93 protein-coding genes and 1 pseudogene are annotated in these 102297 nt (G+C 41.6%); 8 read left to right on the forward strand and 86 right to left on the reverse strand.

Features of this window, described 5'->3' with window-relative positions; all coding sequences use genetic code 11:
• Positions 1-39: 39 nt before the first annotated feature.
• The 5 genes from B1R93_RS12875 to galU form a co-directional block, all read right to left on the reverse strand.
• Positions 40-1233 carry a copper amine oxidase N-terminal domain-containing protein gene (locus B1R93_RS12875; RefSeq protein ID WP_165763809.1) on the reverse strand — a complete coding sequence of 398 codons (1194 nt, stop codon included), beginning with the start codon at positions 1231-1233 and terminating at the stop codon, positions 40-42.
• 190 nt (positions 1234-1423) lie between these two features.
• Positions 1424-2305, reverse strand: coding sequence for an anti sigma factor C-terminal domain-containing protein (locus B1R93_RS12880; protein ID WP_088104349.1), 882 nt, complete (start codon positions 2303-2305; stop codon positions 1424-1426).
• The gene (locus B1R93_RS12885) at positions 2295-2807 is read right to left on the reverse strand and encodes an RNA polymerase sigma factor (protein WP_088104350.1); all 513 of its coding nucleotides are present in this window, start codon (positions 2805-2807) and stop codon (positions 2295-2297) included. Before B1R93_RS12885 ends, B1R93_RS12880 begins: the two co-directional genes overlap by 11 nt.
• Positions 2808-2886: 79 nt before the next feature.
• Positions 2887-4203 (reverse strand): UDP-glucose dehydrogenase family protein, encoded by a 1317-nt coding sequence (locus B1R93_RS12890; protein ID WP_088104351.1) that lies wholly within the window; start codon positions 4201-4203, stop codon positions 2887-2889.
• Positions 4204-4221: 18 nt separating this feature from the next.
• Positions 4222-5100, reverse strand: coding sequence for a UTP--glucose-1-phosphate uridylyltransferase GalU (gene galU / locus B1R93_RS12895; protein ID WP_088104352.1), 879 nt, complete (start codon positions 5098-5100; stop codon positions 4222-4224).
• A 424-nt stretch (positions 5101-5524) separates the two neighbouring features.
• Between galU and B1R93_RS12900 the strand changes: the two genes are divergently transcribed.
• The gene (locus B1R93_RS12900; protein WP_088104353.1) at positions 5525-6691 is read left to right on the forward strand and encodes an acyltransferase; all 1167 of its coding nucleotides are present in this window, start codon (positions 5525-5527) and stop codon (positions 6689-6691) included.
• Positions 6692-6741: 50 nt separating this feature from the next.
• On the opposite strand, the gene B1R93_RS12905 is transcribed toward B1R93_RS12900, so the two are convergent.
• From B1R93_RS12905 to B1R93_RS12915, 3 genes are all read right to left on the reverse strand, one after another.
• Positions 6742-7983 carry a L,D-transpeptidase family protein gene (locus tag B1R93_RS12905; RefSeq protein ID WP_088104354.1) on the reverse strand — a complete coding sequence of 414 codons (1242 nt, stop codon included), beginning with the start codon at positions 7981-7983 and terminating at the stop codon, positions 6742-6744.
• A gap of 266 nt (positions 7984-8249) precedes the next feature.
• Positions 8250-10016, reverse strand: coding sequence for a stalk domain-containing protein (locus B1R93_RS12910; protein ID WP_088104355.1), 1767 nt, complete (start codon positions 10014-10016; stop codon positions 8250-8252).
• 181 nt (positions 10017-10197) lie between these two features.
• Positions 10198-12879, reverse strand: coding sequence for an S-layer homology domain-containing protein (locus tag B1R93_RS12915; RefSeq protein ID WP_088104356.1), 2682 nt, complete (start codon positions 12877-12879; stop codon positions 10198-10200).
• Positions 12880-13556: 677 nt separating this feature from the next.
• Here B1R93_RS12915 and B1R93_RS12920 point away from each other — a divergent pair.
• Positions 13557-14594, forward strand: a complete 1038-nt coding sequence (locus B1R93_RS12920) for a C40 family peptidase (RefSeq protein WP_165763810.1) — start codon at positions 13557-13559, stop codon at positions 14592-14594.
• A 106-nt stretch (positions 14595-14700) separates the two neighbouring features.
• Here the strand turns inward: B1R93_RS12920 and B1R93_RS12925 are convergent, their stop codons facing one another.
• From B1R93_RS12925 to prfA, 47 genes are all read right to left on the reverse strand, one after another.
• Positions 14701-16647, reverse strand: coding sequence for a S8 family peptidase (locus B1R93_RS12925; protein ID WP_088104358.1), 1947 nt, complete (start codon positions 16645-16647; stop codon positions 14701-14703).
• A gap of 243 nt (positions 16648-16890) precedes the next feature.
• Positions 16891-18300: an N-acetylmuramoyl-L-alanine amidase gene (locus B1R93_RS12930; protein WP_088104359.1), complete on the reverse strand. Its 1410-nt coding sequence runs from the start codon at positions 18298-18300 to the stop codon at positions 16891-16893.
• Positions 18301-18550: 250 nt separating this feature from the next.
• Positions 18551-19126 (reverse strand): C40 family peptidase, encoded by a 576-nt coding sequence (locus tag B1R93_RS12935; RefSeq protein WP_280949486.1) that lies wholly within the window; start codon positions 19124-19126, stop codon positions 18551-18553.
• Complete coding sequence (locus B1R93_RS12940; protein ID WP_165763811.1) at positions 19127-20026, reverse strand: peptidoglycan-binding domain-containing protein; 900 nt, start codon at positions 20024-20026, stop codon at positions 19127-19129. It lies immediately after the preceding gene.
• A gap of 128 nt (positions 20027-20154) precedes the next feature.
• A complete protein-coding gene (locus tag B1R93_RS12945) occupies positions 20155-20436 on the reverse strand; it encodes a hypothetical protein (RefSeq protein WP_207634157.1) in 282 nt (93 codons plus the stop codon).
• A 278-nt stretch (positions 20437-20714) separates the two neighbouring features.
• Positions 20715-22415 (reverse strand): putative bifunctional diguanylate cyclase/phosphodiesterase, encoded by a 1701-nt coding sequence (locus tag B1R93_RS12950; protein ID WP_088104363.1) that lies wholly within the window; start codon positions 22413-22415, stop codon positions 20715-20717.
• A 28-nt stretch (positions 22416-22443) separates the two neighbouring features.
• A complete protein-coding gene (gene fabZ / locus B1R93_RS12955) occupies positions 22444-22872 on the reverse strand; it encodes a 3-hydroxyacyl-ACP dehydratase FabZ (protein ID WP_088104364.1) in 429 nt (142 codons plus the stop codon).
• Between the two features lie 260 nt (positions 22873-23132).
• Positions 23133-23429: a DNA-directed RNA polymerase subunit beta gene (locus B1R93_RS12960; RefSeq protein ID WP_088104365.1), complete on the reverse strand. Its 297-nt coding sequence runs from the start codon at positions 23427-23429 to the stop codon at positions 23133-23135.
• Between the two features lie 42 nt (positions 23430-23471).
• Positions 23472-24314, reverse strand: coding sequence for a flagellar hook-basal body protein (locus B1R93_RS12965; protein WP_088104366.1), 843 nt, complete (start codon positions 24312-24314; stop codon positions 23472-23474).
• Positions 24315-24366: 52 nt separating this feature from the next.
• Entirely contained in the window at positions 24367-25194 is an 828-nt protein-coding gene (locus B1R93_RS12970) for a flagellar hook-basal body protein (protein ID WP_088104367.1), read from the reverse strand.
• Between the two features lie 39 nt (positions 25195-25233).
• Positions 25234-26238 (reverse strand): rod shape-determining protein, encoded by a 1005-nt coding sequence (gene mreB, locus B1R93_RS12975; RefSeq protein ID WP_088104368.1) that lies wholly within the window; start codon positions 26236-26238, stop codon positions 25234-25236.
• Between the two features lie 111 nt (positions 26239-26349).
• A complete protein-coding gene (gene spoIIID, locus B1R93_RS12980) occupies positions 26350-26637 on the reverse strand; it encodes a sporulation transcriptional regulator SpoIIID (protein ID WP_088104369.1) in 288 nt (95 codons plus the stop codon).
• Positions 26638-26732: 95 nt separating this feature from the next.
• Positions 26733-27392, reverse strand: coding sequence for a 3'-5' exonuclease (locus B1R93_RS12985; protein ID WP_088104370.1), 660 nt, complete (start codon positions 27390-27392; stop codon positions 26733-26735).
• A gap of 41 nt (positions 27393-27433) precedes the next feature.
• A complete protein-coding gene (locus B1R93_RS12990; RefSeq protein ID WP_088104371.1) occupies positions 27434-29350 on the reverse strand; it encodes a DUF294 nucleotidyltransferase-like domain-containing protein in 1917 nt (638 codons plus the stop codon).
• Entirely contained in the window at positions 29334-30995 is a 1662-nt protein-coding gene (locus B1R93_RS12995; protein ID WP_088104372.1) for a sodium:solute symporter family protein, read from the reverse strand. The genes B1R93_RS12990 and B1R93_RS12995 overlap by 17 nt, the downstream gene beginning before the upstream one ends.
• Before the next feature lie 54 nt (positions 30996-31049).
• Positions 31050-31352 carry a DUF4212 domain-containing protein gene (locus B1R93_RS13000; protein ID WP_088104373.1) on the reverse strand — a complete coding sequence of 101 codons (303 nt, stop codon included), beginning with the start codon at positions 31350-31352 and terminating at the stop codon, positions 31050-31052.
• A 232-nt stretch (positions 31353-31584) separates the two neighbouring features.
• On the reverse strand, positions 31585-31761 hold the full coding sequence (locus tag B1R93_RS23025) for a hypothetical protein (protein ID WP_165763812.1): 177 nt from the start codon (positions 31759-31761) through the stop codon (positions 31585-31587).
• 342 nt (positions 31762-32103) lie between these two features.
• Complete coding sequence (gene spoIIQ, locus B1R93_RS13005; protein ID WP_088104374.1) at positions 32104-33018, reverse strand: stage II sporulation protein SpoIIQ; 915 nt, start codon at positions 33016-33018, stop codon at positions 32104-32106.
• Positions 33019-33354: 336 nt separating this feature from the next.
• On the reverse strand, positions 33355-34383 hold the full coding sequence (spoIID, locus tag B1R93_RS13010) for a stage II sporulation protein D (RefSeq protein ID WP_088104375.1): 1029 nt from the start codon (positions 34381-34383) through the stop codon (positions 33355-33357).
• Between the two features lie 262 nt (positions 34384-34645).
• Positions 34646-35968, reverse strand: a complete 1323-nt coding sequence (gene murA, locus B1R93_RS13015; protein ID WP_088104376.1) for a UDP-N-acetylglucosamine 1-carboxyvinyltransferase — start codon at positions 35966-35968, stop codon at positions 34646-34648.
• Positions 35969-36012: 44 nt separating this feature from the next.
• Positions 36013-36177, reverse strand: coding sequence for a YwmB family TATA-box binding protein (locus B1R93_RS13020; RefSeq protein ID WP_088104377.1), 165 nt, complete (start codon positions 36175-36177; stop codon positions 36013-36015).
• Positions 36178-36640: 463 nt separating this feature from the next.
• Positions 36641-36874: a DUF1146 family protein gene (locus B1R93_RS13025; protein WP_088104378.1), complete on the reverse strand. Its 234-nt coding sequence runs from the start codon at positions 36872-36874 to the stop codon at positions 36641-36643.
• Positions 36875-37201: 327 nt separating this feature from the next.
• Positions 37202-37603, reverse strand: a complete 402-nt coding sequence (locus B1R93_RS13030) for a F0F1 ATP synthase subunit epsilon (RefSeq protein ID WP_088104379.1) — start codon at positions 37601-37603, stop codon at positions 37202-37204.
• 86 nt (positions 37604-37689) lie between these two features.
• Positions 37690-39102, reverse strand: coding sequence for a F0F1 ATP synthase subunit beta (gene atpD / locus B1R93_RS13035; RefSeq protein WP_088104380.1), 1413 nt, complete (start codon positions 39100-39102; stop codon positions 37690-37692).
• Positions 39103-39186: 84 nt separating this feature from the next.
• Positions 39187-40050 (reverse strand): ATP synthase F1 subunit gamma, encoded by an 864-nt coding sequence (gene atpG / locus B1R93_RS13040; RefSeq protein WP_088104381.1) that lies wholly within the window; start codon positions 40048-40050, stop codon positions 39187-39189.
• A gap of 48 nt (positions 40051-40098) precedes the next feature.
• Positions 40099-41604, reverse strand: coding sequence for a F0F1 ATP synthase subunit alpha (gene atpA, locus B1R93_RS13045; RefSeq protein WP_088104382.1), 1506 nt, complete (start codon positions 41602-41604; stop codon positions 40099-40101).
• Between the two features lie 21 nt (positions 41605-41625).
• Positions 41626-42174 (reverse strand): F0F1 ATP synthase subunit delta, encoded by a 549-nt coding sequence (locus tag B1R93_RS13050; protein WP_088104383.1) that lies wholly within the window; start codon positions 42172-42174, stop codon positions 41626-41628.
• Complete coding sequence (gene atpF / locus B1R93_RS13055; protein ID WP_088104384.1) at positions 42171-42662, reverse strand: F0F1 ATP synthase subunit B; 492 nt, start codon at positions 42660-42662, stop codon at positions 42171-42173. Before atpF ends, B1R93_RS13050 begins: the two co-directional genes overlap by 4 nt.
• A 168-nt stretch (positions 42663-42830) precedes the next feature.
• On the reverse strand, positions 42831-43046 hold the full coding sequence (atpE, locus tag B1R93_RS13060) for a F0F1 ATP synthase subunit C (protein WP_088104385.1): 216 nt from the start codon (positions 43044-43046) through the stop codon (positions 42831-42833).
• A 75-nt stretch (positions 43047-43121) separates the two neighbouring features.
• A complete protein-coding gene (gene atpB, locus B1R93_RS13065; RefSeq protein WP_088104386.1) occupies positions 43122-43835 on the reverse strand; it encodes a F0F1 ATP synthase subunit A in 714 nt (237 codons plus the stop codon).
• A 6-nt stretch (positions 43836-43841) separates the two neighbouring features.
• Positions 43842-44234 carry an ATP synthase subunit I gene (locus B1R93_RS13070; protein ID WP_088104387.1) on the reverse strand — a complete coding sequence of 131 codons (393 nt, stop codon included), beginning with the start codon at positions 44232-44234 and terminating at the stop codon, positions 43842-43844.
• 1 nt (position 44235) lies between these two features.
• On the reverse strand, positions 44236-44460 hold the full coding sequence (locus tag B1R93_RS13075) for an AtpZ/AtpI family protein (protein ID WP_088104388.1): 225 nt from the start codon (positions 44458-44460) through the stop codon (positions 44236-44238).
• 320 nt (positions 44461-44780) lie between these two features.
• Entirely contained in the window at positions 44781-47036 is a 2256-nt protein-coding gene (locus B1R93_RS23690; protein WP_088104677.1) for a S8 family serine peptidase, read from the reverse strand.
• Positions 47037-47274: 238 nt separating this feature from the next.
• Positions 47275-48234, reverse strand: a complete 960-nt coding sequence (locus tag B1R93_RS13085; RefSeq protein WP_165763813.1) for a nuclease-related domain-containing protein — start codon at positions 48232-48234, stop codon at positions 47275-47277.
• Positions 48235-48462: 228 nt separating this feature from the next.
• Positions 48463-49608, reverse strand: a complete 1146-nt coding sequence (gene wecB, locus B1R93_RS13090; RefSeq protein ID WP_088104390.1) for a non-hydrolyzing UDP-N-acetylglucosamine 2-epimerase — start codon at positions 49606-49608, stop codon at positions 48463-48465.
• Positions 49609-49635: 27 nt separating this feature from the next.
• Positions 49636-50265 carry a uracil phosphoribosyltransferase gene (gene upp / locus B1R93_RS13095; protein ID WP_088104391.1) on the reverse strand — a complete coding sequence of 210 codons (630 nt, stop codon included), beginning with the start codon at positions 50263-50265 and terminating at the stop codon, positions 49636-49638.
• Between the two features lie 143 nt (positions 50266-50408).
• Positions 50409-51659, reverse strand: coding sequence for a serine hydroxymethyltransferase (gene glyA, locus B1R93_RS13100; RefSeq protein WP_088104392.1), 1251 nt, complete (start codon positions 51657-51659; stop codon positions 50409-50411).
• Between the two features lie 117 nt (positions 51660-51776).
• Positions 51777-52343: a TIGR01440 family protein gene (locus B1R93_RS13105; RefSeq protein ID WP_088104393.1), complete on the reverse strand. Its 567-nt coding sequence runs from the start codon at positions 52341-52343 to the stop codon at positions 51777-51779.
• Between the two features lie 21 nt (positions 52344-52364).
• Positions 52365-52802, reverse strand: coding sequence for a ribose 5-phosphate isomerase B (gene rpiB / locus B1R93_RS13110; protein WP_088104394.1), 438 nt, complete (start codon positions 52800-52802; stop codon positions 52365-52367).
• Between the two features lie 37 nt (positions 52803-52839).
• On the reverse strand, positions 52840-54141 hold the full coding sequence (locus B1R93_RS13115) for a methyl-accepting chemotaxis protein (protein WP_088104395.1): 1302 nt from the start codon (positions 54139-54141) through the stop codon (positions 52840-52842).
• A gap of 24 nt (positions 54142-54165) precedes the next feature.
• Complete coding sequence (locus B1R93_RS13120; protein ID WP_088104396.1) at positions 54166-54603, reverse strand: low molecular weight protein arginine phosphatase; 438 nt, start codon at positions 54601-54603, stop codon at positions 54166-54168.
• A gap of 115 nt (positions 54604-54718) precedes the next feature.
• A complete protein-coding gene (locus B1R93_RS13125) occupies positions 54719-55261 on the reverse strand; it encodes a manganese efflux pump MntP (protein WP_088104397.1) in 543 nt (180 codons plus the stop codon).
• A gap of 110 nt (positions 55262-55371) precedes the next feature.
• Complete coding sequence (locus B1R93_RS13130; protein ID WP_088104398.1) at positions 55372-56403, reverse strand: L-threonylcarbamoyladenylate synthase; 1032 nt, start codon at positions 56401-56403, stop codon at positions 55372-55374.
• A gap of 206 nt (positions 56404-56609) precedes the next feature.
• Positions 56610-57071 (reverse strand): GNAT family N-acetyltransferase, encoded by a 462-nt coding sequence (locus tag B1R93_RS13135; protein ID WP_088104399.1) that lies wholly within the window; start codon positions 57069-57071, stop codon positions 56610-56612.
• A gap of 73 nt (positions 57072-57144) precedes the next feature.
• On the reverse strand, positions 57145-57786 hold the full coding sequence (gene spoIIR / locus B1R93_RS13140; RefSeq protein WP_088104400.1) for a stage II sporulation protein R: 642 nt from the start codon (positions 57784-57786) through the stop codon (positions 57145-57147).
• Between the two features lie 75 nt (positions 57787-57861).
• Positions 57862-58722, reverse strand: coding sequence for a peptide chain release factor N(5)-glutamine methyltransferase (gene prmC, locus B1R93_RS13145; protein WP_088104401.1), 861 nt, complete (start codon positions 58720-58722; stop codon positions 57862-57864).
• A 4-nt stretch (positions 58723-58726) separates the two neighbouring features.
• The gene (gene prfA, locus B1R93_RS13150) at positions 58727-59797 is read right to left on the reverse strand and encodes a peptide chain release factor 1 (protein WP_088104402.1); all 1071 of its coding nucleotides are present in this window, start codon (positions 59795-59797) and stop codon (positions 58727-58729) included.
• A gap of 172 nt (positions 59798-59969) precedes the next feature.
• Here prfA and B1R93_RS13155 point away from each other — a divergent pair, with 172 nt between their 5' ends.
• Positions 59970-61283, forward strand: coding sequence for an FAD-dependent oxidoreductase (locus B1R93_RS13155; protein ID WP_088104403.1), 1314 nt, complete (start codon positions 59970-59972; stop codon positions 61281-61283).
• Positions 61284-61460: 177 nt separating this feature from the next.
• On the opposite strand, the gene B1R93_RS13160 is transcribed toward B1R93_RS13155, so the two are convergent.
• The 18 genes from B1R93_RS13160 to B1R93_RS13245 all read right to left on the reverse strand — a co-directional run bounded on the left by B1R93_RS13160 (position 61461) and on the right by B1R93_RS13245 (position 83739).
• Positions 61461-61934, reverse strand: coding sequence for a hypothetical protein (locus tag B1R93_RS13160; RefSeq protein WP_088104404.1), 474 nt, complete (start codon positions 61932-61934; stop codon positions 61461-61463).
• Between the two features lie 119 nt (positions 61935-62053).
• Positions 62054-63697: a glycerol-3-phosphate dehydrogenase/oxidase gene (locus tag B1R93_RS13165; protein WP_088104405.1), complete on the reverse strand. Its 1644-nt coding sequence runs from the start codon at positions 63695-63697 to the stop codon at positions 62054-62056.
• Between the two features lie 631 nt (positions 63698-64328).
• Entirely contained in the window at positions 64329-65819 is a 1491-nt protein-coding gene (gene glpK, locus B1R93_RS13170) for a glycerol kinase GlpK (protein ID WP_088104406.1), read from the reverse strand.
• A 410-nt stretch (positions 65820-66229) separates the two neighbouring features.
• On the reverse strand, positions 66230-66781 hold the full coding sequence (locus tag B1R93_RS13175; protein ID WP_088104407.1) for a glycerol-3-phosphate responsive antiterminator: 552 nt from the start codon (positions 66779-66781) through the stop codon (positions 66230-66232).
• A gap of 20 nt (positions 66782-66801) precedes the next feature.
• The gene (locus B1R93_RS13180) at positions 66802-67794 is read right to left on the reverse strand and encodes a LacI family DNA-binding transcriptional regulator (protein WP_088104408.1); all 993 of its coding nucleotides are present in this window, start codon (positions 67792-67794) and stop codon (positions 66802-66804) included.
• 55 nt (positions 67795-67849) lie between these two features.
• Positions 67850-70078, reverse strand: coding sequence for an alpha-galactosidase (locus B1R93_RS13185; RefSeq protein WP_088104409.1), 2229 nt, complete (start codon positions 70076-70078; stop codon positions 67850-67852).
• 114 nt (positions 70079-70192) lie between these two features.
• A complete protein-coding gene (locus B1R93_RS13190) occupies positions 70193-72139 on the reverse strand; it encodes a beta-galactosidase (RefSeq protein ID WP_088104410.1) in 1947 nt (648 codons plus the stop codon).
• Between the two features lie 38 nt (positions 72140-72177).
• A complete protein-coding gene (locus B1R93_RS13195) occupies positions 72178-73002 on the reverse strand; it encodes a carbohydrate ABC transporter permease (RefSeq protein ID WP_088104411.1) in 825 nt (274 codons plus the stop codon).
• Positions 72999-73853 carry a carbohydrate ABC transporter permease gene (locus tag B1R93_RS13200; protein WP_088104412.1) on the reverse strand — a complete coding sequence of 285 codons (855 nt, stop codon included), beginning with the start codon at positions 73851-73853 and terminating at the stop codon, positions 72999-73001. The genes B1R93_RS13195 and B1R93_RS13200 overlap by 4 nt, the downstream gene beginning before the upstream one ends.
• Before the next feature lie 308 nt (positions 73854-74161).
• The gene (locus B1R93_RS13205; RefSeq protein ID WP_088104413.1) at positions 74162-75487 is read right to left on the reverse strand and encodes an ABC transporter substrate-binding protein; all 1326 of its coding nucleotides are present in this window, start codon (positions 75485-75487) and stop codon (positions 74162-74164) included.
• A gap of 194 nt (positions 75488-75681) precedes the next feature.
• A complete protein-coding gene (locus B1R93_RS13210; RefSeq protein ID WP_088104414.1) occupies positions 75682-76296 on the reverse strand; it encodes a thymidine kinase in 615 nt (204 codons plus the stop codon).
• A gap of 492 nt (positions 76297-76788) precedes the next feature.
• Complete coding sequence (locus tag B1R93_RS13215; protein ID WP_088104415.1) at positions 76789-77034, reverse strand: type B 50S ribosomal protein L31; 246 nt, start codon at positions 77032-77034, stop codon at positions 76789-76791.
• 129 nt (positions 77035-77163) lie between these two features.
• On the reverse strand, positions 77164-78441 hold the full coding sequence (rho, locus tag B1R93_RS13220) for a transcription termination factor Rho (protein ID WP_088104416.1): 1278 nt from the start codon (positions 78439-78441) through the stop codon (positions 77164-77166).
• Between the two features lie 257 nt (positions 78442-78698).
• A complete protein-coding gene (gene glpX, locus B1R93_RS13225; protein ID WP_088104417.1) occupies positions 78699-79664 on the reverse strand; it encodes a class II fructose-bisphosphatase in 966 nt (321 codons plus the stop codon).
• Between the two features lie 43 nt (positions 79665-79707).
• Entirely contained in the window at positions 79708-80994 is a 1287-nt protein-coding gene (locus B1R93_RS13230) for a UDP-N-acetylglucosamine 1-carboxyvinyltransferase (RefSeq protein ID WP_088104418.1), read from the reverse strand.
• Between the two features lie 507 nt (positions 80995-81501).
• On the reverse strand, positions 81502-82140 hold the full coding sequence (gene fsa, locus B1R93_RS13235) for a fructose-6-phosphate aldolase (RefSeq protein ID WP_088104419.1): 639 nt from the start codon (positions 82138-82140) through the stop codon (positions 81502-81504).
• Between the two features lie 123 nt (positions 82141-82263).
• Positions 82264-83127: a class II fructose-1,6-bisphosphate aldolase gene (fba, locus tag B1R93_RS13240; RefSeq protein WP_088104420.1), complete on the reverse strand. Its 864-nt coding sequence runs from the start codon at positions 83125-83127 to the stop codon at positions 82264-82266.
• Positions 83128-83373: 246 nt separating this feature from the next.
• Entirely contained in the window at positions 83374-83739 is a 366-nt protein-coding gene (locus B1R93_RS13245) for a response regulator (RefSeq protein WP_088104421.1), read from the reverse strand.
• A 206-nt stretch (positions 83740-83945) separates the two neighbouring features.
• Between B1R93_RS13245 and B1R93_RS13250 the strand changes: the two genes are divergently transcribed.
• Positions 83946-84473, forward strand: a complete 528-nt coding sequence (locus B1R93_RS13250; RefSeq protein WP_088104422.1) for a DUF2529 domain-containing protein — start codon at positions 83946-83948, stop codon at positions 84471-84473.
• 122 nt (positions 84474-84595) lie between these two features.
• Here the strand turns inward: B1R93_RS13250 and B1R93_RS13255 are convergent, their stop codons facing one another.
• From B1R93_RS13255 to B1R93_RS13275, 4 genes are all read right to left on the reverse strand, one after another.
• On the reverse strand, positions 84596-86194 hold the full coding sequence (locus B1R93_RS13255) for a CTP synthase (RefSeq protein ID WP_088104423.1): 1599 nt from the start codon (positions 86192-86194) through the stop codon (positions 84596-84598).
• Between the two features lie 274 nt (positions 86195-86468).
• Entirely contained in the window at positions 86469-86987 is a 519-nt protein-coding gene (rpoE, locus tag B1R93_RS13260; RefSeq protein WP_088104424.1) for a DNA-directed RNA polymerase subunit delta, read from the reverse strand.
• A 350-nt stretch (positions 86988-87337) separates the two neighbouring features.
• Positions 87338-87673, reverse strand: a complete 336-nt coding sequence (locus B1R93_RS13270) for an HD-GYP domain-containing protein (protein ID WP_088104426.1) — start codon at positions 87671-87673, stop codon at positions 87338-87340.
• 147 nt (positions 87674-87820) lie between these two features.
• Complete coding sequence (locus B1R93_RS13275) at positions 87821-88438, reverse strand: TetR/AcrR family transcriptional regulator (RefSeq protein ID WP_088104427.1); 618 nt, start codon at positions 88436-88438, stop codon at positions 87821-87823.
• Positions 88439-88596: 158 nt separating this feature from the next.
• Between B1R93_RS13275 and cls the strand changes: the two genes are divergently transcribed.
• Positions 88597-89793 carry a cardiolipin synthase gene (gene cls, locus B1R93_RS13280; RefSeq protein WP_088104428.1) on the forward strand — a complete coding sequence of 399 codons (1197 nt, stop codon included), beginning with the start codon at positions 88597-88599 and terminating at the stop codon, positions 89791-89793.
• A 94-nt stretch (positions 89794-89887) separates the two neighbouring features.
• Here the strand turns inward: cls and B1R93_RS13285 are convergent, their stop codons facing one another.
• The 7 genes from B1R93_RS13285 to speE form a co-directional block, all read right to left on the reverse strand.
• Positions 89888-90679 (reverse strand): alpha/beta fold hydrolase, encoded by a 792-nt coding sequence (locus tag B1R93_RS13285; RefSeq protein ID WP_088104429.1) that lies wholly within the window; start codon positions 90677-90679, stop codon positions 89888-89890.
• Between the two features lie 15 nt (positions 90680-90694).
• Positions 90695-90865: a XapX domain-containing protein gene (locus tag B1R93_RS13290; RefSeq protein WP_088104430.1), complete on the reverse strand. Its 171-nt coding sequence runs from the start codon at positions 90863-90865 to the stop codon at positions 90695-90697.
• 222 nt (positions 90866-91087) lie between these two features.
• Positions 91088-92758: an arginine--tRNA ligase gene (argS, locus tag B1R93_RS13295; RefSeq protein ID WP_088104431.1), complete on the reverse strand. Its 1671-nt coding sequence runs from the start codon at positions 92756-92758 to the stop codon at positions 91088-91090.
• Positions 92755-93198, reverse strand: a complete 444-nt coding sequence (locus B1R93_RS13300; RefSeq protein ID WP_088104432.1) for a YwiB family protein — start codon at positions 93196-93198, stop codon at positions 92755-92757. Before B1R93_RS13300 ends, argS begins: the two co-directional genes overlap by 4 nt.
• A gap of 84 nt (positions 93199-93282) precedes the next feature.
• A complete protein-coding gene (locus B1R93_RS13305) occupies positions 93283-93822 on the reverse strand; it encodes a phosphatase PAP2 family protein (protein WP_088104433.1) in 540 nt (179 codons plus the stop codon).
• 106 nt (positions 93823-93928) lie between these two features.
• Positions 93929-94801 (reverse strand): agmatinase, encoded by an 873-nt coding sequence (speB, locus tag B1R93_RS13310; protein ID WP_088104434.1) that lies wholly within the window; start codon positions 94799-94801, stop codon positions 93929-93931.
• A gap of 147 nt (positions 94802-94948) precedes the next feature.
• The gene (gene speE, locus B1R93_RS13315; protein WP_088104435.1) at positions 94949-95773 is read right to left on the reverse strand and encodes a spermidine synthase; all 825 of its coding nucleotides are present in this window, start codon (positions 95771-95773) and stop codon (positions 94949-94951) included.
• A gap of 305 nt (positions 95774-96078) precedes the next feature.
• On the opposite strand from speE, the gene B1R93_RS13320 reads away from it, so the two are divergent.
• The 3 genes from B1R93_RS13320 to B1R93_RS13330 all read left to right on the forward strand — a co-directional run bounded on the left by B1R93_RS13320 (position 96079) and on the right by B1R93_RS13330 (position 100332).
• The gene (locus tag B1R93_RS13320; RefSeq protein ID WP_088104436.1) at positions 96079-98157 is read left to right on the forward strand and encodes a transglycosylase domain-containing protein; all 2079 of its coding nucleotides are present in this window, start codon (positions 96079-96081) and stop codon (positions 98155-98157) included.
• A gap of 440 nt (positions 98158-98597) precedes the next feature.
• A complete protein-coding gene (locus tag B1R93_RS13325; protein WP_088104437.1) occupies positions 98598-99572 on the forward strand; it encodes an ABC transporter ATP-binding protein in 975 nt (324 codons plus the stop codon).
• Positions 99559-100332: an ABC transporter permease gene (locus tag B1R93_RS13330; RefSeq protein ID WP_088104438.1), complete on the forward strand. Its 774-nt coding sequence runs from the start codon at positions 99559-99561 to the stop codon at positions 100330-100332. The genes B1R93_RS13325 and B1R93_RS13330 overlap by 14 nt, the downstream gene beginning before the upstream one ends.
• A gap of 53 nt (positions 100333-100385) precedes the next feature.
• Here the strand turns inward: B1R93_RS13330 and odhB are convergent, their stop codons facing one another.
• Positions 100386-101609, reverse strand: a complete 1224-nt coding sequence (gene odhB, locus B1R93_RS13335) for a 2-oxoglutarate dehydrogenase complex dihydrolipoyllysine-residue succinyltransferase (RefSeq protein WP_088104439.1) — start codon at positions 101607-101609, stop codon at positions 100386-100388.
• Positions 101610-101827: 218 nt separating this feature from the next.
• Positions 101828-102297: pseudogene (locus B1R93_RS23450) on the reverse strand (transposase); the annotation flags it as partial.

Consider the following 102297-nt stretch of genomic DNA (forward strand, 5'->3'; position numbering starts at 1 on the left):
AGGAGCCGCCCTTCACTTGGCAGCTCCTCTATCATGTAATTAACTCGCTTGCTCGAACTCTGCTTCAAATTCTGCAAGAGCTTCTTCCATCGAAATGGCTTCATCGATAATGTCCTGTGGAATTACAATTTCCTCAAGCTCATTATGGTTTGAATAAGAAAATTCTCCTTTTTGGCTAATTTCAACTGTTTCACCTTCAACTGTAATGCTCATCACTGAGTCCAGGCTTTCAGCAACCGGGAAGAGTGTTTCTTTGTCCAAAACAGAAACGATTTCCATTTTCTTTACATCAATATTTGATTCACCAAACAGGTCTTCCCCTTCTAATCCAAGTCCAGGCATACCTAACATCTCACTTAATAAATCTTGGAAGCCATCTCCTGAAATTGACATATGAAGCTCATACGTGTCATCGTTTTCTAACACAACGACGCTTTCATAATACTTTGTCATCAGCTCAAACTGTGCTGTTGGGTCAAGTTGTTGATTGGATAAGCCTACTATCTCTTCATACATTTCATCATCATACTTAATCCATTTTCCTAAAGACGAATCAAACACGAAGAATCCATCCTTTGTTAAATATGTCTCTGTCGTCATTCCTTCTTCTAAACCTTCCATTTCCATGGACATAGATTGATAGTAACCGAGTGGATCTAAAATCATATCCATTTTCATATCCAGCATCATAGTCATCACTTCATTATCCATTGACATCGTTTGCTCAATTTGCATATCACCGCTAAAGCTGTTTAGCTCAACTTCTGCTAGACGCTTTAAGAAGCCTTCTGTATCCTTGACAACATTTGTTTTTAATTGAACCGTTTTGCTTGCTTGATTCCACTTCACGAATACACCACTATTTTCGGCAACAAAACGCAATGGAATGAAGAGACGATTGTCTTTCATTGTTACAGGAACATCAATCGCCTTTGCTTTCCCGTTTACTGTTACATTCTTTGAACCTAATTTAAGTTCAATATCAGTCCCTTCACCTGTTACAACGGCCTTGCGATTCTTCTGGTCCCAGCTAACGCCAAGTCCTAGCTTCTCGAATACCCCACGAACTGGAACGAGGACGCGGTTGTTTTCAATATACGGTGCCACATCTAGCGACAGTTGCTTCTCATCAACAACAATATTCACTTTTGTGTTCGCTGTTGCTGCTTGAACAGGTGATACAGCCATTAGCATGCAGGCAACGAGCATAGTCCAAATTACGATACGTTTCAAGTAAATCATCTCCTAATATTGATTGAATTTCCAGTAATGTAGTCACTATTCTAGATGTACTATAAAATACCTTCCTTTCCATATAATATTCTACACTATGAATATACTTACGGTAATGGTTAATATTAGGTTTCGGTTTTTTGTAACATTCTATAAAAAAGTTGTCTTATAAAGACCTTCTTACTGTTGCCTAATATTTTGCTAAGGTTAGTCCAAGTGAAGCCGATTTAATCATCGGATGATCCGTAATAGCTTCAAGCTCCTGTGGAGTTCCAACGACAACCGCTCCTATAATAGATAGGTCCTCTTTCGTAACAGGGCGTTTCTCCCAATTTGTAAGCTGAAGAGTTACTCTACGAATCATGTTTTCATATGGGTTATCCTTTACTAATTGCTCATTAAGGACATATAAAAAGGTGTCAGCCCCCTTTTCAGAAAAACCAGAAAAACCGTAGACATCATCTGCATACCCGCCTTGTTCCGCCGTTTCAACCCAGTACCATTGTACAAGTGTTGGTCCTAATTCCGCTCGTATCTCTTCTATGCTATAAGCTTGGTCAAAGGATAAGCCTAACTCAACATAATACGTATCGTCTATTTCTTGCAAATGCGGAAAATCATTAATGACTTTTTCTTCCGCCGGGTGAACAAACTTCATCACTCGCTTGCTATCATAGTACGTCGCATCCTCTGTTGGTATATATACAGGAGGTCGCTTTTTTGAACTGACCCCAAATAATGCTATATTCCTTTCACTTTCGCTCCATAAGTAAGGAATGTCTCGCATCCATTTAATATTACTCGTTTTTGTCGTTGCCGTTTGGAGAAAGTTATACTCAACTGACGTTCCATGGACTTCTACATTTGCCCCTTTTATATAACTTAAAGCAGAATCTGCAGTAGAGTAGTACGTAATTGACCGTTGCACCAAAAATTGTTGTAAATAAAACAGGGCAACTAGCGTAAGTAACGTTACAATAAACGCGGTTAGGATATTTCGAATTAGCATTTTCGCTTTTGCCCTTTTATAAAGAGCCTGTGTATCAAAATGGTCTTCCTTCTTATATGTCATCAACTAACCCTCCATGATTGATTGATAGCAATTGCTTTCTGGCACGAAAGGCCATTGTTTTGACTGAGCTTTCTTCAAGACTTGTAATACTAGCAATCTCTTTATACGTTAGACCGCCTACATACTTCATTAACAATATTTCCTTTGAACGGGAAGGCAGCTGATTTAAGATTTTTTCTAGCTGTCTCCATGTTTCTTTTTGAAGAATGACCTGTTCAGGGGTTGTAGCATCCCATAAATCATGCCTCATAAACCGTTCTATAATTTCATTCCTTCGTTTTCGTTTTCTGTATAAATCATAATAAAGATTAATTGCCACTCGGAATAACCAGCTTTTCCTGTCTTTTATAACCTCCTTATTCTCCATACAAACTAAGTATCGATACACCGTTTCTTGTAAAATGTCTTCTGCATCCTCTTTAGACGCAGTCATTTTTCTTAAATAATAGAAAACGTCATCAAGGTACTGTCCAATCATTTGTTTAAACTGTTTTTCATTCATCTTCCCCCTCCTACATTTACGACGTATACTTCAAAAAAAAGTAAACATGAAAAAGATAAGTACATGAAAAAACCGTCTATCACAATGGTAGACGGTTTTCTTGAGTGACAGCTGGACGCCCAACCGAGTAGTATTCAACACCGGCCTCCGCTGCTGCTTCAACACTGTAGCAGTTACGCCCATCGAAGAGAATCGCTTCCTTCATCCATTCTTTATAAAAGGAGAATGAGAGTCCTTTGATGTGAGGCCACTCGGTAACAATCATCGCGGCATCTGCATTCACGAGTGTTTCTTCAAGTGATGCGTACTCGACTTCTGCCGGTAATACTGCTTTAGCAGCTTCAGTGGCAACGGGATCGTAAGCGAAGACGCTTGCTCCTGCGGCGACAAGCTGTTCTGCAATGACGATCGAGGCCGCTTCACGCATGTCATCGGTATTAGGTTTGAAGGAGAGACCGAGTAGGGCTATTTTTTTGCCTGCTAATAGGCCGAAGCGCTCCTCTGCCTTCTTTACTAAAAGATGGCGTTGCTTATTGTTTACCTCAATAACTGATTTTAGTAACAGAAAGTCGTACGTGACATTTCCGGCAATTTGGACGAGCGCCTCTGTATCTTTCGGAAAACATGAGCCTCCATAGCCGATCCCTGCTTGTAAAAAGGCTGTGCCTATTCGTCGATCAAGCCCCATCCCTTTTGCCACATCACTTACATCGGCTTCAAGCTTTTCACAAAGGGTAGCAATTTCATTAATAAAGCTAATTTTTGTTGCTAAAAAAGCATTCGAGGCGTATTTAATGAGCTCTGCACTTCGGCGATCGGTATGGAACACGGGCAATTGAAATGGTTCATACATTTCTTCAATCTTATGGCCCGCCTCATCTGTCTTTGCCCCAATCACAATACGGTCGCTATGAAAAGTGTCATGAATAGCTGAGCCTTCACGAAGAAATTCAGGATTGGAAACAAATTCAACCTGATACTCAGTCCAGACACGCACTTTTTCTTCCATTTGATCATTTGTTCCGATTGGGACGGTGCTTTTGACAACAACAATCACGTCGGCTTCAATGGACAAAGCAACGTCCCGACATGCCATCTCCAAGTAATCAAGATTTGCTGAGCCATCCTCTCTTTGCGGTGTTCCAACTGCAATGATGACCACATCTGTATGTCGATAGGCGTTTCGGTGTTCACTTGTAAAGGAGAGCTTTCCCTGTTGCATGTTGCTTTTCATCATTTCTTGTAGACCTGGCTCATAAATCGGTGAGATGCCTTGCTTTAAAACTGCAGCTTTGTGTACATCAACCTCTACACATGTAACGTCGTGACCGACTTCAGCTAAGGCAACGCCTGTGACCAAACCAACATAGCCTGTACCAACAACTGTGATGTTCATCGCGCTCTTCCTTTCATATTATAGCTGAGTTTTAGTAAGACATTTCATATACGAAAACAGCTCATTACGTAGCTCTTCACGCTCAAGCGCAAAATCAATGGTAGCTTTTAAATAACCGAGCTTGTCACCAACGTCATAGCGTTTGCCACTGAATTCATAAGCGACGACGGATTGCTGCTGATTTAGCTTTCGGATCGCATCAGTCAGTTGAATTTCTCCTCCTGCGCCAGGCGACTGTTCCGCTAAAATCGAAAAAATGTCAGGCTGGAGGACGTAGCGCCCTTGAATCGCATAAGTTGACGGAGCCTCCTCTACTGTAGGTTTTTCAACCAAATCGATTAGTGGAAAGACACGGTCACGTAATGGTTCAGCTGTTGGATGAATGATTCCGTATTTAGATACATCCTCAAGCTTCACGTGCTGAACACCGACAACTGACACATGATAGGCTTCATATACATCAATTAACTGACGGAGACAAGGGACCTCAGCTCTGACAATGTCATCACCTAGTAAAACCGCAAACGGCTCATTTCCAATAAAACGACTTGCGCAAGAAATCGCATGACCGAGTCCGAGCGGTTCTTTTTGACGAATATAATGAATGTTAACAAGGTTGGAGATCACACGTACTTCCTCGAGAATATCCCATTTCTCACGTTGGGCCAATGTTTCCTCTAATTCATACGACTTATCAAAGTGGTCCTCGATTGCCCGTTTGCCTCGGCCAGTTACAATAATGATGTCTTCGATTCCAGAAGCAATTGCCTCTTCAACAATGAATTGAATCGTCGGCTTATCAACAATTGGTAGCATTTCCTTCGGCTGTGCCTTTGTAGCAGGTAGAAACCGTGTCCCAAGGCCTGCCGCTGGAATGATGGCTTTTCTTACCTTCATCCTTTGTCCCTCCTTTTGCTGGTTATTACGTCCATCTTAGCAAATCCTGAGCGAAACATACATCGATTTCGTGTTAAGACATTTTTGAGATTTCTCGCATCTTTTTAAAAAAAATTAATACTTTTTTGCTGACAAATTGCATAGGATGGTTCGTTATTTATGTCGTGGAAAATGATTGTCACATTTTTTCCGTGTCTCCAAAATGATTATTCTCTTTTTCCTCTCCTTGATTCGGTAGGCTGACCTTCAATCACTGAAAATATTCCGTTTAAGCTGCTTTCGCCCTTATCATCAAACTGCCAGTCCGTCCCTGGTTTAAGGCTCTTTGTACGTAGACGACTGGGAAACTTAGTAATGATTCCTTTTCACATTTCCAAACTTTTAGTACACTAATAGAATCAAATCTAGTAAAGAAGGTGAAACCGTGGCCATCAAACAACGAGTTGATGAAATATATATTGTAAGGGCAATTGCAATCATTGGAGTTCTCATGGTGCATTCCACTTCCATTACAACGGTACAATTACAGCCTGACTCCTTTTCATTTATGATGTATAACGCGCTTAATACATTTTTCCGTTTTGGAACACCCACGTTTATTTTATTAAGTAGTTTTGTCTTGTTTTACAGCTATTACAACCGTCCGTTAAGTCCAGCTCTTTTTGCAAATTTTTATAAAAAGCGAATGCTCTATATTATGATCCCTTATCTCGTCTTTTCTATTTTCTATATTGGGCTACGCTCAAGCTGGTTTGAGAAATTCGCAACCTTTAGTGAGTTTTGGAGTCAATTCACATCTGAAATTTTATTAGGAAATGCTTATACTCATCTTTATTTCGTGTTTATTAGCATTCAGTTTTATTTAATCTTTCCATTATTATTATTATTGTTTCAACGCTTCTCTCGATTGACCAAGCATCTAATCTGGATTGGTTTTGTCTTACAGTGGGCGTTTGTGCTGATGAACCATTACGTATGGCAATATCCGAACACCGGAAGCATCTCGCTGTCGTATATGGCCTATTATTTTACCGGGGCCTTTCTAGGTATCTATTACGAATCCATTCGTGGTTGGCTAACGATGAGCCGCTCTGAATTTCTAACAAAAAAAGGACTCGTTTGGTTACTGCTTTGGCTAAGCTGGTTCGCTGCAACGGGAGCTCATATTTGGCTATGGCATATGGTTCGTGTCCATGGTGCGAGCTTTGACTCAAAAATCTTTACATTATTATGGAATTTACATACGATTACGACAGCTGTCGTCCTCTTTTTCATTTGTTATTGGATTTATAAGCATGTAGCTGCTTGGTTTGTGAATTTCCTTATTCATTTAGGGGTTGTTTCCTTTGGGATCTATTTAATCCACCCTGTGTACCTTTTCTATTTTAGAAACCAGTTTACAATGACAGGAGACATGATGACCTATCATCTATTCATCGCTGGTTGCTTTCTCGGCGCCCTGTTTGTTTCATGGATTATCGTCTATCCATTTCTTTATAAATGGAAATCAGGTTGGATTATTTTTGGAGCAAAGCCCAAGACCATTCCACAAAAAAACAAAGAAGAAAAGAACATTGCTGCACCAAGCTAGTACAAGCACTAAAAGACACGGGCCGTTTCTACTAAGCCCGTGTCTTTTTGTTATTCCAAGATTTCAACTGTTCGTGTCGCTTGGTCCCAGCTTACTCTTGCCCCTAAGGCTTCACTCACAAACCGAATTGGCACAACGGTATGACCATTTATATTTTTCAATGGTTGGTCTAGCTGTATGTCGACTCCATTTAGCTTCGCTATCGTCGAATCTACTTTTAACTCTATGACCGTGTCATTTTTTCTTGCTGTTACGGTTTGCGCTGCTTGATTCCAGACAACTGTCGCACCAAGACTCGTAAACACACCACGCATCGGAACCATTGTTACCCCGTTGATAATAATCGGGTCCTGAGTGAATTCCTGCTCTTTGCCGTTAATGATTACTTTCGCTTTAACCGGCTCAGGCTCTTTTGGTGTTTCAGGCTTTGGCTCTACTTTTCCAGTAATCGTTACGTGACGGTTCACCTGATCCCATGTTATTGAAGCCCCTAATGCATCACTCACAACTCTTACCGGGACAAAGGTTTGCCCGTTACGGATTTCTGGAGCAGAATCAATTGTTACTTCTTTTCCGTTAAGGACCATACGCTTTGAACCAACTGTCATTTGCAGGGTCGTGTTGTGATTCGTTGCCGTTATTGTTCTAGTAGATGCCTTCCAGCTTACCGTCGCTCCAAGCTCTTCAAAAATCCCTCTCATTGGGACAAAAATTCGACCATTTCTAATAAAAGGAGCTTGGCTATAGCTTTGCTTCTTGCCATTGATAGTGACTTCAATTTCCGGTAGGAGCGAATACCCATGTGCCTTTGCAATCTCTTCAAACGAACGAGATGACTTTAAAATAATCACCTTCGTGTACTTGTTTACCTTTTCAAATAGCTCGTGAACATCGTCATTATGCATACGCACACAGCCAGCACTTACATATTTTCCAATCGAACTTGGATTATTATTTCCGTGAATCGCATAAGTCGTTCCATATGTTCCTCTTGCATTCAAGCCTAGCCATCGGTCACCTAGTGGATTTCTTGGGTCCCCACCTGGAATATTATCCGTATAATAGGGACGGTTTTTAATTTTATTGACAATTTCAAATGTACCTTCTGGCGTAAGGTCATCCGTCTTCCCGGTTCCGACTGGGTATATTTTCTCTAGCTCCCCATTTTGAAAAAAGGCTAGCTTGTTTGTTGATTTGTTAATAATAATGAATTGCTCTGAATTTGCTTCAGCGGTACCAATAGGAAACATCACGCTTATTAATAATATAAAACATAAAATAAATGCTCTCATTCTACTTCCCCCTCTCTATGTTTACATGAAAATACTACCATATCGTTCCTAACTCCAATATAAAAAACACTCGTCAAATTGTTGCGCAATTCGTTACCATTCTCTTAAGTTCTAACATTTTCGACGATTGATGTCATGCTCGTTTATGTATAGAACAACAAATGCGCAAACCGGCTTGTTTCCTATCCACAAACCAATCATCCATAGTTTCCTAAACAACGAAAAAAAAGAGCCTGTCACGTTACAGGCTCTTTTAGAAAACTTTTTTATTGTAGTGGGACAAATAATAGATTCACAGGTAAATTACTTCCGGCCGCTGGAATAAAGGTAATCTCAACCTTTTCTTCATTCATTCCAGTCCGGTAAAGAATTCCTGCTTCATGTGGACTTTGAAGGATACTTTTTGTCGTCGTGTAAACAACTTTATTGTTCACAAGGAATGCTCCTGCATAATGCCCACCTCGTGGATTTAACAAAATAGCCGTATTTGGTGCCACACGATCAAACTTGATTTGATAACGTACACCGTAGTTTCCAGGGTTCCTTGCTTCCTGTCCAGTCATTCCATCAACGCCTTCAATAAATCCATCAATTGTACCATCTGTGAGAACCATACGTTGATTGTCTGAGCCAACAAGCTCACTTACCTGTAACACACGCTCTCCTTTTTCAAACGTACCTCTTGTATGAATCCCGTCCTTAGGAACATCGACACCAGTTAAATACGGTAAAATACTTTCCAAAGAAGTGTCTTGGTCAAGAGCAATCACTCGGTATTCGACCTCTTGATCAGAATGGACATCTACATAAGCGGAAATGGTATAGTTGGGTTGAATCAGCGTCGTAAGCTCCTGAGCAACTACTCGTGTATTCCGAGGAGGCAGCTCAATCGTTTCTCTCGCACGACTGCTTTGTAAATCTATTAAATATCTACCACTTGCTGCTTTCCCTGCAGATGAGACATATTGGGATGGCCCACCTACACCAACATTGTTAACTGTTAGGGAAGCTGTATTCGTTCTACTTTTGTTCGTTGCTATTAAATAAAGTCTAGCAGGAACGAGACGATTATTGACCTTATGAATCATAAACCGAACATCACCTGATAAATCATCACGGTAATGAATCCCTTCTCGGGTAATTCGTTCAGGACTATTGGCACGAACTAATGTAAAATCCTTCTCTTCAATCGAATAAGGGACTTGCTTAAATTCTAAAACACCTGCGCGATCAACTGCTAGCTTATCACCAATTGGTAATCGCATTAAATCGTATTGCTGCTTCGTGTAGAGAACTTCATTTGTAATAGTAATCGTTCTAGACGTGCGACTCACTTGTCCATTTTTATTTTGAATTTCTAATGTTATCGTTTGCGTACCAGGTTCAAAAAAGGCGTCTTGATTATTTGTCCAAGTGCGTCGAATAATCTCACTGCCACCATTTTTACTTCTATCCTGATACTGAATCGACTCGCCAATCATGTACGATGACTTATCCGTTGTAAAAATCGCCTCTGGTTTTGGTACCGGTTTAGGCTCAGGTGTCGTTCCTCCATCAGTTGGCGGGAAATGAACCGTTACACGATTTTCCTTCATATTCGGATTAAAGGTCGCTCCTAAATGTGTAAAAATAGGTCGAATCGGTGCCATTAAGGAAGGTGTTGTCTTCGGCTGAATAATCATTGTTTTCCCATGACCTTCATAAGAATAACGGACCCCATTATACATATACGTATTCGAATCAACAACAAAACGGAATTCGTGATTATGACCACTTAACACATATTCCCGATTTCCAGACCCATAACGAATCGACAATCCAAGATAATTCGCCAAAGATCGCAACGACAAATACGTCACACCCTTTTCCACCACATGCGGAGCTTGAGCATGAATCAAGCGATCCCCATCATACATTTGAGTTGTATTAATAACCAACGTCAATGTCTTCGCAGTATTGGCACTCACTGACGCCATCGGAATCACAACAAGCAACGAACATAATAAAAACAAAATCAAAATCTTATGCTTCAATCAAAAACACCTCATCTTGTAATCTAGTGATAGTTTAATATCTTGTAGTACAAAGCTAATCTTACAAGATTTGGGATAGTAGTGCAAGAGGGGAGATATTAGTAATTTCAATTTGATATTAATATAAAGGTTCTGTGTAATTCAAAAAAACCTACCCATATAGGGTAGGTTTTTTTATAAATTACTCTACTACAGAAACAGTGATTGCAACTGGGCTAGCTAATAAATCTTTATTAACTACAGCAGATAAACCATCAACAGTATCAACAGCAGAAATTACTAGAGTAAATGAACCTGATGTCTTACCTTCGTTAAGGCTAATAACACCATCAGTTACAGTTACATTATTTAAGTTAGTTACACGAGTGCTTGGTGAAACTGTTACACCATTAGCAAGACCCTTAACTGAAGTACTTTCAACAGAAGAGTTAGCAACGTTATACTTCATAGTAGCTCCGAATTGATCTTGAACAGTTAATAATGGGTTAACTGTATACTTAGAGCTGCTATACTTACCAAATAGTAACTCATCAATAGTTGAAACTTTACCAAGTGATGCTACAACACTTGATGTTCTTAAAGAAGCTTTTGAAGCAACAGAATCAGTGTTCTTGTAAGAAACATTAATGTTGTCAACTGTAACTCCACCAACAACTGCACTTACTTTTACAGTCCCTGAGTTAACTAATGTTAAAACAGCATCAGAAGCATCAGCAAATGATAATGTATCTAAAGCAAGTTTGCCATCAGTGTGGCTTAATAATGCCTTTTCTTCATCAGATAATGCACCAGTATCCAACTTCAAGAAATTATCTGTACCATCTATTGCAACTGAAGCAACCTTGTTACCAGCAGAGTCAACCTTGAATAATTCAAATACTACGTTATTATCCACTGCATCTTTACCAGTGTCATTAGTATCATCATCAGCATCTAAATAATCAGCAGATGAAGAAGTAACAACTAGGTCATACTTACTTGCAGTACCAAAATCCTTAACAGCTACTGAGAAAGACTTTGTAAAGATATCTTTACCATCAGCATCTTTCGCTTTAACTGTTACTGTTGTTGAACCATTAGCAACAGCACTTAATGGAATTTCATATACACCTACGTCTTCAGTAGTGTTAACTGCTAAATCACCAACAACACCTGACTTACTTGCAGAGATAGAGAAATCTCCAGATGCAGCAATCTTTTCACCATACTGATCTTTAAGAGTAAGTTTTACTGTATCAGTATTAGAAGGAGAAGACGCATCTGTTGTTAATGTAACAGAAGACTTATCTAATTCACCAGAAGTAACTTTAGCATCAGCAGTTACAGTAAACGTAACTGTAGTTTCAAACTTACCAACTTTAATTTTTGCACTTGCAGTACCAGTAGAAACTGGGTCAATTACAAAGTTTCCACCTTCAACAGAAACTGTTGCAACAGTTGGGTTTAAGTTAGTAATCGTTGCATCAGCAGGATTTACTTTTACAATTGTATCAGCTGAATCTTTTGCATAAACGTTTAATACCTTGTCTACAGCAGACTTTTGTACAGAAGTTTTCACTTTATCTTCTTCTTTTAACGTTTCATAAGCACTAGCAACTACTGATTCACCTACATGTACTCCATCTAAAGAAACTGCTTCATAAGGAGCAGCAGTTACTTGAACTGCACCAGTTGTTGCTAAAAGTTTACCTTCTGAATCAGAAACTTTAATTTCTACATAAGCAGAACCTTCTGCATTTTCTACAACTACACCATTATTTACAATTGAAGTATCAGTAGTTGCTACAGTCACATTATAGCTATCGTTACCAATAACTTCAGATGTAATATTACGACCAAGACCATCTTTAATAGTTACTGAATCTAGTAACTCAACTGCATTTTCACCAACACTACCAGTAGAGTTGAAGTTTGTCTTATTTAAAGCAACTTCAGCAACTTCAGATGTTTCATAAGTGAATTCAACATCAGTAGCTTCAGCTAATTCTAAGCCACTTTCAGATGTAACGCCATCCACAGTAACCTTATAAGTTTCGTTATCTTCAAAAGCCTTGTTAAAAGTTAATTTAACTTCATTTTTATTGCTTGCACTTACTTCAGCATCAACAACTGTAAGTCCGTTATCCGCAGCAAAATTAGTAGCTTCAACAGCACCTACTTCACTTGAAAACTCAACAACTGCTTGTGTTGAATTAATAGCACTTGCTGATTCAACAGTTAGATTGTTTTGTTTAACTTCTACACGCTTTTCAGGAACTTCTGTACGGTGAACGAATACAGGAAGTTGTGCACGTGTTACGTTTTGGTTAGGACCGAATGCGTTAGCTGCAACACCTTCAGCTACACCAAGACTAGCTAATACTTGAACGTAATCTTTACCCCAACCAGTGTTGTCAGCGAAAGATACGTCAGCGTTTTTGTTAAGCTCTAAGCCATAAGCTTCTACAATCATTTTCGCCATTTCTTGACGAGTAATTTTGCCATTTGGCTTGAATGAACCATCGCTGTAACCGTTGATTACGCCTGGTTTTTGTTCTTGGATTGCTGCAACAAATGCAGAAGACCAGTGGCTTTCAGTGTCAGCGAAATCTGCTTTTGCACTTGCATCTACTTCAAGACCAAGAGAGACAGCAAGAATCTTTGCAGCTTCACCACGTGTTACTGATGCGCTAGCGTCATATGAACCGTCCAAACGGCCATCGATAGCACCTTTCTCTACTAAATAAGATACTGCTTCGTCTGCCCAAGCAGGAATGCTGTCAGTGAATGACGCTGCTGCTGCTGGAGTTGCTACTGATGCTACCATTGCTGCTGCTACTGATGTAGCTAAAAACTTACGGTAAGACTTAGGTTGATAAGCCATGTGGGTAAATCCTCCTTTAAATTTATGTACATTTTTGTACTTTTTTCTACTAAAAATTAAGAGCACGTTACTATCATGATGTTTGACGAGCCATGATGTGATGTCGTTGATAGTAATAAATAGCGATAATAGTGAGTTCCTTACTAGATACTCAGATAGACTGCTCTTAAATCTTAGTAACTACCAAGATGTAATGCTTGCAAGAATAGTATAATTACCAATCCTAGTAATGTCAACCATTTTAAAAAATATGTCAAGTCTATCACATATTTCTTATATTTTGTTGTCGACTTGCTTGGACTAGCAACTTACTTCATTCTACAACATTTTACATAGATTTCAATAAAAATTGTAAAATTTTTGTTGGCATATGTTCCCATAATTAACCCGTAATTGCTCATTACTAATCCTGTTTATCTGTTTTTCTACTATATATAATATGAAATGAACTCTATTTTGCATTCCCCCTTTCACTATGTAAATCTAATTTTCTACCATTAAACTCCAAAAAGATTACACCCTCTATTACACGTTTGTTAAGAACTTGTAACATAAGATCATAGATTTATATGGTAGACTTAGTCTCGTACTAACGAAATTACCCAAATCACGACAAATTAAACATCTTTTTTTGATAGATGCTGTTGAATTTTTTCACCTATACGAGGAGTGTTTATATGCGAAGGAAACTTATACCGATACTAGCCTTTCTATTAATTATCTCAACACTTGGACCTTTACAGCCTGTTATGGCTAGTAGCACGCAAGATGAGGTTGTCAAAATTGCTAAGGAGTACATTGGAGTTCCTTACAAGTTTGGAGGTACGACTCCAAGTGGTTTTGATTGTTCTGGTTTCATTAAATACGTAATGGATAAGGCTGACGTGAAAATGCCACGTACAGCGAGTGAACAATATAATTCTGGTGAGGCTGTTAAAAAAGCCAACTTACAAAAAGGAGATTTGGTGTTTTTCGAAACATATAAGCCAGGTCCATCCCACTCAGGAATATATGTAGGTGACGGTAAATTTATTCACGCTTCTTCATCAAAAGGAATTACGATTTCTTCTGTTAATGACCCATATTACTGGGGCCCGCGTTATTTAGGTGCTAAGCGAGTAATTAAAGAAGAAAAAACAGAGGCTGCTGTAGCTAAAGTCGAAGAACAGCCTAAACGTATCCTTGGAGAAGGCGAATTTCACGATGTTGCTACAAACCATTGGGCATTTAATGAAATTAAGAAATTAAGCGTACAATCGATTATTTCTGGATATGGTAATCATAAATTTGGCCCTAATGACAAGCTTACTCGCGCGCAAATTGCTGCATTGCTTAGCCGAGCTGTTGGATTAGATACATCGTCTAGAGTACATGGTTTTTCTGATGTATCAGATGAGCACTGGGGAGTTGGGGCAATTGCCGCCGCTGATCGTGCAGGCTATTTCTCTTATTTAGCTGGTGATGCCTTTAATCCAAATGAACCAGTCACTCGCGATGAAATTGCCGTATTATTTGCAAAAGCTTTTGATTTAACGGTTTCTGAGTCTGATGACTTGTTATTCTCTGATGTTGATTCATCAAATTGGGCTCATAAAGAAATCTCAGCTTTACAATCAAGTGGTATTGTTAAAGGATTTGAAGATGGTACGTATCGTCCTTCTAACCAAGTCACTCGTGCTGAGTTCTCAAAAATTTTATACAACGCTCTTTATTAAACTTATTGACACGTCCATGGGTAGTGGGCGTGTTTTTGTCTTCCTATATATAACGAAAAACCAACCGAAAAAGTTTCAACTTTTCGGTTGGTTTATTATATTTTTTCTATTGATTTAGTACTCGTGATAAAAACGTTGCGTATTCTGCTCTTGTTACACTATTACGTGGGCGAAATGTTCCATCCTGATAGCCTGCTGCAACATTTGCATTGGCTACAAGTACAATGGATGAGTACCCAAAATATTCAGGAGAAACATCGTGAAAGCTAACGGACTTTTTCTCCCGTAAAGTAAATGCTCGATTTAGGATGACTGCCACTTCTCCTCTTGCTATTAAATCATGCGGACGAAATGTTCCATCTTGATAACCGCCAAAAATTCGCTGATTCAGCATTGCTTGAATATAATTCGCTGTATAGCTTTGTGAACGAATATCTGGAAAAGCTCCTTCATACGGTACTTCATTTAATCCTAAAGCTCTTGTCATCATGACTGCTGCTTCTGCACGTGTAATCGTTTGGTATGGCTTGACTGTTCCATCAGGATAGCCTTGGATGATGTCACGTTCTACTAAATCATAAAGTGGGGCAGCAAACCATTCGTTTCCGTTGACATCCGTAAATGAAGAAATCGACTTGCCATCATTTGCTTCTGACACTGTCAGCGTAACAGAAGCTTTTTCTGATTCCTTCCCCTCTTCGTTTACTGCAGTAACGGAATACGTGTACGTACCTGCGACGACGCGGTCAACATATTGCTGAACATCACCTTCGACAGTTGTAATTAACTTATTGTTGCGATAAATCGAATACTTTATCCATGGGTGTTGTTCACTCGGTGATTCCCATGTGATGTTTACTTCAAAATCAACCTGTTGTTCGTTTTCTGCTTTAACTTTTACAGCTTTTACATTTGTTGGCCGTCCTGGAGGTAGCTGTACTTCTTTTAAATCGGCCGGTATTTCTATACGCCCGTAGCCAAAGTGTGGATCTCGTCCCTTTTCTCCTAAATCAATGGTTTGCTGCTGTAACATTTTTCTTAGCTCTATGTGTGTCGCACGCGGATATGCTTGTTTTAAAAGAGCTAGATGTGCAGTTACATGTGGTGCAGCCATTGATGTTCCGTTGTCTACTTTATAGGATTGATTTAAATACGTACTATAAATGCTAACTCCTGGTGCAGCGACCTCAACGGCTACGCCTGTCGCTGAGAATGGTGCGCGTTTATCCTGTTTGTCGACTGCGGCAACGGCGATTACACTTTCATAGGCAGCTGGATAATCAACAGTGTTCCCTGCGCCATCACTTGTGCCTTCATTCCCAGCAGCCGCAATGACAAGTACACCTTGTTCATAGGCACGATTTAATATGGCTTCAAGTGATGCTGATTTAGTTCGTCCTCCCATACTTAAATTAATTAAATCAACCTCTTGCTTCAATGCCCATTCAATACCTTCAATAACATTCGATGTATACCCTTCTCCTCGGCGATCTAGCACCTTTACAGCATAAAGGCTTACTTCATGAGCAATCCCTATAACGCCACTTTGATTATTTTTTGCCCCAATAATTCCTGCTACATGCGTGCCGTGACCGTTATCATCGATAAATGATGTTGTAGATGATACGAAGGATACACCTTTTACAACATCTAATTCAGGATGATTCGTATCAATTCCCGTATCAATGATTGCCACTTTTACCCCTTTACCGGATAGTCCATTTTTCCATACAGATGGGGCTTGTATTTTTACAGCACCCCAATCGATCTGTTGGCTTTGAACTTGAACCGGATCATCTTTTTCAATAAATTCAATTTCTGGGGTCTTGCTTAATTTCAGTGCTTCTTCTTCTGTAAGCTCAACCGCAACTGCAGTTATTGATTCAAAATGACTTAAAATCCGTTCTTCATAGGGCTTCAATATATGGTTGTCGATTTCCCCATCAAAGCCAACAATATATCTATCAACAGTCTCAGCCTGAATCGTCGGTGAGACGAGGAGACTGAATACTAGCATTGCTAGAAACGAGATCCATTTTAACTCTCTACTCACAGCTGTCCACCCTCATTCGTATGTGTTTTTTGACCCGTCTATAACTCTATTATCCTGTTTTTTCAAGTTGAACACAAGCTGAATTCATTAGCTTTTCTGGTTAAAAATACGAGTTTTATAGAAATGGTAATTTATACCTAACGCTAATAAGGGTTATTCGTCATGTTTTTATCTGAAATTAAAGGAGGTGTCCCAAAAGGTATATTACCTTTTGGGACACCTCTAGGCTCCATTGGCTTTCTATTATTTATAAAACTTTACGATACCTTGATAGATCGCCTCAGCAGCATCCTCTTGAAAGGAAGATGTTGCAAGTTTTTTTGCTTCTGCTTCATTCGTCAAAAAACCGAGTTCAACGAGCACTGCTGCCATTTTTGCATTTTTTACTACGTGGAAGTTTCCTTCTTTCGCTCCACGGTCACGCGTTTTTAGCTTTGAAATCAATTCCTTCTGAATTTCCTCAGCTAACTTCTTACTATCAGCACCTGCATTTAAATTATTCCAAAATGTTTCGGTTCCATTTGCTGAGCTACTTGCTGCAGCATTTGCATGGATGCTAACAAACACGTCGGCCTTTTTATTATTCGCAATCGCGACTCGCTCACTTAATTCTAGAAATACATCTTTCTCTCGTGTCATCACGACTGTTGCGCCTGCATTTTCTAGCTTTTTCTTTAATTTCAATCCAACGCTTAACACAACATCACTCTCACGGACTCCAAACGAAACAGCTCCCGGGTCCTTTCCTCCATGGCCTGGGTCAAGAACAATAACTTTACCGGTTACCGAGTTAGAGCTAGATGTTGATGGGACATGTAGATAAGAGAGGGATACATATGCTGTTTTTCCTTCAAATGTAAAGACCGCCCAATTCCCACTCGTATTAAAATAATTTACGCTATCTCCATTTTGAAGCTTGCCAACTATCGCATCACTTGTACTTGGACCTGAACGAACATTTAAACCACCCGATGCGTTGTAAACGACAGCACGTGTGATATTGGCTTCTAATACATCTTTTCGTGGTTCGTACTCAGGTAATTTAAATTCAGGATAAATCGCGCGAGATAAAAACAAAGAAAATTCAACTCTTGATGTTCCATTTTTCGGCGCAAAGCTTCCATCTGGATAGCCTGCTGAGATTCGTGCTGTTGTGATCACATTAATTGCATATGCGCCAAACGTATTGGCATTTACATCCCGGTAGATTACATCAGGTCTTGTGCTAGTTAGCTCAAATGCTCTCGTTAAGATGATAGCCATCTCAGCGCGAGTAATCGTTCGGGAGGGCTCAAAGGTTCCTTCTCCGGTTCCTTTAATAATCCCAAGTGCTGCCCCTGAGGAAATGTACCCCGATGCAAAATGATTCGCAGGAACATCCGAAAATGGTGTTTCACCGTTCTGCTCTGCTAGATTTAAGGCTCGTCCAATCATCGTCATCGCTTCTGCTCTTGTAACCGGTGCGTGTGGACGTAATGTTCCATCAGGGTTCCCTTTTAAAATCGCGTCTTTGGCTAAACGATTTATCTCCTCCTGCCCGAAGCTTGGCATGTCTGGAAACGAACTTTGCGCTTTGGCAGTAGGTGGATTAATCTGAAGCGAGAAAGCGATAAACATCACAAGATAAAAGAGTACTATCACTAATTTTGGCATTGCATCGAATCACTCCAATTTCTTATTAACAAGAGTCGCAAGCAAATCGAAAAGAAACTAGAATTCATCGTTTAGTGGATTTATAGAATGCATATTGCTTGACTCTAGTTGTCTATGCAAAGTCTAACACAATATCATGTCATTTTAATGATAATATTGTCTTATTTTCGGGAAGAAATCTTTACCTTTACAAAAAGGATTATGCACGGAAACCAAAAAGAAGAGCTTGAAAAACAACAAACTCTTCCTTCTAATACATGCGTTTCGTTCCCATATATCGGTCTTTCCAATACTTCGCTTGCATACTTCCGATCGAAACACCACTCGTGGCGCCACTATGAACAAATTGATCGTTGCCGATGTAAATACCAGCATGAGACGGGCCTGCGGTGTATGTTTCAAAAAAGACGAGATCCCCAATTTTTGGTTCGTCTACTCCCTTACCGATCTCCCACATCTGAGCAACTGTCCTAGGAAGTTGGATGCCGCTTTTCGAAAATACATGCTGAATAAAGCCACTACAATCAAAGCCTTCAGCTGTGGTTCCCCCCCATAGATAAGGAACTCCAAGCTGTTCAGAGGCATCGGCGACGAGATTCATAACGTTGAACTCGCCTGTCGTTGGCGAGAGCGATGTTCTTTCATTTAAAAGCTGCCGTGTTAGTTTATTAGCAATCCCATCAATTTTGATTTCTTGTTGGCGTTGGAAGGCACGAACGGCTTGCTCTGTTACCGTGCCAAAATAACCGGTTGGCTCTTGATTAAACAAACCTAGCTGCTTCAGCTGCTTTTGAAGATTTGTAACATCCGCTCCTCTTGCTCCGATTTATAGCGTCGTTGTTGCAGTTTTTTCAGCTGCTAGAATGGGTTGTGCCTGTTGAGTTGTACCTACTGCCTTGGCTGATTCTAGGACAGCCCATGTTTTCGGACCAACAACACCATCAACGGTTAGGAGGTTTTGTTTCTGGAACGTTTTTACTGCTTCCTTTGTTTTCGTATCAAATTGACCTGTGATTTTTTCTTTATAATAGCCTAATTGCTGTAATCGCTCTTGTAATACCTGAACAGCTTGTCCAGAGGAGCCCGAACGTAGCACTGGTTTTGGCTCTGATACATTAGAAACGGGTTCGATTGTCATTGCCGTTATGTTTTGAAGAGCCGTAATTGTTTTTGGACCAGCAATTCCATCTACGGCTAGTTTTTGATTGCGTTGAAAGCTTTTTACCGCTTCCGTTGTAACTCGACCGTACTGTCCATTAACCTCATGCTTATAGTAGCCTGCTTGCTTTAACAGCTTTTGTAACTCACTTACCTCTTGACCGGTTGAGCCTTGACGCAAAACAGATGACTTTGTTGCTGCTGATGCGCTTTTTACTGATTGCTGTAACGTTTCTACTGTAGCACGACCAGTTATTGATAAGTTGTTTGCTTTTTGGAATGCTTTTACTGCTTCAACCGTGATATCCCCGTAAAAGCCGGTTGCCGTATGATATGTAAAATAGCCTTGCTCTTTTAATGCTTGCTGAAGCACTTTGACATCGTTAGCTTTCATCCCCCCCTCTAAGGAGTGATCACCTAAAGCCCCCTCTACTAGAATGGAGGTTGAAAGAAAGAAACCCGTTGCCAGCGATGAAGAAAGTACTGTGCGTGCCTTTGACTTCGTTTGTTTTTGTGAGGCAGATTTCTTTTGTCGCGTTTCTTGTTCAATAACGGCTGGATCATTCATTAAAGGCTTCCCCCTCTTCATTTGCGCATATTTCTATTTTCAGAATATTATGAGGGCGAACTTTTGTAAAGAGCTTTACTTGAACAGAAAAAAAAACCCTGTGTGCACAGGGTTTTCAAGAGGATGTATTATTCAACGACCTCTTCTTCTTGTTCTACTTCATCTTCTTCAATTTCAATTTCATCATTTGATGCAGGGTCTTCAATTTCTACTTCTTCGTCAACGATGCCTTCTTCTTCAACAGGCTCTTCTGTAATTGGTTCATCCATTGCCGGATCTTCTACACCGCCTGCTGGATCTTCTGTTAATGGCTCATCTGTTGGACCTTCCTCAGCTGGTGCGCCACAAGCACCTAAAACACCTAGTGATAAGACAGCCGCTGCTGTTGTAAGTAAAAATTTCTTTTTCATATAAATACCCCCAAAAAAAGTTTTATGTGACTAACACTATTTTCCTTGCTCGTTAGTCTGTGTGTATCTTATCAAGCCTAAACTTCACCGTCTATACATTTCTGGTTTTTTTGGCAATGTCTAGATAGCTTTACAATTTGTCACACAGTTTTTCATGTTGTGATCGATTACATTTGATACGTACTCCGTTTTCATTCATTTCCTTACATTTCGAATAAGAAAAAAGCTTATGTTAGTCAACATAAGCTTTATCCAAGCGAGGAATATTTATACATTTATTATGAAGATTTTTTTATTTTTTGTAGCAAATCTTGACATTGAGCGGATGGAAGCGGCTTACTAAACAAGAAACCTTGTGCGTGATTGCAGCCTTCGTTACGAATCAATCCTAATTGCTCTTCCGTTTCTACACCTTCACATAGAACGGTAACACCTAAGCTTTTCGCCATGGCGATGATGAGCTTGACGATCGCTTCATTTTCCTTCGCTTTTGAATCGCGAACAAAGGATTGGTCAATCTTCAATGTATCAATTGGAAAGTAACGGAGCTGACTTAGTGACGAATAGCCAGTTCCGAAATCATCAAGAGAGACACACATTCCTTTATTCTTTAATTGCCATAGTTTATTTTGGATATCCTCAATTTGCAGAATCGCCGTGTTCTCGGTAACTTCTAAGCAAATGTACTTCGGCTCTAATTGTGAGAGCGCTAAGGCTGCTTCAACTCGTGATACGAAGTCCTTTCGTTTAAAAAAGGCAGCCGATACGTTAACAGACACGATTAACCCCTGAAAGCCTTCCTCCTGCCATTGCTTCGTCTGGAGGCATGCCTGATTGAGCACCCATTCATCTAATTCCGCCATCTTCCCTGTCTCTTCTGCAACAGGGAGGAACAAGCCCGGGGAAATCACGCCCAAGGTAGGATGATTCCAACGGACGAGTGCTTCTACACCAAAAGGGATGCCAGCGTCGACATCTACTTGAAGCTGGTAATATACCTCTAACTGATCTGTATGTAACGCTTGTAAAAATTCTCCCTCAAAGGTTAGCTGCTCCGCTGTTTTCTCATTCATGTTCTGTTCGTATACTTGATAGTGATTGCGACCAGCGTCCTTTGTTCGATACATCGCACTATCTGCGTTTTTTAATAACGTATCCGCATCCTCACCATGCTCAGGAAAATAACAAACGCCGATGCTAAGTGTCATGTAAATCGCATTTCCTTCTACCATAAACGGGATTCGGAACGCTTCCAAGATTTGTGTAACAACGTTGTCAACCATTGCTTTATCTTTTAATTGTGGCAAATAGACGGTAAACTCGTCCCCACCAAATCGACTAAGGAGGCCTTTGTCTTCCACAATGTTTTGAATCCGATTAGCCATTTTTATTAGGAGCTCATCTCCCGCCTGGTGGCCGTACGAATCATTCACCTTTTTGAACCGATCCATATCTACAAAAAGGAGTGCTAGAAGCTCGTCCTTCGCTTCTGATTCGGCAAGCGCCTTTGTTAGCTCCTGTAAGAAGACATCTCTGTTCGGCAGCTGCGTCAATGAATCATAATAGGAGAGGTTTTGCAGCTTTTTCTCATCAAGCTTCCGAGTCGTTATATCGCGCATGACTCCGATATAATAGCATTCCTCTGGATTCGTGTGATCAATTTTCGTCATGGTGACATATGCAGAGAACGTCGTCTCATCCTTGCGACGATAGGTGACTTCACCTGTCCACGTCCCAAACTGTTCAATCGTCTTCCACATGTCGATGAACGCTGCACGCTTCGTTAATTCCGATTGTAAAAATCTTAGGTTGTTACCTTCCGCTTCTTCGATCGTGTAGCCCGTCATTTTGGTGAACGCTTGATTGACGGCAATGATTTCACGGTTGATGTTCGTAATCATCAGCCCATCATTTATATTATTAAAAAGCTTTAATACATTCTCTTTGCTCTGTGCAAAACGCGAAAAAGATGCATTCATCGAGAATTCCTCTTTTCAACAACTGTTTTTATTTATTGCCAAGAGCAAAGGTCATATCTGCCTCCGCGGCAATTTCTCCATCGACAGTCGCAACGCCTCGCGCTTTCGCAATCGGCCCTTTCATTCTCGTGATGTCGATTTCTAGCTTAAGCTGGTCACCGGGCTTGACTTGCTTCTTAAAGCGGCAATTGTCGATCCCCGCAAAGAACCCGATTTTCCCTTTATTTTCTTCTTTCATTAACATAGCTACCGCTGCTGTTTGAGCTAATGCTTCAATAATCAGCACCCCAGGCATGACAGGATATTCCGGAAAATGCCCGTTAAAAAATTCTTCATTTGCTGTTACATTTTTCAGCCCGACTGCACGTTTTCCTTCTTCTACTTCTTCAATTCGGTCTACAAGTAGAAATGGATAACGGTGCGGGATTATAGCCTTAATTTCTTCAACTGTGAGCATTTAGCGACATCCTTTCAGAATAATATACCAATTCTATTGTACCATACTCTTTCATAAGAATCTGAATTATTTGCTTTATAGCAGACGTTTCTATGAATGAAAAAAACCCTACTATTTTCATAGTAAGGTTCAAACGTTCATGGACTAAAACAGCCCTTATTGGGATTGTCAGCGCCCTTTAAGTAATGTGCGGAGCCGTTGCCTAGTTTTCTCATAACAAGGCGCGCAACGTTCGAAGCCATTACTCTTCTTTGAGTTACTTAAGAAGGTTTTTCAGTGGGCTTCATAATATCAAGAATATGATACCACGTTTCTGGCTTGAGCGCATCAGCTGGAACACCGTCACCAAGAACCCCATATCCCACCATCAATCCAAGCAGTAAGCTCCCTCCTACTAGAACGACGACAATAAGGAGGCGTAGCCAAATCGGAATTAGACGAATTCTTAGTCGCGGTCTACGGCGTCCGAAACGTTGCTCGTCTTGTTTCGCTTCTGCCTTTTCTGCGTCCTGGGCTTTATTCTGTTCGGTTCGTTTTTGTACTTCTTGTTCACTCATACGATTCTCCTCAGCTACCGGCACGTTTCGTCCATTCCTTCGTTATCTACGTAATCCATTTACAAGTCCAGACATTTCATCTGCCATCGAGATCGCTCTCGTGTTAAATTGGTAATGCCTTTGTGTCGCAATAAGCTCTGACATTTCACGGCTTAAGTCTACATTTGAGCCCTCAAGTGCCCCTTGCGTCACATAGCTTTCTCCAGCAGCAACGGCTTCAAATACGTCCCCTTCTTGATATCCGAGTGCAGCGACATCAGGAATTCGGAATTGATTCCCTCCTACTGACTCTAACAACTGCGGCTTTAACACACGAATGAGGCTTAGCTGACCTACATTAACCGTGTTTCCATCGTTTAATGTTGCCGTAAGCTGCCCTGTATTAGAGAGATTAAGCTTACTAAAGTTAACTGGCACATTCAGCCGATTTCCCTCAGCATCAAGTAAAAAGTCACCGTTGCTGTTGACAATCGTTAGGAGCTGATTATTGTCAGGGTCTTCGCTGAAATAAAACGCTCCATCCCGTGTTAAGCGGTTCTCTTGTTGACCATTTTCTATCGTTCCAACTTGGAAAAAGTGGTCTCGAACGGATATCGCAAAATCTAATTCACGGTCGGTGCTCATAATTGCGCCTTGTTCTAATCGTAAAGCTGTTTGTGCAATTCTCGCGCCTGAGCCGACACGAAGACCAGCAGGTGTTAGACGCCCAACTTCCTTGCTTAAATCGGATTGGGTATGAACCTGTTGAAACAACAAATCAGAAAACGTTGCTTCACGACGCTTAAATCCGGTTGTATTACTATTCGTTATATTGTTTGAGATGGTGTCTAGCTTCTGCTGCAATTGACCCATTGTGACAGAGGCTGTAATCATCGACGTATTCATCTTCATCCCTCACTTGAATTGATTTTCATCCTAGATTGCTAGAAACCACGCTCTAGCCAATTCTACCGATTTCGTTCACCGCTTTATCCATACTTTGGTCGTATGCTTGTAAAATACGTTGGTTTGCTTCAAATGAACGATACGCACTCATCATCTCAGTCATCGTATGAGCCGCATCAACATTGGAGCGCTCAATAAAGCGCTGTTGCAGCTGATATGAGATGTCCCCGTTCCCAATAGCGGTCGGCAATCCATCGCCCTCGCCTTCAAAACGAAGCAGACCATTGCCCTCTTTAACAAGGAGCATCGGGTCTTCGGCATACGCAACATTTAGCTCGGCAACGGCCTGACCTTCTGCATTCGTAACCGTCCCATTTTCAGCAACACGAAAATCTTCGTTGTCGACTCGAATCGGCTGGCCCTCTGTACTTAGTACATAATGCCCTTGAGCTGTTGTGAGGAAGCCTTGTCCATCAATCGTAAAGTTCCCATTTCGCGTATAACGAAGGTCACCATTTTCATTTTGGACCGTATAGAATAACGCACCTGGTCTACCTGATTCGGTTTGTGGTAAAACCCCTTGGAGTAAGGCAATATCTGTGCTATTCCCCGTTTCCTGCAGGTCTCCTTGGCGGAAGTTTGGCATCCGCTCCTGTAAATAGACACCAGTCGTTAGTTCTCCTATGTAAGAGCCACCTCTTCCTGGTACTGCATCCGCCGTCCCCATTGCCTTTAACAGCATGTTCGGAAATGCACGAAGCGCTGCTTGGTCAGCTTTATAACCTGGAGTATTGGCGTTGGCTAAGTTGTTCGTAAGCATTTCTTGGCGTTGTTGCTGCGCAATCATCCCTGCAGCTGCGCCGTACATTCCACGTAGCATAAGTGACTCCCCCTAGTAATTTTCAATGCTTGTCCTAGCTTAAATATGAATTTTCTTGCTTGACATGCGATCAAGATTTTCTAAAATGATTCCAGTTCCCTTGGCAACACAGTGCATCGGCTCTTCTGCGACAAGAACCGGTACCTTTAACTGGTCAGCTAATAGCTGATCAATTCCGTGAAGCAGGGCACCCCCACCTGTTAAAATAACACCGCGATCAATAATATCTGCTGAAAGCTCTGGAGGTGTTTGCTCGAGCACATGCTTCGAGGCTTGTACAATGTAAGAAACTGACTCCGTAAGCGCTTCTTCAATCTCTCTTGAGTTTACCGTAATCGTCTGCGGAAGTCCACTGACCATATCACGTCCGCGTATGTCAATTTCTTCCTGGCGCGCACCTGGAAATACTGTTGCAACGTTTATCTTAATACTCTCAGCTGTGCGCTCCCCAATAAGAAGCTTATACTTCTTCTTGATGTAGTTTAAGATATCCATATCAAATCTGTCGCCCGCGACTTTTATGGAAGAGGCGGTGACGATATCACCCATCGAAAGAACAGCAACATCTGTTGTCCCACCGCCTATGTCTACGACCATGTTACCGCTCGGTTGAAAAATATCCATTCCAGCCCCAATTGCAGCAACTTTCGGCTCCTCTTCCAAGTACACGTTTTTCCCGCCACTCTTTTCAGCTGCTTCTCGAATAGCCTTTTGCTCAACGGAGGTAATGTTTGTTGGGCAGCAAATGAGAATGCGTGGCTTTGAAAATAAACTTTTGACATTGATTTTGCTTAAGAAATGCTTGAGCATCGATTCGGTCATTTCAAAGTTTGCAATGACCCCGTCCTTCATTGGGCGCATGGCAACAATATTTCCTGGTGTACGTCCAACCATACGAAATGCTTCTTCTCCTACGGCTAATACTCGCTTCGATGATGTCTCCACTGCGACAACGGATGGCTCATTAAGAACAATGCCACTACCTTTCACATAAATGAGGACGTTTGCGGTACCTAAATCAATTCCTATATCTCGACCAAACATGCTTCTTTTTCCTCCCTGTATCCGAACGTGTTCATAGCCAATATTACAATATACCTAATTTAATAATTTTATCATAAATTGTTCTAACAGGGATATTTTTTCAAAAAATTTTTAATTGGGTGCCTTGACGATTTTTTCCGGAGTTTCTTCAGTGTCTTTCCTGTACTTAACCTTCGTCGCTTCACCACCCCTTAAGTGGCGAATGGACTTGTGGTACTCAAGGATGACCTTTACTTCATTCGCTAGCTCGGGATTAATCTCTGGCAAGCGCTCGGTAAGGTCCTTGTGTACGGTACTTTTCGAGACACCAAATTCCTTAGCTATCGTCCTCACCGTTTTTTTCGTCTCGACAATATACCTGCCAATCTTGATTGTTCGCTCTTTGATGTAATCGTGCACACGACTCGCCTCCCTAATTCTGTGTTGGTGATTGGTACAGTTTATTAGGGAGAGTGGGCAGATATACCACCTTATTATAGGGACGAGCGCAGAATTTAAAATTGCAGTGCTCTTTGCGTCATACTACTAATGTCCACTAAGTCAGCAAGCGTGCCCTTTCCATAGCTTTCAAGCATGGTTAATAATTCACAGAATAAATGAGCAGTTGTCATCGCATCTCCTAGTGCTTGATGGCGTTCGTAAATTCTTGTGCCAAATTGTTTTGCATACGTTTCCAAATCACGCATGTCTTTGGAGGGGCTTATATAGCCGATTAGATCAAGCGTATCGATACATAATGGCGGACGGAACCGATAACGATGCCGCTGCAATTCTTTTTTTAACACCATCATATCGAAGCTCACATAATGGCCAACTAACGCATGACTGTTTCCGGCTTCAGTAAATTGAAAAAATTGCTCAATCGCCTCGAGGGAGTCTGGAGCATGCTTGACTCTTTCAGCGGTAATTCCGGTTAATTCGATAATGTCATCCGGAATCGACCGCTGTGGATTGACATACGTTTGAAAATAATTTGAGTTAACCTCAAGGTTCGACACTTGGACAGCTGCCAGCTCGATTAAACGGTCGTGTGAACTAATGGCAAATCCAGTCGCCTCGGTATCAAAAATCGTAAACGTCAAATCGCGAAATGGTGTCCGTAAAGGGACTTCTTTTTCAAGCTGATAATTTAGCTGCTGCTTTTTCCAAAACAATGAGCGACCTCCTTTCTCTTTAGCTTTCGACTACCTTAGGGTTAGACCCCTGCTATGACTTGGTTTTGTAAATGGCGAATTGCCTTTAAGGCAATCATGAGCTCTTCTTTGTCTTTTGATTTCAAATGGGTAAACTCTACTTCACTCGTTTTTTCTGAGCCGCGTTTGTAGTGAGCCCAAGCTTGCTCAACACGAATCGATAGAATTACTTCATAGGCAAAACGAAGCTCATCTGCGGTTTCAGCTGATATGACATGTTTATTCTCAAGGGCGTCGAGACGCTCCAGCGGGGTTCCATATACGATGTCATGCTTGGCACTTAATAGCTGCAAGCAATGATGAAGCGGGAAAATCGCATGCTTTTTAAGATCGATTGAGCGCCGTTGCATGCGGAATAACGCTCGGATCGGATGATCAAGAACCGGCACAGGAGTTTCCTTCTCAAGCTCGGCCATACGATAGAGAAAGATCTTTGACTTTTGGAGTTGGTCTCGTACCATTTTCACGAACTGATCATGGAGGGCATCCTCTCCATATAAGAAGCGATAGGACAAAAAGTTTTGACTTAAGAGGACATTGTCATTCGTCGCTCTTAATGCCCAGCTTCGTAAACGCTCCTGCCATTGGGAAAGGGAGCCACGCCAAATCGCCTCACTCGACATCATTAACCCATCACAGCGCTTATAGCCCGCAAGCTCGAGTTGATTTACTAATTCCTCTCCGAACGCTTGAAAATAGTGCTCCACCTGCTCACGTTCCGCCTCACTCGGATCCGCGAATACGAGAAAATGGTCTTGGTCAGTAAGCATAAATTGCTCGCGACGGCCGCCGCTTCCCATCATATAAAAGCTATATGACACAGGCGGGTCACCAAATCCGTTTTCCTTTAGCTTGCCAAGCGTAAGTTCAACGGTGTGACGTACTAATCTATCATAGAGCTTCGTAATAATATCTAGCAGATGTGTTGTCGGAATCCTGTCTTGGATTAAGTGGCCTAGAACATCATAGATTGCTAGTTTTACGTCTTTACTATTTTCTTCTGTCGATTCTTCTATCGTTTGCAAGAGCTGCATCGTGCCTCGATCTTTTTTTCGTAATAGATCAGCAAGAGTAACCATCCCAACGACCTTACTTCCATCCATAACCGGTAAATGCTTAATGCCATTCATTAGGAAGCTTGCCATCGCTTCGTAGTAATACGCTTGTCTTGAAATGATAAACGGATGGGGTGTCATAATTTCCTTGGCAACGATGCCTGTCCCCCTCCCTTTTGCGACGACACGTGCGACGAGATCCTTTTCGGTAATAATGCCGATTAGCTGATCGGCATCGTTTAAAACGACGACCGAGCTTGTTGATTGCTTCACCATCGTCAGTGCTACATCTTGAACATCTTCATCTTCATCGACGATAATAACTGGTTCGTTCATGACATCCTGAATACGACGAATAAACGGTTCACTTTCCCCCCATTGGTTCGCAAGTCTTACCTGCTCTGCTAAGGAGGCATAAATATCCCGTAGGCGTACCGTTGCCTGGGTGAGAACGTAGTCACGTACTTGCTCATCATGCCATCGTGCTTCAATGACAGAGTAAGGAATATGAAGGCAGACGGATTCCTCTACTGCCGCCACCTCAACTGTATAATGCTCAGGATGCTCTGTTTTCTCCCCAAGAAAATCAGCAAGACTTGAAAAGCCGATTACATCTCCTGTTTGGAGCACCTCCAGGACCTCCCGCTGGCGATGTCCGCTACCGTTAACAAAGACTTCTGCCATTCCTTTTAGGAGCAGCAGAAGTCCTTCGCGCGGTGTTTTGGAGTAAAGAACCGTTTCGTTCTTTTCATATTGTTTCAGAACACAAGCATCGAGCAGGTTTAAACATTCTTGTTCGTCTAAACCTGCAAATAGCGGATGCTCATGAATCTTTTGCAAATATTGATTATTTTGCGGAACCATCGTCTAACCAGACCTGACCATCTTTGTACGACATTTGCTCTGGATAACGGAGGTCAATGACTTCATCTTGAAGATGTTGCGGTGGTGCAGCAGTCATCTTAGATACGACATACGTAACAATAAAGTTAATCGGTACCCCGATTAGACCTGCCCCTGTATCTTTAATACCGAACAGCGTCATGCCGTTTTTTGCAAAGAAGATATACGTTATTGTAACGAATAAACCGACGAGCATCCCAGCAATCGCCCCTTGTTTGTTCGTACGCTTCCACCATACCCCGAGTAACAGAACAGGGAAGAACGTACCGCCAGCAAGTGCGAAGGCCCAGGCAACGATTTGGGTAATAACGCCCGGAGGATCTAGCGCAACAACACCGGCTACAATCGTTGCTAATACGATCGCCCAACGCCCAGCTGCAAGACGCTTCTTATCGCTCGCTTGTGGATTCATTAGACGGTAGTAAATATCATGTGCGAATGAAGACGAGATCGTAATTAGAAGTCCACCCGCTGTAGAAAGGGCCGCAGCCATTGCTCCAGCTGCAACTAGACCGATAACGAACATACCTAAGTTGGCAATTTCCGGTGTTGCCATAACGACAATATCATTAGAGATGACGATTTCTTTCCATTGTAAAATGCCATCGCCGTTTTCATCAGCGACCTTTAATAGATTCGTATTGACCCATGTTGTCGTCCAAGCTGGCAATTGATCAATTGGTTGCCCCGCAACACGTGTCATTAAAATAAAGCGAGAAAATGCTGCATAAGCAGGAGCTGATAAATACAAGAACCCGATAAATAAAAGTGCCCAAGCCCCACTCCAACGTGCTGCTTTCATCGTTGTTACGGTATAGAAACGAACGATAACGTGTGGAAGTGCTGCTGTCCCTACCATTAACGTAAACATTAATGCGATAAATTGAGCCTTGTCACTTTCGGCAAATGGTGCAAAGTATTCAGAGAAACCGAGCTCTCGGTCTAAAGCCCCTAGCTCATTTACGATATTTCCGTATGTAAGCCAAGGTAATGGATTGCTCGTTACTTGAAGAGACATGAAGACAATTGGAATAATATAAGCAATAATGAGAATGATATATTGCGCAACCTGAGTCCACGTAATCCCCTTCATCCCACCAAGCGTCGCATAAATCGCGATAACGACAACCCCGATCATCGTCCCGTACATCGATGGAATTTCTAAGATTCTTCCGATAACAACCCCTGAACCAGATAGCTGGCCAATAATATAAACGAAACTAATAATGATTGTAGCAATTGCGGCAATTAATCGTGCCGTATTACTACCGAATCTATCACCGATAAATTCTGGTACAGTATAACGTCCATACTTACGAAGCTGTGGTGCTAGTAAGAAAGTTAGGAATAAATAGCCCCCAGTCCAACCCATAATATAGGCAAGACCATCATAACCTAGAACTAAAAGCGTTCCAGCCATCCCGATAAAGGAAGCGGCACTCATCCAGTCCCCACCAATAGCCATCCCGTTCCAAAATGGTGGTACTCCACGACTTGCTACATAGAAATCAGACGTTGCTTTTGCACGATTATAAACGGATATTCCAATATAAAGGCCAAATGTGGCTAAAATCATCAATATTGATACAATTGATTGTGAATCCATTCTCGTTCCCCCTCTTCATTTCTCAGGTTTCCTGTTTTAAATTAGACAACAAGTTTAGTGGTCAAGAACCTTCCCAGAGCTAATCCGAGCGCTCTGTTCCTCATCAATCCCAAACTTCTTATCTATTTTGTCACTAATGACGGCATTCCCAAATAATAAAATAATGAACGTAACAACTGCACCTTGAGCTCCCATATAGTAGTGAGCAGGCATTCCCATAATCGTAAACGTCGAGAACGCTTCAGCAAACAGGACGACACCAAATGAAACAAGTCCGCCAATAATTAAACAAATGACAACAAGAGTAGTTCGTGCACGGAAATAAGCATCAGCAACATTTTTATCAATTTTTTTCAAACTGATTCCCTCCTTAAATGAAGTATTAAAGCGCTTTCATTCTTATCTTGCTTAAAATGGTTATCGTTGCTGCGCGTTCACCTCCTTACAAAATGAATGATCAAACAGACTAACAAGTTTGATGCTTCCATCATGATCTATCCAACTGACGACAACAGGAGTTCTTCACGAGGGCTGGTCTTTGCTATTCGTCAATTAAACCCGTTATTCACACGCTATTTTCATAGAAATACTAGCGTAAATCAAAGATAAAGCGAACTGTTTCAAAAAAACCTAAAGGGACCATTGCAATTTGAATAATCATAAACACAAAAAGAGTAGCAATTGGGACTGTTAATAGAAGTGGTTTCTTTAACCGAAAAGCAAAAATGAGTGATAATAGGAGTATAAGTAAAAAAACATAAATCATAGGAGAGCCTCCTTTCTATTTGTAAGCGTTATCAAATAGACTTAAAAAAGAGTTGAGCGCTATTGTAGGACAGCAATCAAAATCCGCTCAATTTTTACAATGTTATAGTACACATTATTTCAAACTTTCATTAAATTGTCAAGATTTTTCCCTTCCATCTTCTTACTATGTTACCCTTCTCTGTTAAAGGAAAAATAAGCCTCTATCACTTCCTATTTAAATGTATCATCGGCTCAGCTGTTTTATTACACTATTAACCAAAAAAGGGGGTGCTTCCAAAAAGGTCCTATCTTTGACCTTTCGGAAACACCCTTCGGCTTTTCTCACTGCTTCGATTCTGTATTACTCTGCATTGTTTTCTTCAGCACTATCTTCGTCAGCGCCATCTTGCTCGTCCGCTGGCTCAGCTGCTTCTTCTTGCTCTTGGTCATCTGCTACATCTTCGTCACTGCCTTCATTGGCAGGTTCTTCTTTATCTGCTTCTTTTTTATCTGCTTCCTTGTCCGCTTCCTCTGCTTCTTCCTTCTCCGCTTCCTTATCCTTTACAATTTGACCAATTGAATCAATCGGTTGGTCAAATAAGTCATTTGGATTTACTGGAGTTCCTTCATAACGAAGCTCGAAGTGAACGTGAACACCTGCATCCTTGTTATAAAGATTGCGTCCTGCTACACCTAATAAGTCACCTTGCTTAACTGTTGCCCCTTCTTCAACCTTAACATTATCAAGGCTGTGATAGTGAGTGACAACACCATCTTCGTGAGTAATCTCAATCACATTCCCTAGTAATGAATCTTGCTCAACCTTCACCACGGTACCACTCATTGCCGCGACGACATCAAATTCATCACCATTTGCATGTGCTAAGTCAATCCCTTTGTTCTGGTAGTACATATTATTGTAGTAGACAAGAGCTTCTTCCTGTTCTTCGCTTGTTGCATTGACGTCATAGAAATAACCAACTACTTCAACTTCATCCGCATTCGTAACAGGTAATTTTAACACTTCAGCTGAACTGTTTACTGGGACTGCGTCTTGACCATACTCGTTTAAGTGATTTTGGCTAGTAGGGTCCTCGACGGTTACGCCATCTTCTGGAGCTGCTGATTCATCCTGACCTTGCATAAATACAACCGCACTTAGGACGAAGGCTGCAGCCACTAGATAAATTGACGGAGCGAACCATTTTTTTCTTAATAATTGTTTTGCATTGAATGTTTCCTCAGATTTAGAAGACTTTTTGTTTTCTTCTCTCATTTCTCATCACCTCAGCAACCAGTTTGAACAGATTGCTGGAAATATATACATCACTTAAAAATCTTTTTTTAAATTATTTTTCGACAAAGACGGTCGTTTTATGCATGAACTTTTTAACTTTTTTAAAGAAAAGTAAAAGAGCATGCGAAAAGAGGGCACTTAAAAAGGGTGGGTTTCCCTTTTTAAGTGCCCTTTAAGTAATGTGCGGAGCCGTTGCCTGGTTCTGAAAGCCCTGCTATGAGTGGTTTTCTCATAGCAGGGCGCGCAACGTGCGAAGCCATTACTTCTTCCTAGCGTGACTTTCATGGGGGTTTCCTTATTCGGGAGGCTCCGGCTTTATTCGCTTTTGGCCGTTAATTTTGCTACAAATGGTTCATGTGATTGGATCGATACTCCTTGGTAATAATGATTTAAAATGTCTTTATACGTACGGCCTTCCTTTGCCATTCCATCCGCTCCGTATTGGCTCATTCCAACGCCATGCCCCCAGCCACGCGTCCGAATCACGATTTGGTTATTATGACGTTGCCAATGAAAATCAGAGGAATCTAGCTCGAGTCGGTCTCTTATGTCTCTACCTGTGAATTCTTTTCCACCTATTTTTACTTTCGCTACTCTTCCTCCGTCGGTTCGGGCAACAACGGTCCCCACTGACCCATCCTCAGGCATCTCAATTCCTAGCTTTTCTTCAAACTCTGTAATTGAAATGACTTTTTCTGCTGATGAACGTGGTGAGCTTTGGTCCCAAGGGCTCTCAACACTTCGTAAATACGGAATCGAGTTTTGCCAATAATCCTCTGAATTCTCGGTATAGCCATTACTTGTTGAGAAGAACGCTGCTGTAATTGGCTCATTCTCGTATGTAAGTACCTCACCTTTCGTCGAGAGAACAGCGAGGGCAATCTTCTCCATGTTTTTGTCAAAGTCTTGTCCCCATTTATTCTTCAATTCAGTATCATTTTGATACACTTGATGTGTCACGGTGTCCGTTACAATTGCTTCATCTGGTAATTTAATATCAGTCGAAGGATTGAGCATTTGCTGGATAATGAATGTTCTTGCTGTAAGTGCCTGTGCTTTTAGAGCTTCAAGTTCAAAGTTAACAGGCATTTCTGAGGCAACGACGCCCATCACATACTGTTCAAGTGGAACGGTTTCCACCTGTTCTGATTGACTTCGATAAACAGCGATTGAGATATCCTCTTCAGGATTGTAGTCTGGAATAACTGGTTGCTGCTCATTCCCCTCCACTTGCGTTGTAGATACAGTAGTCTCGGAGGTGGGTGAGCTAAACATCACTAGCATTGTTGGAATAATCAAAACGACTGTGCATAGGATTGTTGTTACAATGATTAATCGCTTCATATCATTTGCCTCCATATTAAATGTCTGTCTTATTCATTCTATGAGGGCTTGACTGAGATTAGAACAAGTTTTTTTTATTACTATTACATTACATTCCCCGAAACAGGAATTTATCCCTAGCTACGCAAATACAATATAGAGCGCTTACATAAATGTAAACACATACAAAAAAGCAAGGGCACTAAAAAAGGATGCTTTCCCCTTTTTCAATGCCCTCTAAAAAAAGCAACCTTACTTCATCAGCAAGGCTGCCTTTCATCTGTTAAACAAGATTATTTAACTTTAACGGAGCAGGTGCTTCTAGGTTTTCAACTTCTGACTCCACAACCTCTTCAATTCGTTCAACGTTCCCACCTAACAGTTGGAATTTCTCAGCTAAATCAACATAGCCGCGGTCAATGTGCTTCAGCTCTGTCACCCGTGTGACCCCGTCAGCAACAAGACCTGCTAAAATGAGGGCTGCACCGGCACGAAGATCGGTAGCCGCTACTTCTGCGCCTTGTAATTTCGTTGGACCGGAAATAATTGCAGAACGTCCTTCAATCTTGATGTTGCCATTCATGCGTCTGAATTCTTCAACGTGCATATATCGATTCTCAAATACCGTTTCCGTAATGACACTCGTGCCATTTGCTTGGAGAAGTAAAGCCATCATTTGTGCCTGCATATCAGTTGGAAAACCTGGGTGTGGCATTGTTTTAATGTCAATTGGCTTCAGTGTGTCCGGACCAATAACGCGAATGCCATTCTCTTCCTCAATAACCTCGACACCCATTTCTTCCATCTTTGCGATAAGTGGACGTAAGTGCTCAGCGACCGCTCCTTCAACGACTACATTTCCTTTTGTAATAGCGGCTGCTACCATGAAGGTACCTGCTTCAATACGATCCGGAATCACCGTGTGCTCTGCTGCATGAAGTGAAGCTACGCCCTCAATGCGAATTTCTCCAGTTCCTGCACCACGTACTTTCGCACCCATCGCATTTAAATAATTCGCAAGGCAAACAATCTCTGGCTCTTCTGCAGCATTTTCAATAATGGTCGTTCCTTCAGCCAAAACTGCAGCCATTATAATGTTTTCCGTTGCTCCCACACTTGGGAAATCTAAATAGATCTTTGCGCCTTTTAATTGGCCATCGATGCGGGCTTCAATAAAGCCATTTCCAATTTCAACCGTTGCCCCCATTGCTTCAAATCCTTTTAAGTGTTGATCAATTGGTCTAGAACCAATCGCACAACCACCAGGTAGAGCAATTCGAGCCTTACCGACTCTCGCAAGCAATGGCCCCATTACTAAAAACGATGCACGCATTTTTCTTACATATTCAAATGGAGCTTCAGTCTTTAACGCCTTTTCTGCGTTTACGTGGAAGCTGCCATTTTCATATTCAACATCAATATTAAGGTTTCGTAAAACTTCTTTCATCGTGTATACATCAGCCAGTGAAGGCACATCATATATGTGGCTTGTGCCGCGTTCAGCTAGGATTGATGCAGCAATCACAGGTAACACAGCGTTTTTTGCACCCTCTACTTTCACAGTGCCACGCAGTTGATTGCCACCTTGGACGATAATTTTTTCCAACGTATTCCCCTCCGCGTCTAGAAATTATAGTCTCTTCTCTATCATCAATATTCAGTCGTAATAATAGGCGTTCCTATTGTTGCAGTTGTCCTAGAGCCCATTCCATTCTCTTGTCTGCGAGCCATTTGGACATTATTTGTTTGGTCATTGCTCCAATGTCTTTCACTCATCATTCTATGCAGAGATCGAGACAGACGTTTCTTTTTCATGACATAAACCTGTATTTCCTGTAATGCTGTGCGAACGCCATGAGCCTGACGCCCTCCATTTCTGGGAAAGCTTACATGGTTTGGAATTGATTGCTCGTCAAACAGTTGTTCAATCTTTTGGAAAGCATGTTCAATCTAACTCAAAATGGAACCAATCCCGCCAGCTAACTTTGGCACGTACCATCCATATTGTTGATGCTTCATAAAGTGAAATTGCTAAACATTATGCTCAATCTATGTACATGTTGCTTAAAAAATGTTAAATGTGATGTAATCGTTTCGTAAAATTTCAAAGCAACTGTCATAGAAATCACTTTATTAAAATTGAACATACCCTAATATGAACAGAACAAAACTGAGTAAAAGTCCCACTAGAATTTCTCCTCACCCGAGAAAATTTGATTATTTACATTTTTTCCACGGAGGGTCTATACATACATGGAAGTTCTAGTCACTGTTTGTTCTACCATAAGTAACGAAGCATAAGTGAAGAATTTAAGTAATCAAGAAAGAAGCTACTAACGAGATGCGCAATCGCAAGTGTCAATAAGATCAAAAGTACTTTTGCTTTTGGTCCCCTTGGATCTCTTACGAAAAGATCAAGCTTAAATGACTGCAATGCCCACCAGGTTATGATGAGAAACATAACATTGACAAAAATATGTATGATTGCCTGCTGTCCAAACCCATCTACCACGCCAAAAACCCCTTTTTGTTTCTTTGCTCCTTCTCCATCAATTTCTTACATAAGATTTATAAACATGCAAAAAATAATATGTTATAAAGCAATCCACACTCAATATTAACGGATTTTCTAAAAAAAAGCTATATCTCATTGTGAAGATTTTTATAGTTTTACAGTCCTATTTATTTATAACATTTTTGACATAAAGTGTGACTTTGTACTTATTTGCACCCATATTTTTTTACGTTTTTCTTTTTTACTTCTATTTTCGAATATGACTTTTTCGCTATGACAAAAAGGAGTAAGACGAGCGAGCTCATCTTACTCCTTTTCAGCATATTACTTTCCTGCTACATCAAGTCGATTTGTTGCGCGCTTAAGAGCTAACTCTGCACGTTTAAAATCGATATCATCCTGCTTCGCTGAGTTGATTCGTTGTTCAGCACGTTCTTGTGCCTGTTTCGCACGATCAACATCAATATCTGAAGGCAATTCAGCCGCCTCTGCTAAAATCGTTACTTGATCGGGACGGACTTCAACAAATCCACCACTTACGGCAACTTTTTCAACAGTGGAGCCTTTTTTCAAGCGTACTGCTCCGACTGTTAAAGGAGCAACTAACGGAATGTGTTTTGGTAAAATACCGAGTTCGCCTTCAACCGTACGAACGCTTACCATTTCCACGTCACCGTCATACACTTTGCCATCAGGAGTTACTACGTTTACACGAAATGTTTGCATGTGAAAACCCTCCTCAACAGCAACACGGGTTTTTTATTTAAGAGGAAGTTCAAACTGAGCTCGAACTCCCTCTAGAAAAATCATGTTTACGCCATTTGTTGCGCTTTTTCTACCACTTCTTCAATACGTCCAACAAGACGGAAAGCATCCTCAGGAATCGAATCATGCTTACCTTCTAGAATTTCTTTGAATCCTTTGATTGTTTCTTTAACTGGTACGTATGATCCAGGTTGACCTGTAAATTGCTCTGCTACGTGGAAGTTCTGTGATAAGAAGAACTGAATACGACGTGCACGAGCAACGATAAGCTTATCTTCTTCAGATAACTCGTCCATACCAAGAATCGCAATAATATCTTGTAATTCTTTGTACTTTTGAAGAGTTTGCTGTACTTGACGAGCAACACTGTAATGCTCTTCTCCAACAATTTCAGGAGAAAGGGCACGAGATGTTGAAGCAAGTGGATCCACCGCAGGGTAAATACCCATCTCAGAAAGTTTACGCTCAAGGTTCGTCGTTGCATCTAAGTGAGCAAACGTTGTTGCAGGAGCTGGATCCGTATAGTCATCGGCTGGTACATAAATCGCTTGGATCGATGTAACCGAACCAACCTTTGTTGATGTAATACGTTCTTGAAGCTGACCCATTTCCGTCGCAAGTGTCGGTTGGTAACCTACCGCTGAAGGCATACGTCCTAATAGGGCTGATACCTCTGAACCTGCTTGTGTGAAACGGAAGATGTTGTCGATGAATAAAAGAACGTCTTGTCCATCACGATCACGGAAATGCTCAGCCATTGTTAAACCAGAAAGAGCAACACGCATACGTGCTCCAGGTGGCTCGTTCATTTGACCGAATACCATCGCCGTTTTCTTAATAACGCCAGAATCTGTCATCTCGTGGTAAAGGTCATTTCCTTCACGAGTACGCTCACCTACACCAGCGAATACCGAAATACCACCGTGCTCTTGAGCGATGTTATTAATTAATTCTTGGATAAGTACCGTCTTACCTACACCGGCACCACCAAATAGACCGATCTTACCACCCTTAATGTAAGGTGCTAATAAGTCAACAACTTTAATACCTGTTTCAAGGATTTCAGTTGAAGTTGAAAGCTCTTCAAATGAAGGTGCTTGACGGTGGATTGGATCACGCTTCACATCAGCTGGAATCGGCTCATCCAAGTCAATTGCTTCACCTAATACGTTAAATACACGACCAAGAGTTGCTTCCCCAACAGGTACGGAAATTGCAGCACCTGTATCAATTACGTCTGTACCACGTACAAGACCATCAGTTGAGCCCATCGCAACGGTACGAACAGTATCGTCACCAAGATGCAATGCGACTTCAAGCGTTACGTTCACATCAACAGCATTTTTGTCAGAGCCTTTTTGCTCAACACGTAATGCATTGTTAAGGTTAGGTAACTGTCCGCTTTTGAACTTTACGTCAACAACCGGACCCATTACTTGAGTAATGCGACCTACATTCATCTGTTTCCCTCCTATTTCCTCTTAAATACGTTTATAGGAATCAAGCTAGAAGAGTTCACCGACATGAACCCTTCGTCTATTAGCCTACTCTAGTGCAGCTGCACCACCGACAATTTCCGTGATTTCCTGGGTAATTGCCGCTTGACGCGCACGGTTGTATGAAAGCGTTAATGAGTCAATAAGTGCTGTTGCATTATCTGTTGCAGCACTCATAGCTGTCATACGTGCACCAAATTCACTCGCCTTTGCATCAAGTAATGCACCAAAGATTAAACTTTCTGCATACTGAGGCAATAAGCGCTCTAAAATGACTTGCTCATTTGGCTCGTACTCATACGTGCTAGAGGTCTTTGTTTCACCCTCAGCAAGATCCGTAAGCGGTAAAAGCTTCGTTTCAGTTACTTCTTGGGTAATTGGACTAACAAAATGGTTGTACCATACGTACAATTCATCAAATTTACCGTCCGCAAACATTTGCACAGATTCACGAGCCAGATTTTTTATATCGTTAAATTCCGGCTGATCCGGAACACCAACTACTTCATCAATAATAGGAAGATTTCTCTTCTTAAATAAATCACGTCCAATTTTACCTACGACTAAAATGCCGTATTCGTCCGGAGACTTATGTCGTGATTTTATCGTTGTTAAAAGGGAACGAGTCAGACTCGCATTATATCCACCCGCTAAACCACGGTCAGATGTAATGACAATATAGCCCGTCTTTTTCACAGGACGTTCAACGAGCATTGGGTGAGAAGCTTCTGCTCCTGATGCCGCAATACTTGCAACCACTTCACGAATTTTCTCCGTATATGGTTGGAACGACTGTGCATTTTGTTGGGCACGATTTAGTTTCGCAGCGGAAACCATTTGCATCGCTTTTGTAATTTGTTTCGTCTTTTTCGTTGACGTAATACGCCCTTTTATGTCACGTAATGAAGCCATTTGATTCACCACCTTTTCGCAAAAACTGGTACGCTCTTAACTTAACAATTACTTAGATACGCTGAAGCCTTTCTTGAACTCTGCAATCGCAGCGCTAAGATCTTCATCAGGTAGGTTACCAGTTGTGCGAATCGAATCAAGCACGTCTTTCTTGTTATGATCTAAATATGTGAATAATTCAGATTCAAAACGAAGAACGTCTTCAACTGGAATATCATCAAGGAAGCCTTTTGTTAACGCATAGATAATCGCAACTTGCTTTTCAACCGGCTGTGGCTTGTGAAGGTCTTGTTTAAGAACTTCTACAGTACGTTGACCACGGTTTAATTTTGCTTGCGTTGCTTTATCAAGGTCAGAACCGAACTGAGCAAATGCTTCTAGCTCACGGTAAGCAGCAAGGTCAAGACGTAACGTACCTGATACCTTCTTCATCGCTTTAATTTGCGCTGAACCACCAACACGTGATACAGAAAGACCTGCGTTAACCGCTGGACGAACACCTGAATAGAATAGGTCTGATTGAAGGAAAATCTGACCGTCCGTAATCGAAATTACGTTTGTTGGAATGTATGCTGATACGTCACCTGCTTGTGTTTCAATGAAAGGTAGAGCCGTAATCGAACCGCCACCTTTTGCATCACTAAGCTTCGCTGCACGCTCTAGTAAGCGTGAGTGTAGGTAGAATACATCCCCTGGGAATGCTTCACGACCTGGAGGACGACGTAATAATAGGGAAAGTTCACGATAAGCAGCTGCTTGTTTTGACAAGTCATCATAGATAACAAGAACGTGCTTGCCATTATACATGAATTCTTCACCCATAGAAACGCCTGTATATGGTGCTAAGAATAATAATGGTGCTGGGTCAGACGCACCCGCAGAAACGACGATTGTGTAATCAAGCGCACCGCGTTGGCGTAATGTTTCTACAACCCCTGCAACCGTAGATTCTTTTTGACCAATTGCAACGTAGATACAAATCATATCTTCTTCTTTTTGGTTTAAGATTGTATCGATTGCGATCGCCGTTTTACCTGTTTGGCGGTCACCGATGATTAATTCACGTTGTCCACGACCAATTGGAATCATTGTGTCGATTGACTTAATTCCTGTTTGAAGTGGCTCATGTACTGATTTACGGTCCATAACACCTGGTGCTGGACTTTCGATTGGACGTGATTTTGTTGTGGCAATTGGACCTAAACCGTCAATTGGTTGTCCAAGTGGGTTCACAACACGACCTAGCAATTCTTCACCAACTGGAACTTCCATGATACGACCTGTACGCTTAACTTCGTCGCCTTCACGAATGTCCGAAAATGGTCCTAAAATAATAATCCCGATGTTGTTCTCCTCAAGGTTTTGAGCCATCCCCATAACCCCGTTCGAGAATTCAAGAAGCTCACCAGCCATAACGTTTTCAAGGCCATGGGCAAGGGCGATACCGTCACCAACACGGATAACTGTACCTACATCTTGAACTTGAACATCAGACTGAAAGCTTTCAATCTGTTGCTTAATAAGAGAGCTAATTTCCTCTGGTTTGATGCTCATTTCATTCACCCCTATCTTCTACTAACGTGTACCGGCAATGAGCTGACGTTCAAGACGTTCAAGCTGTGCTTTCACACTGCCGTCATAAATGCGATCACCAATACGTATTTTCAACCCACCAAGCAGGTCGGAATTTACGATGTTCTTCACTAATAACTTTGCTTTGCCTGCCTTTTTTGCAAAAAGTTCAGCTAACTGAGCTTTTTCTTCTTCAGAAAGCGGCTGAGCAGAATAAACTGTAGCCTCTGCTACATTTTGTGCTTCATAAGCTAAAGCTTTGAATTTATCAATCATTGCTACTAATATGTCAATTCGTTTGCGATCTACAAGTAAAAGTAAAGCATTTAAACTTGTTTCACTAATCGATTGTTGGAAGCTTTCTTGAACAAAGGCTCTTTTCTTTTCTGTTGTTACTTTTGGATGTCCAAGGAACTGTGAAAAGGCTGGAGTTGTTTGAACAACTTGCTTCACAACTTGAAGTTCTTCATTGACTTGTTCGAGGATGCCTTTTTCTTGTGCAAGCTGAAAAAGGGCGTCGGCATAACGATTTGCTACTGCTTGGTTGCTCATAGCTCTTCGCCTACCTCTTTAAGATACTCCTGAACGAGCTTTTCTTGCTCACTTGCATCTAATTCTTTTTCAATCACTTTTGTTGCAATAAGGACGGACAAGCTTGCTACCTGCTCACGAAGAGCTGTAACGGCTTGCTCTTTTTCACGTTGAATTTCGGCAAGTGCTGATTCTTTAATTCTTTCAGCATCAGTTCTCGCTGCTTTCACGATATCTTGACCTTGTTGCTCACTAAGCTTCTTCGCATTTTGAATAATTTCTTGCGCTTCTTGACGTGCTTTTTCAAGCTCAGCGCGCTGTTGCTCAATGAATGTTTCTGAATCTTTGCGGTTCTTTTCTGCTGTATCAATTTGTTCATTGATCATTTGCTCACGCTTTTCCATGATGCCCATTAAAGGCTTAAGCGCAAATTTATTTAATACTGCTAATAAAATAACAAATGCAACTAATTGATAGAGAGCAGAGCCCCATGCAATATGTTCGAACACGTGGATTCACTCCTTTCTTGGATGTGAAGAGAATTTGTTTTGTATTTCAACTTACGTTCAATTCAAACCAAATCTTGCTAGCTGTAGTCATACATAAGGAATGGCGAAGGTTCAAAAATGAACACTGTCGCCATTTTATGCATAATAACATGCGGCTTAGAGCGTGTCTTAGCCTTGTGCTAACAATAAGAAAGAGATAACGATCGCGATAATAGGCACCGCTTCCGCTAAAGGAACCCCGATGAACATAAGTGTTTGAAGTGTACCCTTAAGTTCTGGTTGACGAGTTACACCTTGTAAAGTTGCGCTAACGATAAGTGCTACTGCGATTGCTCCACCAACTGCTGCTAAACCTGCTGCAATTCCAGCTCCTAATAATTCCATGATAAATATCCTCCCTATAATTAAATATAATTTGTTTTATGTTAGTGCTCAATTAAGAGCGTTGTAACCAATAAATTAATGACTTTCAACTTTATGTGCCATGTAAACCATCGCTAGCATGGCAAAAATATACGCTTGAATTGATCCGATGAATACACCGAACGCTTGCCAAACAACGAGTGGAACAATCGCTCCAAATGCGCCAAGCAAACTTGATGTACCTAGACCAACGAGTAAAATCATCAGAATTTCTTTCGCGTACACGTTACCGAATAGACGCATACCTAACGTTAACGTATTGGCAAATTCCTCGATGATTTTAAATGGAAGTAAAAATGGTACTGGACGAACATAGTCTTTCAAATATTCGCCAAACCCACGAATTTTAATCCCGTAGTAATGCGTAAGCACAACAACTAATACAGCCATTGTTAATGTTAAGACAGGATCTGATGTTGGTGATTTCCACCAAGCTTCATGTGTTTCGTGGTTTGCTAGTTCAAATGGAATCCCTAGCATATTTGCGACGAACGTATAGAATAGTAAGGTAAAAGCAAGTGCTATAAACTGTCCGCCGACTTTCCAACTCATGTTAGCCTTGATGATGCCTCGAACAAAGTCGATTGACCATTCAAGAAAATTTTGCATCCCGGATGGACGCATAGCAATTCGACGTGTTCCAATAAAACAAATCAAGAACACAATCACACATGCTACTGTTGTCATGAGCACAGTGGACATATTAAAGTACAGTCCAAAATACTCCCTTATGGGTGCATGATGATCCATATTTTTTCACCTCTTTCTAACAATTTGTAGAAGCATATCTAGAATAATTATGACATATATCAGGGCAAAGCCTGTAATGACCGAGAACAAATCCACGTTGTCAGGAAATGTTACAGCAAACCATAAACTGATAAGGATTACGCCAATTCGAATGACAAACCCTAGTCCTGCAACAACGAAGGAAAAAGATGAGCGTCTTCCAATCTTATCGGCCACACTTCCAACTACTTTTGCTTTGCTATAAGTTGTCCAAAGATTAAAGAAGCCTGCGGAAAGACCGATTAGTAGACCGAGGAAAACAGCCAAATAGGGGGTGAACACATAGCCTAGTATGAACAATGCAGCAAAAAGACTTACTAAAATTGAATATTGCTTCATTTTACCTTGAAGTGAAGTCATTTTACCCATCGTCTCCTAAGAACGGTTCAATTACCTTATACACTCCATAAGCTCCAACTCCGAGCCATGTGAATAAAGACACAATAAGAAACAAAGGTTTCACATTAAAAAGATCATCAAGCCACGTTCCAATAAAGACGCCTGCTAGCACACTTCCAACTATGTACGAAGAAATAATCGAGACGAGTGCCATTGCACGCCATGGGTTGCGATTTTCTTTTGACATGAATCCGCTCCCTTAATGCAATCTTAATCAAACCGTTTTCAAATCTTTGTGTAACCCTTAACATTATATCCTTTGTAATCGTACTATAGCCAATAACTTGTGTCAACGTGTTTCCTATTTAAAAAAAATAGAGATTTGGCTAAGTGTGACATTGTTCACACTTCTGTCATAAAACCCTAATGCTTTGTCGGAATACTGGTGTTTTTTTGAACATCATGCCAGCATTTTACTTATTTATCATTTACCACTTTGTTTATCATTACTCACTGTTTTAAAAAAAAGATGGATGCCCCAAAAGATTTCGAGACATCCACCTATCATTATTCTGCTGCTTCCTCACCTTGACTGTATGGAGGCAATTCCGCTCCAATTGTAATCCAAGACTCAATTGTATCTTCTTTGCCGTCTTGTTTGGCGAACACGAGCGCCTTATAAACGCCATCTTCTAGCTCTATTTTTTCAAATTCCCCGCCAAGCATGCCGCGTCCGACATCGTGCTTAATGTCAAGGAATGTAATAAATTCGAAGGTATCTGGATCATATAGCGCAATCCCTACCTCCTCTGCTCCACCCGGCAAATAAAGCTCATAGCGGTAGGAGTCTTCTTTATCACCGTGACCAAAATTAAACGCCATCACCCGCGGATAATCTGGCTCCTCAATAAAAAACACGTAAGGAATCGCCACATCCTCTACTCCACCTTCAACGACAATCTGACCATGATGAATCCCCTCAGCTAATACAGAAGGCATTAAATCAAGCGTTACTTGCACCTCTTTTTTCTCACCTGGTTTCAGCGTCGTCGAAAATGGCACTTTCCACTGTAGACCGTCCGGAATATCAAATGGCGGTACGACGTGATATGTTCTTGTCACATCATCATGATTTTCGATCGTAAAGGATATCTCACGTTCTTCCCGCGGATCGTCCTTTGTCCATTTCCCAAATGTGACAGCCCCAGGTAAGACTAATGTTTTTGCTGTAACTGCTTTGTCTACTTGCAGCCTTCCAGCCCCTTGTTCATGCGGCATATATAGCTCGCCGTCTTCAGTTTTTAATTTTATCGCTGTGTTCATTAATGCCGCTTTCACTTGCTCTGGTGTCCAATCAGGATGGGCCTGCTTAACGAGCGCTGCCGCTCCGGCCACATGGGGTGCTGACATACTCGTACCGTTTAAGCCTAAATAGCCATTTGGTACCGTACTATCGATAGCCACTCCTGGTGCGACAAGATCAGGCTTTACTTCCCACGTTTGCGTAACTGGCCCTCTTGAGCTGAACGGGGCAATGAAGTCTTCTTCTTCTCTATAAATCGTACGGAGCTGAATATCACTCTTTTTGTTCGAAGCTTGTTCTAGAATCCATTCACCATCCTCTTTCGCCACACTTACGACCGGCAGCTTGACTCCGCCCTCAACAGCACCGACGAAGGCACCTGGGAGGTTGTTGTAAATAATTAATGCTTTCGCACCTGAAGCCTCTGCATAACGCGCTTTATCAGTGAATGGGATTCGTCCTCTTTTTACGATAACGATCTTATCTTTTGCATCAATTTCGGCTAATTCTTCCTTCGTGCCAAAGCCGCCATCGATAATCGGGTAATCGCGTTTTATCGTCCACGGGAGTGTTCCACCTAACGGGAAGAGATTGATTTCCTTCTCCTCACCGAATATTGTTAAGTACGGAATTTTTATCGGTGGTGCAGACGCTCCTACTGAGATCGCTTTCGTCGACGTACCAGGGGAACCGACCGTCCACATTTTCGGTCCACTGTTCCCATTAGATGTTACTGCGATGACACCTTCTTCTACTGCTTTATCTAATGCTACACTTGTTGGCCAGTCTGGTCCGTTGACGGTGTTTCCGAGTGATAGGTTGATGACGTCAACACCGTCCTCTACTGCTTTTTCAATGGCCTCAATGACTTGTTCTGTCGTCCCTTGACCACCTGGTCCGAGGGCACGGTACGCATAGAGTTCTGCTTCTGGCGCAACACCCTTCACTTGCCCATTTGCGGCAATAATCCCTGCTACATGGGTGCCATGAAGAGTTGGTGGTCCTTCTTTTGGCGTTGTTTCCATCGGGTCATGATCGTAGTCAACAACGTCGTAGCCACCTTTATAATTTCGTTTTAAATCCGGATGGCGATAATCTATGCCTGTATCGATTACCGCTACTTTCACTCCTTTTCCAGTTAAGCGTGAGCCATTTTCATCAAACATGCTTCGGACTTCATTTCCACCTATGAACGGGACACTTCCGTCAATATTCGTTTGATAAAATGCGACCTTATCTACACGTTCGACATGCTCCACTTTTTCTAATTGTTCAAGCTCACTTTCTGATAGCTCTATCGAAAATCCGTGATACAAGCGGTTAAATACTTTCCTTATTTTACTTGACGGAATGTGACTTGTTACTTGCGCGGCCACATCCTCTAGTTTCGCTTTTTGTTCTGCTGAAACGATGACTATCGTTTTTTCATCCTTGGATGCTTGTTGCTGCGCTACGACAGGGTAATCTGGAAAGACTGCCGCTTTCCCCTGTGCCGCAGGTAAGCATATTGTTAAAAGCATGATAAACAGGAAGAACCACTTAGTCTTTTTCAACCTCATCTCCCCCGATCACATTTGTGTTAATGAGTAGTATGGGACAGATTAAGGATTTTCATGTATTGGAGTGTTTTAGATAAGGTTTAAATAGGTACTGCTCTAGGTTAGCGGGTGGGTTAGCGGCGTTTTCGGGCGGGTTATCATCATTTTTTGGGAAGTTATCATCATTTTTGTGGGAATTATCATCATTTTTGCGAATTTATCAGCAAATCGTATAAATCCGCGCCCTTCCTGCCCCAGTCGAGGGCAGTCCCATCGCTTGGAGTAATCGTTTTGCAACATGCGGGTCGGTGAGCAACCAAAAGTCTCTTGCCTCTTTATTCGTAATTTCGCGTTTGATAAGGAGAGAGTAGTCATAAATTGCAGGAATATGGGCGAATTTATGCTTGTCTTTACAGGATGGACAATACCAGGTTGCAAGCTTTCGACGTAAAGGTAGAGTGTCGCAGCTAGGACAGAATATTCCTTTTTTCAGCTGTTCAGGAGTCATCTGAAACTGACTTAAGATCGCAGGGTTTTCAGGGGTATGACTCTTCTTAAGCTGACGCGAGAGTTTCAAAAATTGTTTTGGTGATAATGCTTCATTCCTATACTCTGTTTCAAGCTGGGCGATTTTAAACGGGAGGAATTCTTTGCGGATTAATGTTTTTGATATGCTTTGATTCGTTTCTGCTGTGCGAATGACAGAATTGCTGTTACTAATCACGATTAATGCCTCAATCGGAACACGAGGAATTTTTTGCTTTGTTAGCCATGTTTTTAATTGTTCTTTCTGTCTTTGGATTTGTAGAAATGGATCAGGAAAGCCTTCCTCCTGTTCATCCTTAGTACGAATTAGTTGATGAAAGACCGGGTCGAAAAATAGCGTACCCATCATATTCTTCACTTCTAAAATTAGGATAAGGGATGGAGATAACAGGAGCGTGTCCATTTGAAAAAAGCTGTTTTTGTGAGGGAGTCGAACATTGTGGAGAATGGCATACTTTTTCTCGGGGAGAAGGTCGAGATAGTAGTCTAACGATTGCTCTCCTTTATAGCCTGCGATACTTCTTGCTAACTGCTCATTTATTTGCTGATATTTCGGATGCGCGTGCGGCGTCCTGCGTATTAATGCTTCTAGTTTTTGTAATCGGATTGGCTTTTCACGTTCTTTGACAATCAATAGACCACTTCCTTTTCTATAAAACTTCTTTAAAATTGTTCGGCTTACTTCTCCTTAATTCCTCTTTCGGCATGAATTTTTTAGGAAAAACCTTTTTTCATCATTTTCGGAGTTTTATCATCACATCTATGAGATTTATCATCATTTTTAAAAATATATCATCATTTTTCTGATTTTATCAGCAAAAACAAATCCCCCCTCCAAAAAATGAGGGGGGATTATCACCATTTACGGACGGAATGATTCCGGCCGGAGCTCGGTTTGTTTGAAATAATATTTCAACGCTGCGACGATTCGTGCAGAGGCTTCGCCGTCACCGTATGGATTGGAGGCTTTGGCCATGTTGTCATAAGCAGCTTTGTCAGTTAATAATTCATTTGCTAAGTTAAAGATCACATCTTCATCCGTTCCTGCTAGCTTCAGCGTTCCAGCCTTAATTCCTTCTGGGCGCTCAGTTGTGTCACGTAATACTAACACTGGTGTACCAAGGGAAGGTGCTTCCTCTTGAACACCACCGGAATCGGTTAAAATAAGTTCGGACCGTGCCGCAAAGTTATGGAAATCCAAGACTCCGAGTGGCTCGATTAAATGAACACGGTCATGACCTTTTAGCACTTCTTGGGCGATTTCACGGACTGCTGGATTTAAGTGAACGGGGTAAACGACATGGGCATCCTGATGCTCATCGATTAATCGACGAACCGCACGGAAGATGTGACGCATTGGTTCACCAAGGTTTTCACGTCGATGAGCAGTTAATAAAATTAGACGTCCGTTACCAATTTGATTAAGCATCTCATGCTGATAATCGTCGCGTACCGTTGTTTTCAACGCATCAATCGCTGTATTTCCGGTAATAAAAATCGACTCTTCGTTTTTGTTCTCTGCCTTTAAATGCTCCAACGCTTGTTCTGTAGGCGCAAAGTGCAGGTCGGCTAGTACCCCTGTTAGCTGGCGATTGGCTTCTTCAGGAAACGGAGAGTATTTATTGAAGGTACGCAAACCCGCCTCAACATGGCCAATCGCAACTTGATTGTAATAAGCAGCTAAGCTTGCAACGAAACTCGTCGTTGTGTCACCATGGACAAGCACGATATCAGGCTTAAGCTCTTTAATAATCTTATCCAAACCTAACAAAGCGTTTGTTGTCACATCCGCTAACGTTTGTCTTTCCTTCATAATGTTCAAATCAAAATCAGGTTTTATGTCAAATAACTGTAGGACTTGGTCAAGCATTTCACGATGCTGCCCTGTTACAGCAACAAATGAGTCAATCGAATCCTGATGTTTTTTTAATTCTAAAACAAGCGGTGACATTTTAATAGCTTCAGGCCTTGTCCCAAAAACGGTTAGTACTGTAAATTTTGAACTCATCCGAATCATTATCCTTTCTAGAAGACATTATTTTGTTCCGAACAACCTGTCGCCAGCGTCACCTAAGCCTGGTACGATATAGCCTTTTTCATTAAGCTTCTCATCAAGTGCCGCTAGGAAAATATCGACATCTGGGTGTGTTTTTTGAATCGCAGCAACGCCTTCTGGTGCAGCAACAAGACACATGAGCTTGATCGAGTTTGCGCCACGCTTTTTCAAACTGTTGATTGCTTCTACGGCTGAACCGCCTGTTGCCAGCATCGGGTCGATGACGATAAATTCACGCTCATTCACATCTGTCGGAAGCTTTACATAATACTCAACAGGCTCAAGCGTCTCCGGGTCACGGTATAGACCAACATGTCCTACCTTAGCAGCTGGAATCATACGAAGGATTCCGTCAACCATTCCTAGGCCTGCGCGGAGAATTGGAACAAGGCCAAGCTTCTTTCCAGCAATAATTTTTGACTGAGCTTGAGCGACTGGGGTTTCAACGGTTACATCACGAACTGGTAAATCACGTGTAATTTCAAAGGCCATTAAGCCTGCAACTTCATCAACAAGCTCTCTAAATTCTTTCGTTCCTGTTTCTTTATCACGTATGTACGTTAGCTTATGCTGAATGAGTGGGTGATCAAAAACAAATACTTTGCTCATTATTAACTCCTTTTCATCTCTGACCATAATCAGGATGTCGAATTTCTGTCCTTTGAAATTTTACAGAAAAAGCGCTGAGCAATCAAGCCTGTCTTTCACAATATGAAAAAAAGCTGGACGCAGACGGCCCAGCTTTTTCACTATTACTTATATTCTAGGTTAGGATACATTGGGAACTTCGCTGTTAATGCGTCAACACGCTTGCGAGCTTCCTCTTGCTTTTCTTCGTTATCGACATGCTTTAATGTTAATGCAATAATGGCACCTAGCTCATCCATTGCTTCCTCATCTAAACCACGTGACGTAACAGCAGCTGTACCGATACGGATTCCGCTTGTAACAAATGGCTTTTCAGGGTCGAATGGGATCGTGTTTTTGTTCGTTGTAATTCCTACTTCATCAAGAGCGTGCTCAGCTACTTTACCTGTAAGGCCAAGAGAACGCAGGTCAAGAAGAAGAAGGTGATTATCCGTTCCGCCAGATACGAGGTTAATGCCTTCGCTCGTTAATTTTTCACCGAGACGCTTTGCATTTTTAATAATGTTTCCAGCATATGTTTTGAACTCATCTGTTAACACTTCGCCGAACGCAACAGCCTTAGCTGCGATTACGTGCATTAAAGGACCACCTTGAATTCCAGGGAAAATCGACTTGTCGATTGCTTTGGCGAATTCTTCTTGGCAAAGAATCATTCCTCCACGAGGTCCGCGTAATGTTTTATGTGTTGTTGTTGTTACAAAGTGACAGTGAGGAACTGGATTTTCGTGTAGGCCCGCTGCAACAAGGCCAGCGATATGTGCCATATCAACCATCATGTATGCGCCCACTTCATCAGCGATTTCACGGAATTTCTTGAAATCAATAGCACGCGGGTATGCACTCGCACCAGCAACGATTAGTTTCGGCTTATGCTCTTGTGCTAATTCGCGAACGACATCATAGTCGATTTGTTGTGTTTCTTTATCAACACCGTACTCGATAAAATTGTATTGAACACCACTGAAGTTAACCGGGCTACCGTGTGTTAAGTGTCCACCGTGAGATAGGTTCATTCCTAAAACCGTATCACCTGGCTCTAAAATCGTGAAGTAGACAGCCATGTTTGCTTGTGCACCTGAGTGAGGTTGTACGTTCACATGCTCAGCACCGAAAATTTCCTTTGCACGATCACGAGCGATATCTTCTGCGATGTCAACATACTCACAGCCACCATAGTAACGACGTCCAGGATAGCCTTCTGCATATTTGTTTGTTAATACAGAGCCTTGTACTTCCATAACAGCTTCACTTACAAAGTTCTCTGATGCAATAAGCTCAATCTTGTCACGTTGACGGCCAAGCTCTTGCTGAAGTGCAGCAAATACTTGCGGATCTTGTCTCTTTACATTCTCCATTCTCTTACCCCTTTCACTTACACCATTCGGATTCTCTAACATTTTTCTATCATTTCAATCATATAGTACCACAAGATCAAATGAATTTCCGTATTATTTCATCATTTTTATAAAAAATCATTCATGTTCCATATTTCGTTCGTAAACAGCGCGAACACCGCCAATTAATTTCGGCCGTGTCATTGCCATTGTCAGATGCGCTTCACCGATTGAGCGAATCTTGCTACGAACAGGGACAACAACTGGGCGCAAATGCATCCCAATGAAGGTGTCTCCAATATCGATACCGACCTCAGCGTTAATCGTCTCAACTAAGACAGGCTTGTCCATTTTTGAAAAAGCAAAAGTCGCCATCGCCCCTCCCGCTTTTCGAATTGGAATAGCTGAAACTCGTTCATAACCGCGCGCATTTGCTGTCTCTTCTTCTAGCACTAATGCTCGGTTTAAATGTTCACAGCATTGAAAGGCGATCTGAATCCTTGTTTGCTGCTGGATTTCTTTTAATGCAGAATAAATCACTTCAGCTACTTCATGCGAACCATTTGAGCCAATGTGCGAACCAATCACTTCACTCGTGCTCGTTCCAACTACGAGCAACATATCCGCTGTAAAAGGCATTGCTTCCTGCAGGTCGGCTAACGCCTGTTGCACCTCGCTCTTAATAGTTTCTGCTGAAAGGCTCATGAAAACGACCTCCCTTTATTCTTAGCCTTCGTATTCAGTAATCTTTCCTACACGATTCGCATGGCGTCCACCTTGAAATTCAGTTTCTAACCACACCTTGGCAATTTCACGAGCAAGTCCACCACCAATGACACGTTCACCCATCGTTAAGATATTGCTGTCATTGTGCTCACGCGTTGCTTTAGCACTGAATAAATCATGAACGAGTGCACAGCGAATACCTTTTACTTTGTTTGCTGCAATCGACATGCCAATTCCCGTTCCACAAATTAAAATCGCACGGTCAAATTCTCCGTTTGCAACCTTCTCAGCAACTGGTAATGCATAGTCTGGGTAATCAACCGACGTTGTGCAGTCACAGCCGAAATCTTCATACTCCAGTCCCATTTCCTCTAATAAATTACGAATCTCTTCTTTAATATTTACTCCGCCGTGATCGGAGGCTAATGCTACCTTCATTTATTATTCCTCACTTTTTTTAAAATTTTCAATCTTATTATTCTATTGTAAATCGTTCAATCGTTTCTTTTAACTTTTTTGCTTGGTTTGATAAAATTTGGGCCGTATTACTCATTTCCCGAATAACGGACTCCTGTTGCTCTGTCATCGACGTCACCTCTAAGGAACCGGCAGAAGTCTCCTCAGCGATGGCTGCTACTTCCTGTGTCTGTCTTGTTGCTTGGCTAATTGATTGCATTTGGCGCTCCATCATAGACGAAATGTCATGAACGACAGCAGCAACCTCATGAACCGATTTTTCCATTTCAGCAATCGAGGCATTTGTCTCTGTTCCACGCTCTGATTGCTCATTCGCGACGTTCACTTGCTCACTAATTTGTTCTACTACATTTTTCACTTCTTGCTGAATCCGGTGAATCAGATCGGTTATCCCCTTTACCGCTTGAGCGCTTTGGTCAGCAAGCTTGCGAACCTCATCGGCGACGACCGCAAACCCTTTGCCGTGCTCACCGGCACGCGCTGCTTCGATCGAAGCATTTAACGCAAGCAAATTCGTCTGTCCTGCGATATCACCTACAAGTGAAATAATCTCACCGACCTGCTTTGCCTGATCTTCAAGCTGGCCGACAGCCGTTAACGATTTCTCGTTATCCGTTGCAAGCTGTTTAATGCCTTGGACAAGAGAGTTGACAACTTCGCGACTTGCCGCTAATGTTGACACCATTTGCTCTGATGATTGTTTTGGTGTCTCTACCCGAGCTTGTACTTCTTTTGCAATTTGCGTCACATCTTCCATCGCTTCTGCCGTGTGTTGAGTAGCATTTGCTGCGCTTTCCGCACCTTTTGCTATCTCTTCCATCGTAGAACCAATGTGCGTCGCCTTTGCTGCCGCCACTTCAGAAGCAGAGGTAATTTCTGATACTTTGATATTCGTTTCTTTAAAATTTTCATCAATATCTTTAACCATATGGCGAAGACTTTTTAACATTTCGTTATAGGCAAGACCGAGTGCGCGAATTTCATCATCTGATTTGCTCACGTTAATATCATCATGAATATCGCCAGCTGCTGCACGTCTCGCAGCTTCTTCAACTTCACGAATTGGGTTTGTAATATACGGCGCTGCTAAATAGCCAAGAAAGCTACTCCATAAAATACCTAAAAGCAACGTAAAAATAATCACAGCATCGCCACTAAGCCCGAGCATATTTTCTAAAACATCAGCTAAATAAAAAATAAAAAATGCACTACACCCAAACGTAACAATGGCTAGTCCGCTTATCCCGATGACTAGCTTTTTACGAATACTTGCCCGATATTTCTTTTTCTGTTCCCCCATCTTGCTTACGTTCCCCTCTCATTTCTAACGTTCAATTAAACGTTCGATGCATTGCTCAATTTCCTGAGCAGTATGTTTGTATGCTTTTAATGGTCCACCAATCGGATCTGCAATATCAGGAGCCCCATCTTCAGATTGAACGTAACCCTTTAGTGTATAAACCTTTTCCTCAAATTCCGGAAAATTACTTATTACTAGGTCACGATGCCCACCTGTCATCGTTAAGACAAGATCAGCCCAATCTAACAGCTCCTCCGTCACAAGCTGTGCTTTGTGCTCCGTTTTAATCCCGCGTTCCTCAAGCACACGGCGCGTCCCCTCAGAGGCTGGGCTTCCCGAAAAAGCATGTACTCCAGCCGACTTAACATCGAAACGAGTCGTTTTCTCTTTTAAAAGCGCTTCGGCCATTGGACTACGACAAGTATTTCCGGTACAAACAAAAAGTACGTGTTTAACTGCCATTTCCTACGTCCCTTCTTTCAAAATCATGCATTTCATTTACTCCACTTGCACTATATTTCTCTCTTTTCATCATATTATCATACTAAATTGGAAAACTGTATAGCGTGTCCTTGGATTAGATTGGTAAAAATAATTTAACACCAAAGCCGATCAGAATACAGCCTCCAAGTAGTTCTCCGTAAGACCCAATAAGGTGTTGAAAACGAGCCCCCATCAATAATCCTAGCCAGGAAAGGACCATACTTATAACCCCCATCATCACTACAGTGAGGACCATTTGCGCCCCAAGCATCCCTAAGCCTAGCCCAGCTGAGAAGCTATCAAGGCTCACACTAACTGCAAAGAACAGCAAGCCCCAGCCAGTCGTTTTAACCATTGACCCCTCTTCTTCTTTAAAGGCGGACACAACCATTTGCAAGCCAATGATAAAAAGAAGTCCACCACCAATAAATGTAGCAATCATATCAAAATATGTAGAAAGCATTTTCCCGGCAACAATACCGAGTAAAGGCATGAGAACATGAAATACACCAACGGTCACTCCTATATTTAAAATCTGCTTTAAGCGAAGACCTAGCATCCCCATTCCAAGTGCTACAGAAAAAGCATCCATTCCTAATGCTCCCGCCATAATAAAAAGCGTGAAAAATTCATCCATTTCATCCACTCCTTGAACATGCTAGTTCAATCTATGCAAGTCCAAGGAAAAATAGACAATCTATCTTTAAGAATACTCGAGAGAAACGCTCTAGCCTTTAGCCGCAAACTTTACTTTCCAGCGGCTTTCGAGAGGCGGTTCATAATCGCCACGCCGACACCTTCTTCTGGAAAGATTTCAGAGAAAATAATATCGACTCCTTCATGATCAAATTGACGCAGGCTTCCGTAAAGATGGGTCGCTACTGTTTCAAGCTGTTCTCGTTTTCCACACGCAATAACAGAATCCGCTCGATAATCCTCCTTCGCTTCCTCTGTTGTAAGAACCCCTACCTTCTTCCCCCGCTTTTGCTCGTTATCCACATATGCTTGAATGAGGCTTTTATCCTCAACTAAAATCAGTTCACCCTTTGGCGCATAATGGGTATATTTCATCCCCGGAGAACGCGGAGCCTCGTCATTCCGATGCAAGGCAGGGTCGACCTCGATCTTCCCAATCACTCGCTCAATATGTTCCTTCGTGACGCCACCTGGTCTATATAAAACAGGAATGTCAGACGTACAATCTAACACGGTAGATTCAACACCAACCCCTGTTAAGCCACCATCAACAACACCTGCAATTCTTCCAGCTAAATCATGATAAACGTGCTCTGCCTTTGTCGGACTCGGCTTCCCTGAGAGGTTTGCACTCGGAGCGGCGACTGGGACCCCAGCCTCAGCTAGAACGGCAAGTGCGACCGGATGATTCGGAATCCGAACAGCAACAGTAGGAAGTCCTGCCGTCACACTCGGGGCGATCCCTGCTTTTTTATGAAAAATTAACGTAAGTGGTCCTGGCCAAAAGGCATCCATTAACATGTTAGCCTTCGCAGAAACGTCACGAACTAACTCGGCTAATTGCTGGCGATTTGCGATGTGGACAATAAGGGGATTATCACTCGGTCTCCCTTTTGCTGCAAAAATTTTCTTCACCGCAGCTTCGTCCAGTGCATTCGCACCAAGGCCGTATACCGTTTCAGTCGGAAAGGCCACAACCTCACCTTTTTTTATCCACAAGCCCGCTTCCTTTAATTCCGCATGGCTCCGACTCTTATCTTCACTGTTATCCACAGTCCACATTTTTGTTTGTTTATAACTCATTACTCACCTCTCCTGTCTCTTTCATTTTGCAAGCCTTGTCTATCATTGTCAAATGACCTATGTCATTTCGACTAAAACCGCTGATTTTTAAGGATTTTTTATCGTTTTATATCCTGAATTCTTCGTTGATTCGACAACTTCCAGCGAAAAAGCAAAAAAACAAGTTACCCACACATGTGGACAACTTGTTAATAACTTTCTATTTTTTATGAGTTATTCACATGTTGGTTGTCTAATTCACACGCCCAAATTCTCGTATCTGGACCTTTGTTTTGTTGATAATGCTTCGACCCTTGAATCTCAGTCGGCAAGGACGGTGCTTGTACCTCTTTAAAGCCGAGCTGTTGAAACAGAGGGTTGGTCCCTTTTGCACATAAATAGACCGTTTGAATGCCTTGCTCCTCGGCATAGGATAATGTCACTTGTAAAAACTCCAAGCTGAGCTGGCCTGTCCAAATCGGTGAGTTTAACACGAGCGAGCGAAGCAATCCATACGAATCGTACTGCTCCATTCCGACGGTTCCAATAATCTCCTCTTGCTCGTTTTCCACAACGAGAAATTGAGCAACATGCTGGTCAAGTCCGTCCTCTGTTAACCCCGCTTTGGCAAGTAGACGTTGTATCGGTAATAAATCTTTAGTATTTGCTTTGCGAACGACAATACTCATCACAATCACTCCTTCTAGCATCCTACTCCACTATTATGAGAGGATTGGACAAGTTATGCCTATCATTCTAAATTTAAGCATTTTTTGACTCATCTGAAAAGATTCGGTCCATTAATGATGTAAAGATTTCAACAAGGAAAAAGGAAACCTCTATTTCTTCTCGCTCTTCAACGATTTCCGTCTCCGTTTCTTCTTCCTCTTCTGCCTCTACGGCTTCACCGTTGGCCATATCTAGGAAACATAATGGTGGAAATAAAACACACCACCAGTTTTCACCTTTTCCTTCGCCTAGTGTAATAAGAACAGCATTATAGTAGCCCGCAGGATAGACAATGTTTCCATACACTTTTGTCGGGAATTGAACCTCATCAAAGGATACTTCATACGTTTGGTCTAATCCTTGCTTTTCTAGTTCGTTTGCAACAATCGCTTCAATTTCATCTAAATTGCTTTGAATAGCTTCCTTCGCTGCCTCTAGGTCTTGAACATCTGTAACCCATTCTGTAATGGCTTTATTGACTTTATCACGAATGTCTCTTTTTAATGCTTGGTCTTTAATAGAATCACTATTTGCTAGAATTCGAAGGCGAATCGCCTCGTCTTGGCTTACTTCCTGATGAAGGCTGTTTACAGCCTGCGCATTGTGTGACTCCCAGCTAACTAATAATACAAATAAAGAGAATAATAGATAAATGATTACGTTTTGTTGTTTCATTTTTTAGCACCGCCCTTTCATCACCTATTGTGGACAGGGCGGCGAAAATCTAAACCTAGTTTTTTAAAATTTTTTTCATAGGGACATATCACCGTATGCTAGAACGATTCGGTCCTTGCCATTAATGTCATCACGAACCTCAGTCGTTGCCCGCGGAAAGGCAGTTTGAAGCAGCTTCCGGACAGTTTCTCCTTGACCCATTCCAACCTCAAAGCCGACTAATGCTTTCGGCTGAACAACATTAGGGAGCTCCTCAATTAGTCTCCGGTACAGCACATAGCCATCCTCTCCACCAAACAGTGCAAGATGAGGCTCATGCTCGCGGACATGGACAGCTAAGTCGCTTTCTTCATGCAATGGAATATACGGTGGATTAGAGACGATTACATCTAGTCTTTGTTTCTTCTCTATAAAAGGCTGAAGTAAATCGCCTTGGAAAAACTCAATGTGAGCATGAAGGTTCTCAGCATTTTGCTTTGCGACCACCAGCGCCCTTTCCGAAATATCCGTTGCATAGACCTTACTATTTTCTGCTTCAAGTGCCAGCGTAATCGCAATCGCCCCACTACCTGTCCCAATATCGGCTATTTGTATGGCACGATCTGAAAAGAGCGCCTGCTTCTTTTGTAAAATCGCAAGTACAAGCTCCTCGGTTTCTGGTCTCGGAATTAACACATCACTATTCACCGTAAAGCGTCGACCATAAAACTCCTCATAGCCGGTTAAGTGCTGAACAGGGATCCCGTTCGCATACGCGTGCACATCGTTCTTAAAGCGATTCCAAACGTCCTCTTCAAGTGGATCACGATAGCGTAAAAGTAGCTCCGTCCTCGTCACATCTAGGTGATGACGCATGAACCATTCTGCGGCTGGCGGCTCTAGTTGACGTTCTTCTAAAAAAGAAGAAGCCCAGTTGAGGGCTTCGTAAACAGTCATCATCTTACTCTTCCGCCCGTTGCATCATTTCTGCCTGCTCTTCAACAATTAACGCATCAATGACTTCATCAAGCTTTCCTTGTAAAATTTGATCAAGCTTTTGTAGCGTAAGCCCAATCCGGTGATCTGTTACACGGCTTTGCGGGAAATTGTACGTACGAATCCGTTCAGAACGATCCCCTGTCCCAACAGCAAGCTTCCGGTTTTGGTCATACTCTGCCTGCGCTTCTTGCTGGAACTTATCATACACACGTGCACGAAGAACCTTCATCGCTTTTTCCTTGTTTTTAATTTGCGATTTTTCGTCCTGACACGAAACAACCGTCCCTGTCGGAAGATGTGTTAAACGAACAGCCGACATCGTCGTATTAACACTTTGTCCACCTGGTCCACTTGATGCAAACGTATCAACACGGATATCCTTCTCATGGATTTCAATTTCAACTTCTTCCGCCTCTGGCAATACAGCAACCGTCGCTGTAGACGTATGAATCCGACCACCTGATTCTGTCGCCGGTACACGCTGCACACGGTGTGCCCCATTTTCATACTTCAATTTCGAGTACGCGCCTGCGCCATTGACCATGAAAATGATTTCTTTAAAGCCACCGAGCTCCGTTGCTGTAGATTCGATAACTTCTGTACGCCAGCCTTGTGCCTCAGCATAACGAGAGTACATCTTATAAAGGTCACCTGCAAATAGCTGCGCTTCGTCCCCGCCAGCAGCACCACGAATTTCGACGATAACGTTCTTATCATCATTCGGATCCTTCGGTAAGAGCAAGATTTTCAAACGAGCTTCAAGCTCTCCATGACGAGTCGACAGCTCCTCAATTTCCTCTTTCACCATCGCATACATCTCATCATCGAGCTTTTCATCTAGCATCGCTTTTGCATCTTTATACTGCTGTGTTACTTCCTTATATTCACGGTAAACTTGTACAGTTTCCTCAAGATTAGACTGTTCCTTTGAATATTCACGTAACTTTTTTGAATCATTAATGACATCAGGATCACTAAGTAATTCATTTAAACGATCATAACGGTCTTCTAACGATTGTAAACGATCAAACACGGCTTTCACCTCATTAAAGTTTCCAGTGCATAACGGTCTAATTATAGTATATGGGCGGGTTTGGGTCAATGTGAACACGAGCGCAAACCGTTATTAATGGATTGATTTGCTAATTTTAGGGAATAGTGTGTGTAGGAGAATGTATTTGTATGTAGAAGAGGTGGTTAGAAGCATGAAATACGTCATTATCGGAGGCGACGCAGCCGGGATGAGTGCGGCAATGCAAATTGTCCGAAACGATGAGCAAGCTAGAATTACGACGCTTGAAAGAGGCGAAGTCTACTCCTATGCACAATGCGGAATTCCATATTACATAAGCGGTGTTATTACTGAGAAAGAAAAGCTAATCGCCCGTACAGTCGATACGTACCGAAAAAAACATGGCATTGATGCAAGAGTCAATCACGAGGTAACTGGCATCGACCCTAAAGCCAAAAAAGTATCCGGTGAAAACTTTGAAGTTGAGTATGATCGGCTCCTTATTGCGACTGGTGCCAGTCCTGTTGTCCCAAATTGGGAAGGTGTCGATTTACAGGGGATTCATACAGTCAAAACCATTCCCCATGCAGAAGCGATTATGTCTGATTTAAAACAGGATGTAAAAAAAATCGTAGTCATCGGCGGCGGCGCTGTCGGCTTGGAAATGACCGAAAACTTTGTTGAACTCGGTAAAAAGGTTACAATTATTGAACGAGCATCGCATCTTGCCAAAAGCTTTGATAAAGAACTTGCAGGTGCCATTCACAAAGAAGCCGAAGAGCACGGTGTGAACGTCATCTTAAATCAATCCGTACAATCCTTCAAAGGCAATAACAAAGTCGAAGCTGTCATAACCGACCAACAAGAGATTGAAGCTGATCTAGTCCTTGTGGCGATTGGTATTAGACCGAATACCGACTTTTTAAAGGATAGCGGTCTTCACCTCGAGGAAAGTGGCGCGATTAACGTGAACGCCTATATGGAAACGAATCTTCCTGATATTTATGCAGCAGGCGATTGTGCAACTCAATTTCATCGTATGAAGCAGAAGGCTGATTATTTCCCACTCGGGACTCATGCCAATAAGCAAGGGCGTTTAGCTGGATTAAATATGGTCGGGAAAACCCGTGCCTTCCAAGGCATCGTCGGCACATATATTATGAAATTTTTTGATTTAACACTTGCGAGTACTGGCTTACCTGAGGAGGAAATTGAAAAGCTTGGCTATCCATATAAAAGTGTTCAAGCCGACTTCCCCGATATTGCAGGCTATTATCCCGGTAAGGAACGCTTAATGATTCGAATGCTTTACCATGAAAAAACAGAGCAATTACTAGGGGCCCAGGTTATCGGGAAAGCCGGCGTTGATAAACGAATTGACGTTCTTGCCACGGCCCTGTTTAACAATAATACGATGACCCAGCTCGAGGATCTCGATTTGGCTTACTCACCTCCGTATAACGGTGTTTGGGATCCGATCCAACAAACAGCGAGACGACGAGGTTAAAGAACAAATCTGCAAAGCTGTTTGTTTCAAGCGATGTGTGAAGCCACTGCCGTCCTTTTAAGCCAATAGGAGCGGTTTTCTCCTATTGGCGCGCAGTGTGCGGAGCCATCGCACTTCCTTGAATGCCTTTCATGCTTTTTATCCTTATCTTTTTAAGAAAAACTCTTAGCCCTAGAGCTAAGAGTTTTGATCATTTTCGTTAATATGGATTTGATAACGAGGAATTTGCCTTTTGAACTCTTGTCTCAAAGCTTTCATTTCTTTCTTTTTTTCATCCTCATCCATATCCTCTGGAACGGTTAAATTTATCCAAGCGTGACTTCCCATGATAATAACCATTCCCGGCTGGAACGGAGAGTCCTCTACGACACCTCGCAAGGTCACTTGGTCATCTCCCATTGTTTGACGGTTGGCGTCCATCGTCCGAAAGCTTGTTCCTGTTGTATTTTCCTGACCGCGATGACGATAGGTTGGTAGCTTATCCATCCCATGGTAATTCGCCGGTCCAGGTCCGAGCAACCCGTACGTAATCTGGTCCATGGACGGTTGTGTTGCCCTCATCTGCATCCCTTGAGCCTCAGACTTTTCAGGCTCGTTACAGCCAGTCAGTAAAACCGCACCAACGACACAGCCTAACCAAAATCGTTTCATGTGAGCACCTCCTGCTACGTTAAGTAGGGCTGCATCTTTAGGTTGCCCACATGAACGAATTTACTACTCACAATAATGCCCAGTCCGACCTTACATAAAACAACGACATATTGCTTACGCTAATGAGTGTGTACAGCATCATGTAAATGCTTTTCTAGCTCCTGCGTTAGCTTTTCTTTTTCGTCATCACTCCATTGTAATTGGCGTGCTAGCCAATCAATAACTTGCTGCTTCCATTGCTGAACCCAATCAATATTAAAAAATAATGCGCTCGTTCGACGAATAAAGAAGTCAACCGGCGTGACCGTCATTTCTTCGTTTACAGCATAAGCTAGCTGCAAAAACAGCGCTAAAGGAAGCTCAGCATCTTGATTATAATGTTGTGTATATTCGAAAACTTGCTCAATATTGGAACCATATCTCCGTGCTAACATCGTTGATTCTTCTTCTGTTAGACCGAGCTTTACACCTTTTTCTATTTTTTCTTTCATGTATGAAGCAAATTGAGCTGAACCACCTACGTCTCCTCCGGAAATCGGGAGCGTCTTCGTGATACATGGTGAAAATAACGTTTGTTGCTCCTGCTTAAACTGCTCGGCAAGCTGGTTGACAACTAACTCAGCCATTTTTCGGTATCCTGTTAATTTCCCACCAGCGATTGTCATTAATCCCGATTCCGAAGTCCAAATTTCATCTTTTCTGGAGATTTCAGACGGGTCTTTTCCGTCTTCATGAATCAGTGGTCTCAATCCGGTCCAGCTTGATTCAATATCATCCACACGCATCTTTAAAGTCGGAAACATAAAATTAATCGCATCAAGCACATATTGACGGTCTTCACTGGTCATTCTTGGATGAACCATATCTCCTGTGTACGTTGTATCTGTCGTTCCTACATATGTCTTCCCATCCCGCGGAATCGCAAACACCATTCTTCGATCAGGCGTATCAAAATAAATCGCTTGCTTCAATGGAAATCTACTTTGATCAATAACAATATGAATTCCTTTTGTTAATTGAAGTGATTTTCCTTTTTTCGAGCCGTCCTTTTCACGGAGCGTATCAACCCAAGGGCCTGCAGCATTGACAATTTTCTTTGCATAAATTGAATACAGCTCACCCGACATTTGGTCCTTTACTACGACACCAACGACTTTCCCCTCTTCTTTAATAAAGTCCTCAACCTTCGCATAATTCATCAGGTCAGCCCCATGCTCACTCGCTTTTTTCGCGACCTCAATCGTTAATCTAGCATCGTCCGTCTTATACTCGACGTAATAGCCGCCACCTTTTAGTCCATCCTGTCTTAATAGCGGCTCTAATCGTGCTGTTTCTTCGGCTGTTAACATCGAACGACGCTCGTTGCGTTTAACCCCCGCTAAAAAATCATACACACGCAAACCAAGCGACGTTGAAAACTTTCCAAACGTTCCCCCTTCATGAATCGGCAGAAGCATCCACTCAGGTGTCGTTACATGCGGTCCATTTTCATATACAATCGCCCGCTCTTTTCCAACCTCTGCAACCATCTTCACTTCAAATTGCTTTAAATAACGCAAGCCACCATGAACCAATTTCGTTGAACGACTCGACGTACCAGCTGCGAAATCCTGCATTTCAACAAGCGCGGTTTTCATTCCACGCGTAGTCGCATCTAATGCAATCCCACAACCAGTAATGCCTCCACCGATAATAAGCACATCATATTGTTTATGATCCATCGTATTTAATAACTGTTGCCGTGTTTTACTTGAAAATGCCATCTTTTAGTCCCCCTATGGTTTCTCTCCTTGATGTTGTTGGCGCTGCTGCGAATCGTCTTTTCGAAGCTTGAGCCTCCCTGTGGTCGGCTGTCGGCGCGCAAATTACGCACGCCTCTTATAACCTGAGCCTCCCTGTGGTTGGCTGTCGGCGCGCAAAAACCGCACGCCTATACAAAACCTGAGCCTCCCTGTGGTCGGCTGTCGGCGCGCAAATTACGCACGCCTATACAAAACCTTGAGCCTCCCTGCGGTCGGCTGCCGGCGCGCAAATTACGCACGCCTATACAAAACCTTGAGCCTCCCTGCGGTCGGCTGCCGGCGCGCAAATTACGCACGCCTATACAAAACCTGAGCCTCCCTGTGGTCGGCTGTCGGCGCGCAAATTGCGCACGCCTATACAACCCTTGAGCCTCCCTACGGTCGGCTGTCGGCGCGCAAAAAACGCACGCCTATACAACCCTTGAGCCTCCCTACGGTCGGCTGCCGGCGCGCAAAAAAACGCACGCCTATACAAAAAAGAGACCACAAAAGTGCTTTTATTGTTATAAAAGCCTTTCGTGGTCTCTCCGTTTCTCCTACCAACATATTAACTTATTATTAGTATACTTGATTTTTCGGTTGGCGTCATTTGTTATTTAAATGCTATTGTGGCTTGAATCGCCTTTTTCCAGCCTGAATAGAGCTCTTCTCTTACAATTTCGTTCATTTTCGGAGCGTACGAATGGTCGAGGTTCCATTGTGTTGCAATCTCGTCTTTATCTTTCCAATACCCTACTGCCAATCCTGCTAAATATGCGGCACCTAATGCTGTTGTTTCGTTCACTGTTGGTCGTTCTACTGGTACATTTAAAATATCGCTTTGGAATTGCATTAAAAATTGATTGTGCACTGCTCCACCATCAACTCGAAGTGTGCGAAGCTCAATCCCTGAATCAGCCTCCATCGCATTAAGAACGTCACGAGTTTGGTATGCAAGTGATTCTAACGTAGCGCGAATGAAATGCTCCTTTGACGTTCCTCGTGTTAAGCCGAAAACAGCTCCTCTAGCATCGCTATCCCAATATGGCGTGCCTAGCCCAACAAATGCTGGGACAACATAAACTCCTTCTGTTGATGCCACTTTGTTTGCATACTCTTCACTTTGAGCAGCATCCTTTATCATTCGTAAGCCATCACGAAGCCATTGAATCGCAGAGCCTGCCACAAAAATACTGCCTTCTAGTGCGTATTCCACTTTGCCATCTATTCCCCAGGCAATCGTCGTTAACAATCCATGTTTTGAAGCAACTGCTTGTTCTCCAGTATTCATCAGCATAAAGCAGCCAGTTCCGTACGTGTTTTTCACCATTCCTTTTTCATAACAAGCTTGACCAAATAGAGCCGCATGTTGATCGCCTGCTGCTCCAGAAATAGGTACAGATTGACCAAAGAAATGATAATCAACGGTGTGTGCATACACTTCTGAGGACGATTTCACCTCAGGAAGCATCGCTTTTGGAATATCTAAAATCTCTAGTATATCCTCATCCCATTTTAAATCATAAATATTATACAAAAGTGTGCGAGAGGCGTTCGAGTAATCGGTTACGTGGGCTTTCCCTCCTGACAGCTTCCAAATGAGCCATGTATCAATCGTCCCAAATAAGAGCTCTCCTTTTTCAGCACGCTCCCTTGCTCCGTCGACATGGTCTAATATCCATTTAATTTTTGTACCTGAGAAATACGCATCTATGAGGAGACCTGTCTTTTCTTGAAACATAGCTTGATGTCCGTTTTCGATTAACTGATCACAAATATCTTTTGTTTGTCTTGATTGCCACACAATCGCGTTATAAATCGGCTTTCCCGTTGCTTTCTCCCACACAACCGTCGTTTCACGTTGGTTGGTGATGCCAATACCTGCAACCTCACTTGCTGTAATACCTGATTCAGATAGACAAGAGGCGATAACCGATAGAATCGAACTCCAAATCTCATTTGCATTGTGCTCTACCCAGCCCGGCTTCGGAAAATGCTGCTCAAATTCCTTTTGTGCCTTATAAACGATTTCTCCTTTTTTATCGAAAAGAATGGCTCTCGAACTCGTCGTCCCTTGATCTAAAGCTAACATATAGTTTCCCATCAGCACTCTTCCTTTCTCAAATATTAAAACCACTCGTGGCGCTTCAAAAGATGCAGCGGCTTCCGGCGGCCTTCGCCCTACTAAAAAGGGGAAACCCAGAGGACACTGAAAAAGGGTGCTTTTCCCTTTTTCAATGCCCTCGAAGCAATGTGCGGAGCCGTTGCCATCTTTTTAAGAGTCTGCTATGAGTGGATTTCTCATAGCAGACGAGCAACGTGTGGAGCCATTGCTACTTAATAAGAGGACACTGAAAAAGGTTGGTTTTTACCTTTTTCAGTAGCTTCCCACCCCTTTTTTGGCACGCCTCCCGCTCGCTGCTCGCACCACGACAAGCCCTCTCGTGGCGCTTCAAAAGATGCAGCGGCTTCCGGCGGCCTTCGCCCTACTAAAAAGGGGAAACCCACCCCTTTTTAGTAGGGCTTCCATAATGCGGTGTTTGTGGTGGTGATGGCGGTTGCGCCTGCTTGTAGGGCGTTGATGATGGCTTGCTCGTCATCGATCAGACCGCCGACAAGGATCGGGACGCCTGTTTTTTGTTTGACTTGTTTGATAAGCGATGGGATGACGCCCGGTAATAGTTCAATATAGTCAGGTTGTACTTTTGGTACTAATTTATAGGTCGTTTCTATTGCCGAGCTGTCTAGTAAAAAGACGCGTTGGATGGCATCGACCTTTTTTTTCTTTGCTGCTTGAACAGCGCCTGCTCGTGTTGAGATAATTCCCGCGGGTTTCATTTCTTGACAGAGAAATTCAACAGCGTGTTCATTTGGCTTTAAGCCGTTAATTAAATCAACATGTAAGATGACTTTTTTTTCTGCTTTTTTTATCGCTTCCACTATGGAACGTAGTTGACCGAGAGTACTGTCCAATAAGACACCATATTCATAATCACTTTTCAAAAAGGCCTCAAGTTGTTTCCACTCTCTGAACGCTGGTAGTACTTGTTGGTTTTTATAGGACATCGTCTGTCACTCCCACGTTTTTATCTGCTGCTTTTTCTAATAATAAGCTCTGTTGGAATGATTACCTTCTTCGGGATTTTTCGCTCAGAAATGCGCTCCATTAATAAATCAGCCGCGGTTTCCCCCATTAATTCTGTATGGATTTTCACTGTACTTAATGATGGATACACGTATTTCGAAACACTGACATCATTTAATCCGACCAACGCTACCCGATCCGGAACAACGATATTGGCTTCGTGAAGCGCTCGCAAGCTTCCAATTGCGACAGAGTCATTTCCTGCAAAGAATACTTCAGGAAGATGATCTCCTTGCTCTTGTACTAGCTGCTTCATTCCGTTATAGCCATCCTCTACCGAAAATCTTGGAATGATATGAATCCAATCTTCATTTAGTAATCCTCTTTCGCTCAGAAACTCCCTTACTGTCTTTTCGCGCAGCTCACCGTATTCAACCTTTTGATCTTTAAATGTTTTATGCCCACCGATATAACCGATTTTTTCGTAGCCTTTGTCAATGAGGTAGGTTAACACTTTACGTGTTGCTTCCTCAACATCAATTGTGACACTATCAAACAAATCATGATTTGGATTGAAATCAACAAAGACAATGTGCTCAGATAATTCTCTAAGTTGCTCCACTTCCTCCTCAGTAAACCGGCCAATCGCAATAATCCCATGTAAGTTTTCTTGCTTAATTTCATCATATTGATTATGGAAAAACTTCACCTGCTGTAGTTGATGGTATTGGCAACGCTGTTCGACTCCTAAGCGAATAGACATATAATAAAGGTCATCAATTTCCTCATTTTCGTTATAAGCACTAACGATGGCTACTTTTGATAAATCAGGATTATTCGTATATTTCTTTCGATAGGAAAGCTCTTCAGCTACCTGAAAAATCTTCTTCTTCGTTTCATCTGCTACGGATAACGTTGCATCATAATTGAGAACCCTCGATACCGTAGAAATCGACACACCTACTCTTGAAGCTATATCTTTAATCGTTGCCAATGTTCTCTTCTCCTCACATCTTATCTCTTTTTTGTTAATCTCCTTTTACGTATCCTTACCTTTGCCGGAGATGAAATACGTAAGATTGAAAGTCTCCTCCACGCTCCGCCTTTTCTTTATTCACACCGTTGAATTCAATCGGAAGTGCAACTCCTTGATACATTAGTTCATCTCCAAAATGGGAAGCGTCGTTTCCGTTTATCGTATACTCGGCCTCTGCATTTAATCCTTTAAGGAGCAAGTTAGCCTGCTTGTTCGGATTCGGCGTTGCTAATACTTTGTACCAACCAACTAACGCTTCACGTTTGTCCTTACTGACGACGATCCACGCAGTTTCGTTCTTCTCAAATGGACTAAGCAGGCGATAAAAGTCACCGTCGCGAATCAAGCTGCGGTACTCTTTATACAGTTCTACCTGCTGTTTGATGATGTCTTTTTCCTCAGCTGTAAGGTCAAGTGGATTCAACTCATAACCAAAGGTACCAAAATAAGCTACGTTTGCTCTCGTCTCAAGCGATGTGGTACGCAAGGTTTGGTGATTCGGAACAGCTGAAACATGTGAACCCATACTATAAAGTGGATACACCAATGACGTGCCGTACTGAATCTTTAACCTCTCAACCGCATCTGTGTTATCACTCGCCCACGCTTGCGGCGCATAATAGAACATTCCCGGATCAAACCGTCCGCCTCCGCCAGCACATGATTCAAATAAGACGTGCGGAAATGCTTCCGTTAATCGTTCATATAGCTGATACACACCTAAAATGTAGCGGTGAAAAAATTCGCCTTGCTGATCAGCAGCGAGAGCGGTTGAATACACCTCCGTCATGTAGCGATTCATATCCCATTTAATATATGATAGCTTCGTTCGGTTAATCAATTCCGCCATTTTCTCGTATATATAGGAGACAATTTCCTCTCTCGAAAAATCTAGTACACGTTGATTTCTTCCAAGAGACGATGCACGTTTTGGGGTCGAGATAGCCCAGTCGGGGTGTTCCTCAAACAACTCACTTTTCGGGCTAATCATCTCTGGCTCAAACCAAAGACCGAATGCTAATCCTTGTTTTCTAATTTCATCAGCTACGTAACCAAGACCGTTCGGGAGCTTTTCTTTGTTTTCCCACCAATCCCCAAGCGAGGTCCGGTCATCATTTCTTTTCCCAAACCAGCCATCATCAAGAACGAATAGCTCGACGCCTAGCTGACTCGCCTCTTTGGCAATACTAACTAGCTTCTGCTCATTAAAATCAAAATACGTTGCTTCCCAGTTATTAATTAAAATAGGTCGGTCTTTCTTTTTCCAGACTCCTCGTATTAAATGATTACGGTAAAAATCATGAAAGTGCTGACTCATCGCATTCAGTCCATGTTCAGCATAAACCATGACGACCTCTGGCGATTGAAAGCTTTCGTTTTCGCCTAGCTTCCATTCAAACCGAAATGGATGAATACCGACCATGACTCTAGCAGTTTCATAATGGTCCACTTCAACCTGAGCTAAGAAGTTACTACTGTAGATGAAATTAAAGCCATACACCTCGCCATGATGCTCCGTTGTCATCGGACGACGCAATGCTAGAAATGGATTATGCTGATGAGAGCTAGCTCCTCGTATGCTCGAAATCGACTGTATCCCAGCTTCAAGACGTCTCTCTTTTACATGACGTTCTCGTGACCATGCTCCGGCTAAATGAACCATATCAAACTCACTGCTTGCGAAGTCGAGTGACGCCGCCATCATTCTCTCAATATATACAGCCGTATCACTCATGTTTGTAAGCTGACTGCTCCTTGTTATCACCGGGAGTTCTTTGAATATTGTGTAATTTAATGTTAACATGACTTGCCTAGTAGGATCTTCTAAAATTATTTGCAAAGTTGTTGCTTCTTCGTCATGTTCTACATAGGTTGTTGGTAACCCTTCCAACTTAGGCTTTCCTTTTAGAATTCGATAGGTTTTATAGTGAAAGTCACTAATATGACTGCCATCAAGATAGCGTAAACTAATGGCCGGCTCTCTAAAATCAGTCCGTCCGTATACCGGATACTCCTGGCGAATGGTTTCTAAAGAGAACGCCGGGTCCTCCTCGTATAGATGACAACTTGATGGCGTTGGGTTATCGTAGCACTGAAAATGCGAAAAATCATCACGATGCACTAACGCTTTGCCATAATACAAATGACCGAGATGACCATTTTTCAACACGTGAAAAATATAGCTGATTTTCCCGTTCGTCAGGTGAAATTGATGATTGTCTTCATTTATGTTTACGAGCATAAGTAAAACTCCTTTCGTACTGAAACAAAAGATAGTTCCATCTTAGAGAAGCTTCACCCTAACAATCTATCTAAGGTTAACTATCTTTAAAATGGAACCAAAGCTAGCTTTCATTTATTTTTTGACGATTTTGCTTTCGTATGGCTGCAATGTCAGTGATTCAAATGTTTTCGTTTCTGCTGTATGATTCATGAAGAAATAATAGACCTCATTGTCAATGAAGCGTGAGTATACTTCTAAACCTTCTTCACTCTCGACATGCGCAACGTCCTGTTCCTTCACTATTCTTTTTGCAATCTCTAGTAAAACATCTTCCTCAATGCCACCGCCCACATAATAGACTAGCCCTTTTCCGAAGTTATTTTTCGTAACGGCCGCTTCAGCATAAAATGGATCGTCATACGTAAACAGCGTTTCAGCTGTTACAGGTGTAATTACATCTCTCCAAATCGAACAAGTAGAGGATGTACCTTGAAACTCACCAGCTCCTATAATCGGAACTGTTTGTGATGAAGATAATGCTTCAATTTCGTGAATTTCAATTCCGGTTATATCCTTTACATATCCAGGCAACGTTTGCTTTAAATAAATGTTGTTTTGCTTATCTTTAATTCCTGTACGGAACGTAAATATGACCGTTCCTCCTTGCTCAGTAAAACTTCTAAAACGTTCGGCTAATGCTTCATCAATGATTTGTAATGCAGGAACGAGCAATACCTTATAGGAGGAAAAATCACGCGACACCGGAATCACGTCAATATGTGTATTCAGCTTGTAAAATGGCGTATACAACCGCATCAATTCTTGTTTAAAGTCAAATCCAGAGCTCTGCTGCTGGAAATTCCAAGACCAAATATTATCATAGTCATAGAGCACCGCAATATCAGACTTAATCTCTGTTTGAAGCACGTCTTCATAATTTTGAATATCAGAAAAGACGTTTTGCACTTCTTTATAACGACGGCCGTAATGATTATCATGCCCGACAACTCCGTAGCAATATTGTTCGGCCCCTTTTGTCATTCCGCGCCACCTGAAGTAAAGCATATCTGTACAACCATGGGCAAACGCTTGATAGGACCACATTTTCGCTTGATTCGGTCTTGGTAAATAGCCAATAATGTCATGCCCTTGTGCGCCCATTAGTTCTTCAACAATCCAGAAGTTTTTGTCGAGCAAGCCGCGATTAAAATCATGCGTCATCGCAATTTCCGCCGGAGGAATCGGTTCGGTCAATCCTCCCCAAACTGGATAATTATCGTAAGAAACGAAATCCATCCCCTTAACGGTTTCCTCATGATCAAACCATTTCGAGAAAAAACCACCGGCAATATTCGTCGTAATTTGCTGATGAGCCCCTCTATTCTTACGGACAATCGCCGTTTGCTCCTGCGCAAAGCGATTCAAGGAGAACGAACGGAATCGGGCCCAGTCAAGCTTTAATGTCGGATTATGCGTAGTGATGGTTTTCGTCGGCATCGGGATTTCATCAAACGAGTTATACGTTTGACCCCAAAAAATCGTCCCATACGTTTCATTTAACGCATCTATATGTTGATATTTATTTTCTAAAAATAAGTGAAATTCCTTGTGACATTGTTTGCAATAACACATGTCACTGCCTTCATGTCCAAGCTCATTATCAATTTGCCATGCAATAATCGCATCTTCTTTCTGATAATGTTGAACAAGCTTTTCTGTTATTTTCGCACTATACTCGCGATAAACTGGCGAGTTGTAGCAATATTGACGTCTTCCACCAAAGTTGCGTGTAGCGCCATCTTCATCCACTGATAGAATGGATGGATATTGTTTCGCTAACCAAGCAGGAAACGTTGCGGTTGGTGTACCAAACATCACGTATAAGTCTTGCTCTTTCACCTTCTCTATCACTTCATCAAAGAAGGAGAAATCAAAGTTCCCTTCGGTTGGCTCCATTAAATGCCATGCAAATTCACCAATGCGGACAATGTTTGAATGTAACTTTTTAATTCCTAAAATATCCTCTTCCATCATTTCTTTCGGCCAGTGCTCTGGGTAGTAATCCACTCCTACGTACATGCTGTCTCCTCCTACTACTATGAATCTCTATATTTCTCTTACTTTACTGCGCTTCCAAGCATTCCTGAAATGAAATGACGTTGGAGCGAAAGGAAAAAGATAATGATCGGAATTGTCGCAATGCTAACCCCAGCCATTACTTGACCGTAGTCGATTCTTGATAGCCCGAATAAACTTGATAGGGCAACAGGTAATGTGTACATATCTGTTGTGTTTACAGCAATTAACGGCCATAAAAAGTTATTCCATTGAAACATGAATAGGAATATCGCTGTCGCTGCTAATGCTGGTTTCATCGATGGAAGGACGATGCGGAAAAAGATTTTCCACTCCCCGGCCCCGTCAATTCGCGCCGCTTCAATAAGCGCATTCGGAAACGCAAGCATATTTTGCCGCATTAGAAAAATCGCAAAAGGATACGCCAAGTTTGGCAAAATCAGCGCTTGATACGTATTAAGCCAATTAAGCGCCGCCATCATTTTGAATAAAGGGATCACTGTCGCATGATATGGAATCATCATCGATAGTAAAAATACAGTGAAAATAAACGTTCGACCTTTAAAGCGAAACTTTGCAAACGCATAGGCGGCCATCGTACTAATTAATAATGCTAACACCGTATAGACACTTGATACAAAAAGTGAATTAAATAACACTCGCCAAATACCGATGGCTTCATTTAAGTTCACGATATTCTCAATTAACTTTGTCCCAGGTATTAACGATGGTGGTGAAGCAAACAGCTTTCCACTTTCATTTGTTGCTCCCACTAAAGCCCAGTAAAATGGGAATAAGGAAACAATCGCACCAATGATTAAAAATGTATATAAACCGAGCTTTTGTAACGTCTTTTTATTTTTCATTTCTCATCACCCGTCACTTTAAATTGAAGGAATGTAAAAATTCCAATTAATACGACGATGACGTATGCAACTGTTGAGGCATACCCAAAGTCAAAGTAGCGGAACCCTGTTTGATATAAATACATCCCGATCGTTAACGTTGCATCACTCGGGCCACCTTTTGTTAACGTAAATGGTTCATCAAAGAGCTGTAACGTACCAATTGTTGATAAAACCCCTGTAAACAAGATTACCGGCTTTAACTGTGGAACCGTAATCGTAAAGAATTGACGAATTTTTGAGGCCCCATCCATACTCGCAGCTTCATAGATTTCCTCAGGGATGTTTTGTAAGGCTGCTAAATAAATGACCATATTATAACCAACCCATCTCCACGTCATGGCAATAATAAGTGCTGCTTTCGCCCAAACCGGATGAGATAACCACGGAATTCCGCTGGCCCCAATCGCATTAAGAACCTGATTAATAATACCGTCACCCATTAGCATAATGGAAAAAATCATCGAGTACGCAACAAGAGAAGTAACCGCAGGTAAGAAAAATGAAACACGAAACAGTCCTCTTGCTTTAATCATTGCTGAATTCAAAAAGGTTGCTAAAATAATCGCAAAAAACAACATAACTGGAACTTGAATAATCATGATGATAAATGTATTTTTCAAAGCAGTGATAAAAATCGCATCCGAAAACAGGCGACGATAATTATCAAGACCTGCAAACACCATATCCCCACGTACACTTGTCTGAAAGCTTAAAATAAAGGATGAAATGATAGGGTAAAGCATGAAAATGGAAAACAAAATAACAGCAGGTGCGATAAATAAATATGGGATATACGCTTTTGTTTTCATGTTAAACCTACTTTCTACTAAACTTATTCTCACGAAAACATAGTCGCTACATGTTTTAAAAGCCTTACGATGAAAAGGCCTCTGAAAAAGAGTGGTTTTTCCTTTTTCATTGGTCTGTAATGTGCGGAGCCGTTGCCCGATTTTGAAAGCCTTGCTACGAGTGGTTTTTTCGTAGCAAGGCGTGCAACGTGCGAAGCCATTACTTCTTTTCACTATGAATGCCTTTCTCATCGTAAGGCGCGTAGCAAACGGAGCCATTTCAAACACTTATTATCTTTTGAAACAGTCTCTCATTTTTTCAAGAAATATTAGTACGAGTTTACTTCACGTTGCGAGCGGCTGTTTAAACGCTCAGCTGCTTCTTCAAGCGCTTTTTTCGGCTCAGCGCCTAAGAAAACATCAGCTTGTGCCTTAATCGCTTCATCTAACGCTAAAGAATAATCATCTGTATAGTATGCTGTTGGAACATCTTCCATTTGTGCTGCAAACTCTGACCAAATCGGTTGACCGTCAAAGAACTCAACCCCTGTTGTAAATACTTCAGAATCATAAACCGTGTTTAGTGATGGGAACAACCCGTGATCTTGCATAGCAATTAACTGAACTTCCTCTGACGTTGAAAAGAACTCTAAAAAGTCATAAGCAGTTTCTACATTTTCAGAGGATTGAGGAATCATCCATGCCGCTCCACCTAAGTTCGCTGCACGATTCCCACCTTCTTCAAATGCTGGTAAAGGAACTACGCCCCAGTTTCCACTTGTTTCACTTGCTTGGTCAATAATTGTACCGTAATACCAAGCACCGAAAGGAACCGTTGCTACTGAACCATCTACAGTTGAAGATACGACACCATTCCAGCCATCTACATCTTTAATTAAATCTGCATCAGCAAACTTCTTTAATGTTTCCATCGCATTGACAGCTTTAGGATTTGTTAAATCAATGTTGCCGTTCTCATCAAAGTAATAAATGCCTTCTTGATTCAACATCATACGGAAAATTGGATCATCCTTATACATATCTAGCGGCATAATTTGTGATCCAGTTTCAGCCTTAATCGCTTCACCTGCAACGAATAAATCATCCCATGTTTCAATCTCTTCTGCATTTACACCCGCAGCTTCAAAGATATCCGTACGATAGAACAATCCTGTTGGACCTGCATCAAACGGCATTGCATAAAAATCGCCATCATATGAAGCTAATTCATTTTTGAAAGATGGGAATACAGACTCATGCTCGTCAAATCCCATTTCAGATAAGTTTACAAAACCATTTGCAAACGCTTCTACATATCCGTGAATACGGTCATCTTCTACAAGAACAATATCAGGTAACCCTGAGCCACCAGATGCTAGACCAGTTGAAAGCTTATCATATACGTCTAAACGACCAAAATCTTGAACTTCTAAGTTTACATTCGGGTTTTCTTCTTGGTACAACTCGATAGCCGCTTCTAGCGCGCCTACATTTACATTCCATGCCCAAGCTGTTAGAGTAACTTGCTCTCCATCGCCAGTATCTGCTCCTGCATCACCAGCATTTCCTGTATCACCAGAACCACCGTTTCCTGAGCAAGCAACAACAACGGATAAACACGTCGCCATCATTAATGTACTCCAAAACTTTTTCATCTACTTTTCCCCCTCAGCAATCTAATAGAGTAAAACCGTTTAGAAAACGTTTTCACCTCATAGTAAACATTTTAGTAAAATATTTTACTGCTGTCAACGACTTTATTTAGTATTTTTATAAAGTCCAAATTTTATACAAAAAGGGACTGCCTCAAAAGGTTCGTTTTAAACCTTTTGGGACAGCCCCACATGTTTTACACTAATAAATCCTTAGCCTTCTCAAAGCGGCTAGGACGATTCGGAACGTCATGGCAATGGCGACATCTTGGCTCATACGCTTCAGAAGCTCCAACAAGAATAATCGGATCTGTATACGACGCTGGCTCTCCATTAATTAATCGCTGCGTTCGACTAGCAGGAGAACCACAGCACGGACACACAGCTTGAAGCTTTGCCACGTCCTCCGCTAGCGCCATTAGTTGTTGTATCGGACCAAACGGCTCGCCACGGAAGTCTTGGTCTAGACCAGCACAAATAACCCGATAGCCTTGATTCGCTAATTCATCCACTACGGCGATAATCTCTTTATCAAAAAATTGTACTTCATCGATCGCAATCACTTGGGTCTCAGGCTCTATGTTCTCGAGAATATCAACGGAGCGTTCAATTGGCTTTGCACAAACCTTCGTTCCATTGTGGGAAACTACTTCTTCTTCACTGTAACGATTATCAATCGCTGGCTTAAATACTTGAACCTTTATTTTCCCAAAGCTAACCCGTCTAACTCTGCGGATTAGTTCTTCTGATTTTCCCGAAAACATACTGCCACAAATTACCTCAATCCATCCTTCTCTCTTCATAATCTGCATGTCTAATCCCTCACCTTACTTTATCAATGCCTTCTCTGTAGATGTATGCACGTAGGCCTTCCTTCGGTTCGGCTATCAGCTACACGTGCCCGCCTAAAATAACTAGCGTTCATACAGCATGTCTACTCAAGCTAAAAGAGGCTGTCGGCGCGCAAAAACCGCACGCCTCTTAAAAGCTGAGCCTCCCTACGGTCGGCTGCCGGCGCGCAAAATACGCACGCCTCTTAAAACCTTGAGCCTCCCTGCGGTCGGCTGCCGGCGCGCCAAAACCGCACGCCTCTTAAAACCTTGAGCCTCCCTACGGTCGGCTGCCGGCGCGCCAAAACCGCACGCCTCTTAAAACCTTGAGCCTCCCTACGGTCGGCTGCCGGCGCGCCAAAACCGCACGCCTCTTAAAACCTTGAGCCTCCCTACGGTCGGCTGCCGGCGCGCCAAAACCGCACGCCTCTATAAAAAAACAGGCAGAGCCTTTTTAGCTTGCCTGTTTGCTTATTACTTCATGTTGTATTTCTTCTTGAACTTGTCTACACGTCCACCAACATCAGTAAGTTTTTGCTTACCAGTGTAGAATGGGTGAGAATCAGCACTAATTTCAACTTTTAGAAGTGGGTACGTGTTACCGTCTTCCCATTCAATTGTTTCGTTAGAGCCTTTTGTAGAACCAGTTAGAAATTGGAAACCAGTACTTGTATCCTGGAATACAACTTTTTTGTAGCCTGGGTGAATTCCTTCTTTCATTACTTTCAACTCCTTTTGCCCTGAATCTTTTCGAAACAGAGTTTATCTAAATCACACATGACGAAATTATATCAAGTTGATAGGGGTTTTGCAACTGCAAGTTTCGCTAGATATGGATTTTTTTATAAATTATGATCGCGTTTTTCGCTTCATTCCACTCATGTCTTCTTCCATCGCTTGAAAAAAGTCGACATTCGTTTTCGTTTCTTTTACTCGTTTTATAAACTGGTCAACAAATTCTGGTGAGTCATTCATTGTTTTACGAATCGCCCAAAGCTTGTCTAGCTGATCTTTTGGCATAAGAAGCTCTTCCTTACGAGTACCTGAACGGCGAATATCGATAGATGGGAAGATTCTACGCTCTGCCAGCTTCCGATCAAGATGAAGCTCCATATTCCCTGTTCCCTTAAATTCCTCATAAATAACATCGTCCATACGTGAGCCTGTCTCTACTAATGCTGTTGCTAAAATCGTTAAGCTACCGCCTTCTTCGATGTTACGGGCTGCACCAAAGAAACGTTTCGGACGATGGAATGCAGCTGGATCAATCCCCCCAGAAAGCGTTCGTCCACTTGGTGGAATAACTAGGTTATATGCTCTGGCAAGTCGAGTGATACTATCCATTAGAATCACAACATCTTTTCGGTGTTCAACTAATCGCATCGCGCGTTCTAGCACTAATTCCGCAACTTTAATATGGTTTTCCGGAACTTCATCAAACGTTGAACTAACAACTTCGGCTTTAACGGAACGCTCGATATCGGTCACTTCTTCCGGTCGCTCATCAATTAATAGTACGATTAGTTCAACATCGGGATGATTTTCTGCAATACTATTTGCAACTTCCTTCATTAAGGATGTCTTCCCGGCTTTTGGCGGTGCGACAATTAACCCACGCTGTCCGAAACCTACTGGTGAGATCATATCAATAATACGTGACGATACTCGCCCTGGGGCCGTTTCTAGTTCAATTTTTTGCTCAGGGTATAAAGGAGTAAGGGCAGGAAAGTGAGGTCGCTCTTTCGATGTTTCAGGCGCTTCTCCGTTTACAGCCTCAACATGAAGCAACCCGTGGTATCGTTCATTTTCCTTTGGTGGACGTACTTTTCCCGAAACTTTATCACCATTTCTTAAATCAAAACGTCGAATTTGTGAAGCTGAAATGTAAATATCCTCTGAGCTCGGCATATAATTAATCGGTCTTAAGAAACCAAAGCCTTCAGACTGGATTATTTCAAGGACACCTTCCATAAACATTAAACCATCTTGTTCCGCTTGGCCCTTTAAGATGGCAAAAATTAATTCTTTCTTTGTTAATTTGCTATAATATGAAACTTTATATTCTCTTGCGAGTTCATAGAGTTCCTTTAGTTTCATACTTTCTAAATCTGTAATATGGACACCCATCATGACACCACACTTTTTAATTATTCATTTTATTTATATAGTAATTTTTTGGGATCTTCTTCTCTTTATTTTGAAATGGAGGGGCTGTGGAAAGTAAAAAGATAAGAGTAAGATTATTCACAAATTCTATTTTAACCATAAACAACACATTTATTCAATCATTTTCGTATTCCTAATCCTTGTATACCCTATACTTTCTAATCTTAAACGTCATAAATCAAAGGAAAAGCTGGACTTTTCACGTCCAGCTCCAATCATTAACGTATAACAAGATCCGGTTTCTTTTTCATACTATGTTTCCCATCAACAAATCGGACCGTTCCAGACTTTGCTCTCATAACAAGTGATTGTGTTGTGGCAGTTGATCCTTTATAGTGAACACCTTTAAGCAACTCTCCATCCGTTACACCTGTTGCAGCAAAGATACAATCATCACCTTTTACGAGATCATCCATGTAAAAAACCTTATCTAAGTTATCGATACCCATTTTTTTACAACGGGCTAACTCATCGTCGTTTTGTGGTAACAATCTTCCTTGAAGCTCACCGCCTAAACACTTTAGCGCTACCGCTGCTAAAACGCCTTCAGGTGCCCCGCCAGAACCGAGCATAATATCAACGCCTGTGTCATCAAACGCTGTATTAATAGCTGCCGCTACATCTCCATCTGATAACAGCTTAATTCTAGCACCAGCTTCACGAATTTCTTGGATCATCTTTTGATGACGGTCACGATTTAAAATAGTGACGACTAAGTCTTCAATGTCCTTGTTTTTCGCTTTCGCTACAGCTTTTAAGTTATCAATAATCGGAGCGTCAATGTCAACCTTTCCAACCGCTTCTGGGCCGACTGCAATTTTCTCCATATACATGTCAGGAGCATGAAGAAGGTTCCCGTGATCGGCAATCGCTAATACCGCTAACGCATTCCATTGTCCATAGGCAACAATGTTCGTTCCTTCTAACGGGTCGACAGCGACATCGACACGGGATCCATAACCGTTCCCGAGTTTCTCACCAATATATAGCATCGGTGCTTCGTCCATTTCGCCTTCACCAATCACGACTGTCCCCTTCATCGGAATGGTATCGAATACGTCACGCATTGCTTCTGTAGCGGCACGGTCTGCCTCTTCTTTGTTTCCTCTTCCCATCCAACGACCAGATGCAAGTGCAGCTGCTTCAGTTACACGAACCAGCTCCATCGATAAGCTTCTTTCCATGGTTGACCTCTCCCTTTTCACTATCTCATTTTTATATACCCCATTAACTCTTTACTTGTTCTACTTCTTCTTCACTCATTTTTTCCCGCCAAATTTTCGCACCGAGCCCGATTAGCTTTTGTTCAAGATTTTCATAGCCTCGATCGACATGCTCTAATCCAGCCAATTCTGTTACGCCTTCAGCCATTAACCCAGCAACAACAAGGGCAGCACCAGCACGTAAATCACTTGCTCGCACTTTTGCTCCTTGGAGCCTGGTTTTCCCGTTAATGATCGAAGAACGACCTTCCACCTTGACGTTTGCTCCCATCCGACGCAATTCATCAATATGCTTAAACCGAGCGTTATAAATCGTATCAGTTACGATACTTGTCCCTTCAGCTTGAGTAAGCAAGCTCGTAAATGGCTGCTGTAAATCGGTCGGAAACCCTGGGTACACCAACGTTTTGATATCAACAGATTTTTTCGTTCCGCCTTGATGGTGAATCATCACTCGATCATCAAATACGTCGATTTCTACACCCATTTCACGCAGCTTTGCAATCAGTGATTCGACGTGATATGGAATGATGTTATCAACAATCACTCGCTGGCCCATAGCGGCAGCCATAATCATATATGTACCGGCCTCAATTCGATCTGGGATAATTGAGTGTCTACAACCTGATAATGATTCGACGCCATCAATACGAATGACGTTTGTTCCCGCTCCTTTAATCTTTGCGCCCATACTCGATAATAACGTAGCGACATCAATGATTTCTGGTTCTTTTGCGGCATTCTCGATAATTGTACGACCCTTTGCTCTGACAGCAGCTAACATGATATTAATCGTCGCGCCCACACTGACTACATCTAAGTAAATGCGCGCACCACGTAATTCCTCTGCACGCAAATAAATTGCACCCTGCTCATTTGTCACCTTTGCACCAAGGGCTTCAAAGCCTTTAACATGCTGGTCAATTGGTCTTGGTCCTAGATTACAGCCACCTGGTAAACCAATGACTGCTTTTTTAAATTTCCCTAGCATCGCGCCCATTAAATAATAAGATGCACGTAGTTTTTTCACTTTTCCGTTTGGCAAAGGCATGGCAATCATTTGTTCAGGATTAATTTTGATTTCATGATTACCTAGCTCAACTTCGCCACCAATTTCTACTAATAAATCTGCCAACAGTTGTACATCTGATATAGACGGTAGATTATCAATTGTAACAGTTGAATCTGCAAGAATCGCAGCAGGTATTAAGGCGACTGCACTGTTCTTCGCGCCACTGATTTGAACTGTACCTTCTAGCGGATGTCCGCCTTCAATCATTAATTTATCCATAATTGCATCCCTTCTATCCAAGCTCATTCTATACTTTTAAATCAAGTCCTACTCCTTCTCCATTATAACCAAAAACCGACAAATGTAACGTGAAAAAAAGTCGACATTTTCATCACTCTTTTTTAGAAGGTTACATAATTGGAAAGAGATAACTTGATTCTTACTATCTCTGAGCTACGTAATAAAGGTACGACGCTTTCGAATAATGGCATATTAGATTTTATGTTCAGACTTACGAAAGAGCACTTATTTTTTTATGAATTCGCTTCCTTTTCTTTTTTTAAAAAAAGGGAGACATATTAATGAATGATGAAAAGGTGAGCACCCTTCAACTAAATGATGAAAGATACGAAGCCACTGAAAAAGGTAAAAAAACCTTTTTCAGTGCCTCTTATTAAGTAGCAATGGCTCCGCACGTTGCTTTGAGGGCATTTAAAAAGGGAAAAGCACCCTTTTTCAGTGCCCTCAAAGATGCCCCCTCTTTAAAGAGATTCAAATTAATGTCTCTTATTTATTATTCCAGTCAGCTAAGAATTTTTCGATTCCTTGATCCGTTAATGGATGCTTCGATAAAGACTTAATTACACCAAATGGAATTGTAGCGATATGTGCACCTCTTAATGCTGAATCTGTTACGTGAACAGGATGGCGAACCGAAGCCGCAATAATTTCTGTTTCTAAACCGTGAATATCAAAAATCTCACGAATTTGAGAAATTAGCTCTAAACCGTTATGTCCAATATCATCAAGACGGCCCAAAAATGGTGAAACATATGTAGCACCAGCACGCGCTGCTAGTAAAGCCTGAACAGCTGAGAAAACTAACGTCACGTTTGTTTTAATTCCTTCTTTCGAGAAAGCAGCAACAGCCTTTAAGCCTTCAGTTGTCATCGGAACTTTAACTGTAATATTTGGAGCAATTGCAGCAAGCTCTTTTCCTTCCTTGATCATACCTTCTGCATCTAGTGCGATAACCTCTGCACTAACAGAACCAGGAACAATCGCTGTAATTTCACGTAAACGATCGTGGAAATCTACACCCTCTTTTGCAACAAGCGATGGGTTTGTCGTTACTCCAGATAAAATCCCTAAATCATTTGCTTCGCGAATCTCGTTAATGTTTGCTGTGTCGATAAAAAATTTCATTTGTCTCTCTCCCTACCATGTTTTTTATAAATAATAACGTTTGCATTTTCAATATGTCAAATGTTCTGACATATATTCTTAAGGTAAAAGCAGCTCAAGAGAACTGCTTTTACTTTTTTATCATTACGCCTTGTTTGAAGAACCGAACTCGCGCATTTTCCCTTTAACTGTTTCCTTAATTGTCTCACGAGCTGGTCCTAGGTATTTACGAGGATCGATCATTTCTGGATTCGCTTCTAATACTTCACGAACCGATTGAGCAGAAGTGATTTGGTTCTCTGTGTTTACGTTGATTTTCGCATGTCCAAAAGAAATAGCCTTTTGAACATCCTTCAACGGAATACCAGTTCCACCATGAAGAACAAGAGGAATTCCTACAAGCTCATCAATTTCCTTCATACGATCAAAACCAAGGTTTGGTTCACCTTTGTACGTACCGTGTACAGACCCTAATGCTGGCGCAAAACAATCTACTCCTGTTGCTTCTACTAGTTCTTTACACTCAGAAGGGATTGCATAAGCAGCTTCCGCATCATCTACAATTAGGTCGTCTTCTTGTCCACCAATACGTCCAAGTTCTGCCTCAACAGAAACACCTAGTGTATGAGCCACTGCAACAACTTGCTTCGTAATCGCAATGTTTTCTTCTAGCGGATGATGAGAGCCATCAATCATAACAGAAGTGAAACCAGCATGGATTGCTTCCACACACTTCTCGAAGCTAGAACCGTGATCAAGGTGAATCGCAACAGGAACTGTTGTGTTATACTCTTCCATTAGGTTCTTAACCATTCCTACAATTGTCTTGAAACCACCCATGTAACGCGCTGCACCCTCAGATACACCTAGGATTACTGGAGATTTCTCTTCTTCTGCTGCTTGAAGGATCGCTTGAGTAAATTCAAGGTTGTTAATGTTGAATTGACCCACTGCATAGCTCTCCGCCTTCGCTTTGTTTAACATGTCTTTCATTGATACTAAAGGCATTCTTTTTCCTCCTTTTAGTAAGAGCAAAATTTCATTACAGTAACAGTAACTAGGTTACCGTATATGAAAGGAACTATCCGTAACTTCATATGTATGACTCATGAAAAATCGCTTGCTCTTAATTTATAATCGTGTTCATTATAGCATAATCTCGTTTAAATAAACGGCTTTACGAAGCAGTTTTTTAAAGTAAACGCTTCCTTTAGGGAAATTTTTTATAAAACTTGATATTTTCTTAAAATTCTCTTACTTTTGTACAGTGATGTGCTTCTTAATTACTTCTCGAACATCATCGATATCGAAAGGTTTAGCAAAATGAGTAATCGCTCCAAGCTGCATCGCCTCATTTATTAAATTTAGTTCACCGTATGCCGTCATCATAATCACATCGATATCTTCGTGTTTTTCTTTAATTCGCTTTAAGATTTCAAGTCCATCCATTCCTGGGATTTTCATATCTAATAAAACGAGATCAGGTTTATTTTCATCGACAATATTCAACGCTTGTACACCGTTAGCCGCCTGAAAAATTTTATATCCATCCTTTTGTAAAATTTCACTTAATAACACTCGAATTCCATACTGGTCATCTACTACTAATATTTTTTGCATTGTATACACTCCTTCTTGTCTGAACCAAAATACTAGTCCGCGCAGTTGTCTCTTTACTGATTAATTGATTCGAGGCTCTTCTCTAAAAATCCTGCTATTTGCTTCAGAAAAGTTCCGACAAAAATGGTGAATGCATGTCGAATTTACTTTTTTAGCTTAAGTGAGTTATAATCTCCCCATTAGCATGACTTCAACGGGGGGATGATATGATTCAAATTTTCACAACTCAGCTTAGCGGTGTAATCAAGTCCATTCAGGATCAGCAAGCAGAAAGCTTAGAGGACGCTGGACGTCTCCTCGCACAAACGATGATCGCAGACGGAACGATTTATATTTATGGTGAAAAGGAAATGGCCGCAGTGAGCGCAGAGGCCCTATATGGCAAGGAAGCCTTCACGAACTTCAAACCATTACCCGCGGATTTTCCTCTTGATGCCATCGAACCACAGGACCGCGTGCTTCTCGTCACACGGATATCAACTGATTCAACCTGTCTTTCGCTTGCAAAAAAGTTATATGAGCACGGGATTGCTTTCGTTGCGATTTCCTCCATTCACTCAGCAGACGATCCACTTGTCGAGCTAGCCGATGTTCATATTAATTTGGATGCTGATCGTTCTCTTGTCCCACAAGATGACGGCTCGAGAATTGGCTACCCCGCCTCACTGGCTGCCTTATATACTTACTTTTGCTTACATTTAACGATTACGGATATTTTATGTGAGTATGATTGAGCGCTAAACGATACAGACAATCGTTTTTGCAAATCGAAAGTCCGCTCGTAAAATAAAGAGGCTGTGCCAAATGGTGAAAAAACAACCATTTGGCACAGCCTTGTACGATTTAAGCTTCATTATTATTTCTTTAAAGATGCACGAACAAATTCACGGAATAATGGCTGTGGACGTGTTGGTCTTGATACAAACTCTGGGTGGAATTGTGAAGCAATGAAAAACGGATGATCCTCTAACTCAATGATTTCTACTAAGCGACCATCAGGACTTGTCCCAGAGAACACAAATCCTGCTTTCTCCATTTGCTCACGATACTCATTGTTAAATTCATAACGGTGACGGTGACGCTCGTAAATAACCTGTTCACCGTACGCTGCGTGAGCTAATGAACCATCTGTTAACTTACAAGGGTATAAACCGAGACGAAGCGTTCCACCCATATCTTCAATATCTTTTTGTTCTGGTAATAAATCAATAATTGGATAGTTCGTTTCAGGATTAAGCTCTGCTGAGTTTGCCCCTTCTAATCCAAGAACATGTCTAGCAAATTCAATTGATGCAAGCTGCATCCCTAAGCAAATTCCTAAGAATGGCATTTGCTTTTCACGTGCATAACGAATCGCCGTAATTTTCCCTTCAATTCCACGATCACCAAATCCACCAGGAACTAAAATACCATCAGCACCCTCTAGAAGACTTGCAACATTCTCAGCCGTTACAGCCTCGGCATCAACCCATTGAATTTCAAGGTCTGCATCATATGTGTAGCCTGCATGGCGTAATGCTTCTGCAACAGAAAGATAAGCATCAGGAAGAGCGACATATTTACCGACTAGGGCAATTTTCACCTTTTCGGAAAGGTTTTGCACACGCTCTACAAGCTGCTTCCATTCTGTCATATCTGCTTGCTGACAGTTTAGCTTCAGATGATTACAAACGATATCATCAAGCTTTTGTGCTTGAAGATCTAATGGCACTTGGTATAACGTATCGGCATCACGAGCCTCGATTACAGCATCCTTACGAATGTCACAGAATAGTGCAATCTTTTCCTTCATATCCTGAGGAACAGGCTTCTCTGTTCGAACAACAATCACATTCGGTTGAATACCGAGGCTACGTAATTCTTTTACACTATGCTGAGTTGGCTTTGACTTCATTTCCCCTGCAGCTGCTAGGTATGGAATAAGCGTACAGTGGATATACATGACATTGTCCACGCCAACATCACTTTTAATTTGGCGGATTGCCTCTAAAAATGGCAAGCTCTCGATATCACCAACTGTTCCACCAATTTCAGTAATGACTACATCCGCATTTGTTTCACGTCCCGCACGAAATACACGTTCTTTAATTTCGTTCGTTACGTGAGGAATTACTTGAACCGTTCCACCTAGGTAATCACCACGACGTTCCTTCTTTAGAACTGTTGAATAAATTTTTCCTGTTGTTACATTGCTATTTTGGCTTAAATTAATATCGATAAAGCGCTCATAGTGACCTAAGTCAAGATCTGTTTCAGCTCCATCATCGGTTACAAAAACTTCACCATGCTGATAAGGGCTCATGGTACCTGGGTCGACATTAATGTATGGATCAAACTTCTGAATCGTCACCTTCATGCCGCGATTTTTTAACAACCGGCCTAATGAAGCTGCTGTAATTCCCTTTCCTAATGATGAAACAACTCCACCCGTGACAAATATATACTTTGCTGACAATCGTATCGACTCCTTCACGTTCTTTTATATACTCTATATTACTACGATGCCTATCGCTCAATACAGCTCATGGCAAATGTTAAAACCAACCTTTTTGACAAAGACTATTTTTTCCATCTTTAACAGTCTCTATAAAATAAAAAAACAAAAGTGACAGCTCACCCTAAAAAGGGGGCGCACTTTTGTTATCGGATATCCAACATGCTTTTCTAAAGCCCAAAAATGATTCTACCTAGAACTTTAAAAGAAGTCAAGATCTAGTCTGGTCTCTAGCTTAATTTATTTCATCTTCTTCTACTTCTTCATCCGAATCTTCTTCTGAATCTTCTGTAGTATTATCATCAAATTCTTCAACTTCATCATCATCGTCGAAGTCGTCATCGTCGGCATCTTCTTCACTTGAGATTTCATCTAACTCGTCCTCAAGATCCTCAAATTCATCCTCATAATCCTCAAAATCATCATCTAAATCTTCTACTTCTTCATCCTTCACTTTCTTACGAGGCTTAACAGGAGCTGTAATTTCCTCTTCTGCTTGTTCTAGAGGGTACCAAACCTTCAACCCCCATTGATTGTCGCCAAGTGTTAAAAAACGGCCATCAATGTTTAAATCGGTATATAAATAAGCAATTCTATCGTTCACTTGCTCTTTACTTAATCCTTTAATTTCTGCAACTCTTTTCACTAAATCATAATATTCAAATGGTTTGCGCTCCTCTTTCATGATCGCGAAGGCGATTTCTACCATTGAAAGCTCCTGAAGCTCTTCTTTTTCCATTTCCTTCAAATTCAAACTGAGCACGTCCTTTCCATCTTTCATCTGCCTGGAATAAAAATCATACTTTTCATTATAAACACATTTCATTCATTTATGCTAGATAGTAGATGAAAAAGTGAGGTAAGTACAAATCGTTTCTTGCTCTTATTGGATAAGCTTCTTAATATAAAGGTTGCTCTTCCTTAAATCGATGAAATCTTTATGAAATCGAACTATAGGTTTTATTGGGTCCTCAGGAGATACAAAAACGATATCAATAACTAAATCATTGCTAAGCAACGCTTTGTTTCCGATAGCCATCAACATAAGCCGATGGATAAATAACTGGACCAATGATGGCTCCAGTCTACCAAATGCTTCATTTTTCATTTCTTTAAGAACATCATAAAGGGCAAGACCTGATACACACGATCAGACGTCATCGCATGAAACACGTCCGCTACGGCAATAATTTTAGAGTAGCGATTCATTTGGTCTGCTGTCTTCTTGTATGGGTAGCCTGTCCCGTCCTCGCGCTCATGATGCTCAAGTGCCATAAGACAAATATCCTCTGAAAAGGAGCCTTCTTCTTTCAATAATTGATATCCATAGACCGTATGCATTTGAATTTGCCTATACTCTTCCTCAGTTAAAGCACCTGGCTTCGTTAGAACATCCTCCACTACTTTGACTTTACCAATGTCATAAAAGCAACGCGCCATCCTGACCAAAAATATCCTTACGCAAGGTCATGCCGACATATTTTTTTGAAAGATTTTTCAACAAACATCGCCCTTTTTCGATAAAATGATTGTCATTATTATACATTAACTGTTTAATACTTCCTATATCATTTCAACATTTAAGCTTTACATATTTAATGCCAGGAGCTGGTTCATTTGGAGCTTCGTATATTCTTCAAGCGTAAACAGTTTTTGAACAGCCCACCGCCTGAAGGTCCACATTTGTCCTTGAACAAGAATGTTTTGAGTGAGTAAGGATATTTGCTTCTCCGTTGCCTGCAATTCCCCACTTGTGACACAGTCCCGAATAATCAGTTCAAACATCTCTGCCATTTCATGTTCCTTTTCCAATACATATTTAAGCGCTTCTTTTGGTAGAGACTTCGTTTCCTGATACATGACTAGAACCTCATCCTGCATTTCATCAATGACTAAAAAGTAGGCATGGATTGCCTTTTTTAATCGTTCTAGACCAGAACCTTCTTGGTCTAAATGCTGTTGTAGCCGGTCACTTACTTCCTCATAAATTGCATCACAAACTAAATAAAGAACATCTTCCTTTGCTCCAATATACTCATAAAGGGTTCCAATACTAAAACCCGCTTGTTTTGCTATTTCTCTTGTTGTCGTACGGTGGAAGCCTTTTTCAATAAAAAGATGCACCGCAGCTTTTATCATTTGTTCACGACGCTTTTTAATTAATTGTTGATCTTTAATCATAGATGGTACGGCTTTCTTCTTCAAAAGGGTCAACCTACTTCCTATTTAGAATTCTTCATAATAAGAATACTAAATCTTCCAATAATATTCTATTCTCATTCGGTGATCATTTTTTGACTCATTAAATTAGTCCTTTACGGAGAAACTAATCAGCATAATCGTATAAAGGAAAGAGGGATTCAATGAATGGCTTTGTGATAACATTAATTGTACTTTCTGTTATCCTCATCTGGTTAAGGCTTGATTTTAAACTTGGCCTTCGCAAGCAGAAAAGCGAAGCGAAGCGATATGACCAGAAAATGAGATATAGTCATGTACAATTGCTTCCAACAGGAGACGAGTTTTTTAAAAATATGTTTGCCGATATTCAACAAGCCGAAGACCATATCCACCTTCTTTTTTATATAGTTCGCGAAGACCATATCGGGTCTAAATTAATTCGAATTCTCGAACAAAAAGCAAAGGAAGGGGTCACTGTCCGTTTTTTAATCGATCGATTTGGTTGCCATCTTTCACGAAAAACGATTAAAGGGCTACGCAAGGCTGGGGTTCATTTTGCTTATTCCCACCCAGTACAATTACCGTATATTTTCTTCATGCTCAATCGTCGCAATCATCGTAAATTAGTGATTACAGATGGACGCATTGGTTATATCGGTGGTTATAATGTTGGCGATGAATATTTAGGGAGAGACCCGAAGTTTGGGACATGGCGCGACTTTCATCTCCGCATTGACGGAGATGGTGTGCAAGATTTACAAGAACAGTTTTTGGAGGACTGGCAAACAGCGAAACAACGTTATGTTGTAAAAGACAGCCATTATCCTCCTTTAAAAAAGGGCGATACTCCGTTACGAATTCTTCCGACCGATGGTGCCTTTCTAGAGGATACCTTTATCGATTTAGTAAATGATGCAAAGCATACCGTCACGATCGGGACCCCTTATTTTATCCCTGGTGATGCTTTAAAGGCTGCGTTAATTGATGCGGCGAAGCGCGGAGTCGATGTTCGACTCATCGTTCCGAAAAATGGGGATCACCCGCTCGTTAAGGAAGCAGCGTTCCCGTATTTTAAAGACATTATTGAATCCGGTGTAAACATCTACCAATATTATCGTGGCTTCTTCCATGCAAAGGCGATTGTGATTGATGAGAAAATGTGCGATGTTGGTACAGCTAATTTTGATAAACGGAGCTTTCATATTAATCATGAAATCAACTGTTTAATATACGATACAACGTTCGTCAATACGTTATTAAAAGAACTAGAACATGATATTTCTATTTCTGAACGACTTACATTAGAAGCGTTAGAAAAACGCCCTCTCACTCAACGTGGAAAAGAAAAAATAGCTACGCTCGTTTCTGGGTTACTGTAGAAATGTGCGGAGTCGCTTAAAGCGTGAATAAAAAAGTGTTCTAAAATTTAAGGGGTGTCCACAGGTCAAAATGAACCTATTGTGGACACCCCTCTTATACATTTACGTGTTGTTTATTTTTCACTTTACGTTCAATCCAGCTCTTTAATATCATATTAAATTCGTCTGGAAATTTCGTTGGGACTTGATGGGTTGATTTTGAAACGTGAACGATTTCAAGGTTTTTTACCCGCTTTGCATATTGGTATTGGTAAAAGTGAATGTAAAAATCGCGACTACCATAAATCAGCAATAACGGAACGTCTAATTGAGGAAGTCGTTCTGTACACGTATACTCAAGTCCGTTTTCATACATCGTTTGCAGCATCTGTGGGTTTGTTTTTTTAACATACTCATTTAAGATATTAACGTTTTGGGTTTCTTTATAATGAGACCTTGCTAATACTTGACCGAAAAGCGACATTAATCGGTTTTTGGCACCCCAAATTCCAAGTTCAAATTCCTTTTCTAACAAAAAGGTGCTCACTTCTGGGAAGCCGCCGCATAATGCGACACCACTCGTTCTTTCTGGATAGCGTAGCGCAAATTCCTGTGCTATTGAGCCTCCATTTGAATATCCGCATATGATAGCCTTCTCTAGCTTCAGCTTATCGACGACACGAAAAACATCATACGCCATATCCTCAACAGTTACTGATTCTTTCGTTCTCCCACTTCGACCATTTCCACGTAAATCTAAAAATATGGTTTGATAGGTTTCGGCTAAGCGACGCTGCAAATGAAAGGTTACGTGCCCCATCCCTGGTGGATGAATAAAAACAATTGGGGTTCCCACGCCTTCCACTTCATAATAAATCGCTGGGCCATTTCCACGCACATATGGCATTTGTTTTCACCTCAATTAGCTTTGGATAAACGGCACGATCCAATGATATAGTTTGTATCCTAGATAAATACCGATAATGCCCAAAATACCTGGAAGAGCAGGTGGGGCTGGAATCGGTAGCTTGATCCATGCAAATAAAAAGCCAACGATTAGACCTGCAACTACAGCTAAAATCATTTCTTGCATTATCATCCCTTCCTTTGCTATTACTATTCCTTTAACGGCTTATTACTATGCGGGTTCAGGCCGAATTAATTAGTGACAAACCAATTTAACGTTAAACAACACCCTTTATCCGCACACTTGAATAAATAAAGAGACGAAAAACCGAGGGCACTGAAAAAGGTGCTTTTCCCTTTTTCAATGCTCTAAACCTTTGTGTTTTCCGTCTCTTTAATGTGATTTGAATTACATTTTCTCTGGTGCCTCAACACCGACAAGGGTTAACGCATTTTTTATCGTAATTTGCGTTGCCTTCATTAACGCTAGGCGAGCCTTTGATTTCTGCTCATCTTCAGGGTCAATGACACGTTCGGCATTATAGAAGCTATGAAGCGTTGCCGCTAGATCATGAACATAGTTAGTAATACGATGCGGCATTTGCTTCTCTGCCGCCTCGGCAACCGCTGCCGGGAACTCACCAATTGCCTTTAACAGATCATATTCCTTTTCTGTCGAAACAGCTGACAAGTCCGTTGTGCCATCAAAGTGAAGACCTAACTCTTCGCCTTGGCGAAGCATACTACATACACGTGCATGTGCATATTGAACGTAATACACAGGGTTTTCATTTGATTTTGATACAGCTAAATCCATGTCGAAATCTAAATGTGAGTCCGCACTTCTCATCGCAAAGAAGTAACGTGTTGCGTCAATGCCTACCTCTTCCATTAAGTCGCGAAGTGTGACCGCCTTCCCCGTTCTCTTACTCATTTTCACCTTTTCTCCACCTTGGTATAGGCTGACCATTTGAATGATTTGCACATCCATTTGGTCGGCTGCATAGCCGAGCGCCTGAATCGCCGCTCTCATCCGCGGAATGTAGCCGTGGTGATCGGCACCCCAAATGTTAATAAGCTTGTCAAACCCGCGCTTCATTTTATCTTGGTGGTACGCAATATCCGGTGTTAAATATGTATAGCTACCATCATTTTTAATAAGAACACGGTCTTTGTCGTCTCCATAAGTCGTTGAACGGAACCATGTTGCCCCTTCTTCTTCAAACGTTTCACCCTTATCCTTTAACAGCTGCAACGTTTCTTCAACCTTCCCTGTTTCGTATAAGGACGTTTCAGAGTACCAGTTGTTAAATTCAACACGAAATTCCTGCAAATCATGCTTAATTTTATCAAGTTCCTTCTTAAGACCATATTCACGGAAAAACGCCAAACGCTCCTCTTCAGGAACATTCGTAAATTTATCGCCATGCTCTTCTGCCAGTGCTTTTCCAAATTCAATAATGTCCTGCCCGTGATAGCCATCCTCAGGCATGTCCTTGTCCTTTCCTAGCGCTTGAAAATAACGCGCTTCTAATGAAAGAGCTAGGTTATTAATCTGATTCCCTGCATCATTAATGTAATACTCACGCTCAACGTTAAAGCCTGCCTTTGCAAGAACATTACATAATGAGTCACCAACTGCTGCCCCACGTGCATGTCCAAGGTGAAGGTTTCCTGTTGGATTTGCGGAAACAAATTCAACCTGAAGCTTCTTCCCATTCCCTACATTCGTCTCACCATATTGCTGCCCAGCTTCTAGAACAGCCGGAATAATGTCACGTAAATACGCATTATTCATGAAGAAATTGATAAAGCCAGGTCCAGCAATTTCTACTTTTTCAATCGAAGCACGCTCACGATTCAACGCATTGACTAATTCTTCAGCGATTACTCGTGGTGCTTTTTTCGCTACTCTCGCTAGCTGCATCGCCATATTTGTTGCATAATCACCATGCGTTTTATCCTTTGGTGTTTCTAATACAACTTCGGGTAACGTCTCATCTGTCGCCAGTTCTGCAGATTTTACAGCTGCAATAATCTCATCCTTTAATTTCTGTTTTATTTGTTCTACACTGTTCATTTTGTTTTATCCTCCTCTAACGTTAAACGCACTTCATGCTGTCCCGCATTTTGCCCTTGTAACGAAAATGTATAACGAATTTGAATCCGGCCGCGCTGCTTACCGTTCGGCCACCGGACAAAGACCTTCTCCGTTTGTGCCGTCGTCTCCCAAGATGCTTCAGGGGTAACATAGCGACCGACTGTTTTTTTTCCTGCAATAAATGCTTGTCTCATTAAAATGACACCTTGGCGAATAAGCGTTAATTCCTGCCCATCCCATTTCATTGTCGTTTGTACAGTATCTTGCTCAGACAACGCCTCTTCAAAGCGTAAATAATCTTGACTTCCTTTATGATAAAGCTCCCCACGAGCGGTAAACTCATAGGATTCTGTATGATCGCCATGCTGTATGGTTGTCTGAAAAATCATTTTCAAGCTTCGTTTTATTGGTTTTTGCATACGGCTCGCACACCTTTCCCTTGTTCAAGTTTAGCGAGTTTGGCTAGTACTTGCAAGATTTCGATTGTTGTCAATCTCGTCCGCTTACATTTCCAATTGTTTGTTACTTCGATTGTTTCGACTGGAACTTCCTTTTTTAGAGATGGTTAAAACAAGATAGGTAATAAAAATCCCGATACAAAAGCCGACTATAATGTCAAATGGATAGTGATGTCCAACAAAAACCCTTGAAACCATAACAAACAACCCGAAACAAAGTGCGAGAAAAAACCATTCTTTTCTTGCAATTGTCCATATGAGGAAAACAAAGACACCACATATTAATGCTTGGTCACTTGGGAAGGAAGGGGATGGCGATCGCTCTATTAATAGAGTTACATCATAGTCGACAAAGGGTCTTGAACGTTCAATTGTTTCCTTTAGAAAGCGATTAATAAGTAGGGCACAGGCGAGAGCAAGTAAACCAAAAGCGCCCTTGCCCCTCGTTTGTTTACGAATCAATAAAGAAAGGATGATTGCGATCATAATAGAAAGGCCGTAGCTTGAACCAAACACAAAAACTGCATCAAGAAACGATGATTGACCTGCGAAATCATTAATGAGGCGAAACCATTGTAAATCCATAGCAAGCTCCTTATTTAACTACTGATTTTTACCATCTTAACATGAAAGGTTGCCCTAAAGGCGATTTGTAACCTTTTAAGACAACCTCATCTGTCGTTTAGCGATCTTACTTAACCCAGCCTAGTAAGATTTCACGGATAAATTTGCTTGCGGCAATTTGAGTTTGCTCAGAGTGATCATAAGCTGGAGCGACTTCAACTAAATCAGCTCCAATAACCTTTACATCCGATTCAGCAATCGCCACGATTGCTTCAAGTAATTCCTTTGATGTGATTCCACCGGCCTCTGCCGTACCAGTTCCTGGTGCGTGAGCGGGGTCAAGAACATCAATGTCAATCGTGACATAGACGTTACGTCCTGCAAGGGTCGGAAGGATTTCCTTTAATGGCTTTGCTACATCAAATTTCGCCATATACATGCCTGATTCCTTTGCGTATTGAAATTCTTCACGCATTCCCGAACGAATCCCAAAGGAGTATACATTTTCTGGACCAATCAATCCACATGCTTTACGAATCGGTGTTGAGTGAGAAAGCGGTTCTCCCTCGTACTCTTCACGTAAATCGGCATGGGCATCAATATGAATAATCGCCATATCGGCATATTTTTTATGCATCGCTTTAAAGATTGGCCATGATAAAAGATGCTCTCCACCTAATCCAATTGGAAACTTCCCATCAGCAATAAGCTTATCGAGGTATTCTTCTACCATATCTAAGCTACGCTCTGCATTTCCAAACGGTAGCGGAATGTCGCCTGCATCAAAGTAATGAACCTCTTCAAGATGCTTGTCCATATAAGGACTGTATTCCTCCAAACCAAGAGAGGCTTCACGAATACGGCTCGGGCCAAATCTAGAGCCTGGACGAAAGGAAACCGTCCAATCCATCGGCATACCATAAATAACCGCTTGTGCCTCTTCATAGCTTGGTTTACTCAAAATAAATACTTTTCCAGAGTAGGCTTCATCAAATCTCATTCATATTCCTCCTGCATTTTAAGCTGCTTTGCTGTTGTTTTGATTATATCGACACTGATGTGAGGCGGTCGGCTGCCGGCGCGAGGTGTCGCGCCTTTTAAACCCTCGAGCCTCCCGGTGGTCGGCTGCCGGCGCGAGGTGTCGCGCCTATACTAAGTCTGCTACGAATTTTGGTAGGGTGAATGCAGCTTTGTGTAGGTCTTTTGTGTAATAGTTTGTTTCGATTTCGTGGAAGCGGCTTTCTGGCACTTCTAGTGGATCGTGCTTTTTTGAGCCGATTGTAAATGTCCATAGACCACTTGGGTATGTCGGGACATTTGCCACATATAAACGAGTAATCGGGAAGATTTCTTTTACGTCGCGTTGGACGTTTGCAATTAAATCAGGCGTGAACCACGGATTATCTGATTGAGCGACGAAAATACCATCTTCTTTTAATGCTTTTGAAATCCCTTCATAGAAGCCTTTTTCAAAAAGCTTCACTGCCGGTCCAACAGGCTCAGTTGAATCAACCATGATCACATCATAAGCATTTTCTGCTTTTGCAATGTGCATAAACCCGTCATCTACTTGGACATCAACGCGTGCATCATCTAATGCACCTGCAATCGTCGGTAAGTATTTTTTTGAGTATTCAATTACCTTCCCATCGATTTCAACGAGCGTTGCTTTTTCAACAGAAGGATGCTTTAGTACTTCACGGATTACCCCGCCGTCACCACCACCAACGACAAGAACATGCTTTGGGTTAGGATGAGTGAATAGAGGAACATGAGCGACCATTTCGTGATAAACAAACTCGTCCTTTTCCGTAGTCATCACCATGCCATCGAGAATAAGCATGTTTCCGAACTCTTCCGTTTCAACAACATCCAATTGTTGGAATTCCGTTTTTTCCGTATGTAAAGTACGCTTAATTTTTGCTGTTATCCCGTAGCGCTCTGTTTGCTTTTCAGTAAACCATAATTCCATTAACGATCACCTCATTCTATTTTTCGTTGTGCATCATTAACAGGATGTTCAATTAAAGTCATCTTAACCCTTTAAAGACTTTATTTTTAGCACCTTTTTTTAGCTTGTCCTCTTAATCTATCCCTCTTTTTGACCTACATAAAACGGTCAATTCAAGATAACAAATGAAAGTATATATGAAAGAAAGAAAAAAGCAAGGAAAATTTGTCCAATCAAAATTTGATGTTTAAAAATCACCTTTTCTACCAATCCTATTTGTAAAAAGACAGATTCTATTTCAACGATTCTATGAAGAGGTGACAAACATGGAAGTCATCATTGATCGACGTACGAAACGACGAAGACGTTGGTTCCGACTCGTATTTCGTCTTATTTTATTATCTCTAGTACTTGCCGCAGGGGGAGCGGTCGCGTTACTTTCCTACACAAAAATGCAAGGTCCTCCTCCACTGAATGTTTCACAAACGACTGTATTTTATGGGGACGATGATTCAACGATAGGTGAAAGCCATCAAGGGCAAAATCGTTATTGGGTAGAGCTTTCTGAAATTTCCCCCTATGCTAAGAAAGCGACCGTTGCCATTGAAGACCGAAAGTTTTACCAGCACTTCGGCTTTGATCCGGTGAGAATTGGCGGCGCTGTGCTTGCAAATGTACGTAGCGGTCGGAAGTCACAAGGGGCCAGTACATTAACACAGCAATATGCACGGAACTTATACTTAAGTCATGATAAAACGTGGGCAAGAAAATGGAATGAACTTCTCTATTCCCTGCGTCTAGAAATGAATTACGAGAAGGACCAGATTTTAGAAGGATATTTAAATACCGTTTACTACGGTCACGGTGCTTACGGAATTGAAGCAGCCTCTGAGCATTTCTTTGGAAAGGATGCGAAAGAGTTAACACTAGCTGAAGCGAGTATGTTAGCCGGTATCCCAAAAGGGCCTAGCTATTATTCACCGTTATTTGATTATGACCGAGCCAAAAATCGTCAAGAGGTTGTTCTACAATCAATGGTAGAAAACGGAGCTATTACTCAAGTAGAAGCGGATGAAGCGAAGAATGAGGAGCTTACCTTCATTCGAAAGGAATCCCATCAATCAGCCGATATCGGTCCGTACTTTCAAGACATTGTAGAAAAACAACTAATAGAAGAGGTTGGGATTGATCAAGCATTATTAGAAGCTGGCGGGCTCCATATTTATACAACACTCGATCCAGACATGCAAAAGGAGGCGGAGCGTTGGGTTGAAGCGGAGATGCCTGGAGATTCCGAGCTGCAAACTGCTCTTGTGGCGATGAATCCTCGAAATGGTGATGTAAAGGCACTAATTGGTGGTAGAAACTATGGCGAGAGTCCATACAACCGAGCCACTCAAGCGAAGCGTTCACCAGGTTCCACCTTTAAGCCATTTTTATATTACGCTGCACTTGAAAATGGCTTTACACCGGCATCGACCTTTTTGAGCGAACCGACAACCTTTACATATGATGATGGACGCGCCGAATACGCACCTAGTAATTTTAATAACAATTATGCCAACGATTTTATTACGATGCTCCAAGCAATTGCATTCTCAGATAATATCTTTGCTGTAAAAACGCATCTCGTTCTAGGGACAGACAAACTAGTCGAGTTAGCGCAACGAGTAGGGGTTTCAAGTCCACTTAAAACTATTCCGTCACTCGCTCTTGGAACGCTACCTGTAAACGTGCTTGAAATGGTTCAAAGCTACAGTCCTTTTGCAAATGGCGGAAATCGTGTTGAGCCTAGATTTATTCGTAAAGTTGTTGACGCTAACGGAAATGTTTTATACGAAAGCAAGCCAAAGCTAGAAGCGGTTCTTGATCCAAAATTAACGTTTATCCTTACTGATATGATGACAGGCATGTTTGACCCTTATTTAAATGCACACACTTCGGTAACCGGGGGCTCCGTTGCTCACTTAATTAACCGTCCGGCTGCCGGCAAATCTGGTTCAACGTCAACAGATAGCTGGATGATTGGATATACCCCTCAGCTCGTGACAGGTGTGTGGGTCGGCTATGACCAAGGACAAACATTAAACCAAGCATCTGATGGCAAAATCGCCAAGCGAATTTGGGCAAATTTCACCGAGCATTCACTTAAGGATGATTTAAAATTAGCGTTCCACAAACCCGACGGTGTCGTTGGTGTCAAAGTCAACCCATCTAGCGGCTTACTAGCAACCGAAGCATGCCCTACACATCGTGTAATGTACTTCATCGAAGGAACCGAACCAACAAAAGCATGCCCGGACCCAGAAGTAGAAGGCGAAGAAGCCGAAACCGAAGCCATTGAAGAAGAAACCCACGAAAAAAAGAAAATCCTAGACAGACTCTTTGAATGGATTAGCCATTAATGACAATAGGCAAATTATAAGAAGCCTTACTATACAATGCGGTATAAATTCATGGATACAGCTTAGTTACGTTTAAAAATTGCCCAATAAAAAGCATTTTCGGCATTGGTTAATCCTACATATAAAAACATAAAGGTCTTTAATAATCATTTAGCCACAAACACACACTTATTAGGCCGCATGGGAAACCATGCGGCCTTTTTTTGAGCAAAACCTGCAGACTCAACCTTCTTAATCGGCAAATCCAAACGAGCTTTCAGCGAATTTTTCAGTTTATCAGCGATTTTTTGAATTTTATCAGCGATTTTTTCAGATTATCAGCGAAAAAGACGATCTTTATCCCTCCTATATTCCCTCAACTTTATTCCTTTTTATCCCAAAAGAGTAAGTTTAGTGGTAAACTAACAGAGCGACAAAATTTAAGTGAAAGGGCGAATGTTGTGGAAACAATTGTTGAGGTACGAGGGATTAGCAAAAGGTATCGAAAAAGAAAAACGAAAGAATGGGTTACGGCAGTTAATGATGTTTCGTTTAACGTTTACCGAGGAGAAGTACTTGGACTATTAGGCCCTAATGGAGCAGGCAAAACCTCTACGATTAAAATGATTTGTGGTTTGTTGCAAGCAGACACTGGCTCTATCCACATTAACAAATTAGACGTACACAAGAATCGACTTCAAGCCTTGAATCATATTAGTGCCGTTTTAGAAGGAAATCGAAATTTATACTGGCGATTAACGGTACGTGAAAACCTTGAATATTTCGCTGGAAATCGAGGCTTTTCTCGCAAACAAGTGCAAGAGCAAATAGTAAGATTACTAGAGCAATTTCACTTAAAAGAGAAGGAGAACGAACTAGTAAACGGGCTTTCGCGCGGGATGCAGCAAAAGCTGGCTATTGCCGTAGCTTTATTAGCTAATACAAAAGTGATATTACTCGATGAACCTACTTTAGGGTTAGATGTTGAAATTAGCCATGAGCTTCGTGAAATTTTAAAAGCTGTTGCAAAGGAAGAGCAGCGTACAATTATTATTAGCTCCCATGATATGCCCGTCGTACAAGAGCTTTGTGACCGAACGATCATCATTAATCAAGGAACAGTTGTAGTAGACGAAAAGCTCGAAAACTTACTTAAACTTTTTGAAACGAGTGCTTACTCGATTACATTAGGAGAACCCCTAAGTGTGATTCAACAACAGCAATTATCCTCTAGATTTCCACTCAGTCGATATACAGATACATTCCCGCACCCAGTCGTCGAAGTTAATTTTGAGCGTAGTAGTGAAATGTACGACCTGTTTGATATTTTTAGAGCGGAAGGAACCCTCGTCGAAAGCATTGATCGGATGACGATTGATTTTGAAAAAGTGTTTATGAAAATCGTAAAAGGAGAACAAACATATGAAGTTGTTTAACTTGTTTCGGGCGAATTTCAGGAAAGAATTTATTGAAATGAAACGCTATTTACCAAACACTTTGGCTTTGCTTTTTACTTGTTATATTATTTTTCTCGCTACCTTTTTCGGAATTATGTTTATCGGAGACCCTTCAAATTTTGAATCAAATGTTCAATATTCAATCCTGAGTGTCGTCTTCTGGAGCTTGACGATGATGACGATGAACTTTATGGGGTATCTGATTATTACGGAAGCTACTCGCGGTACATTGGAGCAGCTGTATATGTCTCCATTGGGCGTATGGAAAATTATGCTCGGTCGTATTATTAGCCAATTCACCTTGCAATCCTTGATGATGCTTATCTTACTTTATGCCGCGATGCTTACATCCGGTCAATGGTTAAATCTAAATCCTTTAACGACAATCCCGATTATCATCATGACGATTGCGAGCATGGTCGGTGTCAGTTTTATGATCGCTGGGTTAGCGATTATCGTCAAACAAATTCAAGCCTTTTTGCAGATTTTCCAATTTATTTTAATGGCACTCGTCTTTATTCCTCTATCAGCTGCCCCATTTTTAGTATTTGCTCCTTTTGTCAAAGGCGTGAATATGGTCAGAGAAGTCATGATGGAGAATCTAACGTTTACTGAAATTGCCTTAACCGATTATGGGATTTTAATACTTAATGCCGTCATTTATTTAATAGGAGGCTTGTTCGTCTTCAATTACTGTGAACGAATAGCAATGAAGAAAGGGTTGCTCGGACAGTATTAACATAGTCTTACATTCAAAAGGAGAAGGAAATTCCCCTCTCCTTAAGTTCTTGTTTAGCCTTCTAGAAGTAATGCTTCTGGATCCTCTAGCAATTGTTTCACTTTTACTAAAAAGCTAACTGCTTCCTTCCCGTCAACGATTCTGTGATCATATGAAAGAGCAATATACATCATCGGGCGATTTTCAATTTTCTCTTTATCAATTGCAACTGGTCGCCACTGAATGGTATGCATTCCTAAAATTCCAACCTGTGGTGCATTTAAAATCGGTGTGAGCCGAATACGCCTCCATTTGTAATTCGTAAAGGTGCCACCTTGAAAATCAGCAAGCGATATTTTATTGTCACGCGCTTTTTTCCCTAATTGACTGATACCACGTTCAATACCGGCAAAGCTAAGGCGGTCCACATCACGAAGAACAGGAACAACAAGTCCTTTGTCTGTCGAAACGGCACAGCCAATGTCATAATGCTTCTTTATAATTAACTTATCGCCATCAATTTCTGCATTTAACAAAGGAAATTCCTTTAAGGCGCTTACAACTGCCTTTGTAAAAAACGACATAAACCCGAGCTTTACGTTATTCTTCTCAACAAACGCTTCCTTACGACGCTGACGAACATCCATTACTGCTGTTAAATCGACTTCATTAAAGGTCGTTAGCGTCGCCGCTGTTTTCTGCGATTCAACTAGACGCTTGGCAATAGTTTGACGACGAGGAGACATTTTCACTCGCTCTACCTGCTTATGAGCTTGTTGTTGTGTTACTGGTTTTTGTGGTGCTTTTTCTAAAGATGGTTTATGTTCAAACGTCTCAACATCGTGCTTACGCAGTCTTCCTAATGAGTCTGGTGTTCGTACTTGGTTTAAGTCAATTCCATGCTCACGTGCATATTTGCGTGCTGCTGGTGAGGCAATTGGCTTAGCCCCTGTTTCCTTAGGTTGTTGATTAAATGGATGTTCTTCCGGTTTCAGCTCTTCATTCTTCTTTTCCTTTTCTACTTTTGATGATTGATTCGACTCTACCGTCTTCCCTTTTTCAGCGTATTCATCAATAACTGCGATAACCTCGCCAATCTCAACACTATCACCTTGTTCTCTTTTTATTTCTGTTAGGAAACCAGCATGTTCTGTGGTTATTTCGACGTTCATTTTATCTGTTTCAAGCTCAGCAATGTATTCACCCTGGTTTACATAGTCTCCAACCTGCTTTAACCATGCTGCAATCGTTCCCTCTTTAATGGACTCAGCAAGCTCCGGCACCTTAATTTCAATCACCACTATCGCCTCCTAAGCTTTTTCCGAACGATATTTTACCTAATTTTAGAGTAGGGTAGGGGTTACGAACAACTTAGATTTGTAAAGAAATTGGAATTTATGTAAAATATATATGGATAGAATTACATTAAGACCACCCTTGGCGTATAAGGGTGGTTTTTAGTTGAATTTAAGATATAAATTTAATTTAAAACAAAATAAAAAAGAGATTCTAACTATTAGAATCTCTCAGACCGTAGACAAAACGCCTTTGAGAAATGACTCTCAAAGGCGTTTTCGCGTATTTCCGTCTATTGTCTGTTGGTGACGCTGGAGGATGGGTGTTCCTCCAGTGCCAGTTGGCTAATTTTTTTAGGTTCATGGCAGCGAAAACAAGCATCGCCTGCATTGAGTTTTTTTCCAACCCTTTTAGGTTGGTCCAACGCATACCATGCTTTTGTTTGAGATCGGCAAAGACACGTTCAATCGTTTCTTTACGCTTGGCGTAAATCTCTTTATTTACCTCTGTGTGTCGTAAGTGTTCGGCTTCATCCAAAGCATCCTGCCAAATGTGTCGTAAAACCAACTTCTGCTGGTTTTTACTCTTGGTACATTGGTGTAAGACCGGACAAGCCTGACAAATGGATGAATCAGATATGTACTCCCGATAGCCTTCTCGGTTCGTAGTCCTATATGGTAGAATCTGATT

The sequence above is a fragment of the Halalkalibacter urbisdiaboli genome (assembly GCF_002156385.1).
In the GTDB taxonomy this organism is placed as follows: Bacteria; Bacillota; Bacilli; order Bacillales; family Bacillaceae_D; genus Halalkalibacter_A; species Halalkalibacter_A urbisdiaboli.

Excerpts from the sequence above, each read along its gene's own strand:
- B1R93_RS12880 (WP_088104349.1), bottom strand. The coding sequence starts at position 2,305 with ATGACATATAAGAAGGAAGACCATTTTGATACACAGGCTCTTTATAAA.
- B1R93_RS12885 (WP_088104350.1), bottom strand. The coding sequence starts at position 2,807 with ATGAATGAAAAACAGTTTAAACAAATGATTGGACAGTACCTTGATGAC.
- B1R93_RS12890 (WP_088104351.1), bottom strand. The coding sequence starts at position 4,203 with ATGAACATCACAGTTGTTGGTACAGGCTATGTTGGTTTGGTCACAGGC.
- galU (WP_088104352.1), bottom strand. The coding sequence starts at position 5,100 with ATGAAGGTAAGAAAAGCCATCATTCCAGCGGCAGGCCTTGGGACACGG.
- B1R93_RS12905 (WP_088104354.1), bottom strand. The coding sequence starts at position 7,983 with ATGAGAGCATTTATTTTATGTTTTATATTATTAATAAGCGTGATGTTT.
- B1R93_RS12915 (WP_088104356.1), bottom strand. The coding sequence starts at position 12,879 with ATGGCTTATCAACCTAAGTCTTACCGTAAGTTTTTAGCTACATCAGTA.
- B1R93_RS12920 (WP_165763810.1), top strand. The coding sequence starts at position 13,557 with ATGCGAAGGAAACTTATACCGATACTAGCCTTTCTATTAATTATCTCA.
- B1R93_RS12930 (WP_088104359.1), bottom strand. The coding sequence starts at position 18,300 with ATGCCAAAATTAGTGATAGTACTCTTTTATCTTGTGATGTTTATCGCT.
- B1R93_RS12940 (WP_165763811.1), bottom strand. The coding sequence starts at position 20,026 with ATGAATGATCCAGCCGTTATTGAACAAGAAACGCGACAAAAGAAATCT.
- B1R93_RS12945 (WP_207634157.1), bottom strand. The coding sequence starts at position 20,436 with ATGAAAAAGAAATTTTTACTTACAACAGCAGCGGCTGTCTTATCACTA.
- B1R93_RS12950 (WP_088104363.1), bottom strand. The coding sequence starts at position 22,415 with ATGAATGCATCTTTTTCGCGTTTTGCACAGAGCAAAGAGAATGTATTA.
- fabZ (WP_088104364.1), bottom strand. The coding sequence starts at position 22,872 with ATGCTCACAGTTGAAGAAATTAAGGCTATAATCCCGCACCGTTATCCA.
- B1R93_RS12960 (WP_088104365.1), bottom strand. The coding sequence starts at position 23,429 with ATGAGTGAACAAGAAGTACAAAAACGAACCGAACAGAATAAAGCCCAG.
- B1R93_RS12965 (WP_088104366.1), bottom strand. The coding sequence starts at position 24,314 with ATGAATACGTCGATGATTACAGCCTCTGTCACAATGGGTCAATTGCAG.
- B1R93_RS12970 (WP_088104367.1), bottom strand. The coding sequence starts at position 25,194 with ATGCTACGTGGAATGTACGGCGCAGCTGCAGGGATGATTGCGCAGCAA.
- mreB (WP_088104368.1), bottom strand. The coding sequence starts at position 26,238 with ATGTTTGGTCGAGATATAGGAATTGATTTAGGTACCGCAAACGTCCTC.
- B1R93_RS12990 (WP_088104371.1), bottom strand. The coding sequence starts at position 29,350 with ATGGTTCCGCAAAATAATCAATATTTGCAAAAGATTCATGAGCATCCG.
- B1R93_RS12995 (WP_088104372.1), bottom strand. The coding sequence starts at position 30,995 with ATGGATTCACAATCAATTGTATCAATATTGATGATTTTAGCCACATTT.
- B1R93_RS23025 (WP_165763812.1), bottom strand. The coding sequence starts at position 31,761 with ATGATTTATGTTTTTTTACTTATACTCCTATTATCACTCATTTTTGCT.
- spoIIQ (WP_088104374.1), bottom strand. The coding sequence starts at position 33,018 with ATGAGAGAAGAAAACAAAAAGTCTTCTAAATCTGAGGAAACATTCAAT.
- spoIID (WP_088104375.1), bottom strand. The coding sequence starts at position 34,383 with ATGAAGCGATTAATCATTGTAACAACAATCCTATGCACAGTCGTTTTG.
- B1R93_RS13020 (WP_088104377.1), bottom strand. The coding sequence starts at position 36,177 with ATGAAAAAGAAACGTCTGTCTCGATCTCTGCATAGAATGATGAGTGAA.
- B1R93_RS13030 (WP_088104379.1), bottom strand. The coding sequence starts at position 37,603 with ATGCAAACATTTCGTGTAAACGTAGTAACTCCTGATGGCAAAGTGTAT.
- atpD (WP_088104380.1), bottom strand. The coding sequence starts at position 39,102 with ATGAATGTAGGTCGCATTACTCAAGTAATGGGTCCGGTTGTTGACGTA.
- atpG (WP_088104381.1), bottom strand. The coding sequence starts at position 40,050 with ATGGCTTCATTACGTGACATAAAAGGGCGTATTACGTCAACGAAAAAG.
- atpA (WP_088104382.1), bottom strand. The coding sequence starts at position 41,604 with ATGAGCATCAAACCAGAGGAAATTAGCTCTCTTATTAAGCAACAGATT.
- B1R93_RS13050 (WP_088104383.1), bottom strand. The coding sequence starts at position 42,174 with ATGAGCAACCAAGCAGTAGCAAATCGTTATGCCGACGCCCTTTTTCAG.
- atpE (WP_088104385.1), bottom strand. The coding sequence starts at position 43,046 with ATGGAATTATTAGGAGCTGGAATTGCAGCAGGTTTAGCAGCAGTTGGT.
- atpB (WP_088104386.1), bottom strand. The coding sequence starts at position 43,835 with ATGGATCATCATGCACCCATAAGGGAGTATTTTGGACTGTACTTTAAT.
- B1R93_RS13070 (WP_088104387.1), bottom strand. The coding sequence starts at position 44,234 with ATGACTTCACTTCAAGGTAAAATGAAGCAATATTCAATTTTAGTAAGT.
- B1R93_RS13075 (WP_088104388.1), bottom strand. The coding sequence starts at position 44,460 with ATGTCAAAAGAAAATCGCAACCCATGGCGTGCAATGGCACTCGTCTCG.
- B1R93_RS23690 (WP_088104677.1), bottom strand. The coding sequence starts at position 47,036 with ATGCTTTTAACAATATGCTTACCTGCGGCACAGGGGAAAGCGGCAGTC.
- wecB (WP_088104390.1), bottom strand. The coding sequence starts at position 49,608 with ATGAGTTCAAAATTTACAGTACTAACCGTTTTTGGGACAAGGCCTGAA.
- upp (WP_088104391.1), bottom strand. The coding sequence starts at position 50,265 with ATGAGCAAAGTATTTGTTTTTGATCACCCACTCATTCAGCATAAGCTA.
- glyA (WP_088104392.1), bottom strand. The coding sequence starts at position 51,659 with ATGGAGAATGTAAAGAGACAAGATCCGCAAGTATTTGCTGCACTTCAG.
- B1R93_RS13105 (WP_088104393.1), bottom strand. The coding sequence starts at position 52,343 with ATGAGCCTTTCAGCAGAAACTATTAAGAGCGAGGTGCAACAGGCGTTA.
- rpiB (WP_088104394.1), bottom strand. The coding sequence starts at position 52,802 with ATGAAGGTAGCATTAGCCTCCGATCACGGCGGAGTAAATATTAAAGAA.
- B1R93_RS13115 (WP_088104395.1), bottom strand. The coding sequence starts at position 54,141 with ATGGGGGAACAGAAAAAGAAATATCGGGCAAGTATTCGTAAAAAGCTA.
- B1R93_RS13120 (WP_088104396.1), bottom strand. The coding sequence starts at position 54,603 with ATGGCAGTTAAACACGTACTTTTTGTTTGTACCGGAAATACTTGTCGT.
- B1R93_RS13125 (WP_088104397.1), bottom strand. The coding sequence starts at position 55,261 with ATGGATGAATTTTTCACGCTTTTTATTATGGCGGGAGCATTAGGAATG.
- B1R93_RS13130 (WP_088104398.1), bottom strand. The coding sequence starts at position 56,403 with ATGAGTTATAAACAAACAAAAATGTGGACTGTGGATAACAGTGAAGAT.
- B1R93_RS13135 (WP_088104399.1), bottom strand. The coding sequence starts at position 57,071 with ATGAGTATTGTCGTTCGCAAAGCAAATACTAAAGATTTATTACCGATA.
- spoIIR (WP_088104400.1), bottom strand. The coding sequence starts at position 57,786 with ATGAAACAACAAAACGTAATCATTTATCTATTATTCTCTTTATTTGTA.
- prmC (WP_088104401.1), bottom strand. The coding sequence starts at position 58,722 with ATGACTGTTTACGAAGCCCTCAACTGGGCTTCTTCTTTTTTAGAAGAA.
- B1R93_RS13155 (WP_088104403.1), top strand. The coding sequence starts at position 59,970 with ATGAAATACGTCATTATCGGAGGCGACGCAGCCGGGATGAGTGCGGCA.
- B1R93_RS13160 (WP_088104404.1), bottom strand. The coding sequence starts at position 61,934 with ATGAAACGATTTTGGTTAGGCTGTGTCGTTGGTGCGGTTTTACTGACT.
- B1R93_RS13165 (WP_088104405.1), bottom strand. The coding sequence starts at position 63,697 with ATGGCATTTTCAAGTAAAACACGGCAACAGTTATTAAATACGATGGAT.
- glpK (WP_088104406.1), bottom strand. The coding sequence starts at position 65,819 with ATGGGAAACTATATGTTAGCTTTAGATCAAGGGACGACGAGTTCGAGA.
- B1R93_RS13175 (WP_088104407.1), bottom strand. The coding sequence starts at position 66,781 with ATGTCCTATAAAAACCAACAAGTACTACCAGCGTTCAGAGAGTGGAAA.
- B1R93_RS13185 (WP_088104409.1), bottom strand. The coding sequence starts at position 70,078 with ATGCTCGTAAACATAAATGAAGACAATCATCAATTTCACCTGACGAAC.
- B1R93_RS13190 (WP_088104410.1), bottom strand. The coding sequence starts at position 72,139 with ATGTACGTAGGAGTGGATTACTACCCAGAGCACTGGCCGAAAGAAATG.
- B1R93_RS13195 (WP_088104411.1), bottom strand. The coding sequence starts at position 73,002 with ATGAAAAATAAAAAGACGTTACAAAAGCTCGGTTTATATACATTTTTA.
- B1R93_RS13200 (WP_088104412.1), bottom strand. The coding sequence starts at position 73,853 with ATGAAAACAAAAGCGTATATCCCATATTTATTTATCGCACCTGCTGTT.
- B1R93_RS13205 (WP_088104413.1), bottom strand. The coding sequence starts at position 75,487 with ATGAAAAAGTTTTGGAGTACATTAATGATGGCGACGTGTTTATCCGTT.
- B1R93_RS13210 (WP_088104414.1), bottom strand. The coding sequence starts at position 76,296 with ATGCAGATTATGAAGAGAGAAGGATGGATTGAGGTAATTTGTGGCAGT.
- B1R93_RS13215 (WP_088104415.1), bottom strand. The coding sequence starts at position 77,034 with ATGAAAGAAGGAATTCACCCAGGCTACAAAAAAGTTGTATTCCAGGAT.
- rho (WP_088104416.1), bottom strand. The coding sequence starts at position 78,441 with ATGGGTGTCCATATTACAGATTTAGAAAGTATGAAACTAAAGGAACTC.
- glpX (WP_088104417.1), bottom strand. The coding sequence starts at position 79,664 with ATGGAAAGAAGCTTATCGATGGAGCTGGTTCGTGTAACTGAAGCAGCT.
- B1R93_RS13230 (WP_088104418.1), bottom strand. The coding sequence starts at position 80,994 with ATGGATAAATTAATGATTGAAGGCGGACATCCGCTAGAAGGTACAGTT.
- fsa (WP_088104419.1), bottom strand. The coding sequence starts at position 82,140 with ATGAAATTTTTTATCGACACAGCAAACATTAACGAGATTCGCGAAGCA.
- fba (WP_088104420.1), bottom strand. The coding sequence starts at position 83,127 with ATGCCTTTAGTATCAATGAAAGACATGTTAAACAAAGCGAAGGCGGAG.
- B1R93_RS13245 (WP_088104421.1), bottom strand. The coding sequence starts at position 83,739 with ATGCAAAAAATATTAGTAGTAGATGACCAGTATGGAATTCGAGTGTTA.
- B1R93_RS13250 (WP_088104422.1), top strand. The coding sequence starts at position 83,946 with ATGATTCAAATTTTCACAACTCAGCTTAGCGGTGTAATCAAGTCCATT.
- B1R93_RS13270 (WP_088104426.1), bottom strand. The coding sequence starts at position 87,673 with ATGGCGCGTTGCTTTTATGACATTGGTAAAGTCAAAGTAGTGGAGGAT.
- cls (WP_088104428.1), top strand. The coding sequence starts at position 88,597 with ATGAATGGCTTTGTGATAACATTAATTGTACTTTCTGTTATCCTCATC.
- B1R93_RS13285 (WP_088104429.1), bottom strand. The coding sequence starts at position 90,679 with ATGCCATATGTGCGTGGAAATGGCCCAGCGATTTATTATGAAGTGGAA.
- B1R93_RS13290 (WP_088104430.1), bottom strand. The coding sequence starts at position 90,865 with ATGCAAGAAATGATTTTAGCTGTAGTTGCAGGTCTAATCGTTGGCTTT.
- argS (WP_088104431.1), bottom strand. The coding sequence starts at position 92,758 with ATGAACAGTGTAGAACAAATAAAACAGAAATTAAAGGATGAGATTATT.
- B1R93_RS13300 (WP_088104432.1), bottom strand. The coding sequence starts at position 93,198 with ATGCAAAAACCAATAAAACGAAGCTTGAAAATGATTTTTCAGACAACC.
- B1R93_RS13305 (WP_088104433.1), bottom strand. The coding sequence starts at position 93,822 with ATGGATTTACAATGGTTTCGCCTCATTAATGATTTCGCAGGTCAATCA.
- speB (WP_088104434.1), bottom strand. The coding sequence starts at position 94,801 with ATGAGATTTGATGAAGCCTACTCTGGAAAAGTATTTATTTTGAGTAAA.
- speE (WP_088104435.1), bottom strand. The coding sequence starts at position 95,773 with ATGGAATTATGGTTTACTGAAAAGCAAACAGAGCGCTACGGGATAACA.
- B1R93_RS13320 (WP_088104436.1), top strand. The coding sequence starts at position 96,079 with ATGGAAGTCATCATTGATCGACGTACGAAACGACGAAGACGTTGGTTC.
- B1R93_RS13330 (WP_088104438.1), top strand. The coding sequence starts at position 99,559 with ATGAAGTTGTTTAACTTGTTTCGGGCGAATTTCAGGAAAGAATTTATT.